The sequence below is a fragment of the Pseudomonas sp. S30 genome, from assembly GCF_016518545.1.
GTDB lineage: Bacteria > Pseudomonadota > Gammaproteobacteria > Pseudomonadales > Pseudomonadaceae > Aquipseudomonas.
Genome location: NZ_JACVTO010000011.1, coordinates 1 through 113,574, shown reverse-complemented (window position 1 = coordinate 113,574; position 113,574 = coordinate 1). Strand labels below are relative to the sequence as shown.

The 113,574-nt window shown below is 63.0% G+C and carries 103 protein-coding genes and 4 tRNA genes (1 of these 107 only partly in view); 52 read left to right on the top strand and 55 right to left on the bottom strand.

Annotation, left to right across the window (positions count from 1 at the left end; genetic code table 11):
* Positions 1-324, top strand: partial view of a helix-turn-helix domain-containing protein gene (locus tag IAE34_RS14215; RefSeq protein WP_200139598.1) — the final stretch only. Its footprint begins 609 nt before the window's first position; the window shows 324 of its 933 coding nt (coding positions 610-933); its start codon lies beyond the left edge, outside the window; it ends in the stop codon at positions 322-324.
* Here the strand turns inward: IAE34_RS14215 and IAE34_RS14210 are convergent.
* The 8 genes from IAE34_RS14210 to gloB form a co-directional block, all read right to left on the bottom strand.
* Positions 311-2,380 (bottom strand): hybrid sensor histidine kinase/response regulator, encoded by a 2,070-nt coding sequence (locus tag IAE34_RS14210; protein WP_200139597.1) that lies wholly within the window; start codon positions 2,378-2,380, stop codon positions 311-313. The genes IAE34_RS14215 and IAE34_RS14210 overlap by 14 nt on opposite strands.
* A gap of 234 nt (positions 2,381-2,614) precedes the next feature.
* Entirely contained in the window at positions 2,615-4,216 is a 1,602-nt protein-coding gene (locus tag IAE34_RS14205) for an ABC transporter ATP-binding protein (protein WP_200139596.1), read from the bottom strand.
* Position 4,217: 1 nt separating this feature from the next.
* Positions 4,218-5,237 (bottom strand): ABC transporter permease, encoded by a 1,020-nt coding sequence (locus IAE34_RS14200; RefSeq protein ID WP_200139595.1) that lies wholly within the window; start codon positions 5,235-5,237, stop codon positions 4,218-4,220.
* Between the two features lies 1 nt (position 5,238).
* Positions 5,239-6,312 (bottom strand): microcin C ABC transporter permease YejB, encoded by a 1,074-nt coding sequence (locus IAE34_RS14195; RefSeq protein ID WP_200139594.1) that lies wholly within the window; start codon positions 6,310-6,312, stop codon positions 5,239-5,241.
* Between the two features lies 1 nt (position 6,313).
* Positions 6,314-8,155: an extracellular solute-binding protein gene (locus IAE34_RS14190; protein WP_200139593.1), complete on the bottom strand. Its 1,842-nt coding sequence runs from the start codon at positions 8,153-8,155 to the stop codon at positions 6,314-6,316.
* The gene (locus IAE34_RS14185) at positions 8,152-9,981 is read right to left on the bottom strand and encodes an extracellular solute-binding protein (RefSeq protein ID WP_200139592.1); all 1,830 of its coding nucleotides are present in this window, start codon (positions 9,979-9,981) and stop codon (positions 8,152-8,154) included. Before IAE34_RS14185 ends, IAE34_RS14190 begins: the two co-directional genes overlap by 4 nt.
* A gap of 200 nt (positions 9,982-10,181) precedes the next feature.
* Positions 10,182-11,615: a lytic transglycosylase domain-containing protein gene (locus IAE34_RS14180; RefSeq protein WP_200139591.1), complete on the bottom strand. Its 1,434-nt coding sequence runs from the start codon at positions 11,613-11,615 to the stop codon at positions 10,182-10,184.
* A 99-nt stretch (positions 11,616-11,714) separates the two neighbouring features.
* On the bottom strand, positions 11,715-12,494 hold the full coding sequence (gloB, locus tag IAE34_RS14175) for a hydroxyacylglutathione hydrolase (RefSeq protein ID WP_200139590.1): 780 nt from the start codon (positions 12,492-12,494) through the stop codon (positions 11,715-11,717).
* 85 nt (positions 12,495-12,579) lie between these two features.
* Between gloB and IAE34_RS14170 the strand changes: the two genes are divergently transcribed.
* The 6 genes from IAE34_RS14170 to IAE34_RS14145 all read left to right on the top strand — a co-directional run bounded on the left by IAE34_RS14170 (position 12,580) and on the right by IAE34_RS14145 (position 20,891).
* Positions 12,580-13,338: a methyltransferase domain-containing protein gene (locus IAE34_RS14170; RefSeq protein WP_200139589.1), complete on the top strand. Its 759-nt coding sequence runs from the start codon at positions 12,580-12,582 to the stop codon at positions 13,336-13,338.
* 43 nt (positions 13,339-13,381) lie between these two features.
* Positions 13,382-13,828, top strand: coding sequence for a ribonuclease HI (gene rnhA / locus IAE34_RS14165; RefSeq protein ID WP_200139588.1), 447 nt, complete (start codon positions 13,382-13,384; stop codon positions 13,826-13,828).
* Between the two features lie 105 nt (positions 13,829-13,933).
* Positions 13,934-14,710 (top strand): alpha/beta fold hydrolase, encoded by a 777-nt coding sequence (locus IAE34_RS14160; RefSeq protein ID WP_200139587.1) that lies wholly within the window; start codon positions 13,934-13,936, stop codon positions 14,708-14,710.
* Positions 14,710-15,507, top strand: a complete 798-nt coding sequence (locus IAE34_RS14155) for an SDR family NAD(P)-dependent oxidoreductase (RefSeq protein WP_200139586.1) — start codon at positions 14,710-14,712, stop codon at positions 15,505-15,507. The genes IAE34_RS14160 and IAE34_RS14155 overlap by 1 nt, the downstream gene beginning before the upstream one ends.
* A gap of 108 nt (positions 15,508-15,615) precedes the next feature.
* On the top strand, positions 15,616-16,359 hold the full coding sequence (gene dnaQ, locus IAE34_RS14150) for a DNA polymerase III subunit epsilon (RefSeq protein ID WP_325100995.1): 744 nt from the start codon (positions 15,616-15,618) through the stop codon (positions 16,357-16,359).
* Between the two features lie 98 nt (positions 16,360-16,457).
* A complete protein-coding gene (locus IAE34_RS14145; RefSeq protein WP_200139585.1) occupies positions 16,458-20,891 on the top strand; it encodes an NEL-type E3 ubiquitin ligase domain-containing protein in 4,434 nt (1,477 codons plus the stop codon).
* Here IAE34_RS14145 and IAE34_RS14140 read toward each other — a convergent pair whose 3' ends face one another.
* Positions 20,892-21,110, bottom strand: coding sequence for a hypothetical protein (locus IAE34_RS14140; protein ID WP_200139584.1), 219 nt, complete (start codon positions 21,108-21,110; stop codon positions 20,892-20,894).
* Between the two features lie 154 nt (positions 21,111-21,264).
* On the opposite strand from IAE34_RS14140, the gene IAE34_RS14135 reads away from it, so the two are divergent.
* Positions 21,265-21,825 (top strand): NADPH-dependent FMN reductase, encoded by a 561-nt coding sequence (locus tag IAE34_RS14135; RefSeq protein WP_200139583.1) that lies wholly within the window; start codon positions 21,265-21,267, stop codon positions 21,823-21,825.
* A gap of 31 nt (positions 21,826-21,856) precedes the next feature.
* On the opposite strand, the gene phnX is transcribed toward IAE34_RS14135, so the two are convergent.
* A complete protein-coding gene (gene phnX, locus IAE34_RS14130; protein ID WP_200139582.1) occupies positions 21,857-22,684 on the bottom strand; it encodes a phosphonoacetaldehyde hydrolase in 828 nt (275 codons plus the stop codon).
* Positions 22,685-22,715: 31 nt separating this feature from the next.
* Complete coding sequence (locus IAE34_RS14125) at positions 22,716-23,822, bottom strand: 2-aminoethylphosphonate--pyruvate transaminase (RefSeq protein ID WP_200139581.1); 1,107 nt, start codon at positions 23,820-23,822, stop codon at positions 22,716-22,718.
* Between the two features lie 108 nt (positions 23,823-23,930).
* Here IAE34_RS14125 and IAE34_RS14120 point away from each other — a divergent pair, with 108 nt between their 5' ends.
* The 10 genes from IAE34_RS14120 to IAE34_RS14075 all read left to right on the top strand — a co-directional run bounded on the left by IAE34_RS14120 (position 23,931) and on the right by IAE34_RS14075 (position 41,493).
* On the top strand, positions 23,931-24,794 hold the full coding sequence (locus IAE34_RS14120; protein WP_200139580.1) for a LysR substrate-binding domain-containing protein: 864 nt from the start codon (positions 23,931-23,933) through the stop codon (positions 24,792-24,794).
* Between the two features lie 116 nt (positions 24,795-24,910).
* The gene (locus IAE34_RS14115; protein ID WP_200139579.1) at positions 24,911-29,377 is read left to right on the top strand and encodes an NEL-type E3 ubiquitin ligase domain-containing protein; all 4,467 of its coding nucleotides are present in this window, start codon (positions 24,911-24,913) and stop codon (positions 29,375-29,377) included.
* A 68-nt stretch (positions 29,378-29,445) separates the two neighbouring features.
* The gene (locus tag IAE34_RS14110) at positions 29,446-30,465 is read left to right on the top strand and encodes an AraC family transcriptional regulator (RefSeq protein ID WP_200139578.1); all 1,020 of its coding nucleotides are present in this window, start codon (positions 29,446-29,448) and stop codon (positions 30,463-30,465) included.
* 144 nt (positions 30,466-30,609) lie between these two features.
* A complete protein-coding gene (locus tag IAE34_RS14105; RefSeq protein WP_200139577.1) occupies positions 30,610-35,097 on the top strand; it encodes an NEL-type E3 ubiquitin ligase domain-containing protein in 4,488 nt (1,495 codons plus the stop codon).
* Between the two features lie 114 nt (positions 35,098-35,211).
* A complete protein-coding gene (locus IAE34_RS14100) occupies positions 35,212-36,870 on the top strand; it encodes an AMP-binding protein (protein ID WP_200139576.1) in 1,659 nt (552 codons plus the stop codon).
* The gene (locus IAE34_RS14095) at positions 36,867-37,634 is read left to right on the top strand and encodes an SDR family NAD(P)-dependent oxidoreductase (RefSeq protein ID WP_200139575.1); all 768 of its coding nucleotides are present in this window, start codon (positions 36,867-36,869) and stop codon (positions 37,632-37,634) included. The genes IAE34_RS14100 and IAE34_RS14095 overlap by 4 nt, the downstream gene beginning before the upstream one ends.
* Positions 37,635-37,647: 13 nt before the next feature.
* Positions 37,648-38,841, top strand: coding sequence for an acetyl-CoA C-acyltransferase (locus tag IAE34_RS14090; RefSeq protein WP_200139574.1), 1,194 nt, complete (start codon positions 37,648-37,650; stop codon positions 38,839-38,841).
* Positions 38,842-38,850: 9 nt separating this feature from the next.
* Positions 38,851-39,978 carry an acyl-CoA dehydrogenase gene (locus tag IAE34_RS14085; protein ID WP_200139573.1) on the top strand — a complete coding sequence of 376 codons (1,128 nt, stop codon included), beginning with the start codon at positions 38,851-38,853 and terminating at the stop codon, positions 39,976-39,978.
* A gap of 13 nt (positions 39,979-39,991) precedes the next feature.
* On the top strand, positions 39,992-40,765 hold the full coding sequence (locus IAE34_RS14080) for an enoyl-CoA hydratase (RefSeq protein WP_200139572.1): 774 nt from the start codon (positions 39,992-39,994) through the stop codon (positions 40,763-40,765).
* Positions 40,766-41,088: 323 nt separating this feature from the next.
* Entirely contained in the window at positions 41,089-41,493 is a 405-nt protein-coding gene (locus tag IAE34_RS14075; protein WP_200139571.1) for a TraR/DksA family transcriptional regulator, read from the top strand.
* A 58-nt stretch (positions 41,494-41,551) separates the two neighbouring features.
* On the opposite strand, the gene IAE34_RS14070 is transcribed toward IAE34_RS14075, so the two are convergent.
* A complete protein-coding gene (locus IAE34_RS14070) occupies positions 41,552-41,710 on the bottom strand; it encodes a hypothetical protein (protein ID WP_200139570.1) in 159 nt (52 codons plus the stop codon).
* Positions 41,711-42,072: 362 nt separating this feature from the next.
* Between IAE34_RS14070 and IAE34_RS14065 the strand changes: the two genes are divergently transcribed.
* Both IAE34_RS14065 and IAE34_RS14060 read left to right on the top strand, forming a co-directional pair.
* Positions 42,073-42,543, top strand: a complete 471-nt coding sequence (locus IAE34_RS14065; protein ID WP_200139569.1) for a hypothetical protein — start codon at positions 42,073-42,075, stop codon at positions 42,541-42,543.
* On the top strand, positions 42,540-42,752 hold the full coding sequence (locus IAE34_RS14060; RefSeq protein ID WP_200139568.1) for a hypothetical protein: 213 nt from the start codon (positions 42,540-42,542) through the stop codon (positions 42,750-42,752). The genes IAE34_RS14065 and IAE34_RS14060 overlap by 4 nt, the downstream gene beginning before the upstream one ends.
* A 30-nt stretch (positions 42,753-42,782) precedes the next feature.
* Here IAE34_RS14060 and IAE34_RS14055 read toward each other — a convergent pair whose 3' ends face one another.
* Both IAE34_RS14055 and IAE34_RS14050 read right to left on the bottom strand, forming a co-directional pair.
* Positions 42,783-43,937: a cysteine desulfurase family protein gene (locus IAE34_RS14055; RefSeq protein ID WP_200139567.1), complete on the bottom strand. Its 1,155-nt coding sequence runs from the start codon at positions 43,935-43,937 to the stop codon at positions 42,783-42,785.
* A gap of 144 nt (positions 43,938-44,081) precedes the next feature.
* Positions 44,082-45,035, bottom strand: coding sequence for a LysR family transcriptional regulator (locus IAE34_RS14050; RefSeq protein WP_200139566.1), 954 nt, complete (start codon positions 45,033-45,035; stop codon positions 44,082-44,084).
* 140 nt (positions 45,036-45,175) lie between these two features.
* Here IAE34_RS14050 and IAE34_RS14045 point away from each other — a divergent pair, with 140 nt between their 5' ends.
* The gene (locus IAE34_RS14045) at positions 45,176-46,402 is read left to right on the top strand and encodes an acyl-CoA dehydrogenase (RefSeq protein ID WP_200139565.1); all 1,227 of its coding nucleotides are present in this window, start codon (positions 45,176-45,178) and stop codon (positions 46,400-46,402) included.
* A 19-nt stretch (positions 46,403-46,421) separates the two neighbouring features.
* Here IAE34_RS14045 and IAE34_RS14040 read toward each other — a convergent pair whose 3' ends face one another.
* The 3 genes from IAE34_RS14040 to IAE34_RS14030 form a co-directional block, all read right to left on the bottom strand.
* The gene (locus IAE34_RS14040; RefSeq protein ID WP_200139564.1) at positions 46,422-47,450 is read right to left on the bottom strand and encodes a TerC family protein; all 1,029 of its coding nucleotides are present in this window, start codon (positions 47,448-47,450) and stop codon (positions 46,422-46,424) included.
* Between the two features lie 157 nt (positions 47,451-47,607).
* Entirely contained in the window at positions 47,608-48,624 is a 1,017-nt protein-coding gene (locus IAE34_RS14035) for an ABC transporter substrate-binding protein (RefSeq protein WP_200139563.1), read from the bottom strand.
* A gap of 89 nt (positions 48,625-48,713) precedes the next feature.
* On the bottom strand, positions 48,714-48,872 hold the full coding sequence (locus IAE34_RS14030) for a hypothetical protein (protein ID WP_200139562.1): 159 nt from the start codon (positions 48,870-48,872) through the stop codon (positions 48,714-48,716).
* 345 nt (positions 48,873-49,217) lie between these two features.
* Here IAE34_RS14030 and IAE34_RS14025 point away from each other — a divergent pair, with 345 nt between their 5' ends.
* Positions 49,218-49,418 carry a hypothetical protein gene (locus IAE34_RS14025; protein ID WP_200139561.1) on the top strand — a complete coding sequence of 67 codons (201 nt, stop codon included), beginning with the start codon at positions 49,218-49,220 and terminating at the stop codon, positions 49,416-49,418.
* 49 nt (positions 49,419-49,467) lie between these two features.
* On the opposite strand, the gene IAE34_RS14020 is transcribed toward IAE34_RS14025, so the two are convergent.
* Positions 49,468-49,552 (bottom strand) — tRNA-Leu (locus tag IAE34_RS14020).
* A gap of 86 nt (positions 49,553-49,638) precedes the next feature.
* Positions 49,639-49,851: a hypothetical protein gene (locus IAE34_RS14015; protein ID WP_200139560.1), complete on the bottom strand. Its 213-nt coding sequence runs from the start codon at positions 49,849-49,851 to the stop codon at positions 49,639-49,641.
* Positions 49,852-49,995: 144 nt separating this feature from the next.
* Between IAE34_RS14015 and IAE34_RS14010 the strand changes: the two genes are divergently transcribed.
* Positions 49,996-51,153: a two-component system sensor histidine kinase NtrB gene (locus tag IAE34_RS14010; protein WP_200139559.1), complete on the top strand. Its 1,158-nt coding sequence runs from the start codon at positions 49,996-49,998 to the stop codon at positions 51,151-51,153.
* A 107-nt stretch (positions 51,154-51,260) separates the two neighbouring features.
* Here IAE34_RS14010 and csrA read toward each other — a convergent pair whose 3' ends face one another.
* From csrA to IAE34_RS13970, 8 genes are all read right to left on the bottom strand, one after another.
* Positions 51,261-51,458 (bottom strand): carbon storage regulator CsrA, encoded by a 198-nt coding sequence (csrA, locus tag IAE34_RS14005; RefSeq protein ID WP_200139558.1) that lies wholly within the window; start codon positions 51,456-51,458, stop codon positions 51,261-51,263.
* A gap of 259 nt (positions 51,459-51,717) precedes the next feature.
* The gene (locus IAE34_RS14000; protein WP_200139557.1) at positions 51,718-52,734 is read right to left on the bottom strand and encodes a DNA topoisomerase IB; all 1,017 of its coding nucleotides are present in this window, start codon (positions 52,732-52,734) and stop codon (positions 51,718-51,720) included.
* A 56-nt stretch (positions 52,735-52,790) separates the two neighbouring features.
* Positions 52,791-53,882 carry a molybdenum ABC transporter ATP-binding protein gene (gene modC, locus IAE34_RS13995; RefSeq protein WP_200139556.1) on the bottom strand — a complete coding sequence of 364 codons (1,092 nt, stop codon included), beginning with the start codon at positions 53,880-53,882 and terminating at the stop codon, positions 52,791-52,793.
* Position 53,883: 1 nt separating this feature from the next.
* The gene (modB, locus tag IAE34_RS13990) at positions 53,884-54,564 is read right to left on the bottom strand and encodes a molybdate ABC transporter permease subunit (protein WP_200139555.1); all 681 of its coding nucleotides are present in this window, start codon (positions 54,562-54,564) and stop codon (positions 53,884-53,886) included.
* On the bottom strand, positions 54,564-55,322 hold the full coding sequence (modA, locus tag IAE34_RS13985) for a molybdate ABC transporter substrate-binding protein (protein WP_200139554.1): 759 nt from the start codon (positions 55,320-55,322) through the stop codon (positions 54,564-54,566). Before modA ends, modB begins: the two co-directional genes overlap by 1 nt.
* Positions 55,323-55,433: 111 nt before the next feature.
* A complete protein-coding gene (locus tag IAE34_RS13980) occupies positions 55,434-56,498 on the bottom strand; it encodes an NAD(P)H-dependent flavin oxidoreductase (RefSeq protein WP_200139553.1) in 1,065 nt (354 codons plus the stop codon).
* Positions 56,499-56,534: 36 nt separating this feature from the next.
* Positions 56,535-56,705: a hypothetical protein gene (locus IAE34_RS13975; RefSeq protein WP_200139552.1), complete on the bottom strand. Its 171-nt coding sequence runs from the start codon at positions 56,703-56,705 to the stop codon at positions 56,535-56,537.
* A 7-nt stretch (positions 56,706-56,712) separates the two neighbouring features.
* Positions 56,713-57,060, bottom strand: coding sequence for a DUF1883 domain-containing protein (locus tag IAE34_RS13970; RefSeq protein WP_200139551.1), 348 nt, complete (start codon positions 57,058-57,060; stop codon positions 56,713-56,715).
* Positions 57,061-57,176: 116 nt separating this feature from the next.
* Here IAE34_RS13970 and IAE34_RS13965 point away from each other — a divergent pair, with 116 nt between their 5' ends.
* The 11 genes from IAE34_RS13965 to ahpF all read left to right on the top strand — a co-directional run bounded on the left by IAE34_RS13965 (position 57,177) and on the right by ahpF (position 69,366).
* Positions 57,177-57,536 carry a hypothetical protein gene (locus IAE34_RS13965; RefSeq protein WP_200139550.1) on the top strand — a complete coding sequence of 120 codons (360 nt, stop codon included), beginning with the start codon at positions 57,177-57,179 and terminating at the stop codon, positions 57,534-57,536.
* A 144-nt stretch (positions 57,537-57,680) separates the two neighbouring features.
* Complete coding sequence (locus tag IAE34_RS13960) at positions 57,681-58,331, top strand: c-type cytochrome (RefSeq protein ID WP_200139549.1); 651 nt, start codon at positions 57,681-57,683, stop codon at positions 58,329-58,331.
* Positions 58,328-59,239, top strand: coding sequence for a c-type cytochrome (locus tag IAE34_RS13955; RefSeq protein ID WP_200139548.1), 912 nt, complete (start codon positions 58,328-58,330; stop codon positions 59,237-59,239). The genes IAE34_RS13960 and IAE34_RS13955 overlap by 4 nt, the downstream gene beginning before the upstream one ends.
* A gap of 96 nt (positions 59,240-59,335) precedes the next feature.
* Positions 59,336-60,697, top strand: a complete 1,362-nt coding sequence (locus IAE34_RS13950) for a UDP-glucose dehydrogenase family protein (RefSeq protein ID WP_200139547.1) — start codon at positions 59,336-59,338, stop codon at positions 60,695-60,697.
* A gap of 48 nt (positions 60,698-60,745) precedes the next feature.
* Positions 60,746-61,585, top strand: a complete 840-nt coding sequence (galU, locus tag IAE34_RS13945; protein WP_200139546.1) for a UTP--glucose-1-phosphate uridylyltransferase GalU — start codon at positions 60,746-60,748, stop codon at positions 61,583-61,585.
* Between the two features lie 70 nt (positions 61,586-61,655).
* Complete coding sequence (gene gorA, locus IAE34_RS13940; protein ID WP_200139545.1) at positions 61,656-63,011, top strand: glutathione-disulfide reductase; 1,356 nt, start codon at positions 61,656-61,658, stop codon at positions 63,009-63,011.
* Between the two features lie 165 nt (positions 63,012-63,176).
* Positions 63,177-63,701 carry a fimbrial protein gene (locus IAE34_RS13935; protein WP_200139544.1) on the top strand — a complete coding sequence of 175 codons (525 nt, stop codon included), beginning with the start codon at positions 63,177-63,179 and terminating at the stop codon, positions 63,699-63,701.
* Positions 63,702-63,759: 58 nt separating this feature from the next.
* The gene (locus IAE34_RS13930) at positions 63,760-64,503 is read left to right on the top strand and encodes a fimbrial biogenesis chaperone (RefSeq protein WP_200139543.1); all 744 of its coding nucleotides are present in this window, start codon (positions 63,760-63,762) and stop codon (positions 64,501-64,503) included.
* Positions 64,504-64,510: 7 nt separating this feature from the next.
* Positions 64,511-66,949, top strand: a complete 2,439-nt coding sequence (locus IAE34_RS13925; RefSeq protein ID WP_200139542.1) for a fimbria/pilus outer membrane usher protein — start codon at positions 64,511-64,513, stop codon at positions 66,947-66,949.
* A gap of 166 nt (positions 66,950-67,115) precedes the next feature.
* Complete coding sequence (gene ahpC / locus IAE34_RS13920; protein WP_196109961.1) at positions 67,116-67,679, top strand: alkyl hydroperoxide reductase subunit C; 564 nt, start codon at positions 67,116-67,118, stop codon at positions 67,677-67,679.
* 124 nt (positions 67,680-67,803) lie between these two features.
* Positions 67,804-69,366: an alkyl hydroperoxide reductase subunit F gene (gene ahpF, locus IAE34_RS13915; RefSeq protein ID WP_200139541.1), complete on the top strand. Its 1,563-nt coding sequence runs from the start codon at positions 67,804-67,806 to the stop codon at positions 69,364-69,366.
* Positions 69,367-69,448: 82 nt separating this feature from the next.
* Here the strand turns inward: ahpF and IAE34_RS13910 are convergent, their stop codons facing one another.
* From IAE34_RS13910 to nhaR, 3 genes are all read right to left on the bottom strand, one after another.
* Positions 69,449-70,096 carry a YceH family protein gene (locus IAE34_RS13910; RefSeq protein WP_200139540.1) on the bottom strand — a complete coding sequence of 216 codons (648 nt, stop codon included), beginning with the start codon at positions 70,094-70,096 and terminating at the stop codon, positions 69,449-69,451.
* 82 nt (positions 70,097-70,178) lie between these two features.
* Positions 70,179-71,390, bottom strand: a complete 1,212-nt coding sequence (sstT, locus tag IAE34_RS13905; RefSeq protein ID WP_200139539.1) for a serine/threonine transporter SstT — start codon at positions 71,388-71,390, stop codon at positions 70,179-70,181.
* An 86-nt stretch (positions 71,391-71,476) separates the two neighbouring features.
* On the bottom strand, positions 71,477-72,370 hold the full coding sequence (gene nhaR, locus IAE34_RS13900) for a transcriptional activator NhaR (protein ID WP_200139538.1): 894 nt from the start codon (positions 72,368-72,370) through the stop codon (positions 71,477-71,479).
* A gap of 130 nt (positions 72,371-72,500) precedes the next feature.
* Here nhaR and IAE34_RS13895 point away from each other — a divergent pair, with 130 nt between their 5' ends.
* Positions 72,501-72,740 carry a hypothetical protein gene (locus tag IAE34_RS13895; RefSeq protein WP_200139537.1) on the top strand — a complete coding sequence of 80 codons (240 nt, stop codon included), beginning with the start codon at positions 72,501-72,503 and terminating at the stop codon, positions 72,738-72,740.
* Between the two features lie 15 nt (positions 72,741-72,755).
* Positions 72,756-73,502 (top strand): TerC family protein, encoded by a 747-nt coding sequence (locus IAE34_RS13890; protein ID WP_200139536.1) that lies wholly within the window; start codon positions 72,756-72,758, stop codon positions 73,500-73,502.
* Between the two features lie 52 nt (positions 73,503-73,554).
* Here IAE34_RS13890 and IAE34_RS24355 read toward each other — a convergent pair whose 3' ends face one another.
* Complete coding sequence (locus tag IAE34_RS24355; RefSeq protein ID WP_233631147.1) at positions 73,555-73,734, bottom strand: hypothetical protein; 180 nt, start codon at positions 73,732-73,734, stop codon at positions 73,555-73,557.
* Between the two features lie 212 nt (positions 73,735-73,946).
* On the opposite strand from IAE34_RS24355, the gene IAE34_RS13885 reads away from it, so the two are divergent.
* Entirely contained in the window at positions 73,947-74,633 is a 687-nt protein-coding gene (locus tag IAE34_RS13885) for a peptidase C39 family protein (RefSeq protein ID WP_200139535.1), read from the top strand.
* 69 nt (positions 74,634-74,702) lie between these two features.
* Here IAE34_RS13885 and IAE34_RS13880 read toward each other — a convergent pair whose 3' ends face one another.
* A complete protein-coding gene (locus IAE34_RS13880; protein ID WP_200139534.1) occupies positions 74,703-75,986 on the bottom strand; it encodes an NAD(P)/FAD-dependent oxidoreductase in 1,284 nt (427 codons plus the stop codon).
* A gap of 199 nt (positions 75,987-76,185) precedes the next feature.
* On the opposite strand from IAE34_RS13880, the gene IAE34_RS13875 reads away from it, so the two are divergent.
* From IAE34_RS13875 to IAE34_RS13860, 4 genes are all read left to right on the top strand, one after another.
* Positions 76,186-76,262: transfer RNA gene (locus tag IAE34_RS13875), tRNA-Val, on the top strand.
* 134 nt (positions 76,263-76,396) lie between these two features.
* Positions 76,397-76,473 (top strand) — tRNA-Val (locus tag IAE34_RS13870).
* Between the two features lie 145 nt (positions 76,474-76,618).
* Positions 76,619-77,188: an SPOR domain-containing protein gene (locus tag IAE34_RS13865; protein WP_200139533.1), complete on the top strand. Its 570-nt coding sequence runs from the start codon at positions 76,619-76,621 to the stop codon at positions 77,186-77,188.
* A 230-nt stretch (positions 77,189-77,418) separates the two neighbouring features.
* Positions 77,419-77,844 (top strand): GTP pyrophosphokinase, encoded by a 426-nt coding sequence (locus IAE34_RS13860; RefSeq protein WP_200139532.1) that lies wholly within the window; start codon positions 77,419-77,421, stop codon positions 77,842-77,844.
* A 41-nt stretch (positions 77,845-77,885) separates the two neighbouring features.
* Here the strand turns inward: IAE34_RS13860 and IAE34_RS13855 are convergent, their stop codons facing one another.
* From IAE34_RS13855 to cspD, 8 genes are all read right to left on the bottom strand, one after another.
* Positions 77,886-78,320 (bottom strand): GNAT family N-acetyltransferase, encoded by a 435-nt coding sequence (locus tag IAE34_RS13855; protein ID WP_200139531.1) that lies wholly within the window; start codon positions 78,318-78,320, stop codon positions 77,886-77,888.
* The gene (locus IAE34_RS13850) at positions 78,313-79,479 is read right to left on the bottom strand and encodes a ribosomal protein uL16 3-hydroxylase (protein WP_200139530.1); all 1,167 of its coding nucleotides are present in this window, start codon (positions 79,477-79,479) and stop codon (positions 78,313-78,315) included. Before IAE34_RS13850 ends, IAE34_RS13855 begins: the two co-directional genes overlap by 8 nt.
* Positions 79,480-79,560: 81 nt before the next feature.
* Positions 79,561-80,931, bottom strand: coding sequence for an adenylosuccinate lyase (gene purB / locus IAE34_RS13845; RefSeq protein ID WP_200139529.1), 1,371 nt, complete (start codon positions 80,929-80,931; stop codon positions 79,561-79,563).
* 185 nt (positions 80,932-81,116) lie between these two features.
* On the bottom strand, positions 81,117-81,743 hold the full coding sequence (hflD, locus tag IAE34_RS13840) for a high frequency lysogenization protein HflD (RefSeq protein ID WP_200139528.1): 627 nt from the start codon (positions 81,741-81,743) through the stop codon (positions 81,117-81,119).
* On the bottom strand, positions 81,740-82,864 hold the full coding sequence (gene mnmA / locus IAE34_RS13835; RefSeq protein WP_200139527.1) for a tRNA 2-thiouridine(34) synthase MnmA: 1,125 nt from the start codon (positions 82,862-82,864) through the stop codon (positions 81,740-81,742). The genes hflD and mnmA overlap by 4 nt, the downstream gene beginning before the upstream one ends.
* 56 nt (positions 82,865-82,920) lie before the next feature.
* A complete protein-coding gene (locus IAE34_RS13830; RefSeq protein WP_200139526.1) occupies positions 82,921-83,361 on the bottom strand; it encodes an NUDIX hydrolase in 441 nt (146 codons plus the stop codon).
* Positions 83,362-83,484: 123 nt separating this feature from the next.
* A complete protein-coding gene (locus IAE34_RS13825) occupies positions 83,485-85,710 on the bottom strand; it encodes an NADP-dependent isocitrate dehydrogenase (RefSeq protein ID WP_200139525.1) in 2,226 nt (741 codons plus the stop codon).
* A gap of 433 nt (positions 85,711-86,143) precedes the next feature.
* Positions 86,144-86,401 (bottom strand): cold shock domain-containing protein CspD, encoded by a 258-nt coding sequence (gene cspD, locus IAE34_RS13820; RefSeq protein ID WP_200139524.1) that lies wholly within the window; start codon positions 86,399-86,401, stop codon positions 86,144-86,146.
* 227 nt (positions 86,402-86,628) lie between these two features.
* On the opposite strand from cspD, the gene clpS reads away from it, so the two are divergent.
* Positions 86,629-86,991 (top strand): ATP-dependent Clp protease adapter ClpS, encoded by a 363-nt coding sequence (gene clpS / locus IAE34_RS13815; protein ID WP_200139523.1) that lies wholly within the window; start codon positions 86,629-86,631, stop codon positions 86,989-86,991.
* A gap of 30 nt (positions 86,992-87,021) precedes the next feature.
* On the top strand, positions 87,022-89,292 hold the full coding sequence (gene clpA, locus IAE34_RS13810; protein ID WP_200139522.1) for an ATP-dependent Clp protease ATP-binding subunit ClpA: 2,271 nt from the start codon (positions 87,022-87,024) through the stop codon (positions 89,290-89,292).
* A gap of 114 nt (positions 89,293-89,406) precedes the next feature.
* Here clpA and infA read toward each other — a convergent pair whose 3' ends face one another.
* The 3 genes from infA to aat all read right to left on the bottom strand — a co-directional run bounded on the left by infA (position 89,407) and on the right by aat (position 91,173).
* Positions 89,407-89,625 carry a translation initiation factor IF-1 gene (gene infA / locus IAE34_RS13805; RefSeq protein ID WP_029614443.1) on the bottom strand — a complete coding sequence of 73 codons (219 nt, stop codon included), beginning with the start codon at positions 89,623-89,625 and terminating at the stop codon, positions 89,407-89,409.
* A 103-nt stretch (positions 89,626-89,728) separates the two neighbouring features.
* Positions 89,729-90,436, bottom strand: a complete 708-nt coding sequence (locus tag IAE34_RS13800) for an arginyltransferase (protein ID WP_200139521.1) — start codon at positions 90,434-90,436, stop codon at positions 89,729-89,731.
* Positions 90,437-90,492: 56 nt separating this feature from the next.
* Entirely contained in the window at positions 90,493-91,173 is a 681-nt protein-coding gene (gene aat, locus IAE34_RS13795; RefSeq protein WP_200139520.1) for a leucyl/phenylalanyl-tRNA--protein transferase, read from the bottom strand.
* A 371-nt stretch (positions 91,174-91,544) separates the two neighbouring features.
* Between aat and ftsK the strand changes: the two genes are divergently transcribed.
* From ftsK to cysG, 6 genes are all read left to right on the top strand, one after another.
* Positions 91,545-93,962: a DNA translocase FtsK gene (ftsK, locus tag IAE34_RS13790; protein WP_200139519.1), complete on the top strand. Its 2,418-nt coding sequence runs from the start codon at positions 91,545-91,547 to the stop codon at positions 93,960-93,962.
* Positions 93,963-94,024: 62 nt separating this feature from the next.
* The gene (lolA, locus tag IAE34_RS13785; RefSeq protein WP_200139518.1) at positions 94,025-94,648 is read left to right on the top strand and encodes an outer membrane lipoprotein chaperone LolA; all 624 of its coding nucleotides are present in this window, start codon (positions 94,025-94,027) and stop codon (positions 94,646-94,648) included.
* Positions 94,649-94,659: 11 nt separating this feature from the next.
* The gene (locus IAE34_RS13780) at positions 94,660-95,985 is read left to right on the top strand and encodes a replication-associated recombination protein A (RefSeq protein ID WP_200139517.1); all 1,326 of its coding nucleotides are present in this window, start codon (positions 94,660-94,662) and stop codon (positions 95,983-95,985) included.
* A complete protein-coding gene (crcB, locus tag IAE34_RS13775) occupies positions 95,982-96,356 on the top strand; it encodes a fluoride efflux transporter CrcB (protein ID WP_200139516.1) in 375 nt (124 codons plus the stop codon). Before IAE34_RS13780 ends, crcB begins: the two co-directional genes overlap by 4 nt.
* Positions 96,357-96,386: 30 nt before the next feature.
* On the top strand, positions 96,387-97,667 hold the full coding sequence (serS, locus tag IAE34_RS13770) for a serine--tRNA ligase (RefSeq protein WP_200139515.1): 1,281 nt from the start codon (positions 96,387-96,389) through the stop codon (positions 97,665-97,667).
* Entirely contained in the window at positions 97,668-99,059 is a 1,392-nt protein-coding gene (cysG, locus tag IAE34_RS13765) for a siroheme synthase CysG (protein ID WP_200139514.1), read from the top strand. It abuts the gene before it with no gap.
* A 32-nt stretch (positions 99,060-99,091) separates the two neighbouring features.
* Here cysG and IAE34_RS13760 read toward each other — a convergent pair whose 3' ends face one another.
* From IAE34_RS13760 to IAE34_RS13725, 8 genes are all read right to left on the bottom strand, one after another.
* Positions 99,092-100,051, bottom strand: coding sequence for a glutathione S-transferase family protein (locus tag IAE34_RS13760; protein WP_200139513.1), 960 nt, complete (start codon positions 100,049-100,051; stop codon positions 99,092-99,094).
* Between the two features lie 96 nt (positions 100,052-100,147).
* Complete coding sequence (locus IAE34_RS13755) at positions 100,148-101,152, bottom strand: glycosyl transferase family protein (protein ID WP_442793245.1); 1,005 nt, start codon at positions 101,150-101,152, stop codon at positions 100,148-100,150.
* An 8-nt stretch (positions 101,153-101,160) separates the two neighbouring features.
* Entirely contained in the window at positions 101,161-101,496 is a 336-nt protein-coding gene (locus IAE34_RS13750; RefSeq protein ID WP_200139511.1) for a TusE/DsrC/DsvC family sulfur relay protein, read from the bottom strand.
* Positions 101,493-101,792, bottom strand: coding sequence for a sulfurtransferase complex subunit TusB (gene tusB / locus IAE34_RS13745; protein WP_200139510.1), 300 nt, complete (start codon positions 101,790-101,792; stop codon positions 101,493-101,495). The genes IAE34_RS13750 and tusB overlap by 4 nt, the downstream gene beginning before the upstream one ends.
* The gene (gene tusC, locus IAE34_RS13740; RefSeq protein WP_200139509.1) at positions 101,789-102,148 is read right to left on the bottom strand and encodes a sulfurtransferase complex subunit TusC; all 360 of its coding nucleotides are present in this window, start codon (positions 102,146-102,148) and stop codon (positions 101,789-101,791) included. Before tusC ends, tusB begins: the two co-directional genes overlap by 4 nt.
* A gap of 1 nt (position 102,149) precedes the next feature.
* The gene (gene tusD / locus IAE34_RS13735; RefSeq protein ID WP_200139508.1) at positions 102,150-102,542 is read right to left on the bottom strand and encodes a sulfurtransferase complex subunit TusD; all 393 of its coding nucleotides are present in this window, start codon (positions 102,540-102,542) and stop codon (positions 102,150-102,152) included.
* Positions 102,543-102,626: 84 nt separating this feature from the next.
* Positions 102,627-104,003 (bottom strand): nucleobase:cation symporter-2 family protein, encoded by a 1,377-nt coding sequence (locus tag IAE34_RS13730; RefSeq protein ID WP_200139507.1) that lies wholly within the window; start codon positions 104,001-104,003, stop codon positions 102,627-102,629.
* A 161-nt stretch (positions 104,004-104,164) separates the two neighbouring features.
* Positions 104,165-104,836, bottom strand: coding sequence for a Bax inhibitor-1/YccA family protein (locus tag IAE34_RS13725; RefSeq protein WP_200139506.1), 672 nt, complete (start codon positions 104,834-104,836; stop codon positions 104,165-104,167).
* A 133-nt stretch (positions 104,837-104,969) separates the two neighbouring features.
* Between IAE34_RS13725 and IAE34_RS13720 the strand changes: the two genes are divergently transcribed.
* A tRNA-Ser gene (locus IAE34_RS13720) sits at positions 104,970-105,057 on the top strand.
* Between the two features lie 238 nt (positions 105,058-105,295).
* Here IAE34_RS13720 and IAE34_RS13715 read toward each other — a convergent pair.
* A complete protein-coding gene (locus IAE34_RS13715) occupies positions 105,296-106,381 on the bottom strand; it encodes an IS630 family transposase (protein WP_200139505.1) in 1,086 nt (361 codons plus the stop codon).
* Positions 106,382-106,477: 96 nt separating this feature from the next.
* On the opposite strand from IAE34_RS13715, the gene IAE34_RS13710 reads away from it, so the two are divergent.
* Together IAE34_RS13710 and IAE34_RS13705 are read left to right on the top strand one after the other, a co-directional pair.
* Positions 106,478-107,674, top strand: coding sequence for an IS256 family transposase (locus tag IAE34_RS13710; protein WP_200139504.1), 1,197 nt, complete (start codon positions 106,478-106,480; stop codon positions 107,672-107,674).
* A 129-nt stretch (positions 107,675-107,803) separates the two neighbouring features.
* A complete protein-coding gene (locus IAE34_RS13705) occupies positions 107,804-108,388 on the top strand; it encodes a signal peptidase II (RefSeq protein WP_233631145.1) in 585 nt (194 codons plus the stop codon).
* Positions 108,389-108,543: 155 nt separating this feature from the next.
* On the opposite strand, the gene IAE34_RS13700 is transcribed toward IAE34_RS13705, so the two are convergent.
* From IAE34_RS13700 to IAE34_RS13690, 3 genes are all read right to left on the bottom strand, one after another.
* Positions 108,544-109,302, bottom strand: a complete 759-nt coding sequence (locus IAE34_RS13700; RefSeq protein ID WP_200139503.1) for a thioesterase II family protein — start codon at positions 109,300-109,302, stop codon at positions 108,544-108,546.
* 84 nt (positions 109,303-109,386) lie between these two features.
* Positions 109,387-110,691, bottom strand: a complete 1,305-nt coding sequence (locus tag IAE34_RS13695; RefSeq protein ID WP_200139502.1) for an MFS transporter — start codon at positions 110,689-110,691, stop codon at positions 109,387-109,389.
* Between the two features lie 142 nt (positions 110,692-110,833).
* On the bottom strand, positions 110,834-113,574 hold a 2,741-nt coding region (locus tag IAE34_RS13690), incomplete at its 5' end, for an SDR family NAD(P)-dependent oxidoreductase (RefSeq protein ID WP_200139501.1).

The following is a 113,574-nucleotide window of genomic DNA, read 5'->3' as shown; positions in this document are numbered from 1 at the left end:
GGGGAACTGGATCTGTACGGGCGAGCGATGCGCTACATCCGCGAGCACCTGGCCGACCCCGAGTTGAGCCTGGAACGCATCGCCCAGGTCCACCATGTCTCCACCCGCACCGTGACCCGGGCCTTCGCCCGGCATCAGAAAACGCCGGTCGCCGCGATCTGGCAAGAGCGGCTGGACAGCAGCCGCCGTGCGCTCGAGGCGGGGCAGGTCAAGAGCATCTCCCAGGCCGCCCTGGAGCATGGATTCAGCGATTTTTCCCATTACAGCCACGCGTTTCGCAAGGCCTATGGCATGGCGCCCTGCAGCCTGCTCAAGCGCCCTTGACAGGATCCTGAAGGGCGAGGCCGGCGCTGTTGAGCGCCTGGACATGTTTGACCAGCGTTTCGAGAGAAAATGGCTTGCTCAGCACGGGACAACTGGAACGCAGCGGCGAGTTGTCCAGCAGCTCGGGATGGGCATAGCCGGTCATGAACAGAATGGGCAGGTGAGGTCGGGTCTTGCGGCTCTCCAGCGCCATGCTGTGGCCGTCCATGCCGCCCGGCAGCCCTATATCGGTCACCAGCAGGTCGATGGGAATGTTCGATTGCAGCAGTTGTAACCCGGCCTTGCTGTCGGCGGCCTCCATTACCACATGCCCCAGCGCGGCCAAGGTCTCGGTGACGAAGGCGCGCACCGAGGCCTCGTCGTCCACCACCAGGATGTTCTTGCCAACCTCGCTGGTGGGCAACGCCAGGGCCGGTAGCGGTTCGCTGAGCGCCTGTGCCTGAGTGTCGTAGACCGGCAGCAGCAGGCTGGCGCGCGTGCCTTTGCCCGGCGCCGAATCCAGGCGGATCTGCCCCCCGGACTGCTTGGCGAATCCATAGATCATCGACAGCCCCAGCCCGGAACCCTGACCCACCGGCTTGGTGGTGAAGAAGGGGTCGAAGGCTTTCACCAGGGTATCGGCGTCCATGCCGATGCCATCGTCCTCGACCACGATGGCCAGGTAGTTGCCGTCAGGCAGCGCCTCGGCGTCGTCTGGCGCGGCCAGCAAGCAGAAGTCGCAGGTGCTGATGGTGAGATTGCCGCCGCCGACAAGGGCATCGCGGGCGTTGATGCACAAGTTGAGCAAGGCGTTCTCGAATTGGGCAGGATCCACCAGGCAGGTCTTGAGCGTCGGGCTCAGGTCCACGCGCACGTGCACCGTCGGGCCGACCGTACGCTGGATGAGCTCCTCGATACCGCTGATGAGCGCGTTCATGTCGGTGGGCTCCGGCAACAGCGTCTGCTTGCGGGAAAACGCCAGCAGGCGATGCGTCAGCGCCGCGGCACGCTGGGCAGCGGTGTGGGCCACCGAGACATAGCGTTCGAGGTCGGCGGTGCGGCCCTGGTTCAGGCGCAGGCGAATCAGGTCCAGGCTGCCGGTGATACCGGCCAGCAGATTGTTGAAGTCGTGGGCGATGCCCACCGTGAGTTGGCCGACCGCCTCCATCTTCTGTGCCTGACTCAAGGCGGCCTGGGCCGCCTCGCTCTGCGCCACGGCCTCGCGGATGCGCGCTTCGAGCGTGCGGTTGAGTTCCAGCAAGGCCTGTTCGGCGGCTTTCTGCGCGGTGACGTCGACGGACGAGCCGATCAGGCCGATCACCTGCCCGTTATCATCGAGCAGGGGCGCCTTGTGCGACAACCAGATGGCTACCGTGCCGTCGGCCTGGTCGACGCGTTCCTCGATCTGCTCCACCTTGCCGCCATGCATGATGCGCTGGTCGGTGGCCATCACCTGCAGGGCCTGGGCCTTGTCTTCGAGAAACTCGAGGTCGGTCTTGCCCAGATAGAACTCTGGCGGCTTGCCGATGAGGTCCGTGGTGCCCTGGTTGGCGACCAGCATCCGTCCTTGCAGATCCTTGGCGTAGACCACGCCCGGCACGGCGGCGGCGAAGGTGCGCAGCAACGCCGACATGCGATCGCGTTCGGCCTCGGCCGCGCGTCGGCTCTCGATGTCGATCAGCACGCCGGGGAAGCGCTCGGGCACGCCGTTGGCATCGAGCTCGACATGACCACTGGCTTCGATCCAGCGGTACTGGCCATCTTCGCGGCGCACACGGTACTCGCAACGGAAGCTGCCGCCGCGTTGCAGGGTGCGTTCGATCTCGTCGGCCACCCGGCCGACATCGGTGGGGTGGATCGAGCCGAAGGCTTCCTCGATGGGAATGCCGGCTTTGCAGCGCTCAAGGGGCAGGCCGAACGAGCGGGAGAATTCCAGGTCGGCGGTCACGCTGTTGTTGGGGATGTCCCACACCCAGGTGCCAGTGATCGCGCCCGAATCCAGCGCCAGTTGCAGACGCTCGAGCACGCTGGCGGAGTCGTCGCCCTCGTTGGGCGGCGGGGGGAGAGGGGAAACCATGGAGAGCCTCGAGGTCGCTGCAGGTGGGATGTTGACGTCATTGCCATGACGGCTATCGATTCTGACCACGTCCAGGCGCGTTCGATCCACGCAGGCTGTGGCTTTACGCCATCTTTCTCGCGCCCAGCTTGTGGGGCTGGTTACAGGACTCGGAGCCTCGGGTGCTCCGCGTCCTGCCGCGTGACAGGGCCATGCAGCCGCCCTGTCGACGTCATGGTCTAGCCATGCACACTGCTACACCGGTCGCAGAAAGGCTGCCTCCAGCAGCTGCCGAGTATAGGCATGCTGCGGCGCCTGGAAAATGGTCTGTGCATCCCCTTGCTCGACCACTTGACCGTGTTTGATCACCATCAGTTGATGGCTCAACGCCTTGACCACTGCCAGGTCGTGGCTGATGAACAGGTAGGTCAGGTTGTACTTCACCTGCAGATTGCGCAGCAGTTCCACCACCTGGCGCTGCACCGTGCGGTCCAACGCCGAAGTCGGCTCGTCCAGCAGGATCAAGGCAGGCTTGAGCACCAGGGCGCGAGCGATGGCGATGCGCTGGCGCTGGCCGCCGGAGAACTCGTGGGGATAGCGATGACGCGTTTGCGGGTCCAGGCCGACTTCCTGCAAGGCGGCGACGATCGTCGCCTCCTGTTCGATCGGCGTACCGATCTTGTGGATACGCAACCCTTCGCCAACGATGTCCGCCACGCTCATGCGCGGGCTCAGGCTACCGAACGGATCCTGGAATACCACCTGCATTTCGCGCCTCAGCGGTCGCACCTGCTGCTGGTTCAGGTCCTGCAAGGCATGACCGTCGAAGCGAATGCCGCCCTGGCTGGCGATCAGGCGAAGAATCGCCAGGCCCAGCGTCGACTTGCCCGAACCGCTCTCGCCGACGATGCCCAGCGTCTGGCCCTGGGGCAGGCTGAAATCGACGCCATCGACCGCTTTCACATGATCGACGGTGCGCCGCAACAGGCCCTTTTTGATCGGGAACCAGACCTTGAGGTCGTCCACCTGCAACAGCGGCGTGCCTGCGGCCGTGGCGGCCGGACCGCCGCTGGGCTCGGCATTGATGAGCATCTGCGTGTAGGGGTGTTGCGGGTTTTCGAACAGTGAAGCGCAGTCGGCCTGCTCGACGATCTGGCCGCACTGCATCACGCAGACCCGATGAGCGATGCGGCGCACCAGGTTCAGGTCATGGCTGATCAGCAGCAGGGCCATGCCCAGGCGGGCCTGCAGCGACTTGAGCAGGTCGAGGATCTTCAGTTGCACGGTGACGTCCAGCGCCGTGGTGGGTTCGTCGGCGATCAGCAGTTCTGGCTCATTGGCCAGGGCCATGGCGATCATCACCCGCTGGCGCTGGCCGCCCGACAGCTCGTGGGGCAGGGCCTTGAGACGCTTCTTCGGCTCGGGGATGCCCACCAGTTCCAGCAGTTCCAGGGTGCGTGCGGTGGCCTGCTTGCCGGTCAGCCCTTTGTGCAACAGAAGGATCTCGTTGATCTGCTTCTCGATGCAATGCAGCGGATTGAGCGAGGTCATCGGCTCCTGGAAGATCATCGCGATGCGATTGCCACGAATACGCTGCATGGGTTTTTCGCCCAGGTGCAGCAGGTCCTGGCCCTCGTAACGGATGCTGCCGCCGGGGTGGCGTGCCAGCGGGTAGGGCAGCAGGCGCAGGATCGAGTGGGCGGTGACCGACTTGCCCGAGCCGCTTTCGCCGACCAGCGCCAGGGTCTGGCCCTTGCGGATGTCGAAGCTGATGCCATCGACCACACGGTTGACCTGTTCGCCGTTGACGAACTCCACCGCCAGGTCGCGGACTTCGATCAGGGTGTCTTGGCTCATGTCATTTCCTCGGGTCGAAGGCGTCGCGGGCGGATTCGCCGATGAACACCAGCAGGCTCAGCATCAGTGCCAGGACCGCAAAGGCGCTGATGCCCAGCCACGGCGCTTGCAGGTTGGACTTGCCCTGGGCCACCAGCTCGCCCAGCGACGGCGAACCGGCCGGCAGGCCGAAGCCGAGGAAGTCCAGCGCGGTGAGGGTGCCGATGGCGCCGGTGAGGATGAACGGCATGAAGGTCATGGTGGAGATCATCGCGTTGGGCAGGATGTGGCGGAACATGATCGGTGCGTTGCGCATGCCCAGGGCGCGCGCGGCGCGCACGTATTCCAGGTTGCGCCCGCGCAGGAACTCGGCGCGCACCACGTCCACCAGGCTCATCCACGAGAACAGCAGCATGATGCCCAGCAGCCACCAGAAATTCGGCTGCACGAAGCTGGCCAGGATGATCAGCAGGTACAGCACGGGCAGGCCCGACCAGATCTCCAGGAAACGCTGGCCGGCCAGGTCGACCCAACCGCCATAGAAGCCCTGCAGGGCACCGGCGATCACGCCGATGACGGAGCTGGCGAGGGTCAGCGTCAGGGCGAACAGCACCGAGATGCGGAAACCGTAGATCACTCGGGCTAGCACGTCGCGGCCCTGGTCGTCGGTCCCCAGCAGGTTGTCGGTCGAAGGCGGGGCCGGGGCTGGCACCTTCAGGTCGTAGTTGATGCTCTGGTAGCTGAACGGAATCGGCGGCCACAGCACGAAGCTGTCCTTGCTGGCGAGCAACTCGCGCACGTAGGGGCTCTTGTAGTTGGCCTCCAGTGGGAATTCGCCGCCGAAGGTGGTTTCCGGGTAGCGCTTGAACGCCGGGAAATACCATTGGCCGTCGTAGCGTACGGCGATGGGCTTGTCGTTGGCGATCAGCTCGGCGCCCAGGCTCAGGCCGAACAGCACCAGGAACAGCCACAGCGACCACCAGCCGCGTCGATTGGCCTTGAAACGCTCGAAGCGTCGGCGGTTGAGGGGAGAAAGGGCCATGTCAGTGCTCCCGGCTGGCGAAGTCGATGCGCGGATCGACCAGGGTATAGGTAAGGTCGCCGATCAGTTTCACCACCAGCCCCAGCAGGGTGAAGATGAACAGGGTGCCGAACACCACCGGGTAGTCGCGATTGATCGCCGCCTCGAAGCTCATCAGCCCCAGGCCGTCGAGGGAGAAGATCACCTCGATCAGCAGCGAGCCGGTGAAGAAGATGCCGATGAACGCCGAGGGGAAACCGGCGATCACCAGCAGCATGGCGTTGCGGAACACGTGGCCGTAGAGCACGCGGGTGCGGCTCAGGCCCTTGGCCTTGGCGGTGACCACGTACTGTTTGTTGATTTCGTCGAGGAAGCTGTTCTTGGTCAGCAGGGTCATGGTGGCGAAGTTGCCGATGACCAGCGCGGTGATCGGCAGCACCAGGTGCCAGAAGTAGTCCAGGATCTTGCCGGTGGTACTGAGCTGTTCGAAGTTGTTGGAGGTCAGTCCCCGGAGCGGGAACCAGTCGAAGTAACTGCCGCCGGCGAACAGCACGATCAGCAGGATGGCGAACAGGAACGCCGGAATGGCGTAGCCGACGATGATCGCCGAGCTGGTCCACACATCGAAGTGGCTGCCGTGGCGCACGGCCTTGGCGATCCCCAGCGGGATCGACACCAGGTACATGATCAGCGTGCTCCACAACCCCAGCGAGATCGACACGGGCATCTTCTCGGCGATCAGGTCGATGACCCGCGCGTCGCGGAAGAAGCTGTCGCCGAAGTCCAGCTGGGCGTAGTTCTTGACCATGATCCACAGGCGTTCGGGGGCCGATTTGTCGAAGCCGTACATGCGCTCGATTTCGGCGATCAGGGCCGGGTCCAGGCCCTGGGCGCCGCGGTAGTTGGAACCGGCCACCGAGACTTCCGCGCCGCCACCGGCAATGCGGCTGGTGGCGCCGTCGAAGCCTTCGAGCTTGGCGATCATCTGCTCGACCGGACCGCCTGGCGCGGCCTGGACGATGATGAAGTTGATGATCAGGATGCCGAACAGCGTCGGTACGATCAGCAGCAGGCGCCGCAGGATATAAGCGAGCATGTCAGTGCGCCTCGGCCGGGCTGGGAACGGGTGCCTGGCTGGCCGCCGGTGTCACTTCAGGCTTGATCCACCAGGTGTCCAGCCCTACGTCGTACTTGGGCGAGACCTGTGGGTGACCCAGGTGATTCCAGTACGCCACGCGCCAGGTCTTGATGTGCCAGTTCGGAATCACGTAGTACCCCCACAACAGCACGCGGTCCAGTGCGCGGGTATGGGCGATCAGGTCCTGGCGTGAACCGGCGTTGATCAGCTCTTCGACCAGTCGATCGATGGCCGGATCGCGCAGGCCGATGAAGTTGCGGCTGCCGGGGTTGTCGGCGGCTGCACTGCTCCAGAATTCGCGCTGCTCGTTGCCCGGCGAGTTCGATTGCGGGAAGCCGCTGACGATCATGTCGAAGTCCCGTGAACGCAGACGGGTGATGTATTGCGAAACGTCCACTCGGCGGATGCTCAGGTCGATGCCCAGTTCGGCCAGGTTGCGCTTGAACGGCAGCAGCACACGCTCGAACTCGGGCTGGGCCAGGAGGAACTCGATGGACACCGGTTTGCCCTGGGCGTCGACCATCTTGTCGTTGTCGATCTTCCAGCCCGCTGCGGTGAGCAGTTGGTAGGCCTTGCGCTGCTGCTCGCGGATCATCCCGCTGCCATCGGTCACCGGGTTGTGAAAGACCTGGTCGAACACCTGCTCGGGCACCTGGCCGCGCAGCGGCTCCAGTACCTTGAGCTCGTCGGGCGAGGGGAGGCCCTGGGCGGCCATTTCGGAGTTCTCGAAGTAGCTGCCGGTGCGCGTGTAGGCGCCGTTGAACAGCTGCTTGTTGGTCCACTCGAAATCCAGCAGCAGGCTCAGCGCCTGGCGTACGCGGATGTCCTGGAACACGGGCTTGCGCAGGTTGAAGATGAAGCCCTGCATACCGACCGGATTGCCATTGGGCAGCTCCTCCTTGACCAGCCGCCCGTCGCGCACGGCGGGCACGTCATACGCGGTGGCCCAGTTCTTCGCGCTCACTTCCAGGGCGTAGTCGAACTGCCCGGCCTTGAGCGCTTGCAGGGCGACGGCCGAATCACGGTAGGTGTCGTAGGTCATGGCATCGAAGTTGAACTGACCGCGGTTGATCGGCAGATCCTTGGCCCAGTAGTCCTTGACCCGCTCGTAGCGAATCGAACGCCCAGCCTTGACCTCGGCCACCTTGTAAGGACCGCTGCCCAGCGGCATTTCCAGGTTGCCCTTGGCGAAATCACGGTTGGCGTACCAGTGCTTGGGCAGGACCGGCAACTGGCCGAGGATCAGCGGCAGTTCACGGTTGTTGCTGTGCTTGAACCTGAACAGCACGCGCAACGGATCTTCGACCACCACTTCGGCCACGTCGGCGTAGTACTGGCGGTACAACGGCGCACCCTGCCTGGTCAGCGCCTCGAAACTGAACTTCACGTCCTCGGCGCGCATGGGATGGCCGTCGTGAAAGCGTGCTTCCGGGCGCAGGTAGAAGCGCACCCAGCCGTTGTCCGGGGCCTTTTCGATACGCCCGGCGACCAGGCCGTACTCGGTGAACGGTTCGTCCAGGCTGGCGCGCATCAAGGTGTCGTAGATGCTGCTGATGCCATCTGCCGCCACTCCTTTGTTGATGTAGGGGTTGAGGCTGTCGAAACTGCCCACGCTGGCCTGGCGAAAGGTGCCGCCCTTGGGCGCATCGGGGTCCACGTAGTCGAAGTGCTTGAAGTCGGCCGCGTACTTGGGCGGCTCGTCGTAAAGGGTCAGGGCGTGCTGCGGGGCCGCCGCAGCCCCCAGGCTCAGGCAGGCGAGCAGCAGGCCGGTGGCCAGGCGCAGGCGAGGCATGGGCATCATTTGGCTTTCTCCGAAGTCTTGAGCCACCAGCTGTTGAGCCCCAGGGTATAGGGCGGCGTGGTGACGAAGGCGAACCGGTTGCGGTAGGCCAGGCGATGGTTGTCCAGGTACCAGTTGGGAATCATGTAGTACTGCCACGACAGCACGCGGTCCAGCGCGCGGGCGGCCGCCACCTGCTCATCACGGGTGCGGGCGGCCAGCAGCGTGTCGAGCAGCAGGTCGACCACCGGATCCTTGATGCCGGCGTAGTTCTTGCTGCCCTTGATCGACGCCTGGCTGGAATGGAAATACTGCCACTGTTCCAGACCAGGGCTGAGGGTCTGGTTCAACGTCATCAGGATCATGTCGAAATCGAACTGGTCCAGCCGTTGCTTGTATTGGGCACGGTCCACGGTACGCAGGCGCGCGTCGATGCCGATGCTGGAGAGGTTCTCGACATACGGCTGCAGGATGCGCTCCAGGTTCGGGTTGACCAGCAGCAGTTCCAACCGTAACTGCCGACCCTGGGCATCGACCAGGCGCTGGCCGTCGAGTTTCCAGCCGGCCTCGCCCAGCAGCGCCAGTGCCTTGCGCAGCGTCTGGCGGTCGATGCCACGGCCGTCGGTGTGGCTGACCTGGACAGGCTCGGTGAACAGCCTGGCCGGCAGTTGCTCACGCAGCGGCGAGAGCAGCAACCACTCCTTGCCCGTGGGCAGGCCGCTGGCGGTGAACTCGCTGTTGGGGTAGTAACTGGTGGCGCGGCGGTAGGCGCTGCTGAACAGCGCGCGATTGGTCCACTCGAAATCGAGCATCAGCCCCAGCGCTTCGCGCACCTTCGGCTCGGCGAATGTCGCACGGCGGGTGTTCATGAACAAGCCCTGGGTCTGGGTCGGGATGCGGTGGGGGATCTGCGCCTTGATCACCTCGCCACGACCGATGGCCGGGAAGTTGTAGCCGTTGGACCAGTTCTTGGCCTGGTGCTCGATGTAGATGTCGAATTCACCAGCCTTGAACGCCTCGAAGGCCACGGTGGCATCGCGATAGAACTCGAATTCCACGCGGTCGAAATTGTATTTGCCTCGATTGACCGGCAAATCCTTGCCCCAGTAGTCCTTGACCCGGGTGAAGACCAGACGCCGGCCGGGCTGGACCTCGCTGATGCGATAAGGTCCGCTGCCCAAAGGCGGCTCGAAGGTGGTGGCCTTGAAGTCCCGACCCTGCCAGTAGTGCTTGGGCAGCACCGGCATCTCGCCCAGGCGCAGGATCAGCAGCGGATTACCGGCGCGCTTGAACACGAAACGGATGCGCAGTGGCCCGAGCACGTCGACCCGCTGCACCTCCTGAAGGTTGGTGCGGTATAGCGGGTGCCCTTCTTTGAGCAAGGTGCGATAGGAAAAGGCGACGTCGGCGGCGGTGATCGGCTGACCATCATGGAAGCGCGCTTCGGGACGCAGGTTGAACACCACCCAGCTACGGTCTTCGCTGTATTCCACCGAGCGGGCGATCAGTCCGTAACTGGACGTGGGTTCGTCGCCGGAGGGGTCGTACTGGCCGGTGCCGACCATCAGCGTCTCGTTGAGCTCGCTGACGCCGTACTGCTGAAAGTTGGGCGTCGAGACCGGGCTGGTACCCTTGAAGGTATAGGGGTTGAGGGTGTCGAAGGTGCCGAACGCCATGGCCCGCAAGGTGCCGCCCTTGGGCGCCTGCGGGTCGACCCAGTCGAAATGGGTGAAACTGGCCGGGTACTTGAGCGTGCCGAACTGCGTATAGCCATGGCTTTCGCTCACGGTCGCGACGGCGGGGAAGCTCAAGGCCAGGCTCAGCGACAGGAGGAGAGGTCTTATCAAGTCTGGGATCCGGTCAAGACGGCGTTGGGCTTGTCCGGCGTACAGTAACAGCTTGTCTGGCATGGAAAAAGAGTGGGGCGAGACGCTGCTGCAGCGGCTCGGGTTGATGCGCCAGCGCGGTTGCCGACAGCCTGCGCAGGTGGCATGACCACCGACGGCGATGGGGCTTGAGGCCCATCCGTCGGTGAGGGCGGGTGAACTCAGCGGCCCAGGTAGACGGTGAGTGTCTGACCCGGTTTGAGCGCTTGCCCGGTGCGTGGATTCCAGCGCTTGAGGTGCTTCATCTCGACGTTGAACCGCTTGGCGACCAGGTAGTAGGAATCACCCTTGCGCACCTTGTACTGGGTCGAGCGCTGCTGGGCCGCTGCGACCCGGCTGGCGGCTGCGCTGGGCGCCCCGGCGCCGCGCAACGCCAGTACCTGGCCAACCTTCAGGCTGCTGCCCGACAGGCGGTTCCAGCGCTGGATATCCTTGATCGACACGCGATTGGCCTGGGCGATGCTGCCCAGGTTGTCACCGCGCTTGACCCGATAGCGGGTGTTGGCGACCGGGGCCTTGGCTTCGGCCAGCGCTGCCTGGAACACGGCCTTGTTCGGTTGCAGGCTGATCAGTTGCTCGGGCTTTAGGTTGGACAAGCTGCTGGTCAGCAATTGCGCCTTGGCCGTTGGCACCAGCAACTGCTGCGGACCGTCGACCGTCATGCGCTTCTTGAAGGCCGGGTTGAGCTGGATCAACTCGTCTTCGTCGATGTTGGCGAAGGCGGCGACCCGGCTCAGGTCCAGACGGTCGTTGATGGCCACCACCTCGAAGTACGGCTGGTTGGCAATGGGGCTGAGGTTCACTCCATAGGCCTGCGGCGTCAGCACCACTTGCGACAGGGCCAGCAGCTTGGGCACATAGTCGCGGGTTTCCTGGGGCAGGGGCAGGTTCCAGTAGTCGGTGGGCAGGCCCAGGCGTTCGTTGCGCTCGATCGCCCGGCTCACCGTACCCTCGCCGGCATTGTAGGCGGCCAGGGCGAGCAGCCAGTCGCCGTTGAACATGTCGTGCAGGCGTGTGAGGTAGTCCAGGGCGGCGTTGGTCGAGGCGGTGATGTCGCGGCGGCCGTCGTAGAAGTTGGTCTGGCGCAGGTTGAAATGCCGGCCCGTGGAAGGGATGAACTGCCACAGCCCCACGGCGTGAGCGCGTGAGTAGGCCATCGGGTTGTAGGCACTTTCGATGGCCGGCAGCAGCGCCAGCTCCAACGGCATGTCCCGCTCTTCCAGGCGCTCGACGATGTAGTGCAGGTAGAGGCTGCCACGCTCGCCAGCGTTTTCCAGAAAGCTCGGATTGCTGGCGAACCACAGGCGCTGCTGCTCGATGCGCGGATTGACGTCGATGCTGTCCTGCAGCGCGAAGCCCTGGCGCATGCGTTCCCAGACATCTTCCGGCGCTTTCTGCTCGACCGGCCTGATCACCAGCGGGGCTGGCCGGTGCTTGATCCTGGCCTGATAGTCGTGTGCGCGAACGCTGTCAGCTTCGTCGACCGGACGACTGCTCTGGCAGCCCACCAGGGTGGCGGCCAGAGCCAGGGCGCTGACTTGCGCCAGACGCGTCAGGGCGGCGGAATGAGCGGTGCGGCGGCTACGTGAAGACATCGGCGTACACAGTTTTCCGGGCAAAAAAGTCCGGCGATTCTAGAAACCGCACCCGAATGGGTCAACCTTGGATAGCTTCTCGCGATGGAACGACGGCGCTCAGAACTGGTCTTTCCAGGCCCTGAGTGCAGCGAAAACCGCGACCTGGCTGTCGTTGGGGGAGCCCTTCCATTCGTCCGCTTTTTGTTTAACGGATGTTTCAGTCGTGCGAACGAACGGGTTCGTCAGCCGTTCCAGGCCGATGGTGGAGGGCAGGGTGATGCGGTCGTCGGCCCGCAGCCGGGTGACGTCCTCGAAACGTTGCGCCACGTGGGTGTTGTCCGGTTCCACGGCCTTGGCGAAACGCAGGTTGCTCAGGGTGTACTCGTGTGCGCAATACACCTCGGTGCGCTCTGGCAGTGCGGCCAGGCGCTGCAGGGCCGGCTGCATCTGCTGCGCGGTACCCTCGAACATGCGCCCGCAGCCGGCGGCGAACAGGGTATCGCCGCTGAACAGCAGCGGTGTCGGCGTAGCTTCGCTGTAGAACGCGATGTGGCCCAAGGTATGGCCAGGCACGGCCAGCACCTGCCACTCCAGCCCCAGCACGGTGATCCGATCGCCGTCCTCGAGCGCCACATCCCGAGCGGGAATGGACTCGTGGGCCGGACCCTGGACCTTGGCGCCGGTGGTGCGTTTGAGGGCTTGGACACCCCCCACATGGTCGTGGTGGTGGTGGGTCACGAGGATATCGGTCAGCGTCCAGTCGCCATGGGCCTGCAGCCAGGTCAGCACTGGCGCCGCATCGCCTGGGTCGACCACCGCGCACAGGCGTTTGGCGGTATCCTGTAACAACCAGATGTAATTGTCGGAGAAAGCCCGAAGGGCATCGATCTGTATCATGGTCCGGCTCCGAAGTCTCTGGCATTGACGTAAGGGCATCTTAGCCGCGATGGCGCGGCCGACGAAACCTTCCAGGGAGAATGCAATGACCGATCAAGCCTTCGCCCAGGCCGACCCCGAGTGGGTGGAACTGATCAGCCAGGCGCGTGACTGGTTGGCCGGCCCCTTGGGCCAGTTGCTGCTCAAGGAGGAGGAAAAACTGCTCGAAGATGAGCTGGACCGCTTTTTCGGCGGCTTTCTGGTGCACTACGGCCCTGGCGCCGGGGTGCCGCCCCGGGCGCTCAAGGTGCAACGCAACGTGCGCCTCGGTGCGCCACTGCCGGGCGTCGAGATCGTCTGCGAAGAGCAGGCCTGGCCGCTGTCCGAGCACGCCGCCGACGTGGTGGTGCTGCAGCACGGCCTGGACTTCAGCCTGTCGCCGCACAGCTTGCTGCGCCAGGCCGCCAGCGCCGTGCGCCCAGGCGGTCATCTGCTGGTGGTCGGCATCAATCCCTGGAGTGCCTGGGGCGCACGCCGCCTGATGAGCCGCAGTGTCCTGCGCAAGGCGCGCTGCATCTCGCCGTCGCGCCTGGGCGACTGGCTCAACCTGCTGGGTTTCGCGCTGGAGAAACGCCGCTTCGGGTGTTATCGTCCGCCGCTTTGCTCAGCGGTCTGGCAGCAGCGCCTGGCCGGCTGGGAACGGATGGCCGGCGGTTGGCAGTCGGCCGGCGGCGGGGTGTACCTGCTGGTGGCACGCAAGGTGGTGGTCGGCCTGCGCCCGCTGCCGCTGGAACGGCGCGAGCCGGTGGGCAAGTTGCTGCCCCTGCCGCTGGCCAAGGTCAATCGCCGTCACAGCGAGCCGTGAAGCCGTCCGTGGTCCATAACCTGCAAGCGAGCGAAGGCGGTACATGAGCGATAGCGTCGAGATCTACACCGATGGCGCCTGCAAGGGCAATCCTGGCCTGGGCGGCTGGGGCGCCTTGATCGTCTACAAGGGCGTGGAAAAGGAACTGTGGGGTGGCGAACGCGACACCACCAACAACCGCATGGAACTGATGGCCGCCATCTGCGCCCTCATGGCGCTCAAGCGCGAGTGCGACGTGGTGCTCACCACCGATTCGCAGTACGTGATGAAAGGCATCACCGAGTGGATGTCCAACTGGAAGAAGCGCGGTTGGAAGACCGCATCCAAGGAGCCGGTGAAGAACGCCGATCTGTGGAAGCTGCTCGACGAGCAGGTCAATCGCCATAAAGTCACCTGGAAATGGGTGCGCGGCCACATCGGCCATCCCGGCAACGAACGTGCGGACCAGCTGGCCAACCGGGGCGTCGACGAGGTCCGCACGCCACGCTGAGACCCTCGTGCGCAGGCACCTGGTCTGCGCGCTGCACCTCGATCATTTAATGAACTCTTCGAGCCGCCTCCCTCTCCACTGGAATATCCCACGAGGCCGGAATCGATGCTCCCACACAGCCAGCAGGGCTCAGGCCCGCTCACCCTGGTGCTCATGCACTTTCTCGGCGGCTCCCACCGCACCTGGGGGCCGACGCTGCCCTTCCTGGATCGCGAGCATCGCTGCATCGCCTTGAATACCCCTGGTTTCGGTGACGCCAATCAGGTCGAAGGCTACAGCGTCTCGCAGATGGCCGATCAGGTCGATGCCAGCTTGCGCAAGCTGGGCATCGAACGCTGCGTGCTGGTCGGCCATTCGATGACCGGCAAGGTCGCGGTGGCCTTGGCCGCCCGTCGCCCAGAGTACCTTCAGGGGCTGATTCTGGTGGCGCCTTCGCCGCCCGGTCCCCAGCCCATGAGCGAAGAGGACCGTGACCGCCAGCGTCGCTACACCGCTTCGCGAGCCGAGGCCGAACAGTTCGTCGACGAGTCCAGTTTCCATCGCCTGCCCGATGCCCTGCGCGAAGTCGCCATCGCCGACGCCCAGGTGTTGAATCTCGAGGCGTGGCGAGCCTGGGTCGATCATGGCAGTCGCGAGGACTGGAGCGATCGTATCGGCAGCCTGCCGTACCCGACCTTGCTGATCTGCGGCGAGGACGACGCCCAGGTGCCCGACGCCCACGAGCAGCAGCGCACGACACTCAGCCATTTTCCCCACAGCCTGGTGCTGACACTGCCGGGGGCTGGCCACCTTATGCCGTTGCAGACCCCCCTGGCGCTGGCGCGACCCATGCTCGATTTCGCTCACCGTATCGCTGATGGTTTTTCCCGAGGAGAAATGTGATGGATCTAGGCTTGAACAAACGCGTGGCATTGATCAGTGGCGCCGCAGGTGGCATCGGCCTGGCGACCGCACGCCTGCTGGCAGAAGAAGGCGTGCGCGTGGTGTTGACCGACATGGATCAGGAAAAACTGGAGAAATCCAGTGCAGACCTGGCCGGCGAGCCCCTGTTGATCGCCGCGGACATGACCGACCAGGCCCAGGTGGACGGCCTCATTCGCCAGGCCGAAGAACGTTTCGGCCAGGTCGATATCGTGGTCCACACCGCTGGCGTCACCGGCGCCAAAGGCGACCCTCTGACGCTGGCCGATGAAGACTACCAGGAAGCCTGGGATACCGATTTCTTCACCGCTGTGCGCGTCGCCCGCGCCGCGATCCCGGCCATGCGCAAGCGCGGCTGGGGACGGCTGGTGTGCATCACCTCGGAAAACGCCGTGCAGCCTTACTGGGAAGAGGCCGTGTACAACGTCGCCAAGGCCGCTCTGGCGGCTTTCATCAAGAACCTGTCCTACAAGGAAGCCGCTCACGGGGTCCTGTGCAATACGGTGTCCCCGGCATTCATCGAGACCGGCATGACCGACGGCATGATGAAGCAGCGCGCCGAGGAAATGGGCGTGAGCTTCGATGAAGCCGTCAAGAGTTTCCTCGAGGAAGAACGCCCAGGCATCGTGCAGCAGCGCCGTGGTCAGCCCGAGGAAGTGGCGGCGGCCATCGCCCTGCTGGTCTCCGAGCGCGCGTCGTTCATCAACGGCAGTAACCTGCGAGTCGATGGCGGTTCGGTGCAGAGCGTGCAGAATTGATTTAGCGCGACTCGACACCTGTCAACTACGCAGCGCCCATGGGCCATCAGTCCATGGGCGTATTGCTGTATACTCCCGGGCCTACTCGATGCTGCTTGGAGTGTCCGCGTGGACCCGCACAATACTCGCCTGATCGTCCTGGATACCGAAACCACCGGCATGCCGGTCAGCGAAGGTCATCGGATCATCGAGATCGGCTGCGTCGAGGTGATCGGCCGGCGCCTGACCGGGCATAACTTCCACGTCTACCTGCAACCTGATCGCGAGAGCGACGAGGGCGCGATCGGCGTGCACGGCATCACCGACACCTTCCTGCTCGACAAACCCCGCTTCGCCGATGTCGCCGAAGAGTTCTTCGACTACATCAAGGGCGCCCAGCTGGTCATCCACAACGCCGCGTTCGACGTCGGTTTCATCAACAACGAATTCGCGCTGCTGGGCCAGGACGACCGGGCTGACATCTCCCGCCACTGCACCATTCTCGACACCTTGATGATGGCGCGCTCGCGCCATCCGGGCCAACGCAACAGCCTGGACGCGCTGTGCAAGCGCTATGGGATCGACAACTCCGGGCGCGACCTGCACGGCGCACTGCTCGACTCGGAGCTGCTGGCCGACGTCTACCTGGCGATGACCGGCGGTCAGACCAGCCTGTCGCTGGCCGGCCAGGGCAGTGACGAGGGCGAAGGGCAGGGCAGCACTGGCAGCGAGATCCGCCGCATCGTCGGTCGTCAGCCTGGTCGGGTGATCGCGGCCAGCGAAGAGGAGCTTCATGCGCACAGCGAGCGTCTGGCCGCCATCGCCAAGTCGGCAGGCGCGCCAGCCCTGTGGCAGACCCTGAGCGACGCCTAGCGACGAGCAAGCGGTGCTGCCGCTGACAGGCTTCCAACTGCAGGTCGGTGACGCCGCCAGACATGCTGGCCAGGGTGCACTCAGCCCGGAGCCCGCCGATGTCTGCTGCAATCCCCGACCCCCGTTCTCTCAACCCGATGGACGCCTTCATCGGCCAGCTGCTGCCTGAATGGCTGAAACCCTCATCCCCGGCGGCTTGCCGTGCCTTGCACGATGCCTACCGGGCCTACCATGGCAGCCTCGTCGGGCTCCAGCAGGCCATGAGCCTACTGCAGGATCCGCAGACCTTCGCGCGTACCCGCCTGGAGGCGGAACTGCGCGCGCGCCTGGGCCTGAACCTCGACCTGCGCCAGGTTGCATGGCGCGAGCGTCGACGCGTGCAGCGCGTGCCGTCCTACATCTTCGTCAGCGAGTGTGTCCATGTCCCCGCGCTGGCGCGGTTGTTCGGCAACTTCGCGGCCAAAGCTCACTTTCTGCCCGGTTCCGGCCTGGTCGAGGCCACCGGACATCGGCTGCTGACCTCTGACCTGGACGCCATAGCGCGGCTGTATCGCGACCTCGATGTAGGGCAGGCGTATCAGGCGCACCTGAGCGAGTCGATGCCGGCGTCGCTGCTCGACCGACTGGCCGAGCACGAGCGTCATCGTCTGCTCCTGGCCATCGAGCAGGCGAGGCTTGAAGGCGTGATCGATGCCGTCGATGCGCAGTCGCTGTCGCAGGTCGTTTCCGGGCAGGCGCCGGTGCATCCTGCGAGTCGCTGGGTCGAATCGGGTGCGCTTCAAGTGCTCGGGCACGAGGTCACCGGCGCATTGGTCTTCGACCTGCGCGGGGCATGGACGCCGCCACCCGGGCTGGTCGATCCCTTGCTCACCCAGGGTCTGATCCTCTATCTCCCCCATGACGGCACAGGGCCGATCAGGCGCTTCGACGGGTGGGCAGCGCTGGCGCAATGGTTGGGTCGGGCGCTCGGCGACCGCCAATGGCGCGACCGTTTCGTACAGGCCATCGGCTTGCAGACGCGCTCGGCATTTTCCCTGGCGCTGGCCAAACGCTTGAAGGATCCGCAGGTCGATCCCTCGCCTCGCAGCCTCGCGCTGAGCACTGATCCTTTCATGGCGCTGGCGCTGCAGTTGCGTCGGCGCTTGCACGACGATGCGCTGACGTTGCTGGTCCCGACCCGAGAGTTCGACCGCCGGCAGACCCTGCTGCGCCACGCTGCTCTGACCGAGGCGGCCAGTAGCTTGCTGGGGCTGGTCGGCGGCTTTATCCCAGGGGTCAACGAGCTGCTGCTGGCGCAGATGGCCGGGCAGTTGCTGTCGGGGGTGTTCGAGGGCGTCGTGAGCTGGGCGCAAGGGCATCGGCATGAAGCGGTCGATCATCTGCTGGGCGTTGCCGAGAACCTGGCTGCCAATGCGGTCTTGGCGGCCGGAGGTCAGTGGGTGGCTCGCGGCATCCAGCGCGCCGCCCACGTCGATGCGCTGCAGCCGATCCTCACCGAGGCCGGCCCGCGCCTGTGGTCAGGCGAGCTGACGGTGTTTCGTGACAGCGTGCCCGAGACGGCATCGCTGCACGCCAACGGTCTGCGCCATCAGGCCGGGCACTGGTGGTGGGAGCATACCCAGCAGAGCTTTCGCGTGCAGCAGCGAACCTCCGGGAGCTGGCACCTGGCCGACCCGGCACGTCCCGACAGCTACGGTCCCGAACTGATTCACAACGGCGAGCACGGCTGGCGACTGCGTTATGAGCGGCCTCTGGAGTGGAGTGCTGCGCACGAGATGCTCTGGCGCCTGTGGCCCGCGGCACGCGCCCTGGACGCGCAGCGTCTGCAGCACATGCTGCAAGTGGCGGGGCTGGACGCGGCGCATGTTCGTGCGCTGTGGGTCGAGCAGCAGGGTGTGCCTTTCGATCTGCGCGAGACACTGCAGCGCTTCGCGGTGGACCAGCAGGTCACGGCACTCTACCAGCGCCTCGAGCGCGTGGGCGCTGACGGCTTGCAACCGTTCGCGACGGTGCTTCAGCACCTCGGGCTGGCCAATGAGCCGGCTCAGGTTCAGTTGCAGACTCTCCAGCGACGCGCAGCCTGGGTGCAAGCCTGGCTGTTCGATGATGCCTGGCGCCAGCTAACGACCGGCAGCGAAGCACGGTTGATTCATCGCGACTTCCCGGGGTTGTCACCTGTCTTTGCCCATGAGGTGTCCAGGCGTGCCAGTGCCGACCAGCTGGAGCAGATGGCGCAGCGCCAACGGCTACCGCTGGCAATGGCCGAGCACGCCCGCGCACTGCTCGCACGCCAGCAGGCGAACCGAATGATCGAAGGGCTGTTTCTGGTCAGCGACTGTTCGGCGCGAGGGGTCGAACTGATCTTCGCCTTGCTGCGCCGCCATGCGCACTGGCCTGTGACGATTAACCTAGAGTACCGGACAGCCACGGCAGCTGGCCAGTCGAGCGTGCGCCTGTATCCGCAGTCTGCTTCAGCCTTGCGGGTGCTGGTGCGCCAGGAGCCCGGTGTTCTGCTTTGCGATGCCCAGGGGCTGCGCCTGGATGAAATGGCTGCGCCGGTCAGCGTGTTCGAGGCACTGCTGCAGGTGCTCCCGGCCGAACATCGTCAGCGCCTGCATTGGACAGGACCGCAGGCCGCGCTGCACATGCGCCAGGCCCTGCAGCGCTGGCTGCCCGCGTCACGCGACGAGATTCTGCGCCTGGTGAGCCCTGGTGGGGCTGCGCGGGTTTTCAGGCCTCCGCAGCGTCACGGCGATGGCCGTATCGGCTACGCCCTGAGCGGTCGGGGTCGAACAGGGGCTCCCGGGGAGCGCACGGCCCGTGACCGGGTCAGAGCCTTGTTTCCCGCCTTGGAGGACGCCGAAGTGGACCGTTACCTGGACGGCCTGCGCAGTTCCCCCTCCGGCATCTTCGCCACGCTGTTGCAGCAGGAGCAGGCGCTGCGCAGTCTGGATGTGTGCCTGCGCGTGTGGGCCGAGGGCACTGGTGCTGGCGCTGTGGCCAGGCGTCGGGCAGCGCAGGCCATTCGTAACTGCTGGCAGCGCATTGGTGGTCCGGCAGGGGGCGCCCACGGCTGTCTGGCACTGCATCTTGAAGGTGCAGCGCTCAGGCAGCTTCCGGAGCTGCCCGCGCAGATCCAGTTTCCCCATGTGCAGGCGCTGGGTCTGGGCTCCCTGGGCTTGTCGACGTTGCCGGAGCGCTTTCTGGAACGCTTCGCCAACCTGCAACGACTCGGCCTGTCACGCAATGCCCTCACGCGTGTCCCACCGCAGATCGCCCGGCTGACGCATCTGCGCGAGCTGCGCCTTGAGGGCAACGGGCTGAATTTCGATGCGGCGGATGTCACGGTCCTGGCGGGTCTGCAGTCCCTCGAAGTGCTCGACCTCAGCAGCAATTCTCTCAGCGCGGCGGTGCTGGACGTCGGGCAGCTGTCGCGGCTCAACAGCCTGTATCTGCGCGATTGTGGCCTGGCTGAGGTTCCCGAACGCCTGCTGTGGTGCGGCGCCCTGGCGCGCGTGGACCTGCGTGACAACCGTATTGCATCGTTACCCGAGTCGATCCTGCAAGCTCCCCAGAGGTTTCGCCGGATGCTGAGGCTAGAGCGCAATCCTCTGCCTCTGGAAACGCGTCAGCGCCTGGCGGCGCCGCATACGCTGGCTCGCCCCCTGCCTGAGGTGGCGCAAGACCGCGTGCGTGCCCTGTGGCTGGAGCGCCTGGACGACCAGGCGCTGGCGCAGCGGCGCGACACCTGGATGCGCTTGGCGGCGGAGCCTGGGAGTGATGAGTTCTTTCGCCTGCTCGGGGAGCTGATCGACACCCGCGACTTTCGCCAGGCGCGTGCTGAGCTGGAGACGCGGGTGTGGTCGGTGCTCGATGCCGCAGCGCTCGATTCCGAGCTGCGCGGGTCGGTGTTCGATCTCGCGGCCAATGACCGAACTTGCGTCGACAGCGTGATGACCTGCTTCAACGCCATCGAGGTCAGAACCTTCCTCGCGCAAGTGGTTGCAGACGCCAGCTGCGCCGATCGCACCCAGGCACTGCTGCATGCCGGCCGGCGTCTGTTCCGCCTGGACCAGGTCGAGGCGTTCGCCCGACGCCATGCAGCCTCCAGGCCGGATCCGGCGCAGGTGGATGAAATCGAGATCAGCCTGGCGCTGCGTATCGGCCTGGCCGAGCGTCTGGAGCTACCCGGGCAGGCCAGGCTCATGCAGTTCGAGCACCTGGCCGGTGTCAGCGCCGGTGATCTGAACGAGGCGTTCGCCTGGGTGACGGCGCGCGAGCAGGGGCCGCTGCTGGGGGAGTACCTGACTCAGAGGCAATTCTGGTGCGATCACCTGCGCAGGCTTCATGCGCAGGCCTATACCGATGCCGAACGACCTTTCTGGGAGTCCCTGGGCGCTCTGGACGAGCGTCGTGATCAGATGGGGGCGCTCGAGTACCGCGCTGAGGTGGACACACTTGCCGAGCAACGCCGGCTGGCGCTCGATGCACTGAACCTGACGTTGACTCGGGCGTTGCTCAAGCGAGGTTGATCAGGGAATGCGCACGATCTCGATGCCCGTTTGCGCCAGTTCGAAGCGGTCTTCGCCAAGGAAGTTGACACGGTCGCCGATCGCCAGCCTGTAGGTAGTGATCGGCAAGCCCAGTGTGCTGCCATCAGGCTGCAAGGTGGACTCCTGGAACTCGTGTACCGGATAGACACGACCTTCGGCATCTCGGGCGTGGAATTGACCGACCAGTACTGCTGCCATGGGGGATGAAACCTCTGAAATATGGAGAAATAACTGTTGCCATAGACCGATACACACCCCGGTAAGTTTTCCTGTCGCGCAAAAAAACCTCGGCGCACGGATGTGGTCTCCTATAACTACAGCGTTCCCAAACCTGCAGAGGAAGCCAATCGCCATGAGCCAGATCCATACCGTCGCAGTCGTAGTCGGCAGCCTGCGCAAGGATTCCTACAATCGCAAGGTGGCCCACGCCCTCGCCGAACTGGCGCCATCGAGCCTGTCGCTGAAGATCGTCGAGATCGGTGACCTCGCGCTGTATGACGAGGATGTCGAGGCGGCCGGAGCCCCCCAGCCCTGGCAGCGTTTTCGCGAACAGATCCGCGACAGCGACGCGGTACTGTTCGTCACCCCCGAATACAACCGTTCGGTGCCCGGCGCCCTGAAGAACGCCATCGATGTCGGCTCGCGACCCTATGGCCAGAGCGCCTGGAGCGGCAAGCCGGCGGCCGTGGTCAGCGTCTCGCCGGGTGCCATCGGCGGTTTCGGCGCCAATCATGCGGTGCGCCAGTCGTTGGTGTTTCTCGACATGCCGTGCATGCAGATGCCGGAGGCCTACATTGGCGGGGCCGCGAACCTGTTCGATGAGGCAGGCAAGCTGAACGACAAGACGCGGCCGTTCTTGCAAGGATTCATCGACAAGTTCGCCGCCTGGATCAAGCTCAATCGCGGTGTCTGAGCCCAGCGGCTGGCGACATGGCGCCTGATCTTCAGAAGGCTTGCGGCATCTCGCCTCTGGCCAGGCGACGGTCGATGGCCTCGATCACCGCCGGCAGGTCATTGATGGTATCGACCAGATAGTGCGGCCTGGCGCCTTCGAACTGGGCGCCGATACGCCGGCGCGCCTGGTCCAGCGCGCTCGCATCCATGCGCTGGTACGCTTCCCAGGTCACGCCCAGGGCGTTGCCCGAGCACACCAGCGCCACCGTCCACATGCCCGCCCTGCGACCTTCCAGAATACCGGGGACGGTGTCGTCCACCTTGACACAGGCGGCCACGTCCTCGATACCCAGGGCGATGACGTTGGCCAGGGCCTGGGCCGGCCAGGGGCGCCCGTTGGGCGTCTGGTCGGTGGCGACTACATGGTCGGCGCTGTAGCCGTTGGCGGCGGCCAGCTCCACCACCTTGTCCATGACCACTTTCGGGTAGCCCGAGCAAGAGCCGATCTTCAAGCCGCCTTCCCGGAGCTTCGTCAGAGTGTCCAGTGCGCCCGGAATCAGCGCCGAGTGGTCGGCGATTTTCTCGATCTGCAGAGGCATGAAGCGTTGGTACAGCGCGGTGACGTCCTCGTCCGTGGGCAATCGACCCACCACTTGGCGGAAGCGTTCGGCGATGGCCGGCAGGTTGCACAACGTGCGGATGTGGTCCCACTTGCCCATGCCCATGGGGCCTCGTGCTTCCTCGAGGGTGATCTGCACGCCGCTTTGGGCGAAGGCCTCGACGAAGATCTGGGTAGGGGCGAAGGAGCCGAAGTCGACCACGGTGCCGGCCCAGTCGAGAATGGCAGCTTGAATGCGCTGAGGTATCTGGTAGTTCATGGCGTAGTTTCCGTCAGGTGGGGTAGGGGCGTCAGATGTCCAGTACACGCATGTCCCGCAGCACCTGGGCTACCGCGTCGACAGCCGCCTGCATGTGGGAGGTGTCGACCACCCCGATGCAGCCTATGCGGAAGGTGTCGACCTGGGTCAGCTTGCCCGGATAGAGGATGAAGCCCTTGGCCTTGACCCGCGCATAGAACTCATCGAAGCGATAGCCTGGGTGCTGCGGCGCATGGAAGGTGACGATGATCGGGGCCTGGACCTGCGGCGTCAGAAAGCTGCGCAGGCCCAGACGTGCCATGCCTTCGAGGAGGGTGCGGCAGTTCTCGGCATAACGTTCCAGACGTGCCGCCCGCCCGCCTTGCTCGACGAATTGACACAGCGCCTCATGCAACGCTGCGACGACATGAGTGGGAGGTGTGAAACGCCATTGCCCTGTGCGAGCCATGTACTGGTGCTGGTCGTGAAGGTCCAGGGCCAATGAGTGGGCGTTGCCGCCAGCCGCCGCCAGCGCGTTCTTCTCGACGAAGACCATGCCCATCCCCGGCACGCCTTCCAGACATTTGCCCGATGCGGCGATCAGCGCTTCGAACGGCACTTGGCGGGCATCGATCGGCAATGCGCCGAACGAGCTCATGGCATCGATCAACAAGCGTCTGCCGTGCTTGTGCACCACCTGGGCGATTTCCTCCAGCGGATTGAGGATACCGGTGCTGGTTTCGCAGTGAATCAGCGCAACATGGGTCAATGCCGGGTCGGCGGCGAGCACACGGTCGACATCGGTCGCAGCGGCCGGCTGGCCCTCTACGGTTTCCAGCGTGCAGTAGCGACGCCCCAGAACCGCACAGATTCTGGCCAGGCGTGCACCGTAGGCGCCGTTGATCAGCACCAGCACCTTGCCATCGCGGGGGACCAGCGTGCCAACGGCCGCCTCGACGGCGAACGTGCCACTGCCTTGCAGCGGTACGCAATGATGGCTGGAAGCGGCATCGATGATCTCGAGCAGGCGCTCGCACACCTCTGCCGTCAGGCGGTTGAACCCATCGTCCCAGGAGCCCCAATCTTCGAGCATGGCCTGGCGGGTGCGTCCAGAGGTCGTCAGTGGGCCGGGGGTGAGCAGTACAGGTGCGCCAGTCATGCAGGTTCCTCGCAGGCAGTGGCTGGAAAATGACGGGGCTAGATTGCAATTGCGTCATCCATCGATCAAATTGCTTGTTTTGATGCCAACTATAAGTCAGGCCGATCAATGAACATGTTCCAGCTTCGGGCGTTCGATGCGGTCGCCCGTGAAGGCAGTTTCACCCGCGCCGCCAAACGCCTGTTCATCAGCCAGCCTGCGGTGACCGGTCATGTGAAGGCGCTGGAAGAGCACTATCAGATCACTCTGCTGCGGCGCACCCCGCGTCGCGTGGAACTGACCGAAGAGGGCACGCGCCTGGCAGCCATCACACGGGCATTGTTCGGTCTGGCCGAGGAGGCCGAGGCCATGCTCCAGGCCAATCGCCAGCTGCTCACAGGGCGTCTCGAGGTGGCTGCTGACGGTCCGCATCGGGTCATGCCCATGCTCGCGGCGCTGCGTGAGCAGTACCCGGGAATTACGGTCAATCTGCGCCTGGGAAACGCTCAGGAGACGCTTGCCGCACTGCTGTGCGAGCATGTCGACGTCGCGGTGCTCACCGAGGTCGCGCCGCGTGCAGGCCTGTATCTGCACGGTGTTGGCCAATCGAGGCTGTGCGCATTGCTGCCCGTGGGGCATCCCTGGGCCGTCGAGCGCGGTGAGCTGCCCTTGGCCGCGCTGGATCGGCAGGTGGTGGTGCTACGCGAGTCTGGGTCGGTGACCCGTCGAACCTTCGACGCCGCGTGCGCGGCGGCAGAGGTCCAGCCGCAGGTCCTGCTGGAGCTCGACAGCCGCGAAGCGGTGACCGAGGCGGTGGCTGCCGAGTTGGGCATCGGCGTGGTGTCCTCCCAGGAGTTGGCCCACGATTCGCGGGTGGTCGCCAGGCCGTTGGGCGGCGACGGTCTGCTCAATCGCCACATGATCGGCTGCCTGGAGCGGCGTCGCGGCCTGCGCCTGATCCAGGCCTTTCTGGCATTGGCGAACCGCGCTTGAGCGGTCCAGAGCAGGCACCCTGAAGCGCCCACTGGTCCCGTAGGGACCGGCTTCCTGCTGGCGAGGGTGCTTGCCAAGGCACAGGGTAGGGTCTTCATCGCCCAGGATTCTCGCCCATGACCACCGAAGACCAGCCCCTGGACTTGCTGGATGCTTTCATCGGGGAACATCTGCCCCCCTGGCTGGCCGCCGCCAGCCCCGCGCAGATCGCTGCGCTGAAAGCCGTGCACGCCGCGCAACGCGCCAGCGAGACCTTGCTGACCCGTGAGTTCGCCGCGTTGCAGGAACCCCACGCGTTTGCGCGCCGGGTGCTGGAGGATGCCATCCTGCGCGAAACCGGCGTGCATCTGGATCTTACACGTGCGCTGTGGCGGCACCGTTGGCAGAACTCCAGCCTGATGGGCGGCGAGGCGCTGGTCGTGCATCACTCCTTCGAGCCGGCGCTGGCGCATTTGATGCAGAACTTCGCGGAGAATGAACGCTTCGATAGCCACACCGGATTGATTCATCGAGAGCCCGGACACCCGCTCGATGCTGCCCCGCTGCTCATCGACAGTGCTCGGCTGGCGCGGATCTGCCGGCAGGTCGATGTCGGTACCCAGTACCTTGGCCGGCTCGACGGCATTCTCGATGGCGCCGTCAGCCTGGAGTGGCGCGAAGAGAAGCGCCAGCGACTGGCGTTGGCAGTCGAGCTGGCCGACCTGCAAGGTCGGCTGCAGCCGGCCGATGTGGCCATGCTGCGCCAGGCCCTGGCCGGCCAGCCGTTGTCACACGCCGAGTGCGCCAGGGTGCAGGTCCAGCATCTCAAGGTCCTGGGGTGCACCCTGAGCATGGCGATCCTGTTCGAACTGCGCGGGACACCTGCGGGCGTCGCGCCGGCCAAGGCTGACCATTGCGCCGGTCTGATCCTGTACCTGGCCCATCGCCCCCTGCAACGCTTCGAGTCATGGGCCGAGCTCGAGCGACATCTCCAGACGCTGCTGCAAGACGAGCGACAGCGTGCGCCTGTGCTGGGACTCATCTCCCTGGCGCAGCGCCCGACCTTGCTGGGGTTGCTGCGTGTGCGTCTGAGTGACCCTGTGCCGGATCTGGAAGTGCACGGCGAGCCGCTGCGCACGGAGCTGTTTACGGCGCTGACGCGTTTGCATATCGCCCAGTTGCGCGCAGACTCCAGCTACTTGCTGGTCAGCACGGCGCAGGCCGACGAGAAGGCGCGCCAGGCCCGTCTGGATACGCTGGAGTCGGTCGGCAGCAACCTTCTGCAGCTGGCCGCCTTGTTCGTTCCAGGCTTGAACGAGCTGATGATGGGACAAATGGTCGTGCAGACCCTGCACGAGGTCTACGAAGGGGCCAGTGACTGGCTGCGCGGGCATCAGCACGAAGCGCTCGAACACCTGTTCGCCGTGGCCGAGGTGGTCGCGGTCAATGCCCTGGCAGCTGGGGCCGGTGCGCTTCCCAATCGCCTGGTGCGCGGCGCCTTTCTCGAGCAGATGGCGCCGGTTAGCACCTCATCGGGGCCGCGACTGTGGTCGCCTGCGCTCGAGCCTTATCGCGACGCCGCCCCTCCCAAAGGGCTCGTTCAAGGTGCCGAAGGGCTGTTTCATCGGGCGGGTCGACGCTGGTGGCGGCATCAGCAGCATTTCTACCGGCTGTCCCACGACAGCGAGGTCGGCCAGTGGCGCCTGCAGCGCAGCGATGGGCGCGAGGGGTTCGCACCCGCGCTGCAATGGAACGGCGAGTACGGCTGGCGTCTGTCATGGCAACGTCCGCAACTCTGGAACACTGCTCAGGCACTGCTCGAGCATCTTTGGCCGCTGGCCGCGGACCTGGATGCCGATCGTTGCCAGCAGATCCTGCGCATTGCCGACGTCGATGACGCCGCGCTGCACGATCAGGTGGTTCAGCAGGGCCGCCTGCCTGTGACGCTGCGTGACACCCTGCAACGCTTCGCTCTGGACGAGAGAATCGAGCGGTTCTTCACCGGCCTGAGCGCTGCCACTCCCGTCGACGACCCGGCACTGCTGGACCTGTGCCTCGAACAGCTGCCGCTGCCCGACCGTCTGCCCGCGCGTCGCGGTCAGGCCATTGCGCTGCGTGACAGGGAGCTGCGGGCCTATCTGATGGATCGTCTGTCGAGCCAACACCTGAGCAAGGACCCGCTCATGGCACTGGTACTGCGTGATTTCCCCTCGCTGCCGGATGTCTATGCCCTGGAGGTGGTGGATCGGGCAACCAGCGAGCAGCGTCAGCACATGGCGACTCGGCTGGCCCTGCCGCTGGCCGTCGCCGAACAGGCCCGCAGGCTGGAGGTTCAGGGGCGGGTATGCCGCATGTTGCAGGGGTTGTACCTGCACAATGCCTACTCCGATCACCTGCCGCGGCTGGTGTTCTCCTTGCTTCTGCAGTTCGCCCAGTGGCCGCGTTCGGTGAATTTCGAAGTTCGCCGAGAGTCGTTCCGAGGCCGGTTGTACCTTCGCCTGTATCAGCCCGACGCGGCCAACCCTCCTCGCATTCTGGTAGACCACGAGGGTGAGCTGCAGGTATACGAGGCAGGGCGACGTCTGTTCACCGGCGCCGAGGCGGCTCCTCGCGGCCTGCTGGCGATCATGCTGCATTTCCTGCCCGAGGCCGATCGTCTGCGTCTGGGTTGGAATGGCGTGGGCGGGGAGGCGCGTATGCGTGCCGACTTGCAGCGCCGACTGCCCGCCGATCGCAAGGCGTTGCTGGCCATGCTCGCAATCGACGCCCAGCCCCGTGCTTTCAGGCCACCGCAGCGTCTGCTTGGCGGGCGCTTCGGTTACCTGCTCAGCGGCCGTGGCGAGCCCGGTCTGTTGGCCGAGCGCACTTTGCAGGATCGGGTCCGCAGTCTTTACCCAGGGTTCGACCCCCAGCAGTTGCAGAGCTACCTGGGCTGGCTGGAACAGCAACCCGGTTCGCCTTTCGCGGCGTTGCTGCGCGCCGAGCAGCGCTTCGAGGCGCTCAATCTGGCGCTGGAGACCTGGATCGACGCCGGCACGCTCGCTGCCCACCAGGCGGCACGGCGGCGCGTGGCCGATGAGCTGCGCCGCTGCTGGAGGCGCCAGGGACTGCCTGGCAGGCCGCAGCCCGACGGCGAACCGGGAATGATGCTGGACCTGTCCGGTATCGCGGTGCGTGAACTGCCAGCGCTGCCCAGCGACGCCGATTTCGCTCATATCAGCGAAGTCAGGCTCGACGACATGCAGCTGCACGACGCGCCACACACGTTCCTGCAGCCGTTTTCCCACGTGCAGCACTTGAGCCTGGAACGCAATGCCCTGACCCACGTACCACCAGCCTTGGCGCATTTCACCCAGTTGGACCAGTTGCTGCTGGGGGCCAACCGCCTGGTGCTCGGCGCCGCCGACCAGGATCTGATCGGCAGCCTGCGACTGTTGCGGGTGCTGAACCTGAGCGGCAATGCGCTGCACGACCTGGAACTGCCGCTGGACCGCCTGCCGCGCCTGCGCCAGTTGGGGCTGCGAGAGACCGGCCTGACCCGAATGCCTGCTCGCGTGCAGCTTGCGCCGTCTCTTGAGTTCGTCGATCTGCGCGACAACGCCATCAGCCAGTTGCCCGATGACCTGGCCGACACCCGTCTGTCGTTGCGGCGTGGTCTGGCGCTGGAAGGCAACCCGCTGCCGGCGGACTACGCGCAGCGCTGGCTGCACGTTCAATCGCATGCCTCGCGCGTGCCAAGCCCGCAAAACGAACCGCAGCTCATGAGTCGCTGGTTCGAAGGGCTGAGCGACTCGGACCGAGTGATCCGCACCATACAGTGGGGGCGCCTGCGTGAGGAGCGGGGCAGCAACGACTTCTTTCACTTGTTGCAGGACGTGTTGGAAACCAGTGATTTCCGCTCGGCCCGCCATCACCTGCAGACCCGGTTGTGGCGGCTGTTCGAAACGATCGAAGCGGATTCGGACCTGCGTCAGGAAGTGTTCAGTCTCGCCTCCCAGCCCCGGACCTGCGTCGACAGCGTGATTTCGCTGTTCGCCCAGCTCGAAGTATTTTCCCTGGCGGGCGCCGCGGCTCCGGGGGGAGTCGGCAGTGAAGCAGGGTTGCTGAACCTCGCCCGTCGTCTGTTCCGTCTGGAGCAGGTCGAAATGCATGTGCGCAGCGTCATACAGCGACGCCGAGCTGCGGGGGAGGCCGTCGATGAAGTCGAAGTGAGCCTGGCCTATCGAGTGGGGCTGGCCGAGGCGCTCGACCTGCCAGGCCAACCGTCCAGCCTGCAATTCACGCTCATTGCCGACGTATCGGACGCCGATCTGGCCATGGCCGAAGTGCAAGTACGCCAGGCCGATGCCAGCGATGCGCTTGTCTCCTATATCAGCGAGCGAGATTTCTGGCTGCGTTATCTGCGCGCGCACCATGCGCAGACCTTCGATCAGATCGAAGCGCCATTCTGGACGCGCATGGACGCGCTGGACAGCGCACGCGACTCACTGGGCGATGAGGTCTATCGGAGTCAGGTACAGGCTGTCGCGCTGGAGCGTGAGACGGCGGTGAACACCGAAGCCAGGCGCCTGACCCGACTGGCGCTGGCGCGTGTGCAGAATTGAGGCGTATCGGCACTGGTGTTTTCGCGAGGGCGGCCTAAGATGGCCGGATGACCGGAGCGCCAACGCCGATGAGCGAAAAAGACACCATCTCCATGCAACTGGTTCGCGAGGCGCTGCTGCAGACCGGCACCTGCCGCGAAGCCGACGAAGCGTTGCTGCAACGAGCCGGCATCGACGCACAGCGTCTGCTCCAGCCAGCCGCCAGGGTTCGTGCCGACGCTTACGGCCAGCTCTGGCGTCTGCTCGCCGAGCGCCGCAACGACGAATTCTTCGCCATGGATCCGCGCGGCCTGCCCAGTGGCAGCCTGGCCCTGCTGTGTCGCATGAGCATCGCCCAGCCGACCTTGACGCATGCCCTGGACCTGGCCCTGGGCTTGCTCTCGCTGCTGCTCGAAGACCTCAAGCCGGCGCTGGTGCGTCAGCACAACCTGGCTGAAATCGTCATTCACGAGCCGCGCGACACCCCTCGTCGTGCCTTCACCTATTTCACCTTCTGGATGATCGTGCACGGGGTCGCCTGTTGGCTGGCGGGCCGCCGCATTCCCATCCTGGCCATCGACCTGCGCTGCGCCGAGCCGCCGTTCTGTGACGATTATCGAGTGATGTTCTCGGAAAACCTGCACTTCGACCGGCCACGCACGCGGATGATCATGTCCAGTGACTGTCTAGACCTGCCACTGCGGCGCACCCCGCAGGAGCTGCAGAAGTTCCTGGCCAAGGCGCCGGGCAACATACTGGTGAAGTACCGGGATCCGGACAGTCTGGCGCGCCAGGTGCGCCAGCGGCTGGGCGGCATCGCGCCAGGGCAGTGGCCCGATGCCCACGCCCTGGCGCGTGACATGTGCCTGTCCGCCTCCACGCTGCGCCGGCGCCTGGCCGATGAGGGCCAGAGTTACCAGGGGCTCAAGGACAGCGTACGCCGCCAGTTGGCGATCGACTGGCTGAGCCAGGGCAGCGAATCGATGGCCGACATCGCCGAGCGCCTGGGCTTCGCTGACAGCAGTTCGTTCTACCGTGCGTTCCGCAAGTGGTTCGGCTGCAATCCGGGGCATTATCGTTCCCTGATGCTGGGCGCAGCCGCGCGCTGAGCGGCGGCCAGGGTCGTGCTCGGCGGGGCTGGAGGCCCGACGTCGAGGTGTGGCGCTGGTGCGCTGACGAGGGTCTTTCCCCCTGCCGAGGGGCATCAGGGTGGCTCGATAGTGGGGGCCCATTCCTGACAGGACCTTGGCGCCATGATCTCTCCCACTCCTTCGCCGCCTTCCGTTCCCGCTTCAGCGGTGGATGGCCTGATCGCCAGCCAGCTGCCCGCCTGGCTCCGGCACGCTTCGGCGGCTCAGATCAACCGTCTGCGCGACCGGTTTCGACGCCACCAGGCCAGTCAGGCTCAGACTCGATCGGCCACGGTCGACCTGATTCCCTTGCAGACCTTCGCCAAGGATGCCTTCAGCCGCTTGCTGGCAGACGAGCTGCCCTCCGGCATTGCGCTGGAAACCTTGCAGTGGCTGGATGTTCGCCGCGAGTTCAGTCAGACCCCCGGCAGTCACTGGCCATTGTATCGTCCGCGCTACGTCCGTCAGCCTGGGCTGCTGCGGCTGATGCAGAACTTCACCTCCGACGACACCGTGCTGCAGGGGTCGGGGCTGGTCCGACCGGGAGAGGACCAGGTGTTGTGCGCCGATCCCCAACGCCTGGCCAAGGCGTGTCGCGATGCCGATGTCGGCGGCCTTTACCAGAACCTCCTGGGACAGGTATTTACCGCATCCACACGGCGCCTGCTGGCGGAAGACAAGCGCTCGGCCCTGGTGCTCATGGCGGAGATCGCAGCGCTCAAGGGCGATATCAGCGCCGAGGAACAGATGGTGCTGCACGATGTGGCGCATGCCAATCAGGAACCCCATGAAGCTTTTCTGCGAGGTTATCCCGGGGTGCTGAGCCTGCTCGGTTGTGTACTGCCCGATGCCATGGTGATCAATCTGCGCGACGCCAAAGGTGCGGCCAAGGGAGTCATTCTCTACCTGCCCAGCGATACCGAACAGGCACTGCGACGCTATTCATCCTGGTCGGCCATGCAGCAGTCACTGGTAGCCGACCTGCGTCGTCCTGCGTACCGGCAAGCGTTCAGCCAACTCGTGCCGCTCGAGCAGCGGCCACACTTTCTGGTCACCCTGCTCAAGCGGTTGTACGACAGCGTGCCGGACCTCGAAGCGGAGGGCGGTACGGTCGAGGGGGATGTCTTCGACGAGCTGGTGACCCAGCAGGTGCGGCGAATACACTCCGACGCCAGGCTGTTGCTGGTGCCCACGGCGCAAGCGAGCGCCGAGGCCGCTGATGCCAGGTTGCAGGTGTGGTCCGGCGTCGGCCTGGGCCTGGTCAATCTGGCCGGTCTGTTCGTGCCGGCCGTCGGCGCCATGCTGCTCGGGCTGCTGGTGGTGCAGACACTGTCGGAGGTCTTCGAGGGGGCGGTGGACTGGTATCACGGTCATCAGTACGAAGCGCTGGAGCACATGCTCGGGGTGGCCGAGACCCTTGCCGTCACCGCTGCCCTGGCAGGCGGCGCATCGGTGGTCGCACGGGGTTTCGCCCGCAGCGAATTCGTCGAGGGCTTGCAGCCGGTCGATCTGGGCGAGTCGGGCAAACGGTTATGGTCATTCGAACTGGATCGCTATGTCGAGCAGCCGCAGGAGCCCACGCTGCAAGCCGATGGCCTGTATGGCCAGGGAGAGCGCCGATGGGTGCGCATCGCTGGGCGCCTCTTTCGTGTGCGCCGCTCGCCAGGCGATGGCCCGTGGCGGCTGGTTCATCCCTGGCGTGGGGAAGCCTATGGCCCGATTGTCGATCAGGTCGGCGAGCGAGGCTGGCGTCTTCGCCTGGACCGGCCACTGGAATGGCACGACGAAGTGCACATGCTCGATACCCTATGGCCGTTCCAGACGCCGGTCAGCGCAGTCCAGGCCCACTGGTTGCTGGACATCGCCGGGCTCGATGCCCGGATCCTGCGCGCCTTGCTGGCGCATAACGCCACCCTTCCCACTGCGCTGAGCGACACCCTGCGTCGCTTCGAAGTCGATCGCCGGGTCACTGCGTTCTTCACCTCGTTGGTTCAGGGCCAGGTTCCCGAGGAGGATGCTGCCATCCAGGCCTGGTGCCTGGGCCAGCCGACGCTGTCCGGGTTGTCCGGCGAGGCGTTGCGCAGTCGTCTGCTGCACCGCAACCCAGAGCTTCGTGCCCGGTTGTTCGAGGCACTCTCGCTCGAGCAACTGCCCGCCGACCCCCTGCGTAGCCTGATCGCTCGCGATTTCCCGGCACTGCCACCGCCCTACGCACAGCAGGCCGCAGAGCTGGCCGACAGCACAACCCGGGCCATCGCAGTGGCCGAGTCGAAACTGCCCCTGTCACTGGCCAGTCAGGTGCGCTGGCTGTCGCAGCATGCTCGACTGAATCGGGCGGTCGAGGGCCTCTACCTGGACAACGCCTACTGCCACGACACCGGTGCCCTCACCCTGGCGCTGCTGGCCCGTTTGCCGGGTTGGACCCGGGACCGCCGCTGGGTGCTGCGCGAAGGGGCGGTCGATGGACGGGTGATCATGTCGATCGGGCTCGATGCGCCCTTCGTGGAACACTTCACTCTGATTCGCGAAGAGGGTGAATTCAGGGTGTACAACAGCGCCGATCAGCCGCTGTCCGTCGCTGACGACGTGCCCCTGCTGCGTATCGAGGCGGCGCTCGTTTCAACGCTTGCGCCAGCCTTGCGTCGCGACTTAGGCGTGGACGGGGCCGCCGGGGTCGCGCAGCTGCGACACGCGCTGCAGGCGCAGCTGCCGGCCAGCCGCTTCGAGCGCCTGCGCCTGCTCGGTTGGGTCGAAGAACCCCACGGCTTCAACCCCGGCGTTCGGCTGGCCGATGGCCGGGTGGGCTATCCGCTGAGCGACAGACCAGGCCCCGGCCCGTCGTCTACCCGCGTCCTGCGCCAGCGCTTGCAGGTGCTGTATCCAGCATTGTCGGACAGCCAGCTCGACAGCCAGGTGCAATCGTTCATGCAGAACCCGAGCTCGGCCTACTCGAAACTCTTGGCACTCGAAGATGACTTCAGCCGTCTCGACCGCGCGTTGGAGACCTGGACCCGAGCCGTGGTGCAGAGTTATGGCAGGCATGCGCGCCGCACCCTCGCCGAGCGCCTACGCCAGGCCTGGCGGCTGTCAGGCGAGTCCGGGGCGGCAGCGCAAGGCGCGCCCGCCGAGCACAGCCTCAATCTCAGCGGACCGCAAGTGCGCTCCCTGCCAGCGCTGTTGCCGCCGATCGAATTCCCGGCAATCACCACCCTGATCATCGGCGACACTGGCTTGCAACAGATTTCGACCGAATTCCTGCGCTGCTTCGGCGCGCTGCGCGAGCTCAATCTGAGCAACAATCAGCTGCTGTGGGTGCCCCGAGGGGTCGGCTATCTGACCGACCTGCGACGGCTTCAGCTCTCGCGCAACAACTTGCGTCTGGACCGAGGGGGTATCGATGCGCTGTGCAATCTACGCCAGCTGCGCAGTCTCGATCTGAGCTACAACCCGCTTGGCAACCTGAGTGTCAGCTTCGGCCACCTCCAGCACCTGGTAGACCTGAAGCTGCGCAACTGTCACCTGATGACATGGCCTGAAGGCGTTCACCTGTGTGCCGGTCTCGAGCGCGTGGATCTGCGCGACAACCAGATTTCGCGGATCTCGGCCGACACGCTGAAAATGCCCAACCTCTTCCGACGCGCTTTTCTGGTAGAACGCAACCCACTCTCGGGCGTAGAGTTGCGCCGGCTCTACGCGCTCGACACCGTGATGGAGCACATGCAACTGCCCGAGGCCTTCATTCCCAACTCGGCAGAGCAGACGCGCACCCACTGGCTTGCCGCCGCAACGGACCGCAAGGGTGACGCACAGCTGTGGGATACCCTCGAAGGGCTTCCGGCCAGCAGTGGGTTCTTCAAACTGCTGGGACGCCTGTCGCAGTCGGCCGAACAGACCAAGGCTCCAGTTGAGTTGAGCCGCAGGGTCTGGAGCCTGCTCGAAACGCTCAACGCCGATACCGACCTGTGCCTGCGGGTTTACGAACTCGCCAACGAGCCGCCTCGCTCCTGGAATGGTGTCAGCGAGCTGTTCAGCGACCTGCTGCGCAGAGCTGCGATCAGCCGCGCGCAACGCAACACGTTGCACGAGCGGGGCAACGAGCTGATCAACCTGGGACAAGGGCTGTTCCGGCTGCGACGTCTGGAGCGCTTCGTGCGTCAGGACATCCGTGAGCGCCTGGAGGCGTTGGACGGCTTCGACCAGCTCGCTGTCAGGCTCTACTACCGCGTGCAGTTGCGCAAGCCGCTGAACCTGCCTTTCCAGCCACTGGACATGGCTTCGACGGATGCGGTGGAGGTAGACGAGGAACACCTGCAGCAGGCTGTGCAAGCGGTACGTACCGCCGAGACCGTGGAGTCGCTTTCCCAGAGCCTGGCGGGTCATTTGTTCTGGCAGCGTTACATCCAGGAGCGCCATCCGTTGCCGTTCGAGGCGGCCCAGCAGGCTCATCTCGACCGGGAGGCGGCCTTGCAGGCGCAGCGACCGGCCCTGAGCCAGGAGGCGCTGGAGCAGGCCCAGGAGGCGCTGCGCCTGGAGCGGGACGGCCATGAGCACGAACTGATCCTCGAGCTCACCCGGCAGATGCTCTACGGCAGAGAGCGCGGCCTGGCCTGAGTGACCAAAGCGTTCAGCCGCGTTGAGGGTTTTTGCCATTGCTCTGACCGCTCGGCAGCGCGAACATCGTCGGACGAAGGTTCCCTACCACAATAACAATTGCGGAGTCCGACGATGCGTGACCACGCCCAAGCCCTGGCTGCGTTCGACTACACCAAGGCCACCACGGCTGCCCTGCAGGGTAGCCTGCAGGCCCTCAATGCCTGTATCGAGTGTTGTGATCGATACACCGGCGCCGAGCGCGTCGCGCTGCACTGCGAAGATCGCGACGGCCGCAGCGCCCGTTACACCTTCGAACAGTTGCAGGCCATGTCGGCACGTCTGGCTAACGTGCTCAAGGGGCAAGGGGTCGGTCCTGGCGACCGAGTCGCTGGCCTGCTACCGCGTACCGTCGAGCTGCTGGTGACCATCCTCGCCACCTGGCGCGTGGGTGCGGTCTATCAGCCGTTGTTCACCGCGTTCGGCCCCAAGGCCATCGAACACCGGTTGGCCCAGTCGCAGGCCAAGGTGCTGGTCACCAACCGCGATAACCGCGGCAAACTGGATACCCTCGTCGCCTGCCCGAGTGTGATCACGGTGGGGGCCGTTGGGCACGAAGCGGATTTTCATCGGCTGGTCGACGCGGCCAGCGAGGACTGCGCGCCGGTCATGCGCTCGGGCGACGACCCTTTCCTGCTGATGTTCACCTCCGGCACCACGGGACCTGCCAAGCCATTGGAAGTGCCGCTGCGCGCGCTGGTCGCCTTCAAGGGCTACATGTGCGATGCCATCGACCTGCGTCCGGAGGACAGCTTCTGGAACCTGGCCGACCCAGGCTGGGCCTATGGTCTGTACTACGCCGTCACCGGTCCGCTGTCCCTGGGCCATGCCACCACCTTCTACGACGGCCCTTTCGATGTCGACAGCTGCATCCATGTCATCACCCGGCTGGGCATCACCAACCTGGCAGGCTCACCCACCGCCTACCGCCTGCTGATCGCCGCTGGCAGCACCTTTTCGGCACCGCTCAAGGGCCGCTTGCGGGTGGTCAGCAGCGCGGGCGAACCGCTCAACCCAGAGGTGATCCGCTGGTTCGCCGACGAGTTGCAGGTCACCATCCATGACCATTACGGCCAGACCGAACTGGGCATGGTGCTGTGCAACCATCACGGGCTGGCGCATCCGGTACGACCAGGGTCGGCAGGTTTCGCCGTGCCGGGTCATCGCGTGGTGGTGCTCGATGAGGCCGGTGAAGAACTGCCACCCGGCCAGCCTGGCATATTGGCCATCGACCGCGAGCGCTCGCCGTTGTGCTGGTTCGCCGGTTATCACCAGCTGCCGACCAAGGCCTTCGTCGGACGCTATTACCTGTCCGGTGACACGGTCGAGGCGAACGACGATGGCAGCATCAGCTTCGTTGGCCGCAGCGACGATGTCATCACAACCTCCGGTTACCGGGTCGGTCCCTTCGACGTCGAGAGCGCACTCATCGAACACCCGGCAGTGATCGAAGCCGCGGTGGTGGGTAAACCGGACCCGCAGCGCACCGAGCTGATTAAGGCCTTCGTCGTGCTCGCCGCCGATTACAGCCCCAGTGCGCAGCTCGAAGAAGCCCTGCGTCAGCATGTGCGCCAGCGTCTGTACGCCCATGCCTATCCGCGTGAAATCGAATTCGTCGATGAACTGCCCAAAACCCCCAGCGGCAAGCTCCAGCGCTTCATCCTGCGTAACCAGGAAATTGCCAGACAACACGCCGCGCAGTCGCTGCCGGCCTGCCAAGGAACACCCCGATGAACCTGTCGAACAAGTCTTTCCTCGTCACCGGCGCAGCCTCCGGGCTGGGTGCCGCCACTGCGCAGATGCTGGTCGAGGCCGGCGCGCGGGTACTGCTGGTCGACCTCAATGCCCAGGCCGTTCAGGCCAGGGCCCAGGCGCTGGGGGAGAACGCTCGCCATGCCGTGGCCGACATCAGCGACGAAGGCGCCGCCGCCACGGCGGTGCAAGCCGCGTTGGACGCCTTCGGTGGCCTGCACGGGCTGATCAACTGCGCCGGCATCGTCGGCGCAGAAAAGATCCTGGGTCGACAAGGCCCGCACGCCCTGGCGAATTTCGCCAAGGTGGTGCAGGTCAACCTGGTCGGCAGTTTCAACATGCTGCGCCTGGCCGCAGCCGCCATGGCCGAAGGGCCGGCAGACGCGCAGGGCGAGCGTGGCGTGATCATCAATACTGCCTCGGTGGCCGCCTATGACGGCCAGATCGGCCAGGCGGCCTATGCCGCTTCCAAAGGCGCCATCGCCAGCATGACGCTGCCGGCGGCGCGCGAGCTGGCACGTTTCGGCATCCGCGTCATGACCATCGCCCCTGGCATTTTCGAGACACCGATGATGGCCGGCATGTCGGCCGAGGTGCGCGATTCGCTGGCAGCCGGTGTACCGTTCCCGCCACGCCTGGGCCGCCCCGAGGAGTATGCCGCCCTGGTTCGGCACATCATCGAAAACAGCATGCTCAACGGCGAGGTGATCCGCCTCGACGGCGCGCTGCGCATGGCCGCCAGATAAGGAGCACTACCCAATGACCCTCGTCAATGACCCCATCGTTATCGTCAGTGCCGTGCGCACGCCCATGGGTGGCCTGCAAGGCGACCTGAAAAGCCTCACCGCCACGCAGCTAGGCAGCGTCGCGATCCGCGCGGCCGTGGAGCGCGCCGGCATCGAGGCGACCCACGTCGATCAGGTGCTGTTCGGCTGCGTACTGCCTGCCGGCCTCGGCCAGGCACCCGCGCGCCAGGCCGCCCTGGGGGCGGGCCTGGATCGACACACCCCCTGCACCACGCTGAACAAGATGTGCGGCTCGGGCATGCAAGCGACCATCATTGGCCACGACCTGCTGCTGGCCGGCAGCGCCGCAGTGGTCGTGGCGGGCGGCATGGAAAGCATGAGTAATGCTCCCTATCTGCTGGACAAGGCGCGCGCGGGGTATCGCATGGGGCATGGCAGGATCATCGACCACATGTTTCTCGACGGGCTGGAGGACGCCTACGACAAGGGCCGCCTCATGGGCACCTTCGCCGAAGACTGCGCCCAGGCTGCAGGCATCGGGCGCCAGGCCCAGGACGACTTCGCCATCGCCTCGTTGACCCGTGCCCAGGAAGCGATCGCCCAGGGGCGTTTCACGGCCGAGATCGTGCCCGTGGAGATCACCGAAGGCCGGCAGACCCGTCAGGTGGTCGATGACGAGCAGCCGCCCAAGGCACGCCTGGACAAGATCCCCCAGCTCAAGCCGGCGTTTCGCGAAGGCGGAACGGTGACGGCAGCCAACGCCAGCTCCATTTCCGACGGCGCCGCGGCGCTGGTGCTGATGCGCCGCAGCGAAGCGCTCGAACGCGGCCTGCGGCCACTGGCGCTGATTCACGGCCATGCGGCGTTCGCCGATGAACCTGCACGGTTCCCCACCGCGCCGATCGGCGCCATCGAGCGGCTCATGCAGCGTGTCGGCTGGACGCTGGACAGTGTGGAGCTGTTCGAGATCAACGAAGCCTTCGCAGTGGTCACGCTGGTCGCGATGCAGCATTTCGGCCTGCCCCATGACAAGGTCAACATCCACGGGGGCGCCTGTGCCCTGGGCCATCCGATAGGTGCCTCGGGTGCGCGGATTCTGGTGACCCTGCTGTCGGCCCTGCGCCAGAACGGCCTGCGCCGCGGTGTCGCCGCCATCTGCATCGGCGGCGGCGAAGCCACGGCCATGGCCGTCGAATGCCTGTATTGAGGAGCCACCATGCTGGTCACTGATGAGCAAAGACAGATCGCCGATGCGGTGAAGGACTTCGCCCAGGAGCGACTCAAACCCTTCGCCGAGCAGTGGGACAAGGCGCATCGCTTCCCGCGCGAGGCCATCGAGGAAATGGCAGGTCTGGGCCTGTTCGGCATGCTGGTACCCGAGTGCTGGGGTGGCAGCGACACCGGCTATGTCGCCTATGCCATGGCATTGGAGGAAATCGCCGCTGGCGATGGCGCCTGTTCCACCATCATGAGCGTGCACAATTCGGTGGGCTGCGTGCCCATCCTGCGCTTTGGCAGCGATGAACAGAAAACCCGCTTCCTCGAACCCCTGGCCAGCGGCGCGATGCTCGGTGCCTTCGCGCTGACCGAGCCACAGGCCGGCTCCGATGCCAGCAGCCTCAAGGCCCGGGCCCGCCGAGAAGGCGATCACTACGTGCTCAGCGGCAGCAAGCAGTTCATCACCTCCGGGCAGAATGCCGGCGTGGTGATCGTCTTCGCCGTGACCGATCCTGCGGCTGGCAAGCGCGGCATCAGCGCGTTCATCGTGCCCACGGACACGCCGGGCTATCAGGTCGCCCGGGTCGAGGAGAAGCTGGGGCAGCACGCCTCGGACACTTGCCAGATCGTTTTCGACGAGGTTCGGGTCCCGCTGGCCAACCGTCTGGGGGAAGAAGGGGAGGGCTACCGTATCGCGTTGGCCAACCTGGAAGGCGGGCGCATCGGCATCGCCGCCCAGGCGGTGGGCATGGCACGTGCCGCCTTCGAGGTGGCCCGCGACTACGCCCGCGAGCGCCAGAGTTTCGGCAAACCGCTGATCGAGCACCAGGCAGTGGCCTTTCGTCTGGCGGACATGGCCACGCGCATCGCCGTGGCCCGGCAGATGGTGCTGCACGCCGCAGCCCTGCGCGACGCGCGACGTCCGGCCCTGGTCGAGGCGTCCATGGCCAAGCTGTTCGCCTCGGAAATGGCCGAAAAGGTCTGCTCGGATGCCTTGCAGACGCTCGGTGGATATGGCTATCTGCGAGACTTCCCGCTGGAGCGCATCTACCGTGACGTGCGGGTCTGCCAGATCTACGAAGGCACCAGTGACATACAGCGCATGGTCATCGCGCGAAATCTATGAAGGAGCAGCTTGCATGGCATTCGAAACAATCCTGCTGGACATCCACGGCAAGGTCGGTCTGATCACGCTCAATCGTCCTCAGGCGCTCAACGCGCTGAATGCGCAGATCGTCGCCGAGGTGAATCAGGCCCTGGATCAGCTCGAGCGCGACCCGCAGATCGGGTGCATGGTCATCACCGGGTCCGCCAAGGCTTTCGCGGCCGGTGCCGACATCAAGGAGATGGCCGAGCTCAGCTATCCGCAATCCTACGTCGAGGATCTGTTCAGCGAGGCCGATCGCGTGGCCAATCGCCGCAAGCCGCTGATCGCGGCGGTAGCCGGATTCGCCCTGGGCGGCGGTTGCGAACTGGCGATGATGTGCGACTTCATCCTGGCTGCCGACACGGCCCGCTTCGGCCAACCCGAGATCAACCTGGGCGTACTGCCAGGCATGGGTGGCACCCAGCGCCTGACCCGTGCCGTGGGCAAGGCCAAGGCCATGGAGCTGTGCCTGACCGGTCGGCTGATGGGCGCCGAGGAGGCCGAGCGTGCCGGCCTGGTGGCGCGAGTGGTGCCACAGGATCAGTTGCTGGAAGAGGCGCTCAAGGTCGCTGCCACCATTGCCAGCAAGTCGGTACCGGTGAGCATGATGGTCAAGGAAAGCGTCAATCGCGCGTTCGAAGTCAGTTTGAGCGAAGGCGTACGCTTCGAGCGCCGGGTGTTCCATGCCGCCTTCGCCACCGAAGACCAGAAAGAGGGCATGGCCGCCTTCATCGCCAAGCGCGAGGCGCAGTTCAGGAACCGTTGAGGCCTTTGCCCCTCCAAGTACGACGCCCCCGCCCTGGCGGGGGCGCATCGTGCACTGGCGGGCATCGACAAGTTGCTGCATAGTAGCCCTGCAGCCCGCGCGCCATGCCGAGCCCGGCAGCGCCGATGGACAGTCCGGCGGGCGGATTCCTCGCCGTTTCGGGCAATTTCCCCCTCATGGCTGTTGCCCCTTGGGGCTTGGCACCTTAGACTGCCGCCCCCTGCAAAAGAGTGCCGGTTGGCGCTTGAAGAATTCCGTCACCGACGTGCCATCGTCGGTGGCATCCGAATCGCCCAAATGCACATTTTTTCATAGAGAATTCGATGACCAAGGAACAGTTGCTGGCCATGTCGGCCGATGACTACATGAATGCCGATCAGCTGGCATTCTTCACGGCGATGTTGCAAGCGATGAAAGTCGACACCCATGAGCGTATCGAACTGAGCCGCGCGACCATCGAGAGCCTGGACACGCCTTCGGATCCTGCCGACGTCGCATCGGTGGAGGAAGAGCGTCACTGGCTGGTCAATGCCATCGAGCGCGACCAGCGCCTGCTGCCCCAGCTCGAGATGGCTCTGGGCCGCATCGCCGACGAAAGCTTCGGCTGGTGTGACGACAGTGGCGAGCCCATCGGCCTGCAACGCTTGCTGATCAGCCCCACCACCAAATACTGCATCGAAGCCCAGGAACGCCACGAGCAACTCGATCGCCATCAACGGCAGATCTGATCCAGACGCTCGAAAGGCCCTGCGTCCAGCGCGCAGGGCCTTTCGCGTTTCAGGCAGGTCAGGCCAGGCAATCGTCAAGTCGGCGTGCCAGGTCGCACGCTTCGCGGTGGCTGCAACGAAAGCCCTTGACCCTGCCGGTGTGCCGGTCGGTGATGTGGAAGAAGCGTACCCCGGCCGGGATGACGACGAAGCGCAGGCGGCTGGTAATCTGCTGCATACAAGAAATGCTCGAGACCTCTCGACTGATTTCGGTGTTTTCGTGCATATTGCTTCCCCTGTAAATGCGCGGATACGTAGCAGGGCCCGAGCTGCCGAGGGCCTGGCGATATCTATTGCACCTTTTCCAGCAGCGGTGGTGTCAGACAGTGCTGTTCCGCCTGTGGGACCTGCATGAGTCGTCGTCTGCGGAGCATGCTGGCGCTGTTGGGTAATGAATCCTGCATGCCGAGCCGCCAAGCACCACAGACATCCGGCACACCCTGTCACTAACCTTTCAGACAGCACGTTGAAATGGCCGCCGCGTCACGCTTGGGCGATTGCGCAAGGCGGCGAGAAACAATCGGTTCGAGGATCACTTCATTGGCAGTCAGTACTCTGGATACCCACGCCCTGTTCGCACTGGGCGACTTGCGCGGCAAGCTGGTCAAGCTCTTTCAGAGCCGTTTCGTCTACCTCACCGAGCAGACCCCGGATGGCCTGTACATGGCGGAGGTCGATACTGACACCGCCCTGACGGTGGACGACAAGCAGCATCTTGAGCTCAAGGTGGGCGATCACTTCCGTGCGGCCGTGTTGCCCAGCCGTGAAGGCGGCAAGCTGGAGGTGCGTTTTCGCGACATCAAGTTCAACGTCTATGGGGTGGGCGACTATGCGTTCGTTTCGGTGCCCGAGGGTAAGGGCATCGTACTGCGCGACGGCCATAACGTGATGCTGGTCTTCGCTGCCGAGCAACAGATCACCGAGGGGCTCGGCAAGCTGCTCAAGACGGTGACTGGCAAGGTTGCGAAGTGGCGCAAGGGTGAGCTCACCACCTTCAAGGCCAGTGAATGAGCCCTGGGGGCGCCTCGCCAGCGAACCGCGCCGCGTTTCACCAGCAGCACCAGCTCGCGGCGCTCGCCGAGGCCGAGCGCCTGCTGGCGCAGCGCTCGATCCTGAAAGGTGCCTGGTTCGATTGGGTGGCGGCGCAGTTGTACCAGCTGGGCCCGCCGCCGTTCGTGTCGATGGTCAGACGAGAGCTGCAGCGTCTGACCCAGGCTTGATAGCGGCGCCTGGGCGCCGCGCCACACGCTTTACCACAGGGCGGTCGCCCCATCGGCAATCACACGCCCGAATACCTCGATCGCCTTGTCCACCTCCGCCTCGGTGCTATAGCGCCCCAGGCTGATACGCACGCTGTTACGCGCCTGCTGGTCGGTCTTGCCCAAGGCCAGCAGCACATGCGAGGGCGCCTGACTGGCCGAGTTGCAGGCCGAGGTGGATGACACCGCCAGGTCGCAGGCCAGGGCTCCGAGGCTGAAGCCCTTGGCCTCGACGCACAGGTTCAAGGTGTGGGCGATGCGCTGCTCGGCGCAGCCATTGAGGCTTACGCCCGGCAGTGCCAGCAGGCCTGCCCGCAAGCGCTGCGACAGCGTCTGGATGCGCCGATGCTCCTCCTGCGCCAGCAGACCGGCCAGAGCGAAGGCGCTGCCCATGCCGACGATCTGGTGCGTGGGCAGGGTGCCCGAGCGTAGCCCGCCTTCATGACCCCCGCCATGCATCTGGGCATGCAGCGCCGGGCGGGCACGGCTGCCGACATAGAGTGCGCCGATGCCCTTGGGGCCGTAGACCTTGTGCGCGGACACCGACATGAGGTCCACCGCCTGTCGGCTCAGATCCAGGGTGAGCTTGCCGACCGCCTGCGCCGCATCCACATGCAGCAGCGCGCCATGGGCGCGTACATACTCGCCGATGCGGGCGAAGTCGGTCACGGTACCCAGTTCGTTGTTCACCGCCATCAGCGAGACGAGCCGCGTGTCGGCGCGCAGGGCCTGCTGCACGGCCTCGGGTTGAATCAGACCACGTTCGTCAGGCCCCAGGCGCGTCACCGACCAACCCCGGCGCTCGAGTTCGGTGGCGGTGTCGAGTATCGCCTTGTGTTCCAACTGGCTGGTGATCAGGTGCCCAGGCCGGTCTGCACCCTGGCAGATGCCCTTGAGCGCAAGGTTGTTGGATTCGGTGGCGCCCGAGGTCCAGACGACCCTCTCCGGCTGGGCGTTGAGCTGCTCGGCGACCTGCGCACGGGCCTGTTCGACCAGCGCACGCGCCGCGCTGCCGTAGCGGTGGCCACCGGAAGCCGGGTTGCCGAAGTCACTGTGGCGACCCATGCAGGCCAGCATGCTTTCCAGCACGAGGTCATCGATGGGAGTCGTGGCGGCGTAGTCGAGATAGAGCGGATTGGCAGGCATTCGAGCGTTCCAGGCAAAACCCTTGGGGAGATTAGGCAATGCTAGAGCTGATGCTGAAAATACCTTTCCATATTTTCCAAAAAACTCCAGTCGATATAGAAAAATATTTTACATATTGGCAATCTAGTAGAATTGCTTTATATCCTACCCCTTCTCGAGGCACTCGCCACGGGCGCTTGCTGCCAGTTCGATCTCGTCAGTGGCCACCACCTGCTGGGACAGCTCTATGATCTGCTCGCGCATCCAGCGATTCGCCGGGTCCTGATCGGTGCTCTCGTGCCAGTACAGATGGGTCTCCAGAGCCGGCAACTCCACAGGGAGGGCCAGATACCGCAATTGATGTCGGCGAGCGAAACGTTCCGCAACGGTCATGACCATGTCGGTTTGCTGCAGCACCTGGGAAGCCATCAGATAGTGCTGTGAACGCAGCGCCACCTTGCGTTGCACGCCCATCTTGCCAAGGGCGAGGTCCACGTACCCCAGCCCGTTGCGGCGGCTGGAAATGTGGATGTGGGTCATGCCCAGGTAGTGTTCGAGCGTGAGCTTTGCGCCGGCCTGTGGATGTCCCTGGCGCAGGGCGCAGACGTAGCGGTCCTCCATCAGCTTGACGTGACGCACCTGCGGATCGGTGTTCAAGGGCGCGTCCACGGCGAAATCCAGGCGCCCGGCAGCAAGCTCCCTGGTGGTTTCCCGGCGCTTGCCGAGGAAGCTCTCGATCACCACGCCCGGGGCCAGGCGACGCAAGCGCTGGAACAGCTGTGGCAGGATCACCGCCTCGGTCAGGTCGGTCATGCTGATACGGAAGGTCTTGTTCGCCTGTTGCGGATTGAAGATGCGGCTTTCCTGGACCGAGGTTCGCAGCAAGGCCAGCGCATTGCGCACCGGAGCGATGATGTTCTGTGCCATGGGCGTGGGTACCATGCCCTGGGCGGTGCGCACGAACAGGGGATCGTTGAAGGTCTCACGCAGGCGCGACAGGGCATTGGATACCGCAGGTTGGGTGATGCCGACGATCTGCCCGGCGCGGGTCAGGTTGGCCTCGGTATAGATGGCATCGAAGACGATGAACAGGTTCAGATCGACTTTGCTGAGGTTCATGGGCGCCACTCATTGTTGGTGTTATAGCCGGGATCATATATTGGTTATGAATGTTAATACACCATCAGAATAGACTGGATGGATTCACTCAGGCTGCTCTAGTCTTGGCGCAGATACCTCCTACGCCAAAGGTCGCCCACATGAATTTCGCCTACACGCCCAAGGTCCAGGCACTGCGCGAGCGCGTCACTGCGTTCATGGATGCTCATGTCTATCCTGCCGAGGCCGAGTTCGAGCGTCAGGTCGCCGAGGGCGATCGCTGGCAGCCCACGGCGATCATGGAGACGCTCAAGGCCAAGGCGCGTGAGCAGGGGCTATGGAACCTGTTCCTGCCACAGTCGCAGTACGGTGCCGGCCTGACCAACCTGGAATACGCGCCTTTGGCCGAGATCATGGGCCGCTCGCTACTGGGCCCGGAACCCTTCAACTGCTCGGCACCGGATACGGGCAATATGGAGGTTCTGGTGCGCTATGGCTCAGCGGCGCAGCAGCAGCAGTGGCTGGAACCCCTGCTGCGTGGCGAGATTCGCTCGGCATTCGCGATGACCGAGCCAGAAGTGGCGTCTTCCGATGCCACCAATATGGCAGCGACTGCGGTTCGAGAGGGCGACCAGTGGTTGATCAATGGACGCAAGTGGTGGACCTCGGGCGCCTGTGACCCACGCTGCAAGGTGATGATCTTCATGGGGCTATCCGATCCCGCCGGGCCGAGGCATCAGCAGCATTCGATGATCCTCGTGCCCACTGACACCCCAGGCGTGAAGATCGTCCGGCCCTTGCCGGTATTCGGCTACGACGACGCGCCCCATGGCCACGCCGAAGTCCTGTTCGACAATGTCCGTGTGCCCTACGAAAACGTGATCCTGGGGGAGGGCCGAGGCTTCGAGATTGCCCAGGGGCGGCTTGGCCCTGGCCGCATCCACCACTGCATGCGTTCGCTGGGCATGGCCGAGCGGGCCCTGGAACTGATGTGCCGGCGGGCGGTGTCCCGAACGGCCTTCGGCCAGCCGCTGGCACGCCTGGGCGGTAACGTCGACAAGATCGCCGATTCGCGCATGGAGATCGACATGGCCCGGCTACTCACGCTCAAGGCCGCTGACATGATGGATACCGTGGGCAACAAGGTCGCGCGCAGCGAGATCGCCCAGATCAAGGTGGTAGCGCCGAACGTTGCGTTACGGGTGATCGATCGAGCGATCCAGATGCATGGCGGGGCAGGGGTCAGCGGCGATTTTCCGCTGGCCTACATGTACGCCATGCAGCGCACCTTGCGCCTGGCCGACGGACCCGATGAAGTGCACCGGGCGGCGATCGGCAAATACGAGATCGGCAAGTACCTTCCCGAGCGTCCGCCCGCCGCCCGCTAGGCGCCCGCCTGTCGGGGTCTCAGGATGAAGAGCGCTCTTCATCGTGTCGAGGCTGGACCTGCGCACTGGGCCCGCGGTCGCCGCGGGTCTTGAACAGCGACAGCAGCACGCCGCCCAGCAGCAGACCCAGTGTGACGGCCAGCGACAGCAACGCTGGCACTTCGCCGATCAGGCCGTGGTAGAAGATCTTGCAGCCAATGAAGATCAGCACCATCGCCAGGGCGTACTTGAGGTAGACGAAGCGGTGCATCAATGCCGACAGCGCGAAGTACAGCGCGCGAAGGCCGAGGATCGCAAAGATGTTGGAGGTGTACACGATGAACGGGTCCTGCGTGATCGCGAAAATGGCGGGTACGCTGTCCACCGCGAACACCAGGTCGGCCAGTTCGATCAGCACCAGCGCCAGGAACAACGGTGTGGCATGGCGCAGCGGCCGGCTCTGACCAGGGGGTACCAGGCGCACGAAAAAACGTTTGCCGTGCAGTTGGTCGGTGACCCGCAGGTGCCTGCGCACGAAACGCAGCGCGGGATTGTTGGCCAGGTCGGGCTCGCTGTCACCTCTGGAAAAGGCCATCTTCACCCCGGTGATCAGCAGGAACGCGCCGAACAGATAGAGCACCCAGGCGAAATGCTGCACCAGTGCCGCGCCCACGCCGATCATGATGGCCCTAAGCACCACCACGCCCAGGATGCCCCAGAACAGCACACGGTGCTGATATCGGCGAGGAATCGAGAAAAAGCCGAAAATCATCGCCATGACGAACACGTTGTCCATCGACAGTGACTGCTCGACCAAAAAACCGGTGTAGAACTCCAGTGCCGAACGAGCGCCCAGCTCCATCCATACCCATGCCCCGAACAGCACTCCCACGCTAAAGTAGCCCGCGTACAGCAGCAGGCTTTCGCGCATCTCGATCTCGCGTTCCTGGCGGTGCAACACGCCCAGGTCCAGTACGAGCAGTGCGATGACGATGGTCACGAATACCAGCCACAACCAGGCGCTGGTGCCGAGCACGGGGGTGCTGAGGAAAGCGTGCAGAGCTGTCATGAGCCCCTCCTTGATTGTCGGCGTTGCAAGGCAACAGTGATTCCGACATGGCGGTTTGCACCGTCAGAGGGGCCCGGCATCACATGGACTCAAGCATAGTCCAGGTCGCGCCGAGTCCTTGGGGGCGGGTTGTTACATCGTTTTGCCAAATGAAGCTTCAGAGATCCGCCGCGACCTTCTGCGCCACCTCAGGCGTCAGCCAGCCTTTCCACACCTGTGGATGACGGCTCAGGAACAGCGTCGCAGCCTTGCGTGCATCCTGATGCTGCTTGCTCATCTCGCCCAGCGCCTGGTTGAGGACATCGATCGGCAGGTCGACTTTCTCGAATACCGCCACCAGGTCGGGATATTGTGTCTTGAACGCTTTGGAGACCCCGATCGACAGCTTGGTCGGCAGCGAGCTGCTGCCTTGCGGATCGGTATTGGAAGGATCGGTCAGGGTGGCCCAGGCCTTAGCATCGAAGGGCGGCTCCTCCAGGCGCACCAGATCGTAACGCCCCATCAACGGCGCCGGGCTCCAGTAATAGAACAGCACCGGTTGCTTGCGGCTTATGGCCGAGTTGATTTCGGCATCCAGGGCTGCCCCTGAGCCTGTGCGGAAATTCACGTACAACGCCTGCAGGCCATAGGCCTTGAGCTTCTGGCTGTTGACGATTTCCGACGTCCAGCCGCTGGGGCTGTTGAGGAATCGCCCTTGACCGGGCGACTCGGGGTCCTTGAATACCTCGGCGTAGCGCTTGAGGTCATCGACGGTCTTCAGACCCGGTGCCAGCGCCTGGATGTGCCGCGTGGGATCGCCCTTGATCACGTAGGCCGGCACGTACCAGCCCTCGACCGCATGCTTCACCGTATCGCCCAGTGCGAACACCTGGCCCTTGCGCTCGGCTTGCACCCAGGCTGGGCTTCGTCCGGCCCATTCCTCGGCGATCACCTGCAGGTCATTGCGCGCCAGCGCCACCTCCATGCTGACGGTGCTGCCAGGCAGGGTCTCGGTGGCGTAGCCGTAGCCTTTCTCGACGATCAGTCGCAGGATCTCCGTGGTCAGCGCGCCGCTTTCCCAGCTTATGGCGCCGAAGCGAATGGGCTGGGAAGGCTCGCGAGCCGCTGCGGTTTCGTGACTGACCAGGCCCAGTGCAAGCACCAGGCCGGCGAGCACGAGAGGAATGCTTTTCATGAGCGCCTCGTGGGTTACGATGAAGTGCGGCTCAGTGTAGACGAGTCGCCAGGCACCACCGGTCGAGTCGCTACTTCCAGTAGGAGATTTCAGCCTTTGAACAGCGCGTTCAGCATCAGCAACTCGATGATGACGACCACGACGCAGGTGGCGACGAACTGCCGCGTGAACACCCGACGAGGGCGGTGCAGTGTCGGCCAGTCCATGGGCGCCAGCAGCAATTGGATCAACAAGCCAAGCAGTTTCATCGTCGGGGCGCAGCTTTCGGGAAGAGGGAGCCGATAGTAGCGGCCAGGCTCCTGGAAATCACCCGCAGTCGCATTGGGCAAAAGAAAACCCGCCATGAGGACGGGTTGAAGAACGTATCGAAGCCCTATGACTATGCGCCAGCGGATGTCGACGTTTTGTGAAAGCTATGTCGATGGAAAGTCCGTTCTATCATGCAAAAAAAACCCGCCATGGCGGCGGGCAAGACGTTCTGAAGGGAGCCGCTCCAGCATAGTTGGCATGGGGTTAAGCCAACGTTAACCCCTCTGATGATTGACCGCAGTGGGCAATGCGCCTATATAACGCGCTCAGTAGAGGATGCCACCATGTACGAAGACGACGATCTCCCGGAACCCGAGCACGATCATCTGCTCGACCATGAATTCTTCCATGGCGAGGACGAGCTCGAAGCCGACGCTCAGGGCATCGAGGACGATATCGACAGTGAAGACCTGGACCTCGCCGAAGACGACTTGGACGAAGATGATGACAGCCACCCGGCTTGGTACGACGATCCGCAGGATTGACGGCCGGAAACGAAAAAGGCGCCTGGTCAGGCGCCTTCGACGAGGAAGATGGTGCGAGTGGTGGGACTCGAACCCACAAGGCTTGCGCCGACAGATTTTAAGTCTGCTGTGTATACCAATTCCACCACACTCGCACGCGGGCAGGGCTTCAATGCAGAAGCGCCATGCAATCTGGCGCGCTTTATAACCCATCGTTATAGGTGAGTCAACCGCTGGGGCTTCAGGGCTGGATCAGTACGGCGATCTTGCGCATGCCGTCGGCACTGCCCCGTAGCTCGTGTGCCTGCTCACCCATTGCAGTGCCGTCCTGCGGATGGGTGGAGTGACACAGAAAACGGGCATGGCCCTCCAGGCCGCGACATAACTGGTCGATCTGTCCGGCAGTGGACATCAGATCGCGCTGCAGGCTCAACAGTCGGTAATTGGTGGTCATGCTGGCTCCGTCGTTCGCGAGAGTGCCGCTGCACTCGCTGCACTATAGGCAAATCCACACGTGCTGTCACAGGAACAGCTGTCAGACACTTCGACGGTCATCTAGAATCATCCCATTGCCTCTCGCCGCGCTTCCGGAGCTTGCATGCTGTCCACCGATCTCTCTGCCGTTGCGCCGACCATGCCGGCCGATCACTACGAGCGTCTGGTGCACGCGGTGGTCGACTACGCCATCTACATGCTCGACCCGCAAGGCAGGGTCGTATCCTGGAACTCCGGGGCACAACGTATCAAGGGCTATGGCAGCGACGAGGTGATCGGCCGGCATTTTTCGCTGTTCTTCACCGAGCAGGACTGCGCCCAGGGTCGTCCGGCCATGCTCCTGAACCAGGCACTGCAACAGGGCGTCGCGCAGGATGAAGGCTGGCGCGTACGCAAGGACGGCAGCCGGTTCTGGGCGCTGACAGTGCTGGATATCGTGCGCGACGATGGCGGCCAGGTGATCGGGCTGGCGAAGGTGACCCGGGATATCACCGATCGCCGCGAGTCCGGGCTGCAACTCGACGCCATGCGCGCCCAGCTGTTCCAGGCACAGAAACTCGAAGCCCTGGGCCAACTCACCGGTGGGCTGGCGCACGATTTCAACAATCTGCTGACCATCATCCTGGGCTCCGCACGACTGGCCCGAGCCAGCACCGATCATGCCCGCATCGATACCCTGCTGGGGCATATCGTCGATGCGGGTCAGCGTGGCGCGCAATTGACCCACGTGCTGCTGAGCTTCGCGCGCCATCGACAACTCAATGTCGCACCCATCGCCCCGGCCGAGCTCATCGCCTCGACCTGTAGTCTGATCTCCCATGCGTTACCAGATAGAATCGAGCTGCGCACCGAGATCGAAGATGACCTTCCGCAGCTGGAGGTGGATGTCGGTCAGCTGCAGATGGTGCTGCTCAATCTGCTGTTCAATGCCCGTGACGCGATCGTCGAGGGCGGACATATAGCGCTTCGCGTGAGGCGTGCGGTGCTCCCTGCGCAATCGAACGCATTGCAGGGCGAGTTCCTGCGCTTCGATGTCGAAGATGATGGCTCGGGCATTCCCGTGGAGGTGCTGCCGCGCATCTTCGAGCCGTTCTTCACCACCAAGGCCTTTGGCAAAGGCACCGGTCTGGGGCTTAGCCAGGTGTATGGATTCGCCCAGCAGAGCAACGGTGCCGTCGATGTAGCCAGTATTCCAGGCGAAGGGACGGTCATGAGTCTGTACCTGCCGCTGACGGCCACTCTGCCGAGCCAGGCATCCTAACCCGCGCTGCAATCCGCCAACACCTGAGACGTAGTCACTGGGGCCTTGGAATGCGCCTGACCCAGAACTGCGGGAAGAACGCCGCATCCGTGCGGTCTGGAAGGGGCTCAGTGTGCGTCGTCGGTCTTTTCGGGGGCAGGATTGCCCGCCTGAATGCGCTTGAAGATTTCCTCGCGGTGCACCTGCACGTCTTTCGGTGCGTCGATGCCGATTCTCACTTGCATACCTTTGACGCCCAGAATCGTGACCTTGATGTCATCGTTGATGACAATGCTTTCGCCAACTTTGCGGGTGAGTATCAGCATGTACTTCTCCTTGGTGATGTAGAAATCCGTCAAGGCCGATGCCTTTCGGGTGGGAGCGAGTCCCTCTTCCTTCTCAGTAAAGACCGCTTTGGAACGGCATAAATTCCTGCTGATCACAAAACGCCGGAGGTGTCCCGGTTGTCAGGGCCGTCCCAGATGTCGGATCACTTGGCTTACGTCCCTGGTGACAAGAGTATGACGCGTACAGTCTTAAGTGAAATTTCCCTAATGCATACAGGAAATAGTCTGACTCAATCACTCAGGTTACGGATTCCAGGGCCTGCAAGAAACCCAGCAAGGCGACTTCTTCCAGCTCCAGCCCTTTGCGTGCCCGTGACCGTGGGAGATCAGCCAGGCGTCCCAGGTGGAAATGCTCGAGTACGGCAGGATGGATATAGCAGCGCCGACAGACTGCCGGAGTATTGCCCAGCCGGCCAGCCACTTCCCGCACGATACCGGTGACCAGTCGTTTGGCTTCGGTCTCCGGTTGCCAGGACAGGGGTCGGAGCAGGTTCAGGGCCAAGGCACTGCCACCCCAGGTGCGGTAGTCCTTGGCGGTGAAATCCGAGCCGGTGAGCTGCTGCAGGAACAGGTTGATGTCGGCCGAGCCTATTCGATGGCGCTGGCCTTCATCGTCCAGGTATTGGAAAAGCTCCTGCCCTGGCAGCTCCATGCAGCGCTTGACCAGTTGGGCCAGGCGGCGGTCGCGCAGCGTAATGCTGTGCTCCACGCCCCGTTTACCTCGAAACTGAAAGCGGATGGTACTGCCCTTGACCTCCACATGGCGGTTACGCAGGGTTGTGAGTCCGTAGGACTTGTTGTCGCGTAGATACTGCTGGTTACCGATGCGGATCAAGGTGTTGTCCAGCAGGCTGACCACCAGTGCCATGACCTTCTCGCGGTCCATGCCCGGGCGCGCCAGATGTGCATCGAGCTGGCGACGCAGTTTCGGCAGTGCCTGGGCGAAGGCCAGCATCCGGGCATATTTGTGCTCGTCACGCAGCGTGCGCCACTCCACATGGTAGCGATACTGCTTGCGCCCTCGGGCGTCGCGTCCAGTGGCCTGCAGATGTCCCTGGGGGTCCAGGCAGATCCAGACGTCGGTGTAGGCGGGCGGAATGACCAGCGCTGCGATGCGCGCCAGGATCTCCTTGTCGCGCACCCGCTCACCTTCAGGGTTCAGGTAGATGAAGCGGTCGCGCCACCGTTTGCGACTGAAGCCCGGCTGAGCGTCATCGACATAATGCAAGGTACGGGGCAGGGTTATCTCGTGCATGGCGTCGTCCGTCGACCAGTGATCTGAACGGTGGACAACACCGGTCGCCGAGTTGCTCAGGTCAGCAGCGCCACCGACTTGATCTGCGCCCACAGGTGGCGACCGGGCTGGGCTTGCAACTGCTCGGCCGAATAGCGGGTGATGCGCGCCAGCAGCGGGTTGCCGCCCGCATCGAGGCTGATCAGTACATGGGCTGGATTGTCGGCTGGCCTGCAGTCGCGCACCGTCACGGGCAGCCGGTTGAGGATGCTCGACGTGATGTCCTGGGTAAGCGTGAGGCTCACGTCGCGCGCCTGCACCTTCAGGCGCAGGGTGTTGCCGATCTGCAAGTCCGGATGGGCGATGCGCAGGACAGTACTGACCGGGCCCGGCAAGCGTAGTTCGAACAGGCCGTAGTCCGGTTGCCCACCGATGACCACGCCTTCGAGGACCACGCCTGCATCTTCGCTCTGCGCCAGCGACAGGTCCAGGCGCGCGAGGGTCTGGCCGACGGGGCCGCTGGCCATGACCTTGCCTTGTTCGAGCAGCACCAGGTGGTCGGCCAGGCGTGCCACCTCGTCCTGTGCATGGCTGACATAGACCACCGGGATGTCCAATTCGTCGTGCAGACGCTCCAGATAAGGCAGGATTTCACGTTTGCGCGGCCCGTCCAGCGCCGCCAGGGGCTCATCCATCAGCAGCAGTCGCGGGCTGGTGAGCAGCGCTCGAGCGATACCTACACGTTGGGCCTCGCCACCGGACAGGGTAGCTGGCTTTCGCTCCAGCAACGCGCCGATGCCCAGCAACTGACAGGCCCGTTCCAGCTCCACCTTACGCTCATTCGCCGCTACGCGGCGCCACCCGAAGGTCAGGTTGCCGTGTACGGAGAGGTGGGGGAACAGGCTGGCCTCCTGAAATACATAGCCCAGCGGTCGTCGGTGCGGCGGCAGGAACACCTGTCGACGGGAGTCTTCCCAGACGTCGCCATTGACCTGTATGAACGCCTCGTCGGCCCGCTCCAACCCCGCCAGGCAGCGCAGGCAGGACGTCTTGCCCGAGCCGGAATGGCCGAACAAGGCGCTGATGCCGCGGCTGGGCAGATCCAGTTCGACATCCAGGGTGAAATCGTCGCGGACCAGCTTCAGGCGGGCGTGCAGGCGTGAACTCATTTCAGCTCCAGGCAGTCTTGCCACGGCGGCCGGCATGGAGCATCAGCAGCACCAGGAAGGAGAACACCAGCATGGCGCCGGCCAGCCAGTGCGCTTGCGAATAGGCCATGGCCTCGACGTGATCGAAGATCTGCACCGAGACCACCCGGGTCTTGTCTGGAATGTTGCCACCGATCATCAGCACCACGCCGAATTCGCCCACGGTATGGGCGAAGCCCAGGATACTGGCGGTGACGAAGCCAGGCCGGGCCAACGGCAGCACTACGTGCACGAAGCTGTCCCAGGGACTGGCGCGCAGTGTGGCGGCCACTTCGAGTGGACGCTGGCCAATCGCGCTGAACGCATTCTGCAGCGGCTGGACCACGAAGGGCATGGAGTAGACCACCGAGCCGATCACCAGGCCAGTGAAACTGAACACCACGGTACCCAGACCCAGTGCCTGGGTCGCCTGGCCCAACCAGCCATTGGGACCCAGGGCGATCAACAAGTAGAAACCGATGACCGTCGGCGGCAGCACCAGAGGCAGGGCCACCACCGCACCGATCGGCCCCCGCAGCCAGGAGCGCGTACGCGCCAGCCACCAGGCGATCGGAGTGCCCACCAGCAACAGGATCACGGTGGTGAGGCTGGCCAATTTCAGGGTCAACCAGACCGCACCCAGGTCGCTGGCATCCAGTGGCATCAGATTTCGTAGCCGTAGGACTTGATCACGGCGGCAGCCTTGGGCCCCTTGAGATATTCGACCAGCGCCTTGGCGGCAGGATTATCCTTGCCCTTCTCCAGGATCACCGCGTCCTGGCGGATCGGTTCGTGAAGACTGGACGGGACGATCCACGCCGAACCACTTTCAACTTTGCCGTCCTTGTAGATCTGCGACAGGGCTACGAACCCCAACTCGGCGTTGCCGGTGGAGACGAACTGGAAGGCCTGGGTGATGTTCTGGCCTTCGACCAGCTTGTTTTTGGTGGCGGCGGTGAGGCCGAGCTTGTCCAGCACCTGGGTGGCGGCCAGGCCGTACGGCGCGGTCTTGGGATTGGCGATGGACAGATGCTGGTAGGCGTTCTGTTTGAGCACCTCGCCCTTGTCGTCGACATAGCCAGGCTTGGCCGACCACAGAGCCAGGGTTCCGATGGCATAGGTGAAGCGCGAGCCTGGGACGATGGCCTTTTCCTGCTCCAGCTTGGCCGGTGTGGTGTCATCGGCCGCCAGGAACACTTCGAACGGTGCGCCATTCTTGATCTGTGCGTAGAACTGCCCAGTCGCGCCGAATGCGGCCACCAGCTTGTGACCGGTGTCCTTCTCGAAATCCTTGGCGATCGCCTGGATCGGTGCGGTGAAGTTGGCGGCTACCGCGACCTGGACCTCGTCGGCCCAGGCGTGGCCCAGCGACAGCAGGCTGGCGAGGGCGGTGGCAGTCAGTTGCAGAAGGGGTCTGCGCATCGGAGTCATTCCTGAGGTTGTCGTTATATACGTGAATATATAGCGAATGGACATCAGACGGAAAGAGGCGGCGCGAGTGAGCACCCCACGCCGGCGTAGCCAGGGTCGGCGCTAGCGGCGCAATGCCCCGAGGGCGATGTCCCGCGTCAGTTCTCCGGCATCCCGCCGCTGTCCCAGGCGCAACGCCTGACCTGCCCACAAGTTGCTGAAATCGTCGCGATGCTGCGCCTCGGTAATCGCGCGCAGGGGCATCAGCGCGCCGCCTGCCAGGGGGAAATGCGGCGCAAGATCGCTGACGGGGCCCAGTTCGCGCATGACACGGTTGAGGATGCCTCGGGCCGGCCGCCCGGTGAACAGGTTGGTGAGCGCGGTTTGGCTAGCCGCCGCCGTGTCCAGTGCCTGGCGATGGAAGGCAGAGACCTTCGCTTGGGGCGTGAACAGGTAGGCGGTGCCGATCTGCACGGCCGACGCGCCCAACGCGAGCGCCGCGCTCAAGCCGCGCGCATCACCGATGCCGCCTGCGGCGATCACTGGCACGCTCACCGCATCCACCACTTGCGGCACCAGGGCGAACGTGCCGATCTGGGTGGTGAGATCCTCGCTCAGGAACATTGCTCGGTGACCGCCGGCTTCGTAGCCCATGGCGATGATCGCATCGCAGCCCCGCTGCTCTAGCCAGACTGCCTCTTCCACGGTCGTCGCGCTGGACAGGATGCGTGCACCCGTAGCCTTGACCCGGCCCAGCAGGCCCGCTTCCGGCAAGCCGAAATGAAAGCTCACTACCTGTGGTCGCAGGCGCTCGACCAGTTGGCAGGTCTGTTCGTCGAACGGTGCGCGGCTGGAGACGGGCGTCGGCGCCTGGAAGTCGGCGCCGACTTCGTCATAATACGGCTTGAGCGCCTGCCTCCAGCGCTCTTCACGCGCCGCGTCTCGCGGTAGCGCGGCATGGCAGAAGAAATTGAGGTTCAACGGTGCCTGACAGGCCGTGCGAAACGCAGCCACTTCCTCGGCGATCTGCTCGGCACCGAGCATGGCGCAGGGCAGGGCGCCCAGGCCGCCCGCGTTGCCCACCGCGATGGCCAGCGCCGATCCACCGGCGCCGGCCATGGGGGCCTGGAGAATGGGGAGCTGGATGTTCAGCAGATCGAGGATGCGGCGGTCTGGCCAGGTATTCATCGAACGGCACTCGCTGTGGGGAAGGTGATGGAGTTTCTACAGGGCCTTGCTGACCTGGATGTCCGAGACGTTGCGAACATCGTCACCATGAATCTTGCGCAGCGCCTCCAGCGCCTGGGTTTCGGACGCGTCAGGCATCACCGCGAAGTCCCAGCGGCGCTGTCCATCGAGTTTGTATTTGATGACGTACTTGGTGTTGTGGGTCATGAAGGGCTTATCCCAGTTTCGACGACGAGCGCCGGATGATCTTGATCTTGTGAGTGAAGGTAGGCTTGCGCGTCACCGAGATCGGGCGGGTGGTGACGGTATCCAGCGTGATGTTCCAGAAGCCCGTGCTGGGTACCGTGATCTTGGCCGGAAAGCGCTCGAACAGACCGCCGTGATAGGTATGACGACCTCCGTTCTTGAAGCTGCGGAAGTTGGCGTCGTTCATCAGGCGGATGTTGCAACGCTGGGAGCACTCGATGACGACGATGTCGTCCTCGTTCAGGTGCTCGCGCTGGTGGGTGAATTTCATCGAAGGCCCCGCAAGGTCGTATCTGCAAAGCGCCAAAGATACCATGATGTCCCGCGGCTCGCCGGGCTGGCCGGTCGCTGTCGATACAAAAGCAATCCTGCTCGGGAGAAAAATGCCTTGGGCACGGTCGAAGCAGTTCTTTGAACGGCGGAGATACGCAAATGAGGTGGATGATGGCAGCGGCGGCGCTCATGCTGGGCGGGTGCGTCAGTGTCTCGGAGCTGGAGCAGTCGCGCGAGACGATGGACGTGATTTCCGGCAAGACACCCCGCGAATACGCCGACTGTGTCAAGGGCAAGCTCAGCGAAACCCGTGATCCACTCACCGAGGAAGTGCGCGGCGAAGGGCTGCGCCTGATCGTGCCGCAGAAGCTCACTGCTGGCGCCGGTCCTGCTGCGCTGTTCGACATCAGTAAACGCAACAGTGGCAGCGCCATCAAGGTGCATGAGCGTTTGAACAACTTCCCGCTGCGCCTGGGGGATGTGCGCACTGCGGCGACCCAGTGCATTTCCGGATCTTGATCCAGCTCAATCGGCTGGCGATTGACGTTGAGATAAGTCCTTTCCTTGCGTAGGGACAACATCAGGCTTCAGGCATGATGACTACTATCCATTTCCTTATGTCTTTTAAGACTAAGCATATAACAAGGAAATGGAGAGTCCCTGATGAACTCGATGAGTCGCCTCATGATCGGCAGCTTGCTGATCCTGGTCGGGCCCCCGGTGCAGGCTGCCGATGGCCAGAACATCTTCACTCAAGGCGGGCAGAACCCCGCCGCCATGGCCTGTCTCGGTTGCCATGGCGCTGACGCCAAGGGCATTGCCGCCGCCGGTTTCCCTCGCCTGGCCGGACTCTCGGCAGCCTACCTGCGCAAGCAGCTCGACGACTTCGCCGCAGGCAGCCGCCAGCAGCCGGTGATGACGCCGTTGGCCAGCGCCCTGAGCGCGCAAGAGCGTGAGGCTGTCAGCACCTGGCTGGCGGCGCTGCCTGCCGAGCCTGTCAGCGGGTTGCGTCGGCAGCAGATGGCCGCCAGTGCCGTCGAACGCCTGGCCCTCTATGGTGACTGGAGTCGTGAGATTCCGGGTTGCGTACAGTGCCACGGACCAGGCGGTGGCGGCCTGGGCGATGCATTCCCGCCACTGGCGGGGCAGCCCACGGCGTACCTGGCAGGGCAGTTGAACGCCTGGCGCGATGGCTCACGGCGCAACGACCCCAATCAACTGATGGTGGGTGTCGCCAAAGCCATGAGCGATGCGGAGATAATCGCCGTGGCCGATTACTTCGCCCAGCTTCCCCAAACGGAGGTGCGGCCATGAGTACGCTATTCACGCTGCTGCTGCTGAGCACCGCTGGCGCCCAGGCCGCCCCCATCGCCATGGAGGACCAGACGCAGCTCAAGCTGCAGGCCAGTTCCGACGCTGCATCTTTCGTAGCACCAGCCGAAGCCGACCTGCCGGACAACGCCTTTGGCGACATGGTGCGTCAGGGCCACGCTCTGTTCGTCGACACCCGACGCCTGATGCCCGAGGCGGTCGGCAATGGCATGAATTGCAGCAGTTGCCACCTCGATCAGGGCCGCATGGCACACTCGGCGCCTTTATGGGGTGCCTATCCGATGTATCCGGCGTACCGCAAGAAAAACGACAAGGTCAATACCTACGCCGAACGTATCCAGGGCTGCTTCCAGTTCAGCATGAACGGTCGCCCCCCCGCTGCCGACAGTGCGCAGATGACCGCCCTGACTGCCTATTCCTATTGGTTGTCGACGGGGACACGCACGGCGATAGAGACGCCCGGCCGGGGCTACCCGGAGGTCCCCGCACCCAAGGGTGGCTACGATTTCGCACGGGGCCGGGAGGTCTACCGCCAGCAGTGTGCCATCTGTCACGGCGATGAGGGGCAGGGCCAGAAAGTGGCCGATGACTATGTGATGCCGCCGTTGTGGGGCAAAGATGCCTACAACTGGGGCGCCGGCATGCATCGCATCAACACGGCGGCTTCGTTCATCAAGCACAACATGCCACTGGGCAAGCGCGGCAGTCTCAGCGACCAGCAGGCGTGGGACGTGGCGGCCTGGATCAACCGCCATGAGCGACCGCAGGATCCGCGTCTGGTCGAAGGCTCCATCGAAAAGACCCGCGTCAAGTTCCATGCCAACGATGGGGTCAATCTTTACGGGCAACGGATCGAGGGGGTGCTGATCGGGCAGGGCACCGGTGGTTGAGCGCTGACGGCTGTCATCCTTGCGCCGCATCTCTGTCACTGCCCTGCAATCGATCGCGGGGTGCAATGGACGCCTCTTCATCGACGGAGCGCGGCCATGGAACTCTGTGTGATCGGGGCGGGGTATGTAGGGCTGGTGACGGCCGCCTGTTTCGCCGAGATGGGTAATCGGGTGGTGTGTCTGGACCATGATGCTTTCCGTGTGGCGCAACTGCGACGGGGCGAGTGCCCCCTCTACGAGCCAGGGCTGGCTGCACTGCTGCGCCAAGGCCTGGACTCCGGGCTGTTGAGCTTCAGCGAGCGACCGAGTCAGGCGCTCGCGCGAGCAGAAGTGGTGTTCATCGCAGTCGGCACGCCGAGCCAGGAAGACGGCTCGGCGGACCTGCAGCATGTGCTCACGGTGGCCGAGAGTCTGGGCCGGCATCTGACTAGAGCGTGCCTGGTGGTCAACAAGTCGACGGTGCCAGTGGGGACGGCCGAGCGAGTCGCCGCCCTGATCGGCGGTGCACTGCGCCAACGCGGTGCTGGTTTTGCCGTGGAGGTGGCCAGTAATCCCGAGTTTCTAAAGGAGGGCAGCGCCGTCGAGGACTTCATGCGCCCTGACCGGATCATTCTCGGAACCCTCAGTCCATCGGCCAGGGAGCGTCTGGAGCGACTCTACGCACCCTTCGTGCGCAACCGCGAACGGGTGCTGTGCATGAGCCCACGTGCCGCCGAGTTCAGCAAGTACGCCGCCAATGCCTTTCTGGCCAGCAAGATTTCCTTCATCAATGAACTGGCCGGGCTGTGTTCGCGGCTGGAGGTGGACGTCGAGCAGGTTCGCCGGGCCCTGGGCAGCGATCGGCGCATCGGCCACGACTTCATCTACGCCGGCTGCGGTTATGGCGGCTCGTGCTTTCCCAAGGATGTCCGTGCGCTGATCCACACTGCCGAGCAGCATGGCTACTCACCCGCCATTTTGCAGGCCGTGCAGGCGCGCAACACCGAACAGAAGACCCTGCTATTCGAGGCCCTGAAGCAGCATTTCGGCGGCTACTTGCGCGGGCGCCGCGTGGCGGTATGGGGGCTGGCCTTCAAGCCAGGCACGGACGACATTCGCGAGGCCCCCAGCCTGGTCCTGCTGGATGCGCTGCTCGCGGCCGAGGTTCGGGTGCAGGCCTGCGATCCAGCGGCGTTGCGGGGTGTTGCCGCTCGCTACGCAGATGCTGTCGCCAGCGGCCAGCTGCGCTTGACGCAAGATCCCTACGGTTGCGTCGAGGGCACCGACGCGCTGGTGCTGGTGACGGAGTGGAAGCAGTTTCGCCAGCCGGACTTTCAGCGCATACGCGGTTTGATGCGCATGCCGGTGCTGTTCGATGGGCGCAATATTTATGATCCATCGGAACTATCCACCCTGGGTTATCTCTATCATGGCATCGGTCGGCCAGGGGTCGGGCATTGTAAGGTGACTGCCGCCTGATTAGACTGCGCCGAATACCACAGGCCCAGCCTTCGTCTAAGGATGTTTATGATCAAAAAATGCTTGTTCCCGGCAGCCGGTTACGGCACTCGCTTCCTGCCGGCTACCAAAGCCATGCCCAAGGAAATGCTGCCAGTGGTCAACAAGCCGCTGATCCAGTACGGGGTGGAAGAAGCGCTCGACGCCGGCCTCAGCGAGATCTCGATCGTCACCGGTCGCGGCAAGCGCGCGCTGGAAGATCACTTCGACATCAGCTACGAGCTGGAAAATCAGATCAAGGGCACCGACAAGGAAAAGTACCTGGTCGGTATCCGTCGCCTGCTCGACGAATGCTCGTTCTCCTACACCCGTCAGACCGAAATGAAGGGCCTGGGCCACGCGATTCTCACCGGCCGCCCACTGATCGGCGACGAGCCGTTCGCCGTGGTCCTCGCCGATGACCTGTGCGTCAACCCCGAAGGTGACGGCGTCCTGACCCAGATGGTCAAGCTGTACAACCAGTTCCGCTGCTCGATCGTCGCCATCCAGGAAGTCGATCCGCAGGAAACCCACAAGTACGGCGTGATCGCCGGCGACATGATTCGCGATGACATCTTCCGCGTGACCAACATGGTCGAGAAGCCCAAGCCCGAGGATGCACCGACCAACTTGGCGATCATCGGCCGCTACATCCTGACGCCGGACATCTTCGACATCATCGCCAACACCGAACCGGGCAAGGGCGGTGAAATCCAGATCACCGACGCGCTGCTGCAGCAGGCCCGCAGCGGTTGCGTCATCGCCTACAAGTTCAAGGGTCAGCGTTTCGACTGCGGTGGTGCCGAAGGGTACATCGACGCGACCAACTTCTGCTTCGAGAACTACTACAAGACCGGCAAGGCTTATTGATCGGCCTTGGGCTTGCAGCCGTGTGTAAAAACAGCCACCCTCGGGTGGCTTTTTTTGTGGAGTCTGGAAAGTGGCCTACGATTTTGATCTGTTCGTGATTGGTGCCGGTTCCGGCGGCGTACGTGCTGCGCGTTTCGCAGCGGGCTTCGGTGCGAAGGTGGCGGTCGCCGAGAGCCGTTATCTGGGAGGCACCTGCGTCAACGTCGGCTGTGTGCCGAAGAAACTGTTGGTCTACGCCGCCCACGTCGCCGATGAAATGGAACAGGCGTCCGGTTACGGGTGGTCGCTGGAAGAGGGCCACTTCGACTGGAGTCGTCTGATCGCCAACAAGAACCGCGAGATCGAGCGCCTCAATGGCATCTACCGCGACCTGCTGGTCGGCAGCGGCGTCACCTTGTTGCAGGGGCATGCACGCATCACCGGCCCGCACGAAGTGGAGGTTGAGGGGCAACGCTACAGCGCCGCCCACATCCTGATCGCCACCGGCGGCTGGCCGGACGTGCCCGACATTCCTGGCAAGGAACTGGCGATCACTTCCAACGAAGCGTTCTACCTGAAACAGCTGCCGCGCCGGGTTTTGGTGGTCGGGGGTGGCTATATCGCGGTGGAATTCGCTGGCATTTTCCAGGCGCTGGGCGCAGACACCACCTTGCTCTATCGCGGCGAGCTGTTCCTGCGTGGTTTCGACGGGGCGGTGCGCGAGCACCTGAAACAGGAGCTGCAACGACGCGGCATGGACCTGCAGTTCAATGCCGACGTCCAGCGTATCGACCAGCAAGCCGACGGCAGTCTCAAGGCGACGCTCAAGGACGGCCGCGAACTGATCGCCGACTGCATCCTATATGCGACCGGCCGCCGCCCCATGCTGGATGATCTTGGGCTGGAAAACACCGATGTGGAGCTCGACGAGCGCGGCTATATTCGGGTCGATGACCACTACCGGACCACCGAGCCGTCGGTGCTCGCCCTGGGCGATGTCATCGGTCGTGTGCAGCTCACGCCCGTCGCGCTGGCCGAGGGCATGGCTGTGGCGCGCCACTTGTTCAAGCCTGAACAGTATCGCCCGGTGGACTACCAGAACATTCCTACCGCTGTGTTCAGCCAGCCGCCCATCGGCACCGTAGGCCTCACCGAAGAACAGGCGCTGGAGGCCGGTCACACCCTCAAGATCTTCGAGAGCCGCTTCCGCGCTATGAAGCTCACGCTCACCGACGTTCAGGAGAAGACCCTGATGAAGCTGGTGGTGGACGCCGAGACCGACAAGGTCCTGGGCTGCCACATGGTCGGCGCGGATGCCGGCGAGATCGTCCAAGGGCTGGGCATCGCGCTCAAGGCCGGCGCTACCAAGCAGCAGTTCGACGAAACCATTGGCGTGCATCCCACCGCAGCCGAGGAGTTCGTGACCCTGCGCACGGCCACCCGCTAGCGCTTTCGCCAGTCGCAGGTATCGAATCCTACGGCTGGCGTCGACTTCTCAAGAGGTTCACCTTCCTACTCCGACAGTGTTGCCGACTTGCCCTGCCGATACTTCCGATGCGCCGCAACGGCGCCGGTCGAGCGTGTGCCTGACCGACCTTTTCAGGAAGATCGCATGAACAAAATCACACATGGTTTGGCAGGAATCTTCGGTTCGCTGATGGTAGCAGGCGTAGCCCACGCCGATCACGGCGAAATCTCGTTCCAGGGGCGGGTGCTGGCACCTACCTGCGTAGTCAACGGCGGAGATGGCAACGTGCCAGTGGTCCTTCCGGATGTCAACGCCGCGAAGCTCGTACGCGCGGGGGATGTCGAGGGGCAGACGCCTTTCGCCCTGCAACTGACCGGCTGCAATCATGTCGGTCGGGTCTCGACCTATTTCGAGCCAGGCCCGACCATCAGCCCTGAGGGACGACTGATAGTCGATGCCGGAGGCAGCAGCAACGTCGAGCTGCAATTGCTCAACAGCGGCAAGGGCGTGATGAACCTGGCCGGCGTCAAGGGTGGTCAGAACTCCCAGGTCGTCGATATCGTGGACGGCAAGGCGACGCTGAACTACTTCGTCGAGTACTACTCGCTGGGTGCGACCACGCCTGGCACGGTGACGTCCCGGGTCCGCTACTCGCTCGACTATCTCTAACCCATCACCTGCGGGGCTGGCCTCAGGCCGTCCCGCCCTCCGCCTCGAGTGCCATCTCATGAAGTTTTCACCCAGTGTCGCGGGATACGCTGTGCTCGTGGCTGCCTGTCTGGCATGCGCGCAGGTCGATGCCAGCGTGGTGGTCGCCAATACCCGCGTGGTATTCCCGGCCTCAGCCTCCGAGGTGACGGTCAGGTTGAGCAATGAAGGGCGCCTTCCTTCGCTGGTGCAGGTCTGGATCGACGAGGGTGCGCTGGAGGAGCCCGATGCTGAACTGGACGGCCCTTTCAGCCTGGCGCCGGCCCTGTTTCGCCTGGACGCCGGCAAGCAGCAGAGCCTGAGGCTTTTTCACGACGGCCGCGAGATGCCACGCGATCGAGAAAGCCTGTTCTGGCTGAACGTACTGGATATGCCGCCCAAGGGTGGCGGCGGCAACAGCCTGCAAATTTCCCTGCGCAGTCGTATAAAGCTGTTCTATCGGCCTCAGGGATTGCCGGGCAAAGCCGCCGACGCCCATGCCCAACTTACCTGGCAGGTCACCCAGGGCACCGAGGGCTGGGTCCTGCAAGCGCACAACCCCACGCCTTACCATGTCAACCTCGGCAGGCTCGAGGCCGTGCGCGGCGCAGTTGCCGTCAAAGCCGAACCGGGTCATGTCCCGCCCATGGGCAGCGCGCAGTTCGATTTGCAGCAGCCGCCCCAGCGTCCGGGATCGCTCGAAGAAGTTCGCTACGATTACCTGGATGACTACGGTGCCGCGAGACCGGCCACGTCTGCTCTAAGATCTGCTGGCAACGGTTAGACGCGGCATGGCGACACGCAAGCGGCGGCTGGTGATCGGTCTGGTATCGGTACTTGCCGATTTGGCCGCTGCCGTGGAATTCGACCCTCGTCTGCTGCGTGGAGGCAGCTCCAGCGACCTGCTGCGTTATCAGGTCGACGCAGCAGTGCCTGAGGGCGAGTATACGATGGACATCACCCTCAACCAGCAGTGGATGGGGCGTCGAACCCTCCGCCTGAGGGCGTTCGACGACTCGGGCCGTGCAGCGCCCTGCTATGACCGGGCGCTGCTCGAAAGCCTGGGGCTGGCCATGGCCGAGCTGGATTCCAGTCTGCCCGGTGGCCAGGCCTCGGAAGACCGTTGCGTTGCACTGACGTCACTGCCCGTGGATGCCAGTGAAGACCTGGACTTCGGCAACCTGCAGTTGCGCCTGGAGATCGCGCAATCTGCCTTGGTGCGCGAGCCTCAGGACCTGTTACCCGTCGAGAGCTGGGATGCCGGTGTCACGGCAGGCTTTCTCGACTACCGGCTGAATCTTCACGAGCAGCACGACACGCGTTCCGGCCAGCGTTATCGCCTGGGTTATCTGGGGCTCGATGCTGGCCTGAATACCGGCGTCTGGTACTGGCGCCACGAAGGGCAGGCGCAGGTCGAGGATGACCGCTCGGCCCGCTATCGGGCGGGGATGACCTCGGTGCGCCGCGATCTTCCGGCCTGGCGGGCGCAGGTCACGCTGGGCGATGGGTATGTGTCGGGCGATGTGTTCGACAGCAGCGCATTGCGCGGCCTGCGGCTGTCTACTGACGAGCGCATGCTGCCTCGCTCGCAGCGTGGCTTCGCCCCCGTTGTGCGGGGGGTGGCCGACAGTACGGCGCTGCTGAGCATACGTCAGCGTGGCGCGCTGCTCTATGAGGCGACCGTTCCTCCTGGGCCTTTCGAAGTGCCGGACTTGCCTGCCAGTGGTCTCAACGACGATCTGCAGATCACCCTGCGTGAGGCCGATGGCCGTATCCGGCGCTTCGATGTGCCTTACCGCACAGCACCGCTCGCGCTGCGCGAAGGCGCGAGTCGCATGGATCTCGGCGCAGGGTTCTGGCGGGACGATCTGGGACGCACCGGTCCACGCTACCTCCAGGGAAGCTGGCAACAGGGCCTGGACAGCAGATTCAGCGTCCATGGTGGCGCCTGGATCGCCGATGACTACCAGGCGGTTGCAGCAGGCACGGCGATCAACAGCCGTATGGGCGCCTTTGGCCTGACCGCCCAGCATGCTCGAACGTCGCTCCAGAACGAGGTTGTGGTGCAAGGACAAGCGCTGCGATTGAGCTGGCGACAGCGGCTCTCGGCGAGCGCTACCGACCTGAGCGCCAACCTGACGCGACGCCAGGACAGCCGCTACTACACGTTCAATGAATCCATGCGCAATCGTGGAACCGCTGTGGCTGCCGGCCAGCGCTGGCGCGCCGCACTGGCGCTGCACCAGAGCCTGCCCGGCGCCGGCCGTCTGAGTCTGAGCGCCAGCGGGAGCGAGCGCTCCAGCGTCGGCGGCAGCAGTGAGTTCAGCGCGGGGTACTACCACCATATGGGGTCGCTCTCCTATGGCCTGACACTGAGCCGGGAGCACCGCGGTGACGGTCAGCCGCTCAACGCCATGCGGCTCACGTTCAGCATGCCCCTGGGGGAACGACGCCGGGGCTCGCTGAGCAGCAATCTGCACCGTGACGCCCAGGGCCGGGGGTCGAGCAACGTGCGCTGGAGCTCGACCGCTGGCGAACAGGGCCAGTGGGGCTATGGGGTATCGGCTACGCGTGTGGAAGGTGCCCAGGCCTCCACAGGGCTGGACGCCAACCTGCTGCACCGTGGCGGGGCGGGCGAGTGGACGGCTGCCGTCGCTCAGCGCCCCGGATGGCGACAGATGGCCTTGGGCGCGCGTGGCGCCGTGGTCGGGCACGCCGGTGGCGTGACCCTGGCACAGCCGCTCGGTGAAAGCTTCGCCATCGTCCATGCACCGGGAGCCCAGGCTGCGCGCATCCAGCAATTCCCCGGTGTGCAGCTGGACGCGCGGGGGTATGCGGTCGTGCCCTCATTGAGCCCCTACAGCGTCAACACCGTCGAGCTCGATCCACAGGGCATGTCCCAGGAGGTGGAGCTTCAGGTCAGTGGTCAGTCGGTGATCCCCCGGGCAGGGGCGGCGTCGCTGCTGCGTTATCCCACCCGCAGTGGTCGCCAGCTCATTCTCAAGGCGCGTGATGAAAAGGGCCACGCCTTGCCATTCGGTGCGCTGGTGAACGACATGGACGGCGCTGAAGTGGGCATGGTGGGGCAGGGTAGTCGCCTGCATGTGCGCTCGGCCAGCGATGAAGGGCGCGTGGAGGTCGTCTGGGGCGAGGGTGCCGACGCCAGGTGCTGGCTCGAATTCACCGCGCAGCAGGCATCGACCTGCATGACGGGCAGGGCACCGCAGTAGATATCGACAAATACGCTATCGGCCAGCACTCCTTATAGCCAAAACCAATCATCAGCATGAGCTTTGCCAATGAGCCATTGCCGGGGGTATTGGGTAGGATTACTCCATCGAAACTTGCTCACCCCATTATTCAACTCAGTGACTCAACCCTCGAAGGAGTGTTTACATGCCTATCATCAACAGCCAAGTCAAACCGTTCAACGCCACCGCCTACCACAAGGGCGAGTTCGTCCAGGTCAGCGAAGCCGACCTGAAAGGCAAGTGGTCCGTCGTGTTCTTCTATCCGGCCGACTTCACGTTCGTTTGCCCGACCGAACTGGGTGACCTGGCCGACAACTATGCCGAGTTCCAGAAACTGGGCGTGGAAATCTACGGTGTCTCCACCGACACCCACTTCACCCACAAAGCATGGCACGACACGTCCGACACCATCGGCAAGATCCAGTACCCGTTGATCGGTGACCCGACCCACGTCATCGCTCGCAACTTCGATGTGCTGATCGAAGAAGCCGGCCTGGCTGACCGCGGTACCTTCGTGATCAACCCAGAAGGTCAGATCAAGATCGTCGAACTGAACGATGGCGGCGTTGGCCGCGATGCCACCGAGCTGCTGCGTAAGGTCAAGGCCGCTCAGTATGTCGCTGCCCACCCAGGCGAAGTCTGCCCGGCCAAGTGGAAAGAAGGCGAAGCCACCCTGGCGCCATCGCTGGACCTGGTCGGCAAGATCTGAAGTCATGTCACCCACGTGGGCGGTGAGCGGCCGCCATAGCTGACGCTGACGCTGCCCCGTCAAACGCCCGGGCGACTTCGCCTGGGCGTTTTTGTATCCGAGTATCGAAAAAGGAATCGCCCGTATGTTGGACGCCACGCTTAAATCGCAACTGAAAACCTACCTGGAGCGGGTCACCCAGCCGATCGAGATCGTTGCCTCCCTCGATGACGGTGCGAAGTCCCGCGAAATGCATGACCTGCTGGTGGAGATTGCCGGCCTGTCGACGTTAATCACCTTGCGTGAGGACGGCGCTGATGCACGTCGGCCGTCGTTCTCGCTCAACCGCCCAGGGGGCGATATCAGCCTGCGTTTCGCCGGTATTCCCATGGGCCACGAATTCACCTCCCTGGTATTGGCCCTGCTGCAGGTGGGCGGACACCCTTCCAAGGCCAGTGCCGAAGTGATCGAGCAGATCCGTGCACTGGAAGGCGAATTCACCTTCGAAACCTACTTCTCCCTGTCGTGCCAGAATTGCCCGGACGTGGTTCAGGCACTGAACCTGATGGCCGTGCTCAACCCTGGCATTTGCCATGTGGCGATCGATGGTGCGCTGTTCCAGGAAGAAGTCGAATCGCGCAAGATCATGGCCGTGCCGAGCGTCTACCTCAACGGCGAAGTGTTTGGCCAAGGGCGCATGGGTCTTGAGGAAATCCTCGGCAAGATCGACACCAGTGCCGGTAGCCGCCAGGCCGAGAAGATCAACGCCAAGGACGCTTTCGACGTGCTGGTGGTCGGCGGTGGCCCGGCCGGTGCCGCCGCAGCGATCTACGCCGCGCGCAAAGGCATCCGTACCGGGGTCGCGGCCGAGCGTTTCGGCGGCCAGGTGCTCGACACCCTGGCGATCGAGAACTTCATCTCCGTGCAGGACACCGAAGGCCCCAAGCTGGCCATGGCGTTGGAAGAACACGTCAAGCAGTACGAGGTGGACATCATGAACCTGCAGCGAGGCGAGGCGCTGGTGCCGGGTGCCGAGGGTGGTCTGCACGAAGTCCGCCTGGCCAGTGGCGCGTCGCTCAGGGCCAAGACGGTGATCCTCGCCACTGGTGCACGCTGGCGCGAGATGAACGTGCCTGGCGAGCAGGAATACCGTGCCCGCGGTGTAGCCTACTGCCCCCATTGCGACGGCCCGTTGTTCAAGGGAAAACGCGTGGCGGTAATTGGTGGCGGCAATTCGGGCGTGGAGGCCGCGATCGACTTGGCGGGCATCGTTGCCCAGGTCACGCTGATCGAATTCGACGGCCAATTGCGTGCCGACGCCGTGCTGCAGCGCAAACTGCACAGTCTGCCCAACGTGAAGGTGATCACCCGAGCACTGACCACCGAGGTATTGGGTGACGGCGAGAAGGTCACCGGTCTGCGCTATCAGGACCGCAGTACCGAACAGGTTCATGAGCTGCCGCTCGAAGGGATCTTCGTGCAGATCGGCCTGCTGCCGAACACCGACTGGCTCAAGGGAACGGTCGAGCTGTCACCGCGTGGCGAGATCATCGTCGACGCCAAAGGCCAGACCAGCGTGCCCGGTGTGTTCGCAGCCGGTGACGTGACCACTGTGCCTTACAAGCAGATCGTCATCGCCGTGGGCGAAGGTGCCAAAGCTTCGCTAGCTGCCTTCGACCATTTGATCCGGACCTCGGCGCCAGCCTGAGTCCAGCGTCAACCAGAGACCGCGCTCACCTTCGGGTGAGTGCGGTTTTTGCCTGTCGGTGAGGCCATGGCCGGTCGCGCTGTCAGCCTTCCAGCTGAGCCAGGCGTGCCTCCAACGCCGCGATCCGGGCTTCCAGCGCATCGATACGCTCAACCGCCGCACTGCTCCCGACGCCTCGCGACCCTGCCTCGTGCTGGCGCGCGGCGAGAATGGCTTCGGTTTCGGCGGGATCGCCCAAGGCATGGGTGTAGCGGTCCTCGCGCTGGCCCGGCTGGCGCGGCAGATGAGCGGCCAGGCCCCGTGACACGAGCCGGTCCAGCTGATGCTGGACCTGCTCCAGGTCTTCGAACCCATGGAGCCGCTGGCTGCGCGTCAGCAGCTCGCTGACGGTCTGCGGTCCGCGCAGGAACATCAAGCCGATCAGCACCACTTGCGCTGGAACCAGCTCCAGGGTCTTGTCCACGCGGTGCTCCCAGCGATCCGCGCGGCTGCCCATCTGCAAGCGCGTCATGTCCTGCCCCTCGAGCGCGCGCAGGGCCTGGCCCACCTGGCCGGGCGACAGCGTCACCACCGGTTCGCGACTGGTCTTCTGATTGCAGGCCAGCACCAGCGCATTGAGGGTCAGTGGATAGCTTTCCGGGCTGGTGGCCTGCTTCTCGATGAGCGATCCGAGGACACGGATCTCCACGCTGTTGAAGCGGCCTTCGCCTGCGGTTTCGTGTTCCGACATGTCCCTGCCTCATTGCTAGGAAAAGGCCACTAGCCTAGGGCCTGGATTGACCGCAGGCAATCGCTGTATTTGCTCAAGCTGGTCAGGAGGCGCGTCGTTCCATGGCTTCGCAGGCAGCGGCGGTGAACAGCACGTCGGTGGAAGAATTCAGTGCGGTTTCAGCAGAGTCCTGCAGGACGCCGATGATGAACCCGACAGCCACGACCTGCATGGCGATCTCGCTGGGGATGCCGAACAGGTTGCAGGCCAGCGGAATCAGCAGCAGGGATCCGCCGGCGACGCCCGATGCGCCACAGGCGCAGACCGCTGCCACGACGCTGAGCAGGATCGCGGTCGGCACATCCACAGTGATGCCCAGGGTGTGAACTGCCGCCAGGGTAAGGACGGTGATGGTGATCGCGGCGCCCGCCATGTTGATGGTCGCACCCAGCGGAATGGACACCGAGTAGGTGTCCTCATGCAACTCCAGACGCTGCGCCAGCGCCAGGTTCACCGGGATGTTCGCTGCCGAGCTGCGGGTGAAGAACGCGGTGATGCCGCTTTCGCGCAGGCAGAGCAGGGTCAGCGGGTACGGGTTGCGGCGGATTTTCCACCAGACGATCAGCGGATTCATCACCAGCGCGACGAACAGCATGCAGCCGATCAGCACGCCCAGCAGGTGCAGGTAGCCCAGCAGCGCGCTCATCCCCGACTCGCCCAGCGTCGAGGTGACCAGCCCGAAGATGCCCAGCGGCGCGAAGCGTATGACGACGCGCACCAGTTCGGTGATGCCCGTGGACAGGTCGTCGATGACGCCGCGCGTCGCCTTGCCGGCTCGGCGCAGTACCACGCCCAGACCGATCGCCCAGGTCAGGATGCCGATGAAATTGGCGTTCACCAAGGCGCTCACCGGGTTGTCCACGGCGCTGAGCAACAGGCCTTGCAGCACTTCGGTGATACCGCCTGGCGCGGCCAGTGACACGTCCTGTGTGCTGAGCAGCAGGGGGGAGGGGAAGGCCGTGCTCGCTACCACGGCAACTACGGCGGCGCCAAAGGTGCTCAACAGGTACAGCCAGAGGATCGGTCGAATGTGGCTTTGCCGCCCTTGCTGATGATTGGCGATGGAGGCGATCACCAGAACGAACACCAGGATCGGCGCCACCGCCTTGAGTGCCGAGACGAACACCTTGCCCAGAAACGCCATGTCCCGAGCCAGGCTGGGCGCGATCAGGGCCAGCGCGATTCCGGCCGCCAGGCCGATGAGTATCTGCGTCACCAGGCTGGTGCGGTTCAGGAAGCGAAAGGCAGAAGTCATGTGCAGCGGGGTTCCGAATCTGGACAAACCGTGGACTCTAACACACCGTCGATGGGACATGACCGACAGCCGCTTTCTGCACGGCCTCAACCGCTGAACAGGTCTCGCCTGGCACCTTCGGTGATGGCGATGATGCCGGGATGCTTGACCTTGCGCTCCACGGAGATCGCATAGAACGATTCCTGCACCGCATCCGTTTGCCCGATCAGCCGTACTGCATACTGCCGGCAGACCTCGTCCGCGATCACGCTGGGCGCCACGAAGATACCACTGCCTGACTGGCCGAACGCTTGCATCAGGGCGCTGTCATCGAATTCCCCGACGATCCGCGGCTGAACCTGCTGCTCGGCCAGCCAGCGCAGCAGCCGGCTGCGCAGCACCGTCTCCTGGCCCGGAATCAGCAGCGGCGCTTCGTGCAGGCACGCCGGGAACGACGAGGGCAGGCTTGTAGCCAGCGCCTCGGTGGCGAAGAAGCTCAGGCCGCATTCGCCGAGCTTCTGGCTATAGCCCTTGATGTCCAGATGGTTGGGCATGGGGCTGTCGGAGATCACCAGGTCCAGGCGCTGGATGGCAAGGTCGGCCAGCAGGCGCTCGAGCTTGTCCTCCCGGCAATTGACACGCAGGGTTTCATTGGCGGCCATGGTCGGTGCCAGCAGGCGATAGACGATCGACTTGGGCACTACGTCGGCGACGCCGACCCGAAACAGGATCTGCTCCTGGGGGCCGGCGCGCAGCAGCGTTTCCAGCTCGCTGCCGAGCTGGAACATCTGCTCGGCGTAGCCCAGGGCTTGTCGTCCGGTTTCGGTCAGTTCCAGCTGGCGTCCCACGCGTTGGAACAGTTGCAGATCGTAGGTCTGCTCGAACAGGCTGATTTGCCCGCTGATGGTCTGCGCAGTGAGGTTGAGCTGTTCGCTGGCGCGCACGATGCTGCCCGTACGCGCTACCACCCAGAAATAATGCAACTGCCGATAGTTGAGCATGGCCTGCCTGATACTTCGTAAAAACCGAAGTATACAGCGTGAAAATACGAATTTTCCTGAATTGTTACCTTTTTTAAAATCCCTTCCATCAGGCGCGTTAGGCGTCGTCGATCAACGAAAGAGGGATAACATGCTAAAACTGAAATCCATCGTCATAGCGGGGGCAGCGGCATTGACGCTAATGGCCATCGGCGGCTGCGATCAGGTGCAGAAGTCGGCTAGCCAGGTAGTCGACCAGGCCCGGGAGTCGGCGAGCCAGGCGCTCGAGAGTACCCACGAGGCTGCCCAGCAGGCGCTGAACGACACGTTGGGCGCGGATCGGGAAAAGCCTGCCCCTGATTCCGAACAGCGCGATACCCAGGACATCTGATAAAAGGACGCTCACATGGAATATTTGCTGGAACTGGCCGTGAGTCCGACCGCCTGGGTGGCACTGGCTACCCTGGTCGCGATGGAAATCGTCCTGGGTATCGACAACCTGATCTTCATCTCCATCCTCACCAACAAGCTGCCTGAGGCGTACCGTTCGAAAGCGCGACGTATCGGCATCAGCATGGCACTGATCATGCGCCTGGCATTGCTGTCCACGGTGGCCTGGATCGTCCAGCTGACAGAACCTGTGATCGAGGTGCTCGGCCACGCGTTCTCCTGGAAAGACATGATCCTCATCGCCGGTGGCCTGTTCCTGTTGTGGAAGGCGACCAAGGAGATCCATGAGAGTGTCGATTCGCAAGGCGCCAAGGAAATGTCCAAGGCTGGCTCCACCGTGACCCTGGGCTTTGCCGCCGCCATCGGTCAGATCCTGTTGCTGGACATCGTGTTTTCCGTCGACAGCATCATCACCGCCGTCGGTATGACCGAGCATTTGCCGATCATGGTCATCGCCGTGATCAGCGCAGTGATCGTGATGCTGGTCGCCGCCGACCCGCTGGCCAAGTTCATCAACGACAACCCGACCGTGGTGATGCTGGCACTTGGCTTCCTGATCATGATTGGCATGACGCTCATCGCCGAAGGCTTCGGCGCACATGTTCCGAAGGGCTACGTATATGCCGCGATGGCATTCTCAACGGCGATCGAGGTGCTGAATATACTGGCCCGTCGGGCAAGAACTCGACGAGAGCAGGCATAACGCCAGACGGGAAAGAATTGAGGGGCTGCTTGCAGCCCCTCATGCCATCAGGTCAATGTGCCCCTGCATGCCGCCGCGCGTGTTGGAGAGGGCGCGGCGTGGATGGGGCAGTGGATGGGGCGTGGTGAGGACGGGCGTGACGGCGCGCGATACGCAGTACCCCCCACAACATGGCTGCTGCAACGCTCAGCCACATCGCTACCAGCGTGATGATTGCCATTGTCAGGCTCATGGGTGTGCCTCCTTCTCTTGGACCGGCTTTCGGCCTTGCCCTCCAGACACTTCTTTAGTGTAGCGCTACCCTGGTGACGTTCCATTGGCTTTAAGTCTGATCTGCCGGCTCGACGCAAAACGCGCGGCAGGCTGTACCCGCGCGCTTGCCGCGCCTATGATCTGACGCCAGTGCCTGACGTCTCGGTCGGGCGTCGAGACAAGCGAGAGTTCATGCCGCACGATTTTCTCAAACCTCGGGTCGGTCGCTGCTGCCGTCTGCTGATTGCAGGTCTGCTGGCGACCCAGTTGCTCGGATGCGCATCGTCCACACCGGCATCGCTCGAATCGCTGCCGCAGCGCGTGGAAATCAGCAGCGTGCCGTTCTATCGCGGCAATGCCAACCACAGCGGTGCGATGGCCCTGGCCGCCTTGCTCTCGTCGCAGGGTGCGCCCATCACCCCTGGCTTGCTGGATGGACCCTTGCACCTGCCTGAGGGCGCGGACTCACTGGAATCGGCCATTCCAAAGGTGGCTCGCGAGTATGCGATGGTGGTATACCCGCTGGACAAGCGGCTGGACGCGCTGCTGACCCAGGTGGCTGCCGGCAATCCGGTGCTGTTGCGCTATCACGACGGTTCCGCGCTGTTCGGCGAGCCACGCTACGCGGTGCTGATCGGCTATGACCGGTACAAGCAGCGAGTGCTTCTGCGCTCGGGAATGAGCCGTCGCCATCTGCTGGATTTCGACACCTTCGACAGTGCCTGGAACAAGGAAGGTGCATGGGCTGTGCTGATTCAACCACCCAAGCGGCTGCCGGCCAAGGTGGACCGCCAGCGCTGGCAGGAGGCTGCCGGAGCCTTGGCGCGTGACGGTCAGGAAGTCGCTGCCAGGCAGGCCATGCAGAGCCTGGAGCGATGAACGCCGTTTCGGTCGGCACGGACCTTCAGGCAGGGGGTATGCCCCCTGAAGGCCGCTGCCCTGAGCGGTTCAGAACCCAAGCCGATCGCGCAGGCTGTAGTACCAGGCGCCGAGGGCGCTGAACGGCACCCGCAGCAGCTGCCCGCCCGGGAAGGGGTAGTGCGGCAGATCGGCGAACGCATCGAAACGTTCGGCCTGACCGCGCAGGGCTTCGGCCAGGACCTTGCCGGCCAGGTGGGTGTAGGTGACGCCATGGCCGGAGCAGCCCTGAGAGTAATAGATGTTGTCGCCGATGCGACCGACCTGGGGCAGGCGCGAAAGGGTGAGCAGGAAATTGCCGGTCCAGGCATAGTCGATCTTCACATCCTTGAGCTGCGGGAAAGCCTTGAGCATTTTCGGACGGATGATCGCCTCGATGTTCGCCGGATCACGGGCGCCGTACACCACCCCGCCACCGAAGATCAGCCGTTTGTCGGCAGTGAGGCGGTAGTAGTCGAGCAGGTAGTTGCAGTCTTCCACGCAATAGTCCTGCGGCAGTAGCGACCGGGCCAGCGCTTCGTCCAAAGGCTCTGTCGTGATCACCTGGGTACCACAGGGCATGGACTTGGCGGCCAGCTCAGGCACCAGATTACCCAGGTAGGCGTTGCCCGCCACGATGATGAACTTGGCGCGCACCTTGCCCTGCGGGGTGTGCACCAGCGGGCTGGCACCGCGCTCGATGCGCACTGCCGGACTCTGTTCATGGATGACGCCACCCAGCGACTCGACCGCGGCAGCCTCGCCCAACGCCAGGTTCAGGGGATGGATATGACCGCCGCTCATGTCCAGCAGGCCGCCCAGGTAGTTGTCGCAGCCCACCACTTCGCGAATGCGCTTGGCGTCCAGCAGTTCGAGCTGGGTGTGTCCGAAACGCTCCCACAGCCGCTTCTGCGACTCCAGATGGCCCATCTGTTTGCTGGTGAGGGCCGCGAAGACACCGCCATCCTTGAGATCGCACTGGATATCGTACCTGGCGACACGCTCGCGGATGATCCGCGCACCCTCGAAGGCCATTTCGCCCAGCAGTTGGGCTTGTCTTGGACCGACAGTGCGTTCGATGACATCGATATCGCGGCTGTAGCTGTTGACGATCTGACCGCCGTTGCGCCCGGAGGCACCGAAGCCGACCTTGGCCGCTTCGAGCACGGTTACCCTGAAGCCGTTCTCGAGCAGGAACAACGCGCTGGAAAGCCCGGTATAGCCTGCACCGATGATGCACACATCGGTTTCCACCTCACCCTGCAGTGCCGGGCGCGGCGGCACCGGATTGGCCGAGGCGGCGTAGTAGGACTGAGGATAGGGAGTATTGGCCATGGTGAAAACCTCGTGTTTTATATTTTTAACGCATGGAGCGATGCTATCAATAATAATAAACACCTGCCAGCGGTCCGGTGAAAATCCTCTACGCGCCCTCTGAGCGATCTTCCGAGCAAACATTTTTAGAATCAGTGGCTTAGCTTTAAAAAAACAGTTGACAGTATTTTTTCAATGAGTAGAATGCGCCCTCATCGACAGGCACATAGCTCAGTTGGTTAGAGCACCACCTTGACATGGTGGGGGTCGTTGGTTCGAGTCCAATTGTGCCTACCAAATCGACGAGAGGGGCGATCCGCAAGGGTCGCCCCTTTTGCATGGGCAACCGAAAAATCCGCAAAGGGTTTGATTTTTTTAGAAAAAAAGCTTTACAGATCAGGGTGCAGTGTCTAGAATGCGCACCACACGACAGGCACATAGCTCAGTTGGTTAGAGCACCACCTTGACATGGTGGGGGTCGTTGGTTCGAGTCCAATTGTGCCTACCAAATCGATGAAAGGGGCGATCCGCAAGGGTCGCCCTTTTTGTTTGCGCGCCGCGCAAGGTGGGTACATGCCCTGCGACAGCGCCATGGTCGGCGCTCGATCGCGGCCATGCTAGAATCCTCTCCCTTCGAATCAGGAGACAGGCGCGTGCGCAAACTGGCGGTGGTAATGGCGGTAATGGCTCTGGCGGGCTGCGAAAACGAAGTCGAAGGCGTGCACAAGCAGGTCGCCGAGCACTTGCACAACCCCAAGACGGCGAAGTTCGCCAACGTGCGCATCGACACCCAGGGGACGATCTGTGGTCAGGTGCGCGGCAAGGACGAGTCCGGCCAGTTCGAGCCCTACCGTAGCTACGTCGCGATCAAGCATGGAGAGCAGTATGAGATCCTGGTCGACGACTCCGGCAATAACCTGCGTATCCGTGAGGTCTGTGGTGGCGCCGAGCTTCAGCGTCGGGCCGATGCCCTGGCCGGCCAGCCTGCTCCTGAGGGGTGGGACGTCGAGGTCGTACAGGGTGCCAATATGGGGGCGCTCACCGACATGACTGCGCGGCTGCTGGAAAAGGGTATTCCTTCTCGCGTCGATTACCGGGAGGGCAAACCTGTGGTGCTGATGGGCCCGTTCCCTACCCGTGAGGAAGCGGATGCCCGCAAGGCCGATGTCATGGCGCGCCTGGGTACCGACTCGATCGTGATCCAGCACGGCGCACAGCGCTGACGCGTCAATCCCCGGGTCTCGCCTGGATCCGCCCGTTCATGTGCATGACATCTCTTTCCTGCAAAACTATTCGAGACCAGCACGGGTCGAACGTGACAGAGAACCGGCATTGTAGGTCGACGTTGCCATGGCCTCGATGTCCATAGACATTCGCAAGGTTGAATCGACTACCTGCAGCCGGCGTCGCAGTGTGGTTCGGTCATGCGAGTATAGGGATTGAAGGAGGAGGCATGTCTAGCCTGGAGCGAGCGATCTTGTTGGCGACCCGTGCCCACGATGGGCAGTTCGACGAGGGCGGTGCGGCTTATATTCTGCACCCCCTGAGAGTCATGCAGCGGGTATCGACCCCCGAGCAGCGCATCGTAGCGGTATTGCACGATGTGCTCGAAGACACTCCTCTGACGCTGGCGGACGTTGCGCGTGCAGGTTTCCCACTGAAGATATTAGCGGCGCTGCTGGCATTGAGTCGGCGCACGGACGAGCGTTACGAGGATTTCATGGTTCGCCTGGGCAGTGACCCTCTGGCTCGAGAAGTGAAGCTGGCCGACCTCGCGGACGACAGCGAGCAGTCACTTCTGGCTTGTCGAGGGGCGGCAGATATCGGACGCTTGAGTCGTCACAGGGAGGCCAGCGCCTATCTGCAGGCGCTGGCCTGATCGAGCGCCTGGGGTCGGCGATGCTGGTCGCTCAGGGGCGCTCAGATATCCTCTGCGCAGTCTCGAACCATGTCCACGTGCGCGATGCCCGCTTCGAGGAACTCCTCGCTCACCACCTTGAAGCCCAACCGTTCATAGAACGAAGTGGCGTGCACCTGTGCACTGAGCCTCTGTTGCTTGAGGTTGCGCTTTTGCGCCTCTTCGATAGCGGCCCTCATCAAGGCATCACCGACCTTCAGGCCCCGCCAGTCCTTGAGGACCGATACACGTCCTATGGTGCCATCGGACAGCAGCCGAGCCGTGCCGACCGAATAATCGCCCTCGCTGGCGAGGAAGTGTACGGCGCCCAGATCCTCTGCATCGAACTCCAGCTCTGGCGGCACGTGCTGCTCGGCCACGAAAACGGCGCTGCGGATACGATGGATGTCGGCATTGTCCCTCTGCCAATCGGCGAGGCGCACGCGGATCTTATTCATCGGCGAATCCCAGGCTCCCCTGCTGAACCAGCTGGCAAACCAGTGTGACGGCTTCTTCGTCTTCGAGCCACTCTGCGAGATTCTCGCCATGCAGGGCATCAGCCGAGCAGATCGATTGCAGAAGGCTGCGAAGGTGTCCAGACAGCAGCCGGCTCTGGCCGCTGGCAAACAGCAGCAGGTTGTCGTCCACCTCGGACCAGGCCAGTCGCGCGCTCGGATTGCGTACCAGAATAGCGCCACGCTCCAGGCTATCGAGCAGTTCCTGCTCGGCCAATGTCTCGCCGGTGACTTGCTCGGGGTAGCGCGGCTCGGTCATGAATTGGCCGAACCAGGTCAGTAGCAGGCGCTCGTCGCCCATGTGCTCGGCCAGCAGGGTTTTGAGGCGATCCAGCGCGTCGTGCTGGATTTGGTGAGGGTCACTGGCCGGCTGCGCGTCGGCGTCGCTGTAGCGCTCTTCGTCCGGCAGGAACTGGCTGAGGAAGTCGGTGAAGTGCGTCAACACCTCGGCAGCGCTCGGGGCGCGGAAGCCCACCGAGTAGGTCAGGCAGTCGTCGACCGCGACGCCGTAGTGGGCCAGGCGCGGTGGCAGGTAGAGCATGTCGCCCGGAGCCAGAGTCCATTCATCGCTCTGCTCGAAGTCGGCGAGAATGCGCAGGTCGGCGTGCTCGATCAGGGGGCTCTCGCTGTCGCAACGTTGTCCGACCTTCCAGTTGCGCTTGCCATGGCCTTGCAGCAGAAACACGTCGTAGTTGTCGAAATGCGGGCCGACACTGCCGCCGGGTGCGGCGAAGCTGATCATGACATCGTCGATGCGCCAGCTTGGCAGGAAGCGGAAGTGCTCCAGCAGTTCGGCCACTTCGGGCACGAACTGATCGACAGCCTGAACCAGCAGGGTCCAGTCGCGCTCGGGTAAAGTCGCGAAGGTGTCCTCTTCGAAGGGGCCGCGTCGCAGCTCCCAGGGACGCTCGCCATGCTCGAGCACGATGCGCGACTCCACTTCCTCTTCCAGTGCAAGCCCAGCCAGCTCGTCTGGATCGATCGGGCTTTCGAAGTCGGTGAAGGCCTGACGGACCAGCAGAGGTTTTTTCTGCCAGTAGTCGCGCAGGAATTCACGAGCAGTGAGGCCGCCGAGTAGCTGCAGTGGAATATCAGGATTCATGTTCAACCTATTGAAAAAACTTGATTTTTGTCCGGGAATAAAAACGCCCGGCCAGGCCGGGCGTCGTCCGCAGGGCATCGCTTAGATACGCTTGGCCTGGGCTGCGGCATTGCCGATGTAGCGGGCCGGGGTGAGCAGCTTGAGTTCGGCTTTCGCTTCTGCCGGCATGTCGAGGCCGTCGATGAAGGTCAGCAGCGCATCGGGCGTGATCCCTTTGCCACGGGTCAGCTCCTTGAGCTTCTCGTAGGGATTCTCGATGTTGAAGCGACGCATCACGGTCTGGATCGGCTCGGCCAGGACTTCCCAGCAGGCGTCCAGGTCGGCGGCGATGCGCGCGGTGTTGATTTCCAGCTTGCCGATACCCTTGAGGCTCGCCTCATAGGCGATCACGCTGTGGGCAAAGCCCACGCCCAGGTTGCGCAGAACCGTGGAGTCGGTCAGGTCACGCTGCCAGCGGGAGATCGGCAGCTTGCTGGCCAGGTGCTGGAACAAGGCGTTGGCGATGCCCAGGTTGCCCTCGGAGTTTTCGAAATCGATGGGGTTGACCTTGTGCGGCATGGTCGAGGAGCCGATTTCACCTGCGACGGTCTTCTGCTTGAAGTAGCCCAGCGAAATGTAGCCCCAGACATCGCGATCGAAGTCGATGAGGATGGTGTTGAAGCGGGCGATGGCATCGAATAGCTCGGCGATGTAGTCGTGCGGTTCGATCTGCGTGGTGTAGGGGTTGAACTGAAGGCCCAGCTCGTCTTCGATGAAGGCCTTGGCGTTCTGTTCCCAGTCGACCTGCGAATAGGCCGACAGATGCGCGTTGTAGTTGCCGACAGCGCCATTGATCTTGCCCAGCAACGGTACGGCGGCGACCTGGGCGATCTGACGCTCCAGGCGATAGACGACGTTGGCCAGCTCCTTGCCCAAGGTGGTGGGCGAGGCAGGCTGACCGTGCGTGCGCGAAAGCATCGGCACGTCGGCATGGGCATGGGCGAGGGCGCGAATGGCATCGGCGATCTGGCGCATCAGCGGCAGCAGGACATCGTCGCGGCCAGCGCGCAGCATCAGCGCGTGGGACAGGTTGTTGATGTCCTCGCTGGTGCAGGCGAAGTGAATGAATTCGCTGACCTTGGCCAGCTCCGGCAGCTTGGCCGCCTGCTCCTTGAGCAGGTACTCGATCGCCTTGACGTCATGGTTGGTGGTGCGCTCGATTTCCTTGACGCGTTCGGCGTGCTCGAGCTGGAAGTCGGTGGCCAGGTTGTCCAGCAGAGCGTTGGCTTCGGCGCTGAAGGCTGGCACTTCGCCAATCTGCGGGTGAGCCGCCAGGCGCTGCAGCCAGCGCACTTCGACCAGAGCGCGGAAACGGATCAGGCCGAATTCGCTGAAGATGGGCCGCAGGGCCTGGGTTTTGCCGGCGTAACGGCCGTCTACTGGGGAAACCGCAGTGAGCGAAGAAAGCTGCATGGAGTGCTCTCGGACAGTCTGGCTTTTGGAGGGCGCATATCATACATGAAAAAAGCGCCGTAGTCGGTTGCATGACAAATGGCCGTGATCGGGCAACGTCGTAGGTCGAACTGGCAGCCGGTGCGCCAGGAGCGCTGCCGGCGTGTTTCTCTCGTTCTACTCATTGACGGCGTCGCAGCGGGTCCTCAGGACGTCGCGCGCATCATGTCGTAAAGCTCGTTGAGCAGCTTGCGGCGGCTGAAGACCAGTTGCCAGCGGTGTCCGCCGAGCTGGCGCCAGAGGCGCGCGGCGCGAATGCCGGCCAGCAGCAGGGCGCGGATCTTGGAGGCGTTGCTGGGCTGCTGCAGAAAACGCATGTCTCCGTGCACCTGGATGCGTTGGCGCAGCGTGCTCAGGGTGTCCTGGTACAAGGCGCCGCTGGAGGCGATGACGTTTTCGTGCACCAGGCCGAAATGATCGGCCTGGGCCTGGATCTGCGGCAGCCTGTTGCCGATGGTGTCTAGCAGATCGCCACGCTTTCCCAACTGCCGCTCCAGGCCCAGCATCGACAGGGCATAGCGCAATGGCTCGCGTTGCAGGCTACTGGGATCACGCTCCAGGGCGCCGACCAGCGCGCGATAGCCATCGCGCAGGTTCAGGTCGTCGCCGCCGAACACTTCCAGCGTGTCCTTGGGGTCGCGTACCAGCAGGCTACCCAGCAGGCAGCCGATGTCGGCTTCGCCCGCCTGACCGGTACGCGCGATGCGGTCGACCATCACTGCCGCCTGGAACACGCCGCCCAGGGCGACCAGTTGCTCCTGCAGGTTGGTCATTCGCGCGGGCTCCAGGGCTCGGCGGTCTCGATCACACCACCGCCCAGGCATACCTCGCCCTCGTAGAACACCACCGACTGCCCAGGGGTCACGGCGCGCTGCGGTTCGTCGAACACCGCGCGATAGCCTTCTGCGGTACGCTCCAGCGTACAGGCCTGGTCGGCCTGGCGATAACGCACCTTGGCAGTGAGGCGACGCGGGCCGGATGGGTCCGGCGCATTGACCCAGTAGATCTGCGAAACCCCCAGCGCACGTGAGAACAGCCAGGGGTGGTCATTGCCCTGGCCAACCACCAGCACGTTGCGCGAGAGGTCCTTGTCCAGCACGTACCACGGCTCGTCGCCCGCATCCTTGAGGCCGCCGATGCCCAGGCCCTGGCGTTGGCCAATGGTGTGGTACATCAGGCCGTGGTGCTGGCCGATGACCTCGCCTTCGGTGGTCTGGATTTCTCCAGGCTGGGCCGGCAGGTACTGCTTGAGGAAGTCGCTGAAGCGGCGTTCGCCAATGAAGCAGATGCCAGTGGAATCCTTTTTCTTCGCCGTGGCCAGGCCGTGCCTTTCAGCGATGGCGCGCACTTCGGGCTTCTCCAGTTCGCCCACCGGAAACAGCGTGCGAGCGATCTCTGCGCCACCGACTGCGTGCAGGAAATAGCTCTGGTCCTTGTTCGGATCCAGGCCCTTGAGCAGTTCGGTCAGGTCGCCGGTATCGCGACGGCGGACATAGTGACCGGTGGCGATCAGGTCGGCGCCCAGCGACAGCGCGTAGTCCAGGAACGCCTTGAACTTGATTTCCCGGTTGCACAGGATGTCGGGGTTGGGCGTGCGCCCGGCCTTGTACTCTTCCAGGAAGTGCTCGAACACGTTGTCCCAGTACTCGGCGGCGAAATTGGCGGTGTGCAGCGTGATGCCGATACGGTCGCACACGGCCTGGGCATCGGCCAGGTCTTCGCGGGCGGTGCAGTACTCGGTACCGTCGTCTTCTTCCCAGTTCTTCATGAACAGACCTTCCACCTGATAGCCCTGCTCCATGAGCAGGAGGGCGGAGACGGAAGAGTCCACGCCGCCGGACATGCCGACGATAACGCGGGTCCTGGAGGGGTCTTTGGGTGCTGGGCTGGTCATGGCTACCGATGTGTATCAGGGAAAAATGCCGATTCTATCAGGCTGCTGCCTGCGCGTCAGTCGCGCAGCAGGGCGAGGCTGTGCAGCGGTTGCCCGAGGTAGTCGTCCAGGCAGCGTGGTACCAGTTCGCTGCGCCAGCGATCGGGCTCGGCCAGCAGCTCCTCGCGGGTCAGCCACAGGGCGCGGGTGATATCGGTGTCCAGCGGGCGATCGGGATGATGGCGAAGAGGTCGGGCGGCGAAGCAGACACGCTGGTAGGTCACGCCGTTGCTGGGCGCGGTGTACAGGTAGATGCCGACGATACCGGTCAGCTCCACCTCCCAGGCGGTTTCCTCGAGCGTCTCACGCAAGGCTGCCTGGGCCAGGTTTTCTTCAGGTTCGAGATGCCCTGCCGGTTGATTGAAGACAGACTTGCCAGCCTTGAATTCCTCGACGAACAGGAATCGACCTTGGTCTTCGACGACAGTGGCGACGGTGATATGCGGGTGCCAGGTCATGGTGGGGGTCTCGTGAAGAAGCGCTTGGACGTCGCGCGATGGCGCGCCGGGTGATGCTGGAAAATCGGCGCAAAAAAAGACCCCGGCCAACAGCCGGGGTCTGGGTGATGCCTCAACCGAACCTTACAGCGCAGCGATGGCGCTGTTCAGGGTCTGGCTTGGACGCATGACCTTGGCGGTCAGCTCGGCATCCGGCGCGTAGTAGCCGCCGATGTCTGCCGGCTTGCCCTGTACCGCGTTGAGCTCGGCGACGATGGTCGCTTCGTTCTCGGCAAGGGTCTTGGCCAGAGGGGCGAAGCGCGCTTGCAGCGCCGCATCTTCGCTCTGGGCGGCCAGTGCCTGAGCCCAGTACAGGGTCAGGTAGAAGTGGCTGCCACGGTTGTCGATGCCGCCGACCTTGCGCGAAGGCGATTTGTTGGTGTCGAGGAACTTGCCGGTGGCCTGGTCCAGGGTATTGGCCAGGACCTTGGCACGGGGGTTGTCGTAAGTATTGCCCAGGTGCTCGAGCGACGCTGCCAGGGCGAGGAATTCGCCCAGCGAGTCCCAGCGCAGGAAGTTCTCTTCCACCAGCTGCTGCACGTGCTTGGGTGCCGAGCCGCCAGCGCCGGTCTCGAACAGCCCGCCGCCGCTCATCAGCGGAACGATCGACAGCATCTTGGCGCTGGTGCCCAGTTCCATGATCGGGAACAGGTCGGTGAGGTAGTCGCGCAGGACGTTGCCGGTCACCGAGATGGTGTCCTTGCCTTCACGGATGCGGGCCAGGGAGAACTTGATCGCCTCGACCGGGGTCATGATGCGGATGTCCAGGCCGCTGGTGTCGTGATCCTTGAGGTACTTCTGCACCTTCTCGATCATGACGCCGTCGTGGGCGCGGGCCGGATCGAGCCAGAACACCGCCGGGGTGTCGCTCAGGCGAGCGCGGTTGACGGCCAGCTTGACCCAGTCCTGGATCGGCGCGTCCTTGGTCTGGCACATGCGGAAGATATCGCCGGCTTCGACGTTCTGCTCCAGCAGTACCTTGCCCTTGCCATCGACCACGCGTACCACGCCGTCGGCCTGGATCTGGAAGGTCTTGTCGTGGGAGCCGTACTCCTCGGCCTTCTGCGCCATCAGGCCGACGTTGGGCACGCTGCCCATGGTGGTCGGATCGAAGGCGCCGTGCTGCTTGCAGTCTTCGATGGTGGCCTGGTAGATACCCGCATAGCAGCGGTCAGGAATCACGGCCTTGGCATCCTGCAGTTCGCCCGCGGTATTCCACATCTTGCCGGAATCGCGAATCATCGCGGGCATGGAGGCGTCGACGATGACGTCGCTCGGGACGTGCAGGTTGGTGATGCCCTTGTCGGAGTTGACCATGGCCAGGGCCGGGCGAACGGCGTAGAGCGCCTGGATGTCGGCCTCGATCTCGGCCTGTTTGTCAGCAGGCAGGTCCTTGATGCGGGCGTACAGGTCGCCGATGCCATTGTTGGCGTTGAAGCCGACCTGGGCCAGGGCGTCGGCGTGCTTGGTCAGCACGTCGTTGTAGAACTCTTCGACGATGACGCCGAACATGATCGGGTCCGAGACCTTCATCATGGTGGCCTTGAGGTGGACCGACAGCAGTACGCCGGCCGCCTTGGCATCGGCGATCTGCTCGGCGATGAAGGCTTTCAGGGCCTTGCGGCTCATGGTCGCGCAGTCGATGATCTCGGCGGCCTTGACCGCGGTTTTTTCCTTCAGGACGGTCGTCGCGCCATCCTTGCCGACCAGCTCGATGCGCACATTGTCATCGGCTTCGATCAGCGCGGCCTTCTCGCTGCCGTAGAAATCGCCTTGGGTCATGTGCGCGACGTGCGACTTGGAGTCGGCGGCCCAGGCGCCCATCTTGTGCGGGTGCTTGCGGGCGTAGTTCTTGACCGACAGCGGGGCGCGACGATCGGAGTTGCCCTCACGCAGCACCGGGTTCACGGCGCTACCCTTGATGCGGTCGTAGCGCGCACGCGATTCCTGCTCCTGGGCAGTGGCCGGTGCGTCGGCATAGTCGGGTATCGCGAAGCCCTTGGCCTGCAACTCCTTGATCGCCGCCTTGAGCTGCGGCACCGATGCGGAAATGTTCGGCAGCTTGATGATGTTGGCTTCAGGAGTGGTGGCCAGTTGGCCCAGTTCCGCCAGATGATCGCCTACCTGCTTCTCTGCACCCAGTTGCTCGGGAAACGCCGCCAGGATGCGGCCGGCCAGAGAGATGTCGCGGGTTTCGACGGCGATGTCCGCCGACGCCGTGAAGGCCTCGACGATCGGCAGCAGCGAGTAGGTGGCAAGGGCAGGCGCTTCGTCGGTGAAGGTATAGATGATCTTGGAACGGGTGGGCATGCGGATTAACTCTCTATGTGCTGAGCGTACTCGTGTCTCGAGGTGCGCAGGGTAGGCGCTTCGCCCTGGCGACGCCATGAGCGGATGGTCGAGAGGCTGCGAGCGGTGATGGTGGATGCATCAGTCGAGCGTCAAGTGCTGGGGTGCGGTAACAGCCCAGGCTGTGTGGCCATACCTGGCCGGGGGCGAGCGGCCTATTCCAGGGGTTCGCCCCGATGACCCTACGGTCAGGGCCGGAGTATATCAAACCCTTCGGGCGATTCAGCAAGGTCAAGTGGCATCGGCTGTCATATAAGACCAAAGATAGGTGAGCAATGTGACGGGATGACGCATGTGCGCGTGCCCTGCTCAAAGGTCGCGGGGGGGCGATGCGATGTCGGGCGCCGCGTACCTGGAAGGGCACGCGGGTGACGGTCGATCGGATATCGTATCGTCAGATACCGGCGGTTTCGCTGCGCAAGGTCGGCTCGACCACGTCGCTCTCGGACCGGGCAGCGGCGATATTGACCGCATGCAGGCCCTTGGGACCCTGGATGATCTCGAAGGTGACCAGCTGGCCGGCCTTCAGGGTTCTATATCCGTCCATCCGGATCGCGGAGTAGTGGGCGAAAAGGTCTTCGGTCTTGCCTTCTTCGTTGATGAAACCGTAGCCCTTGGCATTGTTGAACCACTTGACTTTACCGCTTGCCATCCCTATGTCCCTCTGCAAAGGACTCCATCACTGGAGTATCATCCGGTCATCCGCATACGAACCGTGCGAAAAATCTGGTTGACTGCGCGGATCTTTATACACCACGGTGGGTTCCTATTCGTTGTAACACCGATTAGCCGATAGTCAAGGTCATGCGGCGGCCGCACCAGCGGTGACTGCGCGGTCAATCCATTACCTCAACCTGTCGATACGATGAAATTCTTTCCATGCATGCACTCAGGCAGATTCGACTAACATTCAATCAGGATCGTCCAAAGTCCGATGAGGACGATGGCGCAGGTCTGGCGGTACAGGAAGCCAAGCCCATCCTGCAGGCGCCACCGATGTACAAGGTGGTTTTGTTCAACGATGACTACACCCCGATGGATTTCGTCGTCGAAGTGCTCGAAACGTTCTTCAGTCTGAACCGCGAGCTGGCGACCAAGATCATGCTGACCGTGCACACCGAGGGGCGCGCCGTGTGTGGATTGTTCACCCGCGACATCGCTGAAACCAAAGCTACGCAGGTCAATCAATACGCTAGAGAGAGCCAGCATCCGCTACTCTGTGAAATCGAGAAGGACGGTTAATCGCCGACCACTTGGGTATGAGGTGAAGCTATGTTAAACCGCGAGCTCGAAGTCACCCTCAATCTGGCCTTCAAGGAGGCCCGTTCGAAACGTCACGAGTTCATGACCGTCGAACACCTGTTGCTGGCGCTCCTTGACAACGAGGCGGCCGCGACCGTTCTGCGCGCCTGCGGCGCGAATCTCGACAAGCTCAAGCACGATCTGCAGGAGTTCATCGATTCCACCACGCCGTTGATTCCTGTCCATGACGAAGACCGCGAGACCCAGCCCACGCTTGGTTTCCAGCGTGTGCTGCAGCGCGCCGTGTTCCATGTGCAGAGCTCCGGCAAGCGCGAAGTCACCGGGGCCAATGTTCTGGTGGCCATTTTCAGCGAACAGGAAAGCCAGGCAGTGTTTCTGCTCAAGCAGCAGAGCGTGGCGCGTATCGACGTCGTCAATTTCATCGCCCATGGCATCTCCAAGGTGCCGGGTCATGGCCCGAGCACCGAGGGCGATCAGGACATGCAGGACGAGGAGGGCGGGGAAGCGTCTTCCTCGAGCAACCCGCTCGATGCCTATGCCAGCAACCTGAATGAACTGGCCCGAGCCGGTCGTATCGACCCGTTGGTCGGCCGCGAGCAGGAGGTCGAGCGCGTCGCGCAGATTCTCGCCCGCCGGCGCAAGAACAACCCTTTGCTGGTAGGCGAGGCGGGCGTGGGCAAGACGGCCATCGCCGAAGGCCTGGCCAAGCGTATCGTCGATGGCCAGGTGCCCGATCTGCTGGCGCAGAGCGTGGTCTACTCCCTGGATCTGGGCGCGCTGCTGGCGGGGACCAAGTATCGGGGCGACTTCGAGAAGCGCTTCAAGGCGCTGCTCGGAGAGCTGCGCAAGCGGCCGCAGGCCATCCTGTTCATCGATGAAATCCACACCATCATTGGTGCAGGTGCTGCCTCGGGTGGCGTGATGGACGCTTCCAACCTGCTCAAACCCTTGCTGTCTTCCGGCGACATCCGCTGCATCGGATCGACCACCTTCCAGGAATTTCGTGGCATCTTCGAGAAAGATCGCGCCCTGGCGCGTCGTTTCCAGAAGGTCGACGTCAGTGAGCCGTCGGTCGAAGACACCGTGGGCATCCTGCGTGGGCTCAAGGGTCGGTTCGAGAGTCACCACCATATCGAGTACAGCGACGAAGCGTTGCGGGCAGCAGCCGAGCTTGCCGCCCGTTACATCAACGATCGCCACATGCCCGACAAGGCCATTGACGTGATCGATGAGGCTGGGGCCTATCAGCGCCTGCAACCAGAGGCCAGCCGCGTCAAACGTATCGACGTGCCGCAGGTCGAGGACATCGTCGCCAAGATCGCGCGGATTCCCCCAAAGCACGTCAGCAGCTCCGACAAAGAGTTGCTGCGCAACCTCGAGCGGGACTTGAAGCTGACGGTGTTCGGTCAGGATGCTGCGATCGATTCACTGTCGACGGCCATCAAGCTGTCGCGCGCCGGCCTGAAGGCGCCGGACAAGCCGGTGGGCTCGTTCCTGTTCGCCGGCCCCACCGGCGTCGGCAAGACCGAAGCGGCGCGCCAGCTCGCGAAGGCGCTGGGCGTGGAGCTGGTGCGCTTCGACATGTCCGAGTACATGGAGCGGCACACGGTATCGCGCCTGATCGGTGCGCCACCGGGCTATGTCGGCTTCGATCAGGGAGGGCTGCTCACCGAGGCCATCACCAAGCAGCCTCATTGCGTGCTGCTGCTCGACGAGATCGAGAAGGCTCACCCCGAGGTGTTCAATCTGCTGCTGCAGGTCATGGACCACGGTACCTTGACGGATAACAACGGCCGCAAGGCGGATTTCCGCAATGTGATCCTGATCATGACCACCAATGCCGGTGCGGAAACTGCAGCACGTGCATCCATTGGGTTCACTCAGCAAGATCACGCCTCGGATGCCATGGAGGTCATTCGCAAGAGCTTCACGCCGGAGTTCCGCAACCGCCTGGATACCATCATCCAGTTCGGTCGCCTGAGCCACGAAACCATCAAGAGCATCGTCGACAAGTTCCTCATCGAGTTGCAGGCGCAGTTGGAAGACAAGCGTGTGCTGCTCGAAGTCAGCGACGAGGCCCGTGGTTGGCTGGCCAGCAAGGGCTACGACGTGCAGATGGGCGCGCGACCCATGGCGCGGCTCATCCAGGACAAGATCAAGCGGCCCCTGGCCGAGGAAATCCTGTTCGGCGAGCTCTCGGAGCACGGTGGCGTGGTGCATGTCGAGCTTCGCGATGGCGAGCTGGTGTTCGACTTCGAGACCACTGCCGAGGTCGCGTGAAGGTGTGGGGTCGTTTCGGCGACCCCTGCCGTCGTATCTCGTGAAGATTGCCTGTGAGTTTCACTCGTGCAAAAAAAGCCCGGCTCATTGGCCGGGCTTTTTCATGACTTGGGCTTAGCGGGCGCGGTAGGTGATGCGGCCCTTGCTCAGGTCGTACGGCGTCAGTTCGACGCGGACCTTGTCGCCAGTCAGAATGCGGATGTAGTTCTTGCGCATCTTGCCGGAGATGTGCGCGGTGACGACGTGCCCATTTTCCAATTCGACGCGGAACATGGTGTTGGGCAGAGTGTCGACGACACTGCCTTCCATTTCGAAGCTGTCTTCTTTCGACATGCAGTAAAGCCCTCGGTGTCCAGTGATGGCCCGACGCGCAACTGCACCGGGCAAAAAAAGTGGCGTGGATTATGCCCGAAAAATGTCTTTCAAGCCAATGCTTTCAGTTCAGGCCGACCCAGCGCTGGTTGATCAGCAGCTCGATCGGGCGATACTGGGTCTTGTAGTTCATCTTCTGGCAATTCTTTATCCAATAGCCCAGGTAGACCGCTTCCAGGCCCTGCCGAAGAGTTTCGCCGACTTGCCAGAGAATGGCGAAGCGTCCGAGGCTGCGACGTTCTTCATTGGGCTCGTAGAAGGTGTACACCGCCGACAACCCATTGGGCAGCAAGTCGCAGACGGCCACGGCCAGCAACCTATCCTGCAGCCGGAATTCGTAGAACCAGCTGAAGGGCAGATCCCGGACCAGAAAGGTGGAGAACTGGTCGCGGCTCGGTGGGTACATGTCGCCATCGGCATGACGCGCCTCGATGTACCGACGGTACAGGTCGAAGTATTCCTCGCTGGAGGATGGCCGCACCGCAGTGACGTTCAGGTCTTCGTTGCGCTTCAGGATGCGTCGCTGCTGGCGGTTGGGTGAGAAGCGAGCGGCTGGAATGCGCGCAGGGACACACGCCGAGCAGTTCTGGCAGTGGGGGCGATAAAGGTGGTCGCCGCTGCGACGAAAACCCATTTCGGAGAGATCGGCATACACATGCACGTCCATCGGCTGGCTGGGGTCGAGGAACAGGGTCGTCGCCTGCTCCTCGGGCAGATAGCTGCAGGAATGGGGTTGAGTGGCATAGAACTTCAAGCGTGCCAGCTCTGTCATGGTCGCCCCCTGGGCAAGACGTTGCTTGAAGTGTAAGCCAGCTGGGGGAAACTCGCCTAGCGCGCCCAGATCACGTTGCAAGGTTGGTCGAGGTGGCGGGACAGGTAGGTGCAGAACTCGGCGCGGCTGATGGCCCTTGCGCCCAGGCTGTGCAAGTGGTCGGTCGGCATCTGGCAGTCGATCAGGGCGAAGCCGGATTCGCGCAGGTGCTCGACCAGCGTCGCGAATCCCACCTTGGAAGCGTTGTCCGCGCGACTGAACATGGACTCGCCGAAGAACAGCTGGCCCATGGCCAGGCCGTACAGGCCGCCCACCAACTCACCGTCCTGGCGCACTTCTACCGAGTGGGCGGTGCCACGCTGGTGCAATTGCAGGTAGGCGGCCTGCATGTTGTCGGTGATCCAGGTGCCGTCGGCGTAGTCGCGTGGTGCTGCGCAGGCCGCTATCACTGCGGCGAAGTCAGTGTCGAAGCTGACCTGGTAGCGACCTTGGCGGATGACCTTGGCCAGTGAACGGGACACGTGCAGTTCGTCGGGGAACAGTACGGTGCGAGGATCGGGCGACCACCACAGAATCGGTTGACCCTCCTGGTACCAGGGGAAGCAGCCATGGCGATAGGCCTGTATCAGGCGCTCGGGGCTCAGGTCACCGCCAGCGGCCAACAGGCCGTTGGGCTCATGCAGGGCTCTTGCCAGGGGCGGGAAGTTCAGCGAGTCGCGGTTCAGCCAGGTGAGCATGGTGATTCGGCGGTAGGGGAGGGGAGTGCGGAGGATGGCGTCTGATCGCGTCGCGGTCAATGCGTGGGGCGTCGAGCGAGTCGCGGGCCAGGCACGGGGCCAGGAACATGGCCTGGCTGCGGTTGGTGAGCAGGCGGTGGGCACCATCGCCGACCTTTGCGGTCATACCTGTGCAAAAATACAGCATAAGCCTTTGTCACAGAACAAAATGCATGCTCAAATTGCACGGATGAAAATCGGCCCTCCGTTCAGGCGCCATGCCGTATGCCGCCATGGCGGCAGGCGGGCGGTAATGTTAAGAATGGTGGTTCGTCGGCCAGTCACCGGCCCGGTCACCGTTTAAAGCGCAGCAGCGCAGGAATAGACGCGTTTTGAAGAAATCCACCGCAACCCCGACCCCCTTGCCCGTGCCGCTATGGCGCCAGCAGTTGCACTATCGACTCAAGGAAGGCGCGCTGATCGCTGTCGGTGCCCTGTGCCTTTACCTGTGGATGGCATTGCTGACCTACGACACGTCGGATCCGAGCTTCACCCACACCAGCAACGTGGACCAGGTGCAGAATGCGGCCGGTCGGGCCGGGGCGTTCTTCGCCGATATTCTGTTCATGGTGCTGGGTTACTTCGCCTACATATTCCCGCTACTGCTGGCCATCAAGACCTGGCAGATCTTCCGCGAGCGCCACCAGCCGTGGCAGTGGAGCGGCTGGCTGTTCTCCTGGCGCCTGATAGGCCTGGTGTTTCTGGTGCTCTCCGGTGCGGCGCTGGCGCATATCCATTTCCACCCGCCGGCGAGCGTGCCGTTCTCGGCGGGCGGTGCCCTGGGCGAAAGCCTTGGCGACCTGGCCCGCAACCTGCTGAACGTGCAGGGCAGCACCCTGATGTTCATCGCCCTGTTCCTGTTCGGCCTGACCGTGTTCACCGACTTGTCCTGGTTCAAGGTGATGGATCTCACCGGCAAGATCACCCTGGACCTGTTCGAGCTGGTTCAGGGCGCGGCGTCGCGTTGGTGGGCGGCGCGCAATGAGCGCAAGCGCCTGGTGGCGCAGTTGCGCGAGGTCGATGAGCAAGTGCAGGAAGTGGTCGCCCCGGTGGTGGTGGACAAGCGCGAGCAGGTCAAGGCACGCGAGCGGATCATCGAGCGCGACGATTCGCTGAGCAAGCATGTGGCCCAGCGCGAGCAGCAGCCGGCGCCCGTGATCAACCTGCCGGCGCCGGTCAAGGCGCCCGAGCCTAGCAAGCGGGTGATGAAGGAGAAGCAAGCGCCGCTGTTCGTCGACAGCGCCGTGGAAGGGACACTGCCGTCGATCTCGATTCTCGATCCGGCCGAGCAGAAGAAGATCGAGTATTCGCCGGAGTCGCTGGCCGGCGTCGGTCACCTGCTGGAGATCAAGCTCAAGGAGTTTGGCGTCGAGGTTTCGGTGGACTCGATCCATCCCGGTCCGGTCATCACCCGCTACGAAATCCAGCCGGCCGCAGGCGTGAAGGTCAGCCGCATCGCCAACCTGGCCAAGGACCTGGCGCGTTCGCTGGCGGTGACCAGCGTACGGGTAGTGGAAGTGATCCCTGGCAAGACCACCGTCGGCATCGAGATCCCCAATGAGAACCGGCAGATGGTGCGGTTCTCCGAGGTGCTGTCGACGCCCCAGTACGACGAACAGAAGTCGCCGGTCACGCTGGCCCTGGGGCACGACATCGGTGGCAAGCCGGTGATCACCGACCTGGCCAAGATGCCGCACCTGCTGGTGGCAGGTACTACGGGCTCGGGTAAATCCGTCGGCGTCAACGCCATGATCCTGTCGATCCTGTTCAAGTCCGGCCCTGAAGACGCACGACTGATCATGATCGACCCGAAGATGCTCGAGCTGTCGATCTACGAAGGCATCCCGCACCTGCTGTGTCCGGTGGTCACCGACATGAAGGACGCAGCCAATGCCCTGCGCTGGAGCGTCGCCGAGATGGAGCGTCGCTACAAGCTCATGGCGGCCATGGGTGTGCGCAACCTGGCAGGCTTCAATCGCAAGATCAAGGACGCCGAGGAGGCTGGCGAGGTCATTCACGACCCGCTGTACCGCCGCGAGAGCATGGAAGACGAGGCGCCGGTGTTGAAGACCCTGCCGACCATCGTGGTGGTGGTCGACGAATTCGCCGACATGATGATGATCGTCGGCAAGAAGGTCGAGGAGCTCATCGCCCGTATCGCCCAGAAAGCGCGGGCAGCCGGTATCCACCTGATCCTCGCCACCCAGCGTCCGTCGGTCGACGTGATCACCGGTCTGATCAAGGCCAACATCCCCACGCGCATGGCCTTCCAGGTGTCGAGCAAGATCGACTCGCGGACCATCATCGACCAGGGCGGCGCCGAGCAATTGCTCGGTCACGGCGACATGCTCTACATGCCGCCGGGCACCAGCCTGCCGATCCGCGTGCACGGAGCGTTCGTGTCCGACGAAGAGGTCCACCGCGTGGTCGAGGCCTGGAAGCTGCGCGGCGCGCCAGACTACAACGACGACATCCTCAACGGCGTCGAGGAGGCCGGGAGCGGTTTCGATGGCGGCGGCGGTGGGGGTGGCGACGGGGACGATGCGGAAACCGATGCGCTGTACGACGAGGCCGTGCAGTTCGTGCTGGAAAGCCGTCGGGCCTCGATCTCGGCCGTGCAGCGCAAGCTGAAGATCGGTTACAACCGCGCTGCGCGCATGATCGAGTCGATGGAAATGGCCGGCGTGGTCACGCCGATGAACAGCAACGGCTCGCGGGAAGTGATAGCCCCGGGCGGCCCGCGCGATTGACGATTACCGTGTCGGGCATCGATCGAGTTGCCCGGCCCATTCACTGTTCGATGAGGATTCCCATGCGCGCGATTCGCATGCTGTTGATTTCCACCCTGACCCTGGGTTCGGTCGCTGCCTATGCCGGTGAGCAAGACGTGCAGCGCCTGACTCAACTGCTGGAAAAGTCCCAGACCATCGAGGCCAATTTCTCCCAGCTGACCCTGGATGCCGGCGGGACCAGCCTGCAGGAGACCTCTGGCAAGATGACGGTCAAGCGTCCGGGGCTGTTCTACTGGCACACCGACGCGCCCCAGGAGCAGGTCGTGGTGTCCGACGGCCAGAAGGTCACCCTGTGGGATCCGGACCTAGAGCAGGCCACCGTGAAGAAGCTCGACGTTCGCCTGAGCCAGACACCTGCTCTGCTGCTGTCGGGTGATGTATCCAAGATCAGCCAGAGCTTCGACATCGTGTCCAAGGAGCAGGGCGAGGTCATGGACTTCACGCTCAAGCCCAAGACCAAGGACACCCTGTTCGACTCCCTGCGCATTTCCTTCCGCAAGGGGCTGATCAATGACATGCAACTGGTCGACAGCGTCGGTCAGCGCACCAACATCCTGTTCAACGGGGTCAAGGCCAACCAGAACGTCGCGGCCAGCACGTTCCAGTTCAAGATCCCGGAAGGCGCCGACGTCATCCAGGAGTAACGCGAGGCATCATGGACCTGTTCAGAAGCGAGCCTGTCGCCCAGCCCCTGGCCGCACGCCTGCGTCCGTCCAATCTGGATGAGTACGTGGGTCAGGAGCATCTGCTGGCCCGCGGCAAGCCCTTGCGCGAGGCGCTGGAGCAGGGTGCGCTGCACTCGATGATCTTCTGGGGTCCGCCGGGTGTTGGCAAGACCACCCTGGCGCGGCTGCTGGCGCAGTTCTGCGACGCCCACTTCGAGACCGTCTCGGCGGTGCTGGCAGGGGTCAAGGAGATTCGTCAGGCGGTCGAGGTGGCCAAGCAGCAGGCGGGGCAGTACGGCCGGCGCACCATCCTGTTCGTCGATGAAGTGCATCGCTTCAACAAGTCCCAGCAGGATGCGTTTCTGCCCTATGTGGAAGATGGCACCCTGCTCTTCATCGGTGCGACGACCGAAAACCCCTCTTTCGAGCTGAACAACGCACTGCTCTCGCGGGCCCGTGTCTATGTGCTCAAGAGCCTGGACGAGGCGGCCCTGCGCAAGTTGGTCGACCGTGCCCTGAGCGAGGAGCGGGGGCTGGGCAAGCGCCATTTGCGCGTCGGTGACGAGGCGTTCGCCATGCTCATGGCCGCAGCCGACGGCGATGGTCGGCGCATGCTCAATTTTCTGGAAAATGCCTCGGATCTGGCCGAGGACGGTAGCGACATCGACGTGCAGATGCTGCAAAGCCTGCTCGGCGACACTCGCCGCCGCTTCGACAAAGGTGGCGAAGCCTTCTACGACCAGATCTCGGCGTTGCACAAATCGGTACGCGGGTCGAACCCGGATGGCGCGCTCTACTGGTTCGCCCGGATGCTCGACGGCGGCTGCGATCCGTTGTACATCGCCCGGCGGGTGGTGCGCATGGCCAGCGAGGACATCGGCAACGCCGATCCGCGTGCCCTGAGCCTGTGTCTGGCCGCCTGGGACGTGCAGGAGCGCCTGGGCAGTCCCGAGGGCGAGCTGGCGGTCGCACAGGCCATCACCTATCTGGCCTGTGCGCCAAAAAGCAACGCGGTGTACATGGGCTTCAAGACTGCGCTTCGCGAAGCGGCCGAGCATGGCTCGCTGGAGGTGCCTCTGCACCTGCGCAATGCCCCGACCAAGCTGATGAAGCAGCTGGGCTATGGCGACGAGTATCGTTATGCCCACGACGAGCCGGATGCCTATGCCGCTGGCGAAGACTACTTTCCCGAGGCGCTGGCACCTCGACCCTATTATCAGCCCGTGCCACGCGGCCTGGAGTTGAAGATCGGCGAGAAGCTGCGGCACCTGGCCGAGCTGGATCGCAGCAGCCCTCGACAACGGAGAAAAACATGATTGGCCTGATCGCCTCGGTGAGCGTCGCTGGCATTGTCGGGACCTTGCTGCGCTTCGCAGCCGGCAACTGGGTCAATGCCCACTGGCCACGGCACTTCTATCTCGCTACCCTTGCGGTCAACCTGGTGGGCTGCTTGATCATCGGCGTGCTCTACGGCCTGTTCCTCAACAGGCCGGGCGTACCGATCGAGGTGCGTTCGGGGCTGATCGTCGGATTCGTCGGTGGCCTGACCACCTTTTCGTCTTTTTCACTGGACACCGTACGCCTGCTCGAAAGCGGGCAGGCGCCGCTGGCGTTCGGCTACGCTGCCGCCAGCGTCCTGGGTGGGCTGCTGGCCACCTGGGCCGGTCTTACCCTTACCCGATTCTGAACCAACACTTACACCTAACGAGAGAACGATATGCTCGATGCCAAACTGTTACGCGGTCAACTTCAGGAAGTGGCGGACCGCCTGGCCTCCCGTGGCTTCAGCCTGGATGTCGCGCGCATCGAATCACTGGAAGAGCGCCGCAAGTCGGTGCAGACCCGCACCGAGCAGTTGCAGGCCGAGCGTAACGCCCGCTCCAAGTCCATCGGCCAGGCCAAGGCCAAGGGCGAGGACATTGCGCCGCTGATGGCCGATGTCGAGCGCATGGCCAACGAGCTGGCCGCCGGCAAGACCGAGCTGGACGTCATTCAGGCCGAACTGGACGCGATCGTGCTGACCATTCCCAACTTGCCGGATGCCAGCGTACCGGTCGGTGCCGACGAGGACGGCAACGTCGAAGTTCGTCGCTGGGGCTCTGCGCGCGAATTCGATTTCGAGGTCAAGGACCACGTGTCCCTCGGCGAACTCAGCGGCGGCCTGGACTTCGAGACCGCAGCCAAGCTCTCCGGCGCGCGTTTCGCCCTGTTGCGCGGCCCGATGGCGCGCCTGCACCGTGCACTGGCGCAGTTCATGATCAACCTGCATACCAGCGAGCATGGCTACGAAGAAGCCTACACGCCTTACCTGGTGCAGGCGCCGGCGCTGCAAGGCACCGGTCAGTTGCCGAAGTTCGAAGAGGACCTGTTCAAGATCAGCCGCGAAGGCGAGGCCGATTTCTACCTGATCCCGACCGCCGAAGTGTCGCTGACCAACATCGTGTCCGGAGAGATCCTCGACGCCAAGCAGCTGCCGATCAAGTTCGTCGCCCATACGCCGTGCTTTCGCAGTGAAGCCGGCGCATCGGGGCGCGACACTCGCGGCATGATCCGTCAGCACCAGTTCGACAAGGTCGAGATGGTGCAGATCGTCGAGCCCGGCAAGTCCATGGAGGCGCTGGAAGGGCTGACCGCCAACGCCGAACGCGTCCTGCAACTGCTGGAACTGCCGTACCGGGTGCTGGCGCTGTGCACCGGCGATATGGGCTTCAGTGCGGTCAAGACCTACGACCTGGAAGTCTGGGTGCCGAGCCAGGGCAAGTACCGCGAGATCAGCTCCTGCTCGAACTGCGGCGACTTCCAGGCGCGCCGCATGCAGGCACGCTGGCGCAACCCGGAAACCGGCAAGCCGGAACTGGTCCACACCCTCAATGGCTCTGGCCTGGCGGTGGGACGTGCGCTGGTGGCGGTGCTGGAGAACTACCAGCAGGCCGACGGCTCGATTCGTGTGCCAGAGGTCCTCAAGCCCTACATGGGCGGCGTCGAGGTCATTCGCTAAATGAAATACCTGCCACTGTTCCATCGGTTGCAGGGCGCTCGGGTACTGGTAGTCGGTGGCGGCGAGATTGCCCTGCGCAAAGCCCGTCTGCTGGCTGATGCCGGTGGGGTGCTGCGCGTGGTCGCGCCCGAGGTCGACGGTCAGTTGGCCGCCTTGGCCAGGGGCGCAGACGGCGAGGTACGGGTTCGCGGTTATCAGGCTGGCGATCTCGACGGCTGCCGGCTGGTGATCGCCGCGACCGATGACCCGCACCTCAATGCCCAGGTGTCGGCGGATGCGCAGGCGCTCAGCCTGCCGGTCAACGTGGTGGACGCGCCGGCGCTGTGCACCGTGATCTTCCCGGCGATCGTCGATCGCTCGCCCTTGGTGATCGCCGTCTCCAGCGGCGGCGACGCGCCGGTGCTGGCTCGCCTGATTCGTGCCAAGTTCGAGGCCTGGATACCCGCCGCCTACGGTGAGCTGGCCGGCTTGGGCGCGCGTTTTCGCGACAAGGTCAAGGCGCTGTACCCCGATGTCAATCAGCGCCGTGGATTCTGGGAAACCGTTTTCCAGGGACCGATCGCCGAGCGCCAACTGGCCGGGCAGGGCGCCGAGGCCGAGCGGCTGCTGCAGGCGATGGTCGACGGTGCGCCGGTTCAGCAAGGGGGGGAGGTCTACCTGGTGGGTGCAGGTCCTGGTGACCCCGACCTCCTGACCTTCCGTGCCCTGCGGCTGATGCAACAGGCCGACGTGGTGCTGTACGACCGCCTGGTGGCGCCGGCCATCATCGACATGTGCCGGCGCGACGCCGAGCGCATCTACGTGGGCAAACGCCGGTCGGATCACGCGGTGCCGCAGGAGCAGATCAACCGACTGCTGGTCGACCTGGCGCGTCAGGGCAAGCGGGTGCTGCGACTCAAGGGTGGCGATCCGTTCATCTTCGGTCGCGGTGGCGAGGAAATCGAGGAGCTGGCTGCCGAGGGCATCCCTTTCCAAGTGGTCCCAGGCATCACGGCGGCCAGCGGCTGCTCGGCCTACGCCGGCATTCCCCTGACCCACCGCGATCACGCCCAGTCCGTGCGCTTCGTCACGGGCCACTTGAAGGACGGCACCAGTAACCTGCCCTGGTCCGACCTGGTCGCGCCCGCGCAAACCGTGGTGTTCTACATGGGGCTGGTGGGCTTGCCCGCCATCTGCGCCGAGCTGATCCGTCATGGTCGCGCCGCCAGCACGCCGGCAGCCCTGGTGCAGCAGGGAACGACCCGTAATCAGCGCGTGTTCACCGGCACCCTGGCGGACCTGCCCGATCTGGTGGCCCGGCATGACGTGCATGCCCCGACACTGGTCATTGTCGGCGAAGTGGTTACGCTGCGCGACAAGCTCGCCTGGTTCGAGGGCGCACAGCACGGCTGAAGCCGCTGGGGTCGTCAGCTGGCCCCACGGTGTTACCGCTGGAAGATGCCCTTGCCCGGCAGCCGCTCGCGATCATGGGGCCGGTCGAAGTCCTGCTGCGGCCCCTTGGGCACGATGCCATTGGGGTTGATGGTCTTGTGGCTGAGGTAGTAGTGGTTCTGGATATGCTGCATATCCACGGTCTGCGCGATCCCCGGCCATTGGTACAGTTCGCGCAGCCAGTTCGAGAGGTTGGCGTAGTCGACCAACCGGCGCAGGTTGCACTTGAAGTGGCCGTGATACACCGCGTCGAAGCGTATCAAGGTGGTGAACAGACGAATGTCCGCTTCGGTCAGGTATTCACCCGCCAGGTAGCGCTGACGATCCAGTAAAGATTCCAGATGCTCCAGCTCGGCGAACACCTCGTCGAACGCCTGCTCGTACGCTCGCTGCGAGGTGGCGAAGCCTGCGCGATAGACGCCGTTGTTCACCGCAGGGTAGATACGCTCGTTCAGGGCATCGATAATGCCGCGCAGAGCCGACGGGTAGAGGTCAAGGCGGTTGCCGGTGAGCTCGTCGAAATCGCTGTTGAACAGGCGGATGATCTCGGCCGATTCGTTGTTGACGATGCGCTGGGTCTGCGTGTCCCACAGCACCGGCACGGTGACGCGGCCGCTATAGTGAGGGTCGTCACGGGTATAGCGCTGGTAGAGGTAATCCAGGCCGTCGAGGGCGTCGCCGGTCGAGCCTTGGGTGGTATCGAATGTCCAGCCATGTTCGCCCATGAACCAGCTGACCACCGACACACTGATCAGAGGTTGCAAATCCTTGAGCGCTCGGACGATCAGGGTGCGGTGTGCCCATGGGCAGGCCAGGGACACGTACAGATGATAGCGTCCCGCCTGCGCTAGGGGCAGTGCGTTGCGACGCTGGGAATCTTCACGGCGAAACGCACCGTCCTTGCTGTTTTCGTACCACTGGTCGTGCCAGCGGCCATCGATCAAAAGGCCCACGTCAGCGCTCTCCTAGCCAAGCTCATTTGCTGTTGGAGAGGAGTCTATGGGATATCGTTCGAACGACCAGCGCAAAGATCCCCTGTTATTGATCGGTCAGTTCGATGTATTGCGCAGGCTCCAGTAGGTCCGGGCGTTTTCGAAGGCTTGTTCACGGTCCTGACCCAGTCCGCGCAGCGCCAGGGCCATGGTCGCCGTTACCGCCAGTTCTCCATAGCTGTCGTGCGCGTCTCCACGCCACACGGCCAGAAGATGCTCAGGCTCCAGGCTAGCCGGTTTGACATGGCGCTGGGCGCTCAGGGCTGGCCATTCCTCATCCCAGGCCAGGCTGTCCTGGGTGCCATACAGATGGCTGAGCACATCCGGATTGACCTCGATCTCGCCGCCATCGCCCTTGACCACCAGCGCGCAGTCACCCAGCAGACGACTCGCTTCGCGGTGCACGGCCTGGTAACCGGGATGAAAGATGCTCTGCAAGCCGCAGCGGGCGGCCAATGGATTGAGTACGCGAGCCAGCGAGTGGATCGGTGAGCGCAGTCCCAGTGTATTGCGCAGGTCGATCATGCGCTGCAACTGCGGTGCCCAGTCGTGCAGGGGGAAGAAGGCCAGGCTGTGCGCGTCGAGATTGCGGGCCACCGCTTGCCAGTCGCGGCACAGCGGAATGTCCAACAGGCCGAGTAACTGTTCGGTATACAGGCGTCCCGCCGTATGAGCGCCGCCACCATGCATGAAGATGCGTACGCCCTGCCTGGCCAGGCACTTGGCCGCCAGCAGATACCAGGGCAGGTGACGTTTCTTGCCGGCATAGCTGGGCCAGTCCAGGTCCACCGAAAGGGCGGGTGCGTGCAGGTGGGCGCGCAAGGCTTCGGTAAAACCGGCCAGCTCCTCCGGGCTCTCTTCCTTGTGACGCAGCAGCATCAGGAAAGCGCCAAGCTGCGTGTCTTCGACCTTGCCTTCGAGCAGCAGGGTCATGGCTGCACGGGCCTCGTCGCGGTTGAGGCCGCGGGCGCCTCGCTTGCCCTTGCCAAGGATGCGCACGTATTCGGCGAAAGGGTGTTCGGCAGGCGTTTGCAGTGTCAGAGGGCGTGGCTGGTCGCTCATGGGCTCGTTCATATGCAGTTGGTCGGCTTGGGCAGGCCCGCCAGCTTGGCGGCCAGCTTCGCGGGAGTGCCCTTGAACAGGCGGTTCAGGTGCTGGCTGTTGCCTTTGTCGGGGCCGAGTTTCAGCGCGGTGTACTTGATCAGCGGGCGAGTGGCCGGTGACAGCTGGTATTCGGCGTAGAACTGGCGCAGCGCTTCGAGCACTTCCCAGTGGTCCGGGGTCAAGTCCATGCCTTCCCGCATGGCCAGGGCCTTGGCGACGTCAGCGGACCAGTCCTGCAAGTCCAGCAGGAAACCGTCCTTGTCCAGGGCGATGGAGCGATGGGCGACCGTGAGCGCGTTCATAACCATGTGTTGACCTTGTCGAAGCGCAGCGACAGCTCGACGAAGCCTGGGTAGTCCACCGGCTGGCCGTGCTCCCGAGGCAGGCTGCGGGCAGTGAGGTCTTCATCGAGCGCGAACAGCCGTCCTTCGACGCCCGCGTCCAGGAGCGCCTGGCAGGGCTCGCTACCCGGCATGAGCGCGTAGGTGGCATCGCCGCACAAGAGCACGGCGTCCTGGGTGCCAAGCAATCTCAGGCAAGTGCTCAAGCGGTCGTCGCCGAACGGGGAGTGGCTGATGACATGCAGGGTGGTCGTCACAGTGTCAACACTTGGTCGAATCGAGCGAGCAGGGCCGTGATGGCCGCATCGTCGAGGATCTCTACGGGCAGCGCCAGCGAGCGTTCATCCAGGCCACGTTGCTTCAGGCTGCGCGCGCAGGCGAACAGCGCCTCGACCCCGAACATGGGCAGCGCCTGCAGGTTGGCGGCCAGGTTTTTCTGCTGCACTGCCGAAGGTTGCTGGTCACCTGCCAGTTGAAGCACGCCGTCGTCGAGAAAGAGCATGCCCAGCGGAAGGTCGAAGGCGCCACCGGCCAGGGCGATGTCGAGTGCCTCGCGGGCAGACGTACCCGCCCAGGGCGCCTGCCGGCTGATCAGCAAAAGGGATTTGGCCATTTCAGTCGCCTCCGAAGCAGACCAGGCGGTCTGCCGATTGCGCGGCCTCGTGAAGCTGCCCCAGGCCTGACAGCTCCCAAGGTGGGGGCAGGTTGGCCGCAGGCCGCTGATAGCGGCTGGCCTCGGCGTCGTCGAGTACCCCACGACGCAGTGCCGCGGCGATGCACACCACGGCATCGAGCTGGCGCCGTTCGATGAAGTCGCGCCATTGCGCGGCCACGTCGAGTTCGTCCTGAGGCGCGACGACGTTGGCCGAGGCGCTGTGCACGCCGTCCTGGTAGAAGAACAGTCGGACGATTTCGTGCCCACCCGACAGCACGGCCTCGGCGAAGCGCAACGCGCGGCGCGAGGAGGGCGCATGGGCCGGGCTGAACACCGCGATGGCGAATTTCATGAGACGCTCAGATAGTGAATTACCGACATGATAAAGCAAAAAGCCCGCACTTGGCGGAGCGGGCTTCGAGCGAGATATCGCGACTCAGGCGCGGGGCTGGACCTCTGGCAGGAACCAGTTCAGCACCACCGCGCAGATGCCTCCAGTGGCCACGCCTGATTCCAGTACGTTGCGCAGGGCCGCCGGCATGTGCGCGAGAAACTCCGGCACCTGTGCCACGCCCAGCCCGAGGGCCAGGGAGACCGCGATGATCAGCAGCGCTCGGCGGTCCAGGCGAGTACTGGCCAGGATGTTGATACCGGAGGCGGCTACCGCACCGAACATCACCATGGCCGCGCCCCCCAGCACCGGCTCCGGCACGGCCTGGATGACGCCTGCCACGCCAGGGAACAGTCCCAGCACGATCAGCATCAGTGCGATCCACACGCCGATGTGGCGGCTGGCGATGCCGGTCAGCTGAATCACCCCGTTGTTCTGGGCGAAGATCGAGCTGGGGAAGGTGTTGAACAGCCCGGCCAGCAGCGAGTTGGCGCCATTGACCAGCACGCCACCCTTGATCCGTTGCATCCAGATCGGACCCTCGACCGGCTGGCGCGAGACCTTGCTGGTGGCGGTCACATCACCGATGGCCTCCAGCGACGTCACCAGGTAGATCACCAGCATGGGGATGAACAGCGCCCAGGAAAAGCCAAGGCCGAAGTGCAGCGGCACCGGCACCTGGAACAGCGCGGCCTGGTGCATGCCGGTGAAGTCCAGGCGGCCGAGGTAGGCCGCCAGCGCGTAGCCGACGGCCAGGGCGATGACGATGGCGCAACTGCGCAGCCACACCACCGCGAGGCGGTTCAGCACGACGATGATCGCCAGTACCACGCCGGACAACAGCAGGTTTTCGCCATTGGCGAAGGTGCCATTGCCCATGGCCGTGAAGCCGCCCCCCATGCTGATCAAGCCGACCTTGATCAGGGTCAGACCGATCATCAGTACCACGATGCCGGTGACCAGGGGTGTGATCAACCGCTTGATGAAGGGCAGGACACGCGAGACGAACATCTCCACGAAGGAGCCGGCGATGACCACGCCGAAGATCGCCGCCATCACGCCCTCCACCGGGGTGCCCTGCTTGACCATCAGTGCCCCGCCGGCGATCAAAGGGCCGACGAAATTGAAGCTGGTGCCTTGCACGATCAACAGTCCCGCGCCGAACGGACCAAAGCGCTTGCACTGAACGAAGGTGGCGATTCCCGAGATCACCAGTGACATGGAGACGATCAGGTTGGTGTCTCGGGCGGACACGCCCAGCGCCTGGCAAATCAGCAAGCCCGGCGTGACGATTGGCACGATGATCGCCAGCAGGTGCTGCAACGCCGCCAGCAGGCCAATGGTCAGCCGTGCCCTGTCCTCGAGACCGAGAACCAGTTCGTTCGCAGGCGTGGCTCCTGGCTGGTGTTCATGTGAGCTCATGGAAAACTGCCCTGAAGAAAAAAGGAGCGCATTCTACGGCGCGCAGGGCAGGAGGGGTAGAGGCAGCCAAGTGGCTTGGTGAACAAAGGCGGCGGTACAACCGGACGGGTATGAAAAAGCCCGCCGAAGCGGGCTTTTCCAGAGCGGATGGTAGAGCGGGATCAGTCGCTACGGCCGACGATACCGAAGATCTGCAACAAGCTGATGAACAAGTTGTAGATGGAGACATACAGACTGATGGTAGCCATGATGTAGTTACGCTCGCCGCCATGGATGATGGCGCTGGTCTGGAACAGGATGCAGACCGAGGAGAACAACACGAAGCCAGCGCTGATCGCCAGCTGCAGACCGCTGATCTGGAAGAAGAAGCTCGCCACCACGGCGCCCAGCAGCACGAAGAAACCGGCGGTGATGAAGCCGCTCAGGAAGCTCATGTCACGACGGGTGATCAGCACGTAGGCGGACAGGCCGCCGAACACCAGCGCGGTCATGGCGAAGGCGGAGCTGACCACCTCGGCGCCACCGGCCATGCCCAGATAGCGGTTGAGGATAGGGCCGAGAATGAAGCCCATGAAGCCGGTGAGGGCGAAGGTGGAAACCAGGCCCCATACCGAATCGCGCAGCTTGGCGGTGAGGAAGAACAGCCCGTAGAAGCCGATCAGCACCACGAACACGTTCGGGTAGCCGACGTGCATCTGCTGGGAAACGAAGGCCATGATGCCGCTGAAGGCCAGGGTGAGTGCCAGCAGGCTGTACGTGTTGCGCAGGACTTTGCTGATCTCCTGCTGCTCGACCTGCTGGCCGTGGTGTACGGCGTAATCCTGTTCGCGCATGGCGAGACTCCTGTGGAACCGATGGGATTGAAACGTTCGGATGCAAAGATCATAACAGAGCCTTGGCAACCCGCGACATAGAGAGTTTGACAGCTTGTTTCATTGCGGTATGATTGCCGCCGCTGAACGCGCTGGAAGCGTGGCCGAGTGGTTTAAGGCAACGGTCTTGAAAACCGTCGATGGGCAACTATCCTAGAGTTCGAATCTCTACGCTTCCGCCATAAATTCTCATTAAAGCCCTGATTTTTCAGGGCTTTTTTGTGTCTGGTCGGCTTCAGCCCATACTCTAGCTCATACTTTGGGCGTTGGCTCTGAATGGATTGCTTTGGATCTGGCCGATGAGTGGTCGGGGTGAGAGGACCACTTCTGCACCATGGCATTGCGAGTCACAATGCAGCTCTGAGAAAGCGTCGCTCAAGCGTGTGAGGTGCATCTAGTGTGGCGTTTCGCAAGTAACACTCATATTTTTCGGGCTAGCGCCTCGGCTGCACGGCCGACGCTCGCCAATATGTCATCGGCCTTTCGATGCCAGCGAAAGGGTTGAGGATTGGCGTTGTGAGTGCACAGGTAGTACTCAATAGACTCCTCCAGATCCTTTACGCTGGTATGTGCCTGGCGCTTGATCCACTTCTCGCTCAGCTTCGAAAAGAAGCGCTCCACCAGATTCAACCAGGATGCCGAAGTCGGCGTGAAATGCACTTGGTAGCGCGGATGCGCTGCCAACCACGCTTTCACTTTGTCGGTCTTGTGTGTCGCGTAGCTGTCCATTACCAGATGAACAGGCATGTCCTCTGGTACGTTGACGTCTACCTCTTTGAGGAAAGCGAGAAACTCCGCACTTCTATGGCGACGCTTCAACCTTCCGATGACTTCACCCGTAGCGATGTCCAGCGCCGCGAACAACGATGTGGTTCCGTGGCGCTTGTAGTCGTGGGTGCGAGTGACGGGTTTGCCGGGTACGAGAGGCAAGCCTGGCTGGGTACGGTTCAGTGCCTGAATCTGGCTTTTCTCGTCGATACAAAGCACAAGGGCCTTGTCGGGCGGGTTGAGATAGAGCCCGACAATATCGTGGACCTTGTCGACGAACAGAGGATCAGTCGAAAGCTTGAAGGTCTTCTCCAAGTGAGGCTTGAGCCCGAAGGCATGCCATATTCGCATGACGCTGGCTGGAGAGATCCCGGTTGCCTGACTCATCGAGCGAGTGCTCCAGTGGCTGGTATCTTCGGGTTTGGATTGCAGTGCCTGATTAACCACGGCCTGTACTTGCTCATCGGTGATGCTGCGGGGCCGGCCTGAACGATGTTCGTCATTTAAACCATCGAGCCGCAGCCGGCTGAATCGCACTCGCCAACGTGAAACCGTGTGCACGCCAATGCCGAGTCTGTGGGCGATCGAGGTACCTGACTCTCCACCTGCACATGCCAAGATGATTTCGGCGCGAAGGCGGGATTCAGCAGGCCCTTTACGCTGTCGAGAGCGACGAAGCAGCTCGATGTGTTCTTCGTCGCTCAGTTCAATCGGGGCAGCAGGTCGGCCAGTTTTCATATGTTGCTCCAGGGCATCTCTGATGCTGAAAAGCCTAGACCAAAATATGAGTGTTATTTACGAAACACCACACTAACACTCACCAGGAAAACCACGATGACCAAGCCCACTATCGCACTGACCGAGTTGGTTGAGAAAGGGGCAGACGCTGATCTGCTCAAGCAAATGATCCAGTTCGCTGCCCAGCGCATGATGGAATTCGATGTCGAAAGCCTGTGCGGCGCCGGCTTCGACGTTAAAAGCCCTGACCGGATCAACAGCCGCAACGGCTACCGGGATCGCCTCTGGCAAACCCGCGCTGGCGATGTCGATCTCAAGATCCCGAAACTGCGTCAGGGCAGCTATTTCCCCGGCTTTCTTGAGCCTCGTCGTACTGCCGAGAAGGCCATGGCGGCGGTGATCCAGGAAGCCTATATCCAAGGCGTTTCAACGCGTTCGGTGGACGAGCTGGTCAAGGCCATGGGCATGACCGGCATTTCCAAGAGTCAGGTGTCACGACTGGCTGGCGAGATCGATGAACGCGTCCACGCCTTCCTTGATCGCCCTTTGGAAGGCGACTGGCCGTACCTGTGGATCGACGCCACTTACGTCAAGGTGCGGGAGGCCGGACGCATCGTCTCGGTTGCCGTAATAATTGCTGTGGCCGTTAACACTGATGGTGGCCGCGAAGTCTTGGGCATACGGGTTGGGCCGTCGGAGGCCGAGCCGTTCTGGACGGACTTCCTGCGAAGCCTTATGCGGCGCGGCCTGCGTGGCGTGAAGTTGGTCATCTCTGATGCTCACGAAGGTTTGAAGGCTGCGGTTTCCAAGGTCTTCAACGCGACCTGGCAGCGCTGCCGAGTGCATTTCATGCGCAACGCCATGGCCCATGTCGGCAAGGGCCAGCGCACCATGGTAGCGGCGCTTCTGCGTACGGTTTTCGCCCAGGATAGCCGCGCTGAATGCCACCAACAGTGGCGCTTGGTTGCAGACCAATTGCGCGAAAAGTACCCCAAGATCGCAACACTCATGGACGGGTGCGAGGACGAAGTGCTGGCGCACATGGCGTTTCCCAAAGCGCATCGACAGCAACTGCACAGCACCAATCCACTGGAGCGGCTCAACGCAGAGATCAAGCGCCGCACCGACGTCGTGGGCATCTTCCCCAACGATCCTGCGATCACAAGGCTGGTAGGGGCGATGCTGCTGGAGCAGAACGACGAATGGTGCCTGCAACGGCGCTATATGCAGTTGGAGGCCTTTGAATCCGTCAGCGATAATCCACAGGCCAAGCTGTCGGCCGTGATCAACTAAACGGCAAACTCAGTGGCCAGCGCCATGATGAGTTACACCACTTCCTGGGACACGATCTGGGGTTTCGCTCCTGTTCAGTATGTTGTGATAGCTTGGCGAGGCTAGTTAGAGTATAATTCACGTGTTAGGTTGCGCAGTTTTCTAGTCATTTCCCATGATTGGTATTGCGGCTCTTTTGAATGCGAAATTATTTTTCTTAAACAGGAGTTAAAAGTGGTGCAGGGAACGATAAAATGGCGGTTTTTTACTATATTTGCAGGTCTTGCTTTCATTGCCCTTGATCAATGGATCAAGATTGTCGCACTTGTCTATCTTAATTCGAGCTACTACAAAGTCGGAAATGAGATGTTGGGACTAGCATTTGAGCTGAGTCTGAATTCAGGAGCGTTTCTAAGTCTGGGGGCTGGATTGCCAGCCCTGTTGAAGCAGGCGATTTTTGTTGTGTGTGCTTGTGTTTGTCTTGGCTGGACTGTCTATTGGATTGTGTCGCGATGGGGTATTGCCTTGAAAAGTGCAATTCCTTTATACGCTATTGTATTGGGGGGAATGTCGAATCTGATTGATAGGTTTTTTCGGGATGGGCATGTAGTCGATTATCTGGTTTTCAATGTGGGGCCTCTCCATACTGGTGTGTTTAATTTGGCAGATATTGCGATTACCGGCGGAGCCATTTTCTTGCTGGTAGATATGTGTGTCAAACCTAGGGCGAGCTAGACTGTTATCGGGTAGTCGGCGGGAATAGGATTTTCAGATTTATGAGAGCCAGAGCCTAAAGCGCTGCACGCCCGCAGCTCGATTGGTGTCAAGTTGCGGGCGTGGATATTTTGCTCTTCCGCCCCTGTAGAGATTTCTTCAGGGGTGGCGTGATGTTATCTTGCAATTTGTTTTGCAAGGTGGTCTATCAGCTCGTAGCGTTCCTCTGTGTTTAAATAGAAATGATCCCCGCGAAATTTTTTAAATTCTAACGGGTGTGTAGTGCACAGCTCCCATCCGTCTAGTGTCTCTGGTGGGATGTGTTCGTCGCGCTCGCCGAAATAGATTGTTATTGGGATTTTAAGTGCGGGTGGCTGTCTGGAATGGTAATTCTCGCATATCTTAAGGTCTGCCCTAAGTGCGGGAAGAAAAATATCTATCAATTCCTCGTTTTTTAAGATTGAACTGTCGGTTCCGTTGTAGGTCTTTAGCTTTTCTATAAGTTCATTTCGCGGCAGGTCGTAAGTGTGCGGCTTTTGGGCAGGTATAGGCGGTGCTCGAAAGGAGGATATGAATAATCGGTCTGGAACTGGGTGATTATTGTTCTTGAGCCAGGCTGTCAGTTCGAATGCCAGTAAGGAGCCAAAGCTATGACCAAAAAAGGCAAAGGACTGAGTGAGATGAGGGACGATAGCTTGGCCCAAGTCATTTATAAGCGGCTGAAGCTCGTCGTATGAGCTCTCTGAGAAGCGAGTCTCCCTTCCGGGTAGCTGAACAGCGGCAAGTGCTATATTGCTTGGCAAACTATCTTGCCAGTTCTTGTAGGCCAGTGCACCCGCGCCTGAGTATGGGAAGCAGAAGAGAGTGGTCGATCCCTTGGCAGTATTAGAGTGATATTTTATCCAGTTATCGCTTGTTAGGCGGGGCAGTGTCATGATGTATATTTTCCTGATATAGGATTTGCGATAGGGAAGTGTGTACTTAGGTTATGAGGCATAATGGTTGTGCTGCAGGTACTTTTAGTTGGCGTCTGGAACAGAGTTTTCGACTTTCCTGAAATCACTCTTGCTGTACGATAATATAATGAATGAGGCAAATAGCAGGCCGGCCACGATGAGCATAAGGCCGAGCCCTCGCCCCCTTCCTACACCCGTCAATACACCTACTGACGATGCCAGATATCCATCGGCTCGCATGGCTGGTTCAAACAGGGCATCCGCAGTGTAGCCTCCTAGAAAAGTAGCCACGGCGGCAGATGTGACCAGAAGTGCTTGGCGAGTGGCAAAGATGGATCCTTGGATATCGCTAGCTATTTTTCGCTGCCAGATCGTCATATTGCAGTTGGCACTGATGATCGAAAAAAACATGAAGGAGAAGCCGCATGCATACAGTATGGCTGTTTCTGTGAATAGGCCGGCGATGACAAGCGCTATAGTAATCAATAGGTCGGAAGTTATGATGATGGGTAGCAATTTTTTGGGAAGCGGAAAGGCAATTGATAATGCGGCACCAGCCACCATGCCGAGGGCACAGAAAAATAAAACCCTCCCGAGAATGTCTACAGGGTAAAGTGTCAGGGTTAGTGGTGTGACTAGCATGATGGCTAGACCTATCACGAAACTTTCGATTAGTGAGTAGTTCATGAGGCTGCGAAGCTCTGGGGGTGTATTGGTAAAGGGATTGATTTTCTTTTTTGCCAAGTTGTCGTCGGAGGTTGTTTCTGCTGTGGAGTCAGATTGCCAAGTGGTAGCCGGGATGTAGACTGCCAATGTCAGGCAGATGCCGACGGATGCCGTGGTCAAGACCAGGATCAGTACTTCGTTCAATCCATTCTGGCTTAGCAGTAGTCCTGAAAGCCAGGGGGCAACTAGGCGCGAAAAGGCGAAAGCGATTTGCATAAGGCCGTTGGCTCTGCCCCATTCTGCTTTGGGTACCAGTTTGCTGATGGATGAGTGAGCGGGAATGAGTTGAAAAACCTGGCAAACTGAGAGCGTCGAGTTTATTACGTAGAGCATTTCAACTTGCAAGCTGTTGGTGTTAAGCAGAACGAACAAGGTGCACATTGCCAACAGTGATATCAGGTCGGCACGAAGCATTAGTTTCTTTCGACTTCCCCGATCAATCAGCTTTCCTGCCCAAGGTGTGATCATTACCCCGGGTAATATTGCTAGTGAAAGGAGCGTGGCGTATTGGCAGGTTGATCCTGTTTTTTGGGAGATCCAGACGGCAAATGTAAATTCGGTCATGGCCGAGGCGAAGATGGCCATGAGTCGGCTTGCCCATAGCAAGAGAAAATTTCGTCCAACGCCGAGCGTTAGTTCCATGCATCACCTTTTGGCGGCTGACGTGAAGTGTCCAGCACTGCGATTCTGATTAAGTAGTTTTTGACTGATTGTTCAGGCGTTAGAATTCCTCCTGGAGCACTATTGCGCTAGTGCGGCTCCAAGAGGACTTCAGGGATGGAGGTTAATTACAGCTGCGCAGGGTTGCCTGCAACAATTCCAGCGCTTCCTGTTCCGACATTTGCTCTATGTCAGTTCTCAGGTAACGCGGCTTCTGATCAGTGCGATTGGTAATTGGCTCGACGAAAGTACTCGATTGCTGTTGCGCAGTCACTGGTGAGCGAGAAGCGATACATTCACTTAATGCTTGAATGGTTGGGTTCTCGAAGATGGCCGTTGATGGCAGGTCGATGTTGAACGAGTTCTTGATCCTGGCCAGCAACTCGGCAGCCAGGACGGAGTCCATGCCCAGATCAAAGAAGCCGGTGCGTCGATTGATGGCGTTGCGATCAGGCAGGCCGAGTAAATCTCCTACTTCGTTGTTGAGATACTGTTCGATATCTGACGGGGCGAGGCCTGTCACTTCAGGACCCTTGGGCGTACTGCTGGCGATTGTCGGTGTGCCGATGGTGGCCGGGACAGCAGATTGAATACTGTTGAACATCCGGCCCATGCCAAGGACGTCGGCGACTTTTCTGAATTGTGCCCAAGATGTATCGGTCACGGTAATCGGGCGGCTTCCGCTAGCTAACAGTGTTCCTAGCATATTTAGGCAAACATCAGGATCAAGCGTTTTGATCCCGGATGTCTCTAGGGATGCAATCAGCTCTGGTGCGTTGGCCATGCCTGTTCGATCCCAAGGCCCCCAGTTCACTGCGGTGGCAGGTACTGCTTGATTGCGTGTAAAACTGCCGAAGGCATCGAGGAAGGCATTTGCAGCCGCATATGCGCCAAGTCCCGATGCGCCCCAGACGGCCGAGATGGAGGAGAAGGAGATGAAGAAATCCAGCTCCAATGCTTTTGATGTCTCGTAAAGCGACCAGGTGGCGTCGACCTTGGCGCCCATCGTGCGCTTTAGATCTGACCAGTGCAGGTCATTGAGTTTCGTCATGGCGCCCGACGTTCCTGCGCAATGGAAGACCCCCTTCAGCGGGTGAATGCCTTGCGAGACGGTTTCAACAAGCTGCAGCACCTCATCTTCAACCCGGATATCGGCGTGATGAATTGTCAGTTTCGCACCAAGGCTTCTCAGGTGTGCGAGGGTTGAGTGTTGCTGAGCCGTCGTGGCGCCGGATCGATTTACTAGCGCCAGATGTCTGGCCCCATGGGCCACCAGCCATTCGCACAGCTTCAGGCCGATCTCCCCCAGCCCACCTGTAATAAGGTAGGCAGCGTCGGACGCAATTTCTATGCCTCTGCCTTGCTTGAGCGGTTTTCGGCTCAGGCGAGCGACATGGCGCTTGTGGTCCCTGAATGCGATCTGAAATTCGCTCGAGCCACCGAAGGCGATTTCATCGACTAGGACCTGCGCGTCCTCATTGATCTGTGTTGTTTTTCTGTCCTGATGCAATGGCAAGTCGATAAGCCGTGGACGTAGACCGGGCGCCTCGTGGCTCAGCGTTTTCATCAGGCCTGCAAGCGGTGCCTGCGTAAGTTCTGCCATACCGGGCTCGGTGTTGATGACTGGATTCATCGCTATTGCCCCTCCGGTAACCATGTTGAATCCATGGGGCAGAGTGGTCTGCAAGCGGAGCATCAGTTGCATGGCGAACAATGCATCTCGTGTCCGATTGTCGGTCTGCCCGATTACATCATGGCTGGCTTGATCGCAAGAGAGGTTGTTGTTCCACAGGTAGATGACGCCACTGATGGCTCTGCCGTCCTGGGTGATCCGACTTCTCAGTTTGGCCTGGGACTTCGTCGTATCGCCCGTATCGAGGCGCAGGGCTTGGAGCTCTTGGTTGAGGGGCGAATCGTGACGCACCAGTAAGAGAGGGCTGGGGTCTAAGGCCCTGATTTTGCCAAGAACGGCTTCGCTCAAGGGGCCGTCCTCCAGGAAAATCGCCCAGTGTGGCTGAGACTTGTCGGTTTGGGAGGAGGCGTCGGTTATGAGCCTGTCCTGGACGATCCACTCAATTTGATACGTCAGGTCGCCGAGTTCCGCTTCTGAGGTGGATGGTTGGTGTTGAACCGCTTTCACTGAGCCCGTCGATGATGTGTTTCGATAGTTGAAGTACTTTTTGTCCCAGGCATAGCTGGGCAACTCAATTTGCTGGCTGGCATGAGCGGGATGGAAAGCTTTCCAATCCGGTGTATAACCTTGACTGTAGATTGCTCCAAGGGCTTCCAGCGTCTGCGTCCAGTCATCGCGGCGGCGGTTCAGCATCGCCATTGCCCGCACATTGTCCGGCATTTGTGTGGCTGCCAACTCCATGAGCACTGGGTGCGGTCCAGCTTCCAGCCATACTGAGCAGTTCAGTGATGCTAACGTTTCAAGACTGCGTGCGAACGACACAGGTTGACGGGCGTGATCCCGCCAATAACGAGCACACAGCATTTCGGGAGTGGCCGCTTCGGAACTCAGGTTGCTGATGAGAGGAATTTTCGGCGAGTGATAAGTGACTTCGGCCGCGACTTGCTCGAAGTCATCGAGAATCGGATCAAGGCGTGCGCTATGAAAGGCGTGTGAAACACTCAACTGCACGGTTCTGACTTGTAGCGCTGCAAGTATTTCACAGCAGTGCGCTACTGAATTGGCATCGCCGGAGATCACCGTTTGCAGCGGGCTGTTGAAGGCCGCGATCGATACCGCACCATCGAACCCGGCGATGGCCGCTTCAACGACCTGGTGGTCGGCTCGAACAGCGGCCATGGCCCCCCCAGCCGGCAGGGACTGCATCAGACGCCCGCGGGCCAGGACCAGTT

What these genes read in the sequence shown, in the direction of transcription:
- IAE34_RS14210 (WP_200139597.1), bottom strand. Translation starts at nt 2,380, where the DNA reads ATGGTTTCCCCTCTCCCCCCGCCGCCCAACGAGGGCGACGACTCCGCC.
- IAE34_RS14205 (WP_200139596.1), bottom strand. Translation starts at nt 4,216, where the DNA reads ATGAGCCAAGACACCCTGATCGAAGTCCGCGACCTGGCGGTGGAGTTC.
- IAE34_RS14200 (WP_200139595.1), bottom strand. Translation starts at nt 5,237, where the DNA reads ATGGCCCTTTCTCCCCTCAACCGCCGACGCTTCGAGCGTTTCAAGGCC.
- IAE34_RS14195 (WP_200139594.1), bottom strand. Translation starts at nt 6,312, where the DNA reads ATGCTCGCTTATATCCTGCGGCGCCTGCTGCTGATCGTACCGACGCTG.
- IAE34_RS14190 (WP_200139593.1), bottom strand. Translation starts at nt 8,155, where the DNA reads ATGATGCCCATGCCTCGCCTGCGCCTGGCCACCGGCCTGCTGCTCGCC.
- IAE34_RS14180 (WP_200139591.1), bottom strand. Translation starts at nt 11,615, where the DNA reads ATGTCTTCACGTAGCCGCCGCACCGCTCATTCCGCCGCCCTGACGCGT.
- gloB (WP_200139590.1), bottom strand. Translation starts at nt 12,494, where the DNA reads ATGATACAGATCGATGCCCTTCGGGCTTTCTCCGACAATTACATCTGG.
- IAE34_RS14170 (WP_200139589.1), top strand. Translation starts at nt 12,580, where the DNA reads ATGACCGATCAAGCCTTCGCCCAGGCCGACCCCGAGTGGGTGGAACTG.
- rnhA (WP_200139588.1), top strand. Translation starts at nt 13,382, where the DNA reads ATGAGCGATAGCGTCGAGATCTACACCGATGGCGCCTGCAAGGGCAAT.
- IAE34_RS14160 (WP_200139587.1), top strand. Translation starts at nt 13,934, where the DNA reads ATGCTCCCACACAGCCAGCAGGGCTCAGGCCCGCTCACCCTGGTGCTC.
- IAE34_RS14155 (WP_200139586.1), top strand. Translation starts at nt 14,710, where the DNA reads ATGGATCTAGGCTTGAACAAACGCGTGGCATTGATCAGTGGCGCCGCA.
- IAE34_RS14145 (WP_200139585.1), top strand. Translation starts at nt 16,458, where the DNA reads ATGTCTGCTGCAATCCCCGACCCCCGTTCTCTCAACCCGATGGACGCC.
- IAE34_RS14140 (WP_200139584.1), bottom strand. Translation starts at nt 21,110, where the DNA reads ATGGCAGCAGTACTGGTCGGTCAATTCCACGCCCGAGATGCCGAAGGT.
- IAE34_RS14135 (WP_200139583.1), top strand. Translation starts at nt 21,265, where the DNA reads ATGAGCCAGATCCATACCGTCGCAGTCGTAGTCGGCAGCCTGCGCAAG.
- phnX (WP_200139582.1), bottom strand. Translation starts at nt 22,684, where the DNA reads ATGAACTACCAGATACCTCAGCGCATTCAAGCTGCCATTCTCGACTGG.
- IAE34_RS14125 (WP_200139581.1), bottom strand. Translation starts at nt 23,822, where the DNA reads ATGACTGGCGCACCTGTACTGCTCACCCCCGGCCCACTGACGACCTCT.
- IAE34_RS14120 (WP_200139580.1), top strand. Translation starts at nt 23,931, where the DNA reads ATGAACATGTTCCAGCTTCGGGCGTTCGATGCGGTCGCCCGTGAAGGC.
- IAE34_RS14115 (WP_200139579.1), top strand. Translation starts at nt 24,911, where the DNA reads ATGACCACCGAAGACCAGCCCCTGGACTTGCTGGATGCTTTCATCGGG.
- IAE34_RS14110 (WP_200139578.1), top strand. Translation starts at nt 29,446, where the DNA reads ATGAGCGAAAAAGACACCATCTCCATGCAACTGGTTCGCGAGGCGCTG.
- IAE34_RS14105 (WP_200139577.1), top strand. Translation starts at nt 30,610, where the DNA reads ATGATCTCTCCCACTCCTTCGCCGCCTTCCGTTCCCGCTTCAGCGGTG.
- IAE34_RS14100 (WP_200139576.1), top strand. Translation starts at nt 35,212, where the DNA reads ATGCGTGACCACGCCCAAGCCCTGGCTGCGTTCGACTACACCAAGGCC.
- IAE34_RS14095 (WP_200139575.1), top strand. Translation starts at nt 36,867, where the DNA reads ATGAACCTGTCGAACAAGTCTTTCCTCGTCACCGGCGCAGCCTCCGGG.
- IAE34_RS14090 (WP_200139574.1), top strand. Translation starts at nt 37,648, where the DNA reads ATGACCCTCGTCAATGACCCCATCGTTATCGTCAGTGCCGTGCGCACG.
- IAE34_RS14085 (WP_200139573.1), top strand. Translation starts at nt 38,851, where the DNA reads ATGCTGGTCACTGATGAGCAAAGACAGATCGCCGATGCGGTGAAGGAC.
- IAE34_RS14080 (WP_200139572.1), top strand. Translation starts at nt 39,992, where the DNA reads ATGGCATTCGAAACAATCCTGCTGGACATCCACGGCAAGGTCGGTCTG.
- IAE34_RS14075 (WP_200139571.1), top strand. Translation starts at nt 41,089, where the DNA reads ATGACCAAGGAACAGTTGCTGGCCATGTCGGCCGATGACTACATGAAT.
- IAE34_RS14070 (WP_200139570.1), bottom strand. Translation starts at nt 41,710, where the DNA reads ATGCAGCAGATTACCAGCCGCCTGCGCTTCGTCGTCATCCCGGCCGGG.
- IAE34_RS14060 (WP_200139568.1), top strand. Translation starts at nt 42,540, where the DNA reads ATGAGCCCTGGGGGCGCCTCGCCAGCGAACCGCGCCGCGTTTCACCAG.
- IAE34_RS14055 (WP_200139567.1), bottom strand. Translation starts at nt 43,937, where the DNA reads ATGCCTGCCAATCCGCTCTATCTCGACTACGCCGCCACGACTCCCATC.
- IAE34_RS14050 (WP_200139566.1), bottom strand. Translation starts at nt 45,035, where the DNA reads ATGAACCTCAGCAAAGTCGATCTGAACCTGTTCATCGTCTTCGATGCC.
- IAE34_RS14045 (WP_200139565.1), top strand. Translation starts at nt 45,176, where the DNA reads ATGAATTTCGCCTACACGCCCAAGGTCCAGGCACTGCGCGAGCGCGTC.
- IAE34_RS14040 (WP_200139564.1), bottom strand. Translation starts at nt 47,450, where the DNA reads ATGACAGCTCTGCACGCTTTCCTCAGCACCCCCGTGCTCGGCACCAGC.
- IAE34_RS14035 (WP_200139563.1), bottom strand. Translation starts at nt 48,624, where the DNA reads ATGAAAAGCATTCCTCTCGTGCTCGCCGGCCTGGTGCTTGCACTGGGC.
- IAE34_RS14030 (WP_200139562.1), bottom strand. Translation starts at nt 48,872, where the DNA reads ATGAAACTGCTTGGCTTGTTGATCCAATTGCTGCTGGCGCCCATGGAC.
- IAE34_RS14025 (WP_200139561.1), top strand. Translation starts at nt 49,218, where the DNA reads ATGTACGAAGACGACGATCTCCCGGAACCCGAGCACGATCATCTGCTC.
- IAE34_RS14015 (WP_200139560.1), bottom strand. Translation starts at nt 49,851, where the DNA reads ATGACCACCAATTACCGACTGTTGAGCCTGCAGCGCGATCTGATGTCC.
- IAE34_RS14010 (WP_200139559.1), top strand. Translation starts at nt 49,996, where the DNA reads ATGCTGTCCACCGATCTCTCTGCCGTTGCGCCGACCATGCCGGCCGAT.
- csrA (WP_200139558.1), bottom strand. Translation starts at nt 51,458, where the DNA reads ATGCTGATACTCACCCGCAAAGTTGGCGAAAGCATTGTCATCAACGAT.
- IAE34_RS14000 (WP_200139557.1), bottom strand. Translation starts at nt 52,734, where the DNA reads ATGCACGAGATAACCCTGCCCCGTACCTTGCATTATGTCGATGACGCT.
- modC (WP_200139556.1), bottom strand. Translation starts at nt 53,882, where the DNA reads ATGAGTTCACGCCTGCACGCCCGCCTGAAGCTGGTCCGCGACGATTTC.
- modB (WP_200139555.1), bottom strand. Translation starts at nt 54,564, where the DNA reads ATGCCACTGGATGCCAGCGACCTGGGTGCGGTCTGGTTGACCCTGAAA.
- modA (WP_200139554.1), bottom strand. Translation starts at nt 55,322, where the DNA reads ATGCGCAGACCCCTTCTGCAACTGACTGCCACCGCCCTCGCCAGCCTG.
- IAE34_RS13980 (WP_200139553.1), bottom strand. Translation starts at nt 56,498, where the DNA reads ATGAATACCTGGCCAGACCGCCGCATCCTCGATCTGCTGAACATCCAG.
- IAE34_RS13975 (WP_200139552.1), bottom strand. Translation starts at nt 56,705, where the DNA reads ATGACCCACAACACCAAGTACGTCATCAAATACAAACTCGATGGACAG.
- IAE34_RS13970 (WP_200139551.1), bottom strand. Translation starts at nt 57,060, where the DNA reads ATGGTATCTTTGGCGCTTTGCAGATACGACCTTGCGGGGCCTTCGATG.
- IAE34_RS13965 (WP_200139550.1), top strand. Translation starts at nt 57,177, where the DNA reads ATGAGGTGGATGATGGCAGCGGCGGCGCTCATGCTGGGCGGGTGCGTC.
- IAE34_RS13960 (WP_200139549.1), top strand. Translation starts at nt 57,681, where the DNA reads ATGAACTCGATGAGTCGCCTCATGATCGGCAGCTTGCTGATCCTGGTC.
- IAE34_RS13955 (WP_200139548.1), top strand. Translation starts at nt 58,328, where the DNA reads ATGAGTACGCTATTCACGCTGCTGCTGCTGAGCACCGCTGGCGCCCAG.
- IAE34_RS13950 (WP_200139547.1), top strand. Translation starts at nt 59,336, where the DNA reads ATGGAACTCTGTGTGATCGGGGCGGGGTATGTAGGGCTGGTGACGGCC.
- galU (WP_200139546.1), top strand. Translation starts at nt 60,746, where the DNA reads ATGATCAAAAAATGCTTGTTCCCGGCAGCCGGTTACGGCACTCGCTTC.
- IAE34_RS13935 (WP_200139544.1), top strand. Translation starts at nt 63,177, where the DNA reads ATGAACAAAATCACACATGGTTTGGCAGGAATCTTCGGTTCGCTGATG.
- IAE34_RS13930 (WP_200139543.1), top strand. Translation starts at nt 63,760, where the DNA reads ATGAAGTTTTCACCCAGTGTCGCGGGATACGCTGTGCTCGTGGCTGCC.
- IAE34_RS13925 (WP_200139542.1), top strand. Translation starts at nt 64,511, where the DNA reads ATGGCGACACGCAAGCGGCGGCTGGTGATCGGTCTGGTATCGGTACTT.
- ahpC (WP_196109961.1), top strand. Translation starts at nt 67,116, where the DNA reads ATGCCTATCATCAACAGCCAAGTCAAACCGTTCAACGCCACCGCCTAC.
- ahpF (WP_200139541.1), top strand. Translation starts at nt 67,804, where the DNA reads ATGTTGGACGCCACGCTTAAATCGCAACTGAAAACCTACCTGGAGCGG.
- IAE34_RS13910 (WP_200139540.1), bottom strand. Translation starts at nt 70,096, where the DNA reads ATGTCGGAACACGAAACCGCAGGCGAAGGCCGCTTCAACAGCGTGGAG.
- sstT (WP_200139539.1), bottom strand. Translation starts at nt 71,390, where the DNA reads ATGACTTCTGCCTTTCGCTTCCTGAACCGCACCAGCCTGGTGACGCAG.
- nhaR (WP_200139538.1), bottom strand. Translation starts at nt 72,370, where the DNA reads ATGCTCAACTATCGGCAGTTGCATTATTTCTGGGTGGTAGCGCGTACG.
- IAE34_RS13895 (WP_200139537.1), top strand. Translation starts at nt 72,501, where the DNA reads ATGCTAAAACTGAAATCCATCGTCATAGCGGGGGCAGCGGCATTGACG.
- IAE34_RS13890 (WP_200139536.1), top strand. Translation starts at nt 72,756, where the DNA reads ATGGAATATTTGCTGGAACTGGCCGTGAGTCCGACCGCCTGGGTGGCA.
- IAE34_RS24355 (WP_233631147.1), bottom strand. Translation starts at nt 73,734, where the DNA reads ATGAGCCTGACAATGGCAATCATCACGCTGGTAGCGATGTGGCTGAGC.
- IAE34_RS13885 (WP_200139535.1), top strand. Translation starts at nt 73,947, where the DNA reads ATGCCGCACGATTTTCTCAAACCTCGGGTCGGTCGCTGCTGCCGTCTG.
- IAE34_RS13880 (WP_200139534.1), bottom strand. Translation starts at nt 75,986, where the DNA reads ATGGCCAATACTCCCTATCCTCAGTCCTACTACGCCGCCTCGGCCAAT.
- IAE34_RS13860 (WP_200139532.1), top strand. Translation starts at nt 77,419, where the DNA reads ATGTCTAGCCTGGAGCGAGCGATCTTGTTGGCGACCCGTGCCCACGAT.
- IAE34_RS13855 (WP_200139531.1), bottom strand. Translation starts at nt 78,320, where the DNA reads ATGAATAAGATCCGCGTGCGCCTCGCCGATTGGCAGAGGGACAATGCC.
- IAE34_RS13850 (WP_200139530.1), bottom strand. Translation starts at nt 79,479, where the DNA reads ATGAATCCTGATATTCCACTGCAGCTACTCGGCGGCCTCACTGCTCGT.
- purB (WP_200139529.1), bottom strand. Translation starts at nt 80,931, where the DNA reads ATGCAGCTTTCTTCGCTCACTGCGGTTTCCCCAGTAGACGGCCGTTAC.
- hflD (WP_200139528.1), bottom strand. Translation starts at nt 81,743, where the DNA reads ATGACCAACCTGCAGGAGCAACTGGTCGCCCTGGGCGGCGTGTTCCAG.
- mnmA (WP_200139527.1), bottom strand. Translation starts at nt 82,864, where the DNA reads ATGACCAGCCCAGCACCCAAAGACCCCTCCAGGACCCGCGTTATCGTC.
- IAE34_RS13830 (WP_200139526.1), bottom strand. Translation starts at nt 83,361, where the DNA reads ATGACCTGGCACCCGCATATCACCGTCGCCACTGTCGTCGAAGACCAA.
- IAE34_RS13825 (WP_200139525.1), bottom strand. Translation starts at nt 85,710, where the DNA reads ATGCCCACCCGTTCCAAGATCATCTATACCTTCACCGACGAAGCGCCT.
- cspD (WP_200139524.1), bottom strand. Translation starts at nt 86,401, where the DNA reads ATGGCAAGCGGTAAAGTCAAGTGGTTCAACAATGCCAAGGGCTACGGT.
- clpS (WP_200139523.1), top strand. Translation starts at nt 86,629, where the DNA reads ATGCATGCACTCAGGCAGATTCGACTAACATTCAATCAGGATCGTCCA.
- clpA (WP_200139522.1), top strand. Translation starts at nt 87,022, where the DNA reads ATGTTAAACCGCGAGCTCGAAGTCACCCTCAATCTGGCCTTCAAGGAG.
- infA (WP_029614443.1), bottom strand. Translation starts at nt 89,625, where the DNA reads ATGTCGAAAGAAGACAGCTTCGAAATGGAAGGCAGTGTCGTCGACACT.
- IAE34_RS13800 (WP_200139521.1), bottom strand. Translation starts at nt 90,436, where the DNA reads ATGACAGAGCTGGCACGCTTGAAGTTCTATGCCACTCAACCCCATTCC.
- aat (WP_200139520.1), bottom strand. Translation starts at nt 91,173, where the DNA reads ATGCTCACCTGGCTGAACCGCGACTCGCTGAACTTCCCGCCCCTGGCA.
- lolA (WP_200139518.1), top strand. Translation starts at nt 94,025, where the DNA reads ATGCGCGCGATTCGCATGCTGTTGATTTCCACCCTGACCCTGGGTTCG.
- IAE34_RS13780 (WP_200139517.1), top strand. Translation starts at nt 94,660, where the DNA reads ATGGACCTGTTCAGAAGCGAGCCTGTCGCCCAGCCCCTGGCCGCACGC.
- crcB (WP_200139516.1), top strand. Translation starts at nt 95,982, where the DNA reads ATGATTGGCCTGATCGCCTCGGTGAGCGTCGCTGGCATTGTCGGGACC.
- serS (WP_200139515.1), top strand. Translation starts at nt 96,387, where the DNA reads ATGCTCGATGCCAAACTGTTACGCGGTCAACTTCAGGAAGTGGCGGAC.
- cysG (WP_200139514.1), top strand. Translation starts at nt 97,668, where the DNA reads ATGAAATACCTGCCACTGTTCCATCGGTTGCAGGGCGCTCGGGTACTG.
- IAE34_RS13755 (WP_442793245.1), bottom strand. Translation starts at nt 101,152, where the DNA reads ATGAGCGACCAGCCACGCCCTCTGACACTGCAAACGCCTGCCGAACAC.
- IAE34_RS13750 (WP_200139511.1), bottom strand. Translation starts at nt 101,496, where the DNA reads ATGAACGCGCTCACGGTCGCCCATCGCTCCATCGCCCTGGACAAGGAC.
- tusC (WP_200139509.1), bottom strand. Translation starts at nt 102,148, where the DNA reads ATGGCCAAATCCCTTTTGCTGATCAGCCGGCAGGCGCCCTGGGCGGGT.
- tusD (WP_200139508.1), bottom strand. Translation starts at nt 102,542, where the DNA reads ATGAAATTCGCCATCGCGGTGTTCAGCCCGGCCCATGCGCCCTCCTCG.
- IAE34_RS13730 (WP_200139507.1), bottom strand. Translation starts at nt 104,003, where the DNA reads ATGAGCTCACATGAACACCAGCCAGGAGCCACGCCTGCGAACGAACTG.
- IAE34_RS13725 (WP_200139506.1), bottom strand. Translation starts at nt 104,836, where the DNA reads ATGCGCGAACAGGATTACGCCGTACACCACGGCCAGCAGGTCGAGCAG.
- IAE34_RS13715 (WP_200139505.1), bottom strand. Translation starts at nt 106,381, where the DNA reads ATGAAAACTGGCCGACCTGCTGCCCCGATTGAACTGAGCGACGAAGAA.
- IAE34_RS13710 (WP_200139504.1), top strand. Translation starts at nt 106,478, where the DNA reads ATGACCAAGCCCACTATCGCACTGACCGAGTTGGTTGAGAAAGGGGCA.
- IAE34_RS13700 (WP_200139503.1), bottom strand. Translation starts at nt 109,302, where the DNA reads ATGACACTGCCCCGCCTAACAAGCGATAACTGGATAAAATATCACTCT.
- IAE34_RS13695 (WP_200139502.1), bottom strand. Translation starts at nt 110,691, where the DNA reads ATGGAACTAACGCTCGGCGTTGGACGAAATTTTCTCTTGCTATGGGCA.